Genomic DNA, 115343 nt, shown 5'->3' on the forward strand with positions numbered 1-115343 from the left:
GCGAGGGTTTCGGGGTGGTCGTTGCCGAGGACCCGTTGAGCGCGAGTGAGGGTGTCCTGGTTGAGGTCGTGGGCCTGCTGATATTTCCCGAGCGCCCTGAGGTCGAGGGCGAGGTTGTTGGCGATGGCGAGGGTTTCGGGGTGGTCGTTGCCGAGGACCCGTTGAGCGCGAGTGAGGGTGTCCTGGTTGAGGTCGTGGGCCTGCTGGTACCTCCCGAGCGCCCTCAAGACGACAGCGAGATTGCCGGCGCTGGCGAGGGTTTCGGGGTCGTCGTCGCCGAAGGCACGTCGGGAGCGAGTGAGGGTGTCCTGGTTGAGGTCGTGGGCCTGCTGGTACTCCCCGAGCGCCCTCAAGACGACAGCGAGATTGCTTGCAGTGGCGAGGGTACTGGGATGGTCGACGCCCTCAGCCTCCCGGAATAGCTCGTAGCTTCGGGAGAACAGCGGCATGGCAGCTCGAGGATCGCCGCGACTCTGGAGATACGTAGCCGTGCGGTCGAGCAAATAGGCGACGTCGCAGACTACGGGCTGCAGGTCACGGCAGATGTCGGTCACGGTGAGGAGATGCGGCACCAGCGGCCGCCAAAGCGGCCATATGGATGGATTGCCCCAGGGGCTGACCGGAGGAAGCCCCGCGCGAAGTACCCGAACGACAACTACTGGCCAACTGTCGCCGGTAACGGGTGCGTCGTTTTTGGTCCGTGCACGCAGCAGAGCCGCCGGAACGCGGTGCAGTTGCACGGTGGTCGCCGTGACATCGGCGAGGCCACGCACACGTAGAACGGCGACGAGGTCGGCGAATGCCAACGGATCCCGGACGACTGATGCCAGTTCCTCCGGCAGTTTGTCGGCCTGCTGGGTCAGCAGCGTGAGGGGTACAGGTACTGGAGCCAGCCATGCCACACAGGTCAATGCAAGCAGGGCTGCGGGATGGTCGTGGGCAAGCCTGTCGAACGATAGCGCCCACGACGCGGCAACTGAGGTCTGATTGCCGCTGGTCTGCTCGTGGCGTGCCAGCAGTTCTTCGGCGCGTTCGTTGAGCAGCGTCAGGTAGGTGTCGGCGGTCCAACCGGTGACGGAAAGGAACCAGCCAGCTTGGTCGACCGCCAGCGGCAGGTCGCCCAGCGCGTCTGCGATTCGATCGGCGTCAGAATAGGGCAACTCGGGCAGGTGGGTCAGCAGCACTTCGACCGATTCGGGACGCGTGAACTCTCGCACCGGCAGCGTTGCGCCGACCCCGGCCCAGTTTGGATTACGCGAGGTGATGATCACGTGGCCATCGCCGCCGGGCAGGAATGGTTGCAGTTTGGTGGCGTCTTCGGCATTGTCGAACACCAACAGCCAGCGGTTCCGAGAGCGCAGTGTTCCTTGCAGCCGGGCCACTGCGGCATTGGTCGAATCTTGCTCGGTCGCGAGGTCCAGTGTCCGGGCGAGGTCGGCCAAGCGTCCGGCGATGAGGCCCGGATCTTCCGACGGAATCCACCAAGCCATGTCGTAGTCGCTGCCGAAGCGATGTGCGTATTCCAACGCTGTGGTGGTCTTGCCGATTCCGCTCATCCCATGTACTGCCTGTACCACCGTCGGCTGCCCGGTCTGGAGCGATTCGTGCAGGTCAGCCAGCAAGCCTTCGCGACCTGTAAACTCCACCGTGCGACCCGGGATTCCCCAGATCCGGCCGGCAGGCATCGATTGCTGCTGGGGACGGGGAAGTTCAGTCAAAGCCTGGAACAACGCAGTTTCCAGCTGGTCGGGCGTGGAGACCGTCTGGAGTGTGATCCCGCTTCCCCGTAACCGCTGCCGGAACGCCTCTTGGCGGTCGCCGTGCTGCGGGTCACTGAACAAGGCGCGCGGGCCCTCAGTGTCGTCGTCTAGCAGGAACACCAACCGTGGCAGCCCGGCCGTGGTCGCCGTCTGGAATTCCTGTTCGGTGTACGACACGTCCGTGCGGCCGCGAACCAGCGAGCCGTAGCAGAACCCGGCGAGCAAGACATAGACGTCGGCCTCGGCCAACTTCTCAAGATCCACCTGCTCGGGAGTGACATCCCGGGCCGTGAAGTAGGCCATGTCCGCTACCGCGTCACCAGCCCGCGTCACTGCCGACTCCATAGCTTCGACGAAAGACCTTGTCTTCGGTAGCTTGCGGAGCTCACTTGTGTGGCTGAGGAAGACTCGCCGAGCCAGCGACTTCTTCGCCTGATCCGGCCACAGCGAAGCCCACGTAACTCGCGGGTGGACGTGAATCGTGTTGCCATTGCCGATTTGTACCGCCTGGCTGCGATCGACCTCGACCCGAGGATCCGGTGTCATCGGTTGCACCTGGCCGAATCAGAATTTCAGGTGCATGGTGTTGCCTTCGCCGACGTGAACGCCCTGGCAGTCACGGATTCGCACATCGTACTTTTCCGCCTGCCCGACCTGCGCCAAGAGAGTCTGCGCGGCCACCAGCACGTCCTCGTCGTCCGCCGCACCCGCCGCGGTTAGCGCGGTCACGAGCTCGTCTCGATGCTCCCCGGGAGATTCCAGCAACGAAACGTCGGCCTGGTCGCCGCGGCTCAGTAGGCGCCGAACAGCGGTCTGTAAACCTACGTACCCGTCCCTCACGGCAGCAGTCGCCGTATCCTTCATCCCCGCGGCCGCCCCCGCAGTTAGCGCCGTCACCACCAGTTCGACAGCCTCGACCGTCATCGCACACCACTCCCTTGAGAAGCTTGGCGTATATGCCCAAAGTCTCCTCGAACCGCCTCCGCGTTACGGCTACTTGATTTCAATGCACCGAAGCCGTCGGTGATAAAATCTCGACGCGGCGACTGGAAGCTGCTGAGGACCATCGCATTTGCTGACCTGCGCGATCGCCGGGGCGGCCGAGATGCGCCCAGGCGGCGGGTCCGTCCCAGGTCGCCGCCGTCGCGGTCGCAGACCAGTTTCCGGCCGCTCGGCAACCTCCGCGGGGTTCCTGACGTGCTGGAGACATGACGTCGTCGAGGTTCTGGCTGCCCGAGGCGGCCCTGTTGTGGCTCGCACTGGTGGTGCTGGTCGGCGGGCTCGCGGTGGTGTGGACCGGCGTCGCCATGGCCGCTTCGAGTTCAAGACCAAGCACGGCTACCTGGCCGAGGAAGGCCTGAACCGCAACGGCCGTGACGTTTACGTGAGCTGGATGGCGCAGATGAAGTCTTCGGAGCTCCGGCTCTATCGCAGCTCAGGCCGGGGCTCTCGGGACTACGACTCGTACGACCCATCACGAAATGCGTATCAGCAAGCAAAGGGGCAACGCGAGGACCTGATCGGCTGCGGGCTGTCCGACGCAAAACTCATCTGGTACTTCGAAGAAAAGGAGGCTGCCGAGCACGCCAAGCGCCCGCTGGCCGGAACAGTGGACGAGGTCCTCCACGCATCGTGGGATCGGCCACGGAAGCGGCGTAATCCACGCTGAGCGCTGGAACGCGTGGGCGGCCTGTGCGGTGATCTTGGTTCGGGAACGGAAGTCGCCGTGCCCGGCGTGCGCGTCGGCGTAGGCGGGGATCTTCGACGACGTCGCTGGGTCGGAGAACAGCCGTACCCCGCGCGCACCGTCGTACCAGGCCCGCTTCGGCGAGCAGGTGGGTTTGGCGTTGGGTGCTCTGCTCGTCGGTAGACAGCCGCGGGTAGACCAGCTCCGCCACGACCCCGCCGCCTCTCCGACCGCCGATGGGGGCGGTCACCGAGAGTTCTACCTGTCGGCAATTCGGATCGGATTGCACTGGATCGCGGCGGCGCTGTTCCCATGATCGACCTGATTTTACCCCGGTCCGATGACGGTCCTGGCCGCGTGTCGTCAGAGGGTCCCTTGATGACAGTTCGTGCGGCGGCTGAAAAACGCCACAGTGGGGCCCCGTAGCCGGCCGATCGGCGGGGGTGGGCGGTTGTTCGCGTCGGCCAGACGATCGTTTTCCGATCATCTTGATCGCCCCCGGCGCAATCGCCGCGCTCCCGAGCCTTGCGCCGTCGGCAGGATACCTAGCGCGAGCTGGCCGCCGCGGCCACGAGCTTCTTCGGCTTGCTCTTCTTGCACTTACCCTTCTTGCATTCCTCGCCCGGTAGGCAGCATCCTCTGGCGCAGGCCCGGTCAGGCGGGCAGCAACCCGACCGGGTGCATACCTCTCCGGGCGGGCAGACGTTTCCGCAGGTGATGCAATTGTTTGGGTCGGTGAGCGGATCGATGCACAGCGAGTCGCAGCAGATCTTATTGAGGTCGCACGGGCAGTCGCAGCATCCGCAGTTGGCTGCATTGAAGGCCGTGTTGATGCAGACCTCGTGGCAGCAGGCCGCATCCGTGCCCGTGCAGGTGTTGTTGCAGGCGCCGCAGTGGTCGATGTCGTTCAGGCTCTCGCAGAAGAACAGGTCGCTGCCGGGCAGCGGGCAACACGCCTCGCCCGGGCCGCAGACGTCGTCGCAGCCGAAACAGTTGTCGTTGGTGCCAATGGTGGTGCACCGATCGTGGCAGCACTCCTCTCCGGACAGGCAACAGTGCTGGCCGCACCTCGGGCCCACGGTCGACACCGCGAGCGCCGCTGCTACGCCAGCCGCGTCCGCCGAGCAGCAGAACGTCGCCGGGTCGTAGCACGTGCCGTTGCAGCACTGCTGCCCGGCGGGGCAGCAGTGCGCGCCGCACGGCACGCACGAGGCGCACCCGCCATCCACGCACACCTGCCCCGGCGGGCAGCAGGTGGCGAAGCCGGTGGCATCGACGCAGCAGGTCTCGGTCGCCTGGCAGGCGCGCGTGCCGGTGGGTCCAGCCGTACCCGGGCCGCAACACTGCATGGCCAGGCCCAGTGGTCCGCAGATGGGGTCGCAGAAGTTCGTTGTGGGGTCGTAGCAGAACCCGCCGCGGCCGACCACATCGCAGCACGCCTGACTCGGCGTGCAACAGTCCGGATGCGTCGCCAGGGAGCCGCAGTCGCTCAGCGGCGGCTGGCAGAACGCGGCCCACGCGGGTGTGGGGCGCAGGCCGACGAGGGCGGCGGTACCAGCCGCTGTCAGCCCGCCCAGCCAGCCGAGCACCTGCCGGCGGGTTGCTGGCTCGCCGAAACGCCAGCCTGACCGCGCATCGCGGCTCTCCGCGCGTTCCCTGTCGGCCTTTGCGATGCGCACCGCGAACTGATCGAAGAAGTCGTCCATCTCCGGGACTGCCTCATCCATGTGCCGGTAATGCGGAACCGGGTCTATCGTTCACCCCCGCTGTGTCGCCGTCGGACTCCCGGAGCAGCTCAAGGACGGGGCGAGCACCCACCACGACGGACGAGTCCACCATCCCGGCCGCGTCGATCCTGACGGCCGACGGCGTCCCGGTCGCCCCGAACCGCTGTCCCGCCACGAAGCCCTCGTCGAGAAGGATCTCGGCCCGGAAGCCGAAGGCTCGATTGCTGTCCGGCTCACCGGTCGACACCAGGAGCACGTCGGGCCGGTCCGCGGTCCGGTCCTCCTCCCATCGGCGCAGGTCCTCGGCCATCCCGCGGCAGAAGCCGCAGGCCGGGTTCCAGAAGAGCAGCACCACAGGGTGCTCGCGGTGCCGCGGCAACCGCACCTGCTCGCCGTCGAGGCTCCGTAACGCCAGGTCAGGCGCCGGGCGGCCGATCGGGACAGCCTCGGGGGCGGGTCGCCGGGGTGGATCGGCCGTCGTCGCTCGGCGGACGAGGTGCCGGATGGCGTCGGCGCCCCCGGCGACCGGGCTGCCGATGCGGCCCCCGCGCACCAGCACCGCCGCGGGCGTGCCGGTCACCCCGTACGCTTCCGCCACCTCCCGACCCCGCTGCACGTGGACCGACGCGAGCCCGTGCCGATCCACGTCGCGCCGGAGCCGGGTGTCGTCCCGAGTGATAATCGTGATGCTCAGGCCGGCCGCGAACTGCCGTTGCCAGCGCGCGAGCTCCGGCATCAACTCACGGCATGGGCCGCACCCGGGATCGAGGAACACGAGCAGAACCGGGCCTGGCGCACACGACCAGGTCTCCGCCGGGACGCGGCGGTGGTCCAGATCCTCGAGATCGATGCCAGGAGCCATCGAGCCGACCGGCAATCCGGGCACCGCCGGTGTTGGAGACGGGGGTGGTGGTGGCGAGTGGTTCGCGTGCGCCCGCCCGGTGCTCTCGAGGGCCTCCACGCGCAGCAACAGCCGACCGTTCTGACGGAGCAGCTGGACGATCACCAGCGCCAGGCCGAGCACGGCGAGCGCCAGGACGAGCGCCGACACCAACGCGACGGACGCAACGGCCGGCGGTCGGTCCAGCCACTCCCAGGTCGACAGCGGTCCCGCCTCATGCCAGCCGGCGACGGCGACCACGGCAACACCGACCAGGACCGCGTTGCGGGCCAGGGTGCGCCACCCGATCGGCGAGGCGCTCAGCTGGCCGAAGCAGCGGCACGACGCCTCACGGCCGGTCAGCAGCGACACGCCGACAACGGCCGTGAACAGGACGAGGAGCCCGGCGGCGGCGAAGCCGGCCGGCCCGGCGGTGGCGGGAACCAGGATCGTCCCGGCGACGGCCAGCTCGGCCAGGGGCAGCAGATAGCTGACCGGCCGCGCGATCCAGGGCGGCAACCCGAAACCGGCGACCATGTCCCGGGTTCCACCCGGATCGATCAGTTTCGCGATGCCGCTAATCGAGAAGACTCCCGCCAGGATCAGCCGGCTCATGAGCAGCATGGCGTCCACGTCGTGACTCCTTAGGCCCTCCGGTTCGAGTATCCTCGGCCAGCGTCGTGATCGGAAGGCGTGGTCGCGCGACATCGCGCTTGACGGGGGCACCCCGGGCGGCCAGTTCGTCTTCCACGTCTTCACCGCGCTCGCCGAGTTCCTCTGCAAGCTGTCGTCTCTAGCCCCCGCGAAGGGCTGGCTACCGTCAGGGCCTGCGGCCGCGTCGGCGGCCGCCCCACCATCATCAACGCCGACCTGATCCGCTCCGCCCGCGACCTGCCCGTGCAAGTCGAGGCCAGGTTGTGAAGTCGGAAGCGGCGGATTTCACGGAATTCTCCCCGGTTATTGAGGGGTAGGGCAAATGTGGCGGAGTCTTGGGTGATAAAGGGGGTTCTAACCGCCCTTGCCACTCAAGACCCCACTCGGTCCAGAGCCACACCGCGAAGCCTCCTGCACGGCGAAGACTCAGTCTTGCCACATTTGACTTGCCCTCCTATAGACGTTCACCGAGCCGGAAGTACCGTGGCTCGGCGTCGGTTTCGCCTGGTAGGCCCCAGCGATCGAGGAGCTGACCTTCGGCTCGCGTCCGGGCCAACCAGACAGTGTCGACCTCGGCGGCGGCGCGCCGCTCGGCCCCCGAAACCGCCGGATCGAACCCTCCGGGGTCACCAGCTGCTGGCACAGGATCTACCGCGCGAACCTCGACATCGGAGGCATCGACTACGACACCTGCACCACCTGCCGGTGCGTGATGCTCGGCGAGATCGGCCTGATCGATAACGAGCAGCGGCGCAGGGTCGGAACCCGGGTGCTCGAGCACCTGCGCACGCCCATCCCCGGGTACCGCTGGTTCATCACACCGGAGAAGACGTCCTCGCGTCCATTCTCGACGGGCATCCGTGCGGCCCATCCCGGCGAGTACCTCGTCGGCGCGACCAAGCATGCCGGCTGCACTCACATACTGTTCTGAACGCAGCCTCATCCGCGCGACCGCGGTAGCCGTAGAACCAGCCCTGAAGTTCGCCACCGACCTGCAGCTATCGTGACTGAAACGTGGGCGGTCGTCTGTTGACGGTGACGTTGCTGTCAGATCTCCGGTCTGTCTGCAACTGTGGCGGGCAGGTCAAGATCGATGACGTGGGTCCAGGTGTACGTCCCAAACCGACAGATGACGGACAGCTGCAAGGGGCTCGTTCGGTACCGCTGACGCCACGACCTGAGGTCGGTCCAGCGCGGTGACAGAGACGGCTCAAGTATCCGGACGATTGGAGTCCCTTTGACGGCCGGCACGCCCGGAGTTGCTCGCCCGAGAGAGTCGGCGTCGTCTACGTGCGGGCGGAATCGCAGCGGTCCCCAAATCACCGATGCCAACTCTTCCTCAGTGGGACCACCTGCGATGCCTGCCGCGTGCGGGTAATCGTCGCGAATCCGGATTTCGACGCTGTCCAACATTGGCAGTTCGATCGGACCGGTGAGCGTCAAAGTCAATCTCAAGAGGTCGTTGGCTTCATCTGGTGAATACGCCGTCAGAGCAACTGACAGCTGCGGCGCGAGTTCGCCGTAGCGGCGGCTCTGTTCAATTTTCAGCATCGCGTCAGCCGCAGCAGCGGCGTCCTTCGACGCAACCGCCGAAGTTCGGCTCGCGTCCCGGGCGTGCCGACCGATCAGGTACGCCAGCACCGCGACGACGACGCCGGCGATCGCGGCGACAGCGCCCGCGATGCCCGCGATCGCCGACCATTCCGCTGCGCGATCAGCATTCATCCGGACAACCTAGCCTCTTCGCAGGCCCATCCCGTGTCTGCCGGGCCGCATCCGCGAGCTTCACACTGTTGGGGACCCCGAATCTGGAGACCGCATCGTGCACGCTAGGTCGGCGCCGGTCTCCGCCCAGGCCACACTCAGTCGTAGCGCGCCTGTTCGGCGGCCACGTCGGGAGCCGACGGGATTCGGCTGCCGCGCTCGACCAAGTGTCGTCACCCATTTAGGCGACCAGCGACGAAATCCGGATGATGCGAGAGCGTGCCGAGGTCTACCCTCGGTCGCCAGCTTTGTGTACCGCCGATAGAAGGAAGCGATGAGCCTGGGCCGGGGAGGGAACCGGACGGCCTCGACCGGCTCCACCACGAAGCCCTTCGACCCAGCCCTGCATCAGTTCGGCATTGCGCCCGACGTTGTCCGCCTGGCTGTCCGCCACTGCGACGAGACCGGCCGGTACCCGCAGCTCGGCGCCGGCGCCGTAGACCGGATCAAAGTCTTCTTGGACCTGAAAGACTGGGTTTCCCTGGCCAAGGCGAGGCTGGGTCGGCCTGAGCGCCCTGAGGACCTGCGCGTCTACGAAGCCCAGCGCCGGGCAACGGCTGCTCGCAGGGTGCTCGTACCCCTCACCGTGGCGACATACATCGAAGTGGGCCGGGTCTCCTCTCTCCGGCAACGTACCGACCTGGCCGACGTCACACCGAGATCTCCGGTTTCGTCTCCATCGCTGGGCAGTCCGTCCTGATCGAGCACCAGCTCCGGACCGCGCTCGCCGAGCATCTCGGTGGCCCACCGCCCGCGCCGATCCCGGTGTTCGGCCTCGGCAACCCACTCGGCGTCGCCGAGCAGAAGGCCTTCGTACTACGACGGAAGGGCGGCGGAGCGCCAGAGCTGGCGCCCGCGATGGTGCGTGAGATCGAGACCGCCGGCCGGGTGATCGGCGAGTACATGGTGCTGCGCGGTCCGGCACCGGCCGACTTGCCCGCCCTGCGCGCGCTCGGCTACCGGCCGGAAGAGCTCGCCAACGTCGAGGCGGCCCGGGTCACCCGGGAGGCCGAGCTGGCGGCGATGCAGTTTCGAGATCAGCAACCGGCGCCCCCTCGGGCCCAGCGCAGCGCGTAGGTCAAGTTATCGAAGGTGATCAGCACAGGGACGTCGAAGTCGAAGGACCGGAAGACCAAAAAACGGCGCTCGCCCCGGTGTCCGGGGCCGACCGTCTTGGCGTTGACCTGGACCCGGCGGATGTTGGTAGGGAGCAGGTCATAGGACTTGACCGAGTTCGCGGCCACTTCCCCGCCGCAGACCTGCGCGGCGAGGTACTCGGCATAGTGGCCCAAGGGAGCGTTGCAGTTACGCACGACGTCGTAGCGGTCGGCACCGGCGTCGCACGGCCGACGATGCTGACCGGGCCGACCTCACCTTGGCGTTCAGCACCATCCGCCTGACCACGACGCCGCCGACCACACTCACCACGAAGGCCCCTGCGACCGAGCGGGCTTGTGCCGCGGCCGGGCTGGCAGTATCGGCTGGTCACCGGCCACGACAAGACTCCTCCTCCGTGATCAGGAAGGAGTACTGACCGCGGCTACCGGCCGGGCGCCTTCTCCACCACGAGGATGAACCGCGTCACGTCCCGCGGCCACTGGGACACCGGTGCGCCTTCGTGGTGGGCGGGGACTTCGCGGACAGTCACACTCGTGCCCCGCTGGGCGGCTGCCACCCCCTGCAGGGTCTCGGCGAACTCGACGGATTCGGTCGTCACCACCCAGCGGCCGCCGGGCGCGAGCCTCGAGATGCGGGCGGTGGCGAACTCGACCGTCGGTTCGAACATCCGGCCGAGCGGAAATGGGAAATCCTCGCGGATCATGGTGTACGCCGGTCGCTGCGGCAGGCTCTCGACGGTGCCCCTGACGACGGTGCCGCCGCGCGCCGCGTACGCCTGAGCCTCGGGGGTGATTACCGGGTTGACCACCGTGACCTGCTGGCCGGCGGCTGCCACGTCGGCGGCCCATCCGAACTCTCCCGCCGTCTCGGCGCCGACCACCAGGACGTTCTGGGCCGCCGGGCCGCCCGGGACTGGGCCAGTGCCGCCGCCCGGCGGAGGGGGCGGGTATCCCGGCGGCATACCGCCCAGCCTGCCGGTCACCGCGCCGACGATGCCGCCAGCGATGAGGTTGGCGATCACGTTGCGCAGTAACTGCTCAAACGTCGCCCGCCCGTCCAGCACCCTGATGCCGTCCATCACCGCGCCTTGGACGGCCCCCGCCGATGATCCGGCGACGACCCCGTTGACGGTCGCGGCTAGCGCCGGCTCGGCAACGCCGCGCAGCAGGCCGCCGGCAATGATCGAACGGGTGAGCGCGGGGGCGATGTACGGCGTGAGCCGCGCGGCCACACCGGCACCGAGGGCACCACCCGCAACCCCGGTGACCGTCTCCAAGGCGACAGTGCGCAGGTCGGTCCACCCCACCTCGTCGCCGACGACCACCTTGCCCCCGACGTTGGCCGCGCTGGACAGCAACGCCGTGCCACCGCCCACGACCGCACCGGCGGACACCGCTCCCAGCCCGGCCCCGCCCACCGCGGCCGGCGCCATGAGCACCGCGCCACCGGCCAAGGCGAAGATTGTGAAGCACACCGTCGAGGTGACCTCCAGCGCGGTCACCGTCAGCTCGCCGGTTCTGATCTGCCGGTTCCGATACTCGTTGATTAACTGGTGCGCGAAGTTGATCCGCTGTTCAGCGACCCTGGTGGCGGTCTCGGTGGCGGCCAGGTCATCACCTGCCGCCACGGCCCGCAACGCTTGCAACGCCTCCTGTCCGGCGCGGATCGGCGCAGCGACCTCGTCAAGGTTGACACCTGTCCGGACCGCTTCGAGGAACCAGGCCACCGCCCACTGGTCCCGGTTGAGCGCGACCATTGCGTCGTAAAGGCCGCTTGCCGAGTCCATCCGGGATTCCAGCGGGCGCAGCACCTGGTCGCGGAAGATCCTTTTGAGGCCAGCCAGGAACTGCGACCACTGGCTTTCCTCGATCTCGTGGCGGACACCCTGGTAGGTGACGACCCGGACTCGCTCGCCGGCGGTCGTGGCAGACCGGACCTGGCGCTGGAGCGCGACGGCCACCGCCCGCGCCCCGGCCGATCGTTGCAGGGCGGCCACCGCTCGGGCACGGCTGCCCAGATCTGCCCGGTGCAGCCTGTCCGGGGCCAGCGTGGGCGGCGTGGCCCGCTGCTCGGCTCGCTTCGGACCGCCCGTGCGTTCCGGTTGTCGGTCGGTATGCCCGGCACTGTGCATCGCGTCTCCCTGTGCCCGGATAAAGCCTAATTGCGGCACTGGCGAACCGGGCCAGCGCGAAGACGGTCCGAAAGGGTAAATAACCCTGCCCGTCCGGGCGGCCGCGGCGGTCAGCGTGCTGGTTACCTTACTTCCGCTGCGCCAAGCCGGGCAGGACATCAGATGACCGGACCAGGTAGCGGCAGGGCGTCCCGGCCTACTGGAGAGTTACAACGCCAGGCAGCTCGACGGCCTCGGCCATCCGGATGGCTTAGTTCAATCAAGCGACTGACTTGACATACTGCGCACCCACGGTCACCTCATGCGCTTGCTTGACTTCGCCGAATCTCATCGGCGCAACGTGTCAGCCACTGTGGATACGTTTCAGCCGCAGCACACAGTCGTATCTTCCGCCCGCCTTATGCGCAGTGGTGTCAACGCCGTCATCATGGCTTTCACACAACCGCTCGTCGGCGGATGAGGACGTTGGAGTCTGGGCTCGTCGGGCTGCTCGGGCGCTGTCCTGCATGATGTGACAGAACTGGACGGCGCTCGTGATCACACGTGGGTTCGGCTGACAACGGCGCGCACCGCTTACGAGCAGCAGGTGGCGTCCGCCTACGAGGAGGTGCTGCTCGAGGTAGCGGAGCGTGTTCGAGCCGAGGGAAGCATCGGCAAATCGGACATCGGTGCGCTGCTCCTCTGGAAGCGACTTCGCGCAGACACTCCATGGGCGCGCCGGCTGATGAGCATGCCGGACCTCGAGGTGCGCGCCACCACAGCGCGGGTCGTGGACGCAGTCCACAACCCGCATGCGTCGACTCCGGCCGCGGCGCGCGAGGGACGTCGACTGTTGACTTCGCTTCCGGGATTCACGACAGGAGATGCCCTCGCCTCCGCGGTGCTGGTCGCCGCCGCCCCACACCGCATGGCCGTATACGACAAACGAGCCCATCGTGGCCTGGAACTGCTGGGCGAAATCTTGCCCTCGTCCGCCGGTCGATACGGGCGCTACATGGAGTTGATCGATGCACTACTCGTTTTGGCTCACCGACACGATGGCACCTGGCTGGCCCGCGACGTTGATCTCGCCCTCTACTGGCTTGGGGGATCGTCCTGACATTCGCACGCGCTCGGCGGCATAGACGTCTCACAACTGGATTCTGTGAGCAGCTCACGGTTGAGGTTGACCTTGGGCAGGTTGGAAGCTCGTCGCACCGCCGCACCACGCCGGCTGGGAACCGACGAGGACCGGAGCGCCCTGCGCACTGCCGCGTACGGTGCGATTTCGCTGATGGCCGTTGCCGGTGCGGCCGGCAAGCCCGTCGAGATCGCCACCGACGGAAGCATCGCCCTGGCGTCGGAAACCGGTCCGCTCGGGCACGTATTCGCCGCGAAGTCCGAAGACATCGAGCGGACTGCCCGTCGGCCCTTACCAGGGTCGGCTGCCTGGCTCTCGATCAGTCCGCGCGAGCTCACCGCCGGAGGGTGGGCACGCGCGGAGTCGATCAGGCTGCGTTGTTGAAGATCTTCCGCTGGATCTCCAGGTAGCGACGCAGGTCCACGACGAGAGCGCCCGTCGAGATCGGGGGCGACTCCGGCAACTCGTCCAGATCGAACAAGTTCGCCTCGGCCAACTGCCGCGTGTAGTCCATGACAACCTGGACCAGAGTTTCGGACTCCTCCGCGGCGAAGTCGAGAGTGACGTTGCCATTCTCGAAATACGCTTTGACCGCTCCGAGATCGGCGATGAGGCGTTCGATGGTTTCAGCATCGAGGCTCTGGTCGCGGACGCTCTCGAGGTAGGTGCGCAGCGAGTCGTTGTAGTTCGTGACGCACTCCGGCAGTGCCCGCCTTCGCTTGCGCACGATTGGAACAGCGGCAGCGACCGACCCGACGACCGCCAGGGTCACGAGCCCCGCGACGACGACTGGCTTCTTCTTGAGCATTCGGGCTGCCGCTCCGGCCGCGTCGTGGTTCAACGTGGAAGCAGAGGCTTCCTTGAGGTGGGCCACGATGTGTCCAGCGCCGTTGCGCACAACGCCGCCAAAGAGGCGCAGGTCACCGTTGAGTAGGCCCGCCGCAATCTCTGCTGGCATGTCGAAGTCGATCTGAACGATCATTCGTGGTCCTCGGCTGTGCTCGTGATGGGCTCCTGAGTCCCACAGTAGTGCCCGACCATCGACTTCAGCGGCGTCCCGAGCAGCGGCGATGGGCAGGTAGCCGGTGGGGGCTCGAGCACCGGCCGCCACGCATCGCCGCTGGCACGCCGACGATGCCTCTCGCGCGGCGCCGGGTTCTCGACGGCGCCGGACGGCGCATTGGGAGGCGGTCGCCGCGCTGACCCGAAGTGCGTCACGGGCCCGCCCGTGGGGTGATTGATCGTTGCCGCGGGAGTGGAATGCTGCGGGAATGAGCGACGAGGGCGAACTCGTGGATACCCGGGACCTGCTGCTGGACCAGCGGCTGCGGTCACTCGCTCGCGCCGATCGCACCGAGGTGATGATGCGGCTGACATCGCTGCGGACCGGCACGCCGACTGCCTGCGGGCGATCGAGCGCACCGTCGAGGCCGAGCAGGAGCAGCAGCTGTGCGAGCACGCCCGCGAGCCGGCGCGGGCGAACGTCGTGATCGCCGACGAGCTGGGCAGCCCGTGCGGCGACATCGCCGGCGGAGTCGTGCTCCCGACCAGCAGCGTGGCGACCACCCGGATCGTGCCGCTGGCCCAAGTGCCCGGATGCGGACAGGAGCACCAACCTGCGTGGCGTACCGCCGCGGCCGCCGAAGCGGCGCGGGCCCGCATGCACGACCCGAGCGCGTGGCAACCGTCCTGGGTGGCGTCAGTCCCCGATACCGGATCGACAAAGGATTGCGGCTGCTCACGTTCGACGCCTGGCGCGCGGTCGGCAGCCCGGCCGTGGCCACGCACAACCACTTCGCCTCGCACCCGTGGACACCGGGTGAGACCGGGACATCCTCGACACCATCGCCCTCCCCGGAGCGCCGCAGAGCAGTGCTGACAGCGCCCGGAAAGCTCACCGTCGGCAGCTTTGGCGGAAGATGAGCGAGTGGCTGAAGAACGCGATGACCTTGGCACGGCGTCTGTCCCCGAACTGCTGGGCCGGTACGCCGCGATCCTGGCCGAGGTGCGCGACCGCGGCGTCGTGCGGACCCGGAACGCGCCCCTGGGCGACTACGCCGAGTACCTCGCCGCGAAGGTCTACGACGGGACGCTGGAACCGAACTCGGTCAAGTCCTACGACCTGCTGGCCGCCGATGGCCGCCGGGTCCAGGTGAAGGCCCGCACCGTTGGGCCCGACACCAGGGCGGGCGCGGTGTTCTCGGTCTTCCGGTCCTTCGACTTCGACATCGCTGTGCTGATCACCTTCGACAGCGCGACCTACGCGCTGCGCAAGGCCCGCGAGGTGCCGAGGGCCGAGCTCGAAACTGCCGGTCGGCACTCCGCCCACGTCAACGGGCGCCTGATCAGGATCACCACCGGCCTCCGGCTCGGCGTGGACGTCACGGCGCGGTTCCACGCCGTCGCCTCGATTTAGCTGGCGGGCATCGTGCGGGATCAGCTCGGCGCTGGAGCGTGAACGTGCACGGACCGGCGGCTCGCGCGGTCGCACCAGAACGGATCTTGTCCCATGTAAGTCTGCGGAGACCTTACGCTTGTTTCGGACACTGAGTGGTGATCAGAGCGCCGCTGACCGCGCGGCACCGGAGGCATATCGGCGCTCACGGGTGCCGGATCGGGGACGGGCGGGTAGCTGCCGTGCTCGAGGCAGTAGAGGCCTCGTTCGGCGATCGCCGCCGCCCAAATCTTGTGCTTGCGGCTGAGCCTGGCCAGTGCGCGGCTCTCGAGAGCCCCGATGGCGATCTTGTGGGCATGGTCAGGCCAGTCGCGTTCAGGGCATCCATCGCACGAGTTCGTCAGTAAGCCGTACCCCGGTCAGGCAATCCACGAGGTTCAGAGCCGCGATTGCGGGATCGACGCCGGTGTCCGAGCCGTCGAGGCTGAGCGACATCGCACATGATGCCTGTAGCGCAACCGCCTTCGGCGAGTCATAGCACCACGGCTTGACCACGATTTCGCACGACGCAATCTGCTGTGATGCCGGAATCCGTAGCAAGCGGCCGCGACAGTCAATGGTTAATCCACGAAACCCCGCTAGCTCAACACGATCTTTTGACCACCCGAAAGTATTGGACAGAAGCAGGTCAACCCACCCTGCGTGCGATGTGCATATTGCACTCGGCACACCTGTGGCTTAACGTGACTAGGTCGCTACGGGGAGGGACGCATGGGGTTTCAGGCAGTCCCGGAAGCGCTCCGCACCGCTCGAAGACACGCGGCCGACGCTGTCGGCGAGTTGCGAGGTGTCGACTGCGGGGAGCCTGTTCACAGACTAACCGCGGCCATGCCGGGAGGCGCGGTCGCCGAAGCCGCTCCATCCATGGGCGAGTCGTGGACCACGGCGTTCAGGTCCTGGTGCATCGACGCCGAGACTCAGGCCGAGAGCCTGGCCACCGCAGCTGAGCGCTATCAGGCCACGGACGAGGCCGGCAGCAGCGACCTGACGAGCGCTGGTTCTCTCCGGGGTCCGCGCTGATGGTCTCACTGTCGGACGTGAAGCGGTGGAACACCGCCCAGCTCGACGAGATCTACAACGCAATCCGCCGCCAGCTCGACGTGCTGGTCCACTCCGGCGACGACTACGGCAAAACGGTTCCCGTGGAGGGCTGGTCTGGGCCAGCGGCCGATACGGCGGCGTCCGCGCACCGGGCGCTGATGGCCCGCATCGACAAGCTCGCCGCCGGGGCCAGCATCGTCGGCAAAGCCATCGCCCAGGCCTCCGACGCCATCACCGGCGTGCAACGCGCCGTGACCAACGCCGAGGAATACGCCCGCAAGTACGGCTACCGCATCTCCGACACCGGCACGGTCACCGACACCTTCCCCGACGGCCGAACACCGCCAGAGTTCGACGCCGGCGACCGGGCCCGCGCTCACAAGCAGGTCGTCGACGACATCACCCAAGCACTCCGCACCGCCGACGACATCGACCAGGACCTCGCCGCCGTCCTCAAACGCGCCGAAGACGGCGAGTTCGGCACCGGCGACGAAACGACCGTGGCCGCCGCAGCCGCAGCCGGAGCGGTCGACCCCGGGCTCACCCTGCCGGAACCGCCGGCCAACGCCACGCCGTCCCAGACCGCAGCGTGGTGGGCCAGCCTGTCCCCCGCCGGCCAGGCGATCCTCCTTCACGACCGCCCAGCTGCGCTCGGCGTCATGGACGGCCTACCGGCCGAGGTCCGGGACAAAGCCAACCGGACCATCTTCGACCAGCAGTACGCCGATCTGAAGCACCAACGCGAAGACCTACGCAACCGAATGAACAGCCTGGACCAGGCCGACCCGACCCAGCAGAACGAGTACTTCGACCTCGAACGCGACGCCGACGCCAACGACAACAAGCTCAAAGGGCTCGATGCGATCAACGAGCGGCTCAACCAGCCGCTACCCGGCCAGCCACCCGCCTTCCTGCTCGGCATCGACACCGCCAACGCCGGGCACGCCATCATCGCCATCGGCAACCCCGACCACGCCCAGAACGTCGCCACCTACGTGCCAGGTACCTTCGCCGGGCTCGACGGCTTCGCCACCGACATCCAGCGCGCCGACCTGATGAACCACACCGCAAGCGTCCTCAACCCGGCCCCGACCTCGGTCATCACCTGGGCCGGCTACGACGCCCCGCAAAGCATCATCCCCGACGCCGCCAGCACCAGCTTCGCCGATCACGCCGAGCCCGGGCTGCGTCGCTTCCAAGACGGCCTCGGCGCCAGCCACGACCCCATCCCGGTCAACTCCACCGTCATCGGCCACAGCTACGGCACCACCGTCGTCGGCCAAACCGCCCGCGACCTCGGCCTCCCCGCGGACAACCTCGTCATGGTCGCCAGCCCCGGCGTCGGCGTCCAGCACGCCACCGACCTCCGCCTCGACGGCGTCCCATCCGGCCAGATGAGCAACCACTTCTTCGCGACCAAAGCGGCGATGGACCCAGTCACGGCGCTGACCAACTTCGACATCCCCGCCCTTGACCCCGTCGATCCGCTCGGCCCCGACCCCACAACCGGCTGGTTCGGCGGCCACGCCTTCGACTCGAACGTGACCGGCGGCCACAGCGACTACTGGGACCCCAACTCGAAGTCACTGCAAGGGATGGCCAACGTCATAGCAGGTGCATCGGCACCGTGACCGCCGCGACGCGAGGACGGAAGGGAACCCCGAAGACGCCTTCGTGGCTCCTGGTCCTCGCAGTTCTGCTGGCCACCACTGCCGGATGCGGAGACAACCACCCCATGAACCCCACCATCACGCTCACCGAAGCCCAAACCGCCGCCACCAACCAGATCCGCGAAGCCACCGCCGGCGCGTTCCCACCCGGCTTCACCCTGGAAGAGCTACCACCCCAGCCGCTGAACTGCTCCGACTCCGCCGGCAAACCCACCGGACAGCTCCTGCTCGGAGTCACCTTCTGGGTCAACGGGCTCCCCACCACCCAAAACAACACCTACTTCGACACCCTCAAAGCCTGGTGGGCTGGCCACGGCTGGACACTCAGCACCGACAGCCGGCCCGCCGACATGTTCATCAACGCCACCCGCGACGGCTACCTCATGAGCCTGCGCGCCAACATCAACCAACGCCTCGCCATCGGCAACAGCACCCCCTGCGTCTGGCGCAACGGCACCCCGAGCCCGTCCTCTTGACGGCCGCGGTTAGCTGGGCAACAACTACACACTTGCCCGCACAGGAGGACCGAGTCGATCTATACCCACTGACATTCACCATTGAGCTGCGGTTCGGCGAGTAGGCTGACGCTCGGAACCACGCGGGATGATCGCCAGAGGCTTGACCTATCGAAGGTCGGCTAGTTCGGCGCGTACCTCACCGACGAGCTTCGGGTGCGCCCGCTCGTAAATGCGCACCGACATCGCGAGTTGTTCACGGGCGCCGTCGAGGTCGCCCTTGGCCCGCAGCACCCGGCCCAGGGTCAGCCGCAGCGCGCCCTCGCGCGCGACGAACTCGCGGCTGATCGCCAGGTCGATCGCCTCCCAGACGTACCGCTCGGCGGCCGCATGATCACCCGCCCGCAGGCTGAGCTCGGCCAGCTTGTCCAGCGAGGCGACGACCTGGCCGTCGTCGCCGAGTTCGCGGTCCGCGTGCAGGCCGTCGAGCTGGTGGGCGATCGCGTCGGCCAGCCGTCCGGCTCGTTTCTCAGCCTGCGCGCAGCTGCTGAGCGCCTGCCCGCGCAGTGTGACGTCGGGGGCTTCTTCGACGGCTTTGGCCAGCCGCTCGATGGCTTTGTCGTGCTCGCCGAGCCGGCTCAGCGCGCGGCCGAGGTGCAGGTCGGCCGAGGTCACCAGCCGCTCGTCGGTGAGCCCGGCGGAGTGCTCCGCGGCCCACTCGGCGTCGGCGAGGCCGAAGCCCGGCAGCTCGAAGGTCAGCGCGATCTCACACCGCGCGAGCCGCAGCCAGCCCTGCCCGGCGACCTCGCCCGCGGCTTCGGCGGCGGCGACGCCGAGATCCACCATCCGCGACCACTCATCCAGCAGCGGGCACACGACGCGGTAGGTGTGCCCGAGCCGCGCCAGCCGCCAGACGTCGTCGTAGCGCCCCGCCGCGTACGCGGCATCGAGGACCGCGAGGAGGTTCGGCCACTCGGCCACGAACCAGTCTTGCGCCTCGCCGAAGCCGGTCAGCGGCGGCATCGCGTCATCGGCGAGCACACTGGAATAGTCCAGCGTGTCAGTAACTCGGCCGAGCCGGCGCCGCGCCCAGTCGGCCACCGCCTGATAGTAGCGAAGTGTCACGCTCAAAGTCCGCTCATGGTCTTTGTCATCGAACTCCCGTCCCGTGAGTTCTCGCAGGTACACCCAGACGAGGTTATGCGGCACGAAGACGTCCCGCCCGGTCTCGGCCAGGAGGTTGTGCGCGGCCAGCGCGCGCAGCCGGCGGCGCGCCTCGGCCACCGGGATCTGCGCGACCGCGGCCATGAGGTGCGGCCCGACCATCACCCCCGGGATCGCGCCCAGCTGCAGGAACGTCTCGGCGATTTCGCCGGGCAGGCCGCGGAAGGAGACGTCGAGCGCCGCGCGCACGCCGTCCTCGGCGCCCTCGACCTCCAGTCCCGCCAGCCGGGTGCGCTCGTTGCCCAGCTCGTCGACCAGCTCCTCTACGGTCCGATTTGGACTCGCCGAGAGCCGCGCGCCCGCGATCCGCAGCGCCAGCGGCAGGTAGCCGCACAGCCGCGCGAGGGCGTGGTTGAGGCTCGCCGGGCCGGCGAGCTCTTCGATGAGCCGCACGGCGTCGTCGGGCGCGAGCGTGCCGAGCACGCGCTGCTTGGCCGCGTTCGACACGGCGAGCCCGTCGAGGCGCGAACGGCTGGTCACCACCGTCATCGTCCGCGCGCTCGGCGGCAGCAGCGGACGCACCTGCTCGGCGGTCCGGGCGTCGTCGAGCAGCACCAGCATCCGCCGCCCGGCGATCAGCGACCGGTAGAGCGCGACGCGCTCGTGCAGCAGCTCCGGGATCTTCGCGGTGTCGACGCCGAGGCCGAGCAGGAACTGCGTGAGCAGCTCGGCCGGCTCCAGCGGCGGGTGGTGCGGGTCGAAACCGCGCAGCGACGCGAACAGGACGCCGTCCGGGAACCGCGGCGCCACCCGGTGCGCCCACCACACGACCAGCGTGCTCTTGCCGACCCCGGCGGTACCGCTGACCACCGCGACCGTGCTTTCCCCCGCCTCGACCCTGGTCACCAGGCCGTCCAGCCAGGCCAGCTCCTCGCCACGCCCGGCCAGGCTGGGCACCGCCGCGGGCAGCTGCGAAATCGCCTTCGCGGGCTCAACGGACACGACCGCGGCGGCGAGCGCCGGGAGATCATCTTTGAGCACCCGCTCGTGCAGCCAGCGCAGCTCGGCGCCGGGTTCGACGCCAAGATTGCGTAGGGTCGCCCGGGAGACGGTCCGGTACAGCTCGAGCGCGTCCCCGCGCCGCCCGGCATGGTAGAGCGCCCGCATCAGCTGGCCGGCGGTCCGCTCGGCCAGCGGGTCGGCCCGGACGATCGGGCTGAGCTCGACGATCAGTTCCGCGTGCCGGCCGAGTTCAAGGTCGGCGTCGACGCGGGCGCCGTGCACGGCGAGGCGGAGGTCCTCCAGCTCGGGGGCCTGCAGCGAGTCGGGAACCCCGCCCAGCGCGGGGCCCTGCCAGAGCGCGAGCGCTTCGGTGAGCAGCGTGGCGGCGACCTCGGGGGTGGCCGCCGCCGCGCGGTCCAGCAGCGTGCGCGCCCTGTGGACGTCGATCCGGTCGGGCTCGATGTCCAAACGGTAGCCCGGCGGCGCAGTCACGATGCTCGGCCCGTCGAGGTCGCGCAGGATCCGTCGCAGGTGCGAGACGTTGCCGTGGACGATGGTCCGCGCGGTCGCCGGCGGGTCGTGACCCCACAACGCGTCGATGATCTCGCCGAGCCCCACAGTCTTGCCCGGCTTGAGTGCCAGTAATGCCAGTACCCCCCTGATGCCTGGCCCACCGATAGGGACGGCGACCTCTCCGTCGAACAACTGAACGGGCCCAAGCAGCTGGACGTAGACGCCTTGACGTGCGCTGAACGGACCGCTCGAACCACGCCCGTCTAACCCGAGCGGCTGACTCCTGGCTATTTGGCGTTGGTGGTCAAGCTGACGCCAAGCCAAAAGCACAACCTCGACCTGGTCAGCCCTCAGATCGCAAGCCTCGAGAAAAATTCGAAGCTGTTCTGAATCTCGCGGCAGCGATTCCCGACGGTCGTCGGTCAAATTGTATAGCTGGGATCTCGAAATTCCTGTCGCACGAGCCAGCGTCGTCACACTGATGTTCGCCGCCGCCAACACGCGTTGAAGTAGCCGCGCAAGTTCGCTTGGCGTCCTGGCGACTAGGTGTTCCGCAGACAGTGTCAGCATCGTCTGATCGGCATTCGTTCCCAAGCAGTCAGCTCATTGCCTTAAGGATCTTGGCAAATTTTCGCGCCATGCGAGGAGTAGCACACATCCCGACTACGATTCCTGCACATCCAGCCGCACTAGCAAGTGCCACAGCCGGACTGAAACCTCTAGTAATCATCCAGCCGACGAATCCTTCCATTAGAGCGAGGGTGAGTACATGCGCCAGTGTTAGCTGGAACTTGGAGTCGTCCTCAATGGCGCCGTTTGAGCGTGAGGGTTCTTCGGGCGGTGATGATGGCGATGACGACATGCCGCGCCCTCCTGGATCTGGTCACCTGTCGGCGTGCCAGGTAACTCCGCGTGCCGCAGCCGGAAGCCGTGCTCCAGGTGCTCATACGCGGGGTTTGCCGACCCCATACGTATGACCCTCGGGAGCGCACACCGCGCGGGCCCGAGGGAGCACCATCATCCCATGCGTTAACCGACAGGTCGACGGCGCAAAACCGCCCCTGCTTGCCCTCCATGGTCGACACCCCTCGAAAACTCGATCTTGAACGCCCCAAACGAAGGTGCCTGAGCTGGCCCTTCACAGCCAGAGTCCGTACGGTCGACATGACCCACCCAGCGCACCAGCTGAGGCTGATCAGATCCGCGATGTCCAACTCGACCATTTACTCGACTCTTAGCGCGGCCCCGTAAGCTGAGGCGGTGCGATCCAATCGCACCCTGGACAGCAACTGCGTGCCGCAGCCGAAGCCCAGGTCAAGGACAAGTTCGTCGTTGCCGCGACGCTTGCCCCAACGCCCCGAAGCTCGGCTTCGGGGCGTTTTCAATGATCCACATCGACATCCAACGTGATGTTCGTCACATCTCGCGTTCGTCGACATGCATGAACCTAGCGTGAGCTCGTCATAAAGATCGAAGCCGAAAAGGTGGTCACACAGGCACACGGCAGGCTTGCCGATCGCCGGCCGGACCCGGATCAGCTCGCCGAATCACCACGATCGCCCACCTGGCCCGCACCCCCGACCTCATCGCCGAGCATCGGATGGCGTGCAGTTGGAGGCCGCTGTCGCGGCTCGGCCGCACGGCTCATCCGGCGACCTCGGACAGCCCACGACGCACCGTCCGGCGGCCCGCCGCAGTGGAACCGCCTGAGCCGAACAGCAACCCATGCCCAGTGCGCGAACATCCGGGATATCGTACGACGATCCCCCGCCAGCACCGGACCGCGTATTTCATGCCCCGCAAGCGTTTGTATTTCTTACGGATCCACCGCATCAAGTAGGTATTGATACGAGCAAAGAGCCGATACAGCGCGGAGCGGTAGTTCGCAGACGGCATCCCGGGGACGAAGCTCGTTGGTCGTCATCTGATCTTCCCTCGCCTGGACGGCGCCGAAGTACGGAGAGATCGATGAGTACGCCGAGTGAGAGACCCGATGCCACACCGCCGAGGTGCGGCCGACCGCAGTCCGGCCTTCCCGCCGACGCGCAGCCCGATGAACGTGCTGCGATCGTTCTGACGACATGGGCACCTCATTGCACCTTCTGCCCTGAGAGCGAGACCCGACGCGTAGGCAGTCCCCGTCACTCTCGGCGCCGATCCAGGACCGGTGGAGCCGGATGGATCAACCAGCTTCCCAGTTAGTGCGTCCCTTGAATGAACGCGAAGGTCGGACGAGCCGGAACCACCAAATCTCGACGCGCTCAGGTGCCGGTTTCTGACACGCGGGTGGTAGTCGCCTTGAACGGGCCTGCGTGAGGCCTTGCACAACCTGTTGCGGTTGCCGCTCGAAGCGCAGGTGATCGTCTGTTGCCTCATGCTCGGACACCCAACCGCCGCCGAGATCGCCGTAGTGCTGCCACGTTGCCCCTCCCCTCCCGCCGGCACGGGTCACCTCCGTTGCGATGTTGGCTCCGCCTCGAACTGATGTGACCGGCCACCGGCACGACTTGGTCAGTCGACCGGCGGCAACAGGGGATCGTCGAGACTGCGTGGCTCAACTGTGACGACCGCGGCCCGCCGGGCCAATTCCCGCAGGCTCGCGACCGTCAAGGGATGACCGCCGATGCATTCGCACAGTTCATCGTCGTTGGCCGCGAGGATCGGTGGCGGGTCCGGCACGTCCGACACCCGCCGATCCAGCTCGGCTTTGCGTAACACCTCGCCAACGTCCGACGACACTGTGGACTAATGGCGAGATCATCGGCATCACGCACGACGATGGGAGGTAACGGCCCGAGGGCCCATCGTTGCGACATCCGGGTGGTTCACGGGCTCGACCGAGCGATTCGCCCTGCTCGACCGGCGCCATATCGGCGTCGAGCTGGTTTGATCTCTGACCGTGCCTGAGGGGGCCGCGACATCGGGAGGCAGTGAGTCTATGCGTCGTGGTGAGGGCGACCGCCAGAAGCTCTTTAAGTACGTCACGACCGATGAAGCACCTGAATACCGCACGATCATGGACGTCTTCGTCGACGCGGCCGCGCAGTACAGATCCGCGCTGACACCGGACGACGTCGATTCCGACCTGCGTTCCTTTGAGCCTCCACTCATTCTGAGCCGCGAAGTACTCGAACGACGGCTAGCCCAGCTCCATGTCTGGGGCAACCTCGATCGCGACCGCGACGAGTCCTGGGCGACCGATCTGCGAACCTACGAGCTGCAGGCCTACGTGTACACCGTGAGCCGCGGCGGAGAGGCAGCTCACGAGGCTGTCGTCACGATGGAGGAGGGCCTCCGTCGCGCGGTCGGTCTCCAGAAAGTCGCGCTCCTGCGAGTCCAGGCTCTGCTTACCGACCTGATCCCCCAGCTCGCCGCCGAGCAGACCAATGGCGCCGAGGTCTACACCCTCGTCGAAGAGCTGCACCGGACCTTCAAGGCGCTGACCGGCAACGCTGCCACCTTTCTCCAGAAGGTGAACCGGGTCGTCGACTCGGGCAGCATCAAGCTGGACGACTTCCGCATCTTCAAGGCGGATACGATTCACTACCTCACCGAGTTCACCGACAACCTGCAGTCCGTGACCGATTCCGTCGTCCCACAACTGGCCCAGCTGGATGCCCTCGGCGAGACCCGGTTGATCGCGGCTCTCGCCGTCGCTGCGAAGGAGTCCGGTGAGCAGATGCTTATCTCGGACGAGGCGACCGAATCGTGGGCTGACCAGGCACGTCGGCATCTGAACGGCGTCCGGCGGTGGTTCGTCCCGGAACCGGGCGCCGAAGGCGGCGGCGAGCACCTCCACCGTGTCGTGCGACGCGCCGTCCTGGGGATCGGGCGAGCCGTCGAGCGCCTCCGCGAGGCGCAACTGGCCCGATCGAGCAGGACAGCTGATCTGCTCGCGCTTGCGAAGCAGTTACGCGCACTCGACAACGACGACGCCGGGCACGAAGTCTGGCACCGGCGTTTCGGGCTTAACAGCTCGCGGCACTTCTGCGACGAAGCCATCGACGAGTCGATTCCGTACTCGCGCGACTGGTGGTCCGCGCCGTCGGCGCTGTACTCCCTGAAGCTGAGAGCGATCACCACACCCGACGAGCTGGTCAGGCGGGCGTCGCGGACCGCGAACCACGCCGACACCAAGCGGCTACTAGCCGAAGCGGCGAGGAACCGGCACCTGGCCGCGGACGCCGCTGCCGATCGGCTGGTCGCGCTCGGCCGGGTCCGGCTCTCCCAGGTGGAGACGACCTTCGAGCCGACCGCGCTGATGATGCTGGTGGAGTTGCTCTCCCGGGCGCAACGCGCGAAACGCGACCCCGGAACCGCCCGACGCACAGCGCGCAGCGTCGACGGTCGGCTGCGAATCAGCTTGACACCTCCACCCGGCGGCGCCGCGGCCCGCCTCACCTCCCACGGCGGTCACCTCACTCTCCTCGACTACGAAGTGGAGATCACCCGCACGTCATGACGATCTTGACCGAACAGGAGCGGACCGAGCAGGCGCGAGCGATCCGCGCTTTGCTCCGACAGCCGATGCTCAGCCGCGACCACCCGGCCTTCGGACTCGTGGGCGAGCACCAGGCCGACCTCCGCCGCTGGTTCCGCACAACCACAGGCTGGGAACTCGTAGTGGAGACCAGACGGGGCCTGGCGCGGTTGCACAAAGCTCCGGGGGAAGCCGCGCTCACCCGGCCCCTGCGGTCCCACCGCACCGACCGCCCGCCGTTCGATCGGCGGAGGTACGAGCTCTTCTGTGTGACAGCCGCCGCGCTCGGCCACTTCGCGCGTCGCCAGGTCTCGTTGCAGGACTTGTCGAGCCGGATCATCTCCCTTACCGAGAACGACGAGGAACTGACGACTTACGTCCCGGGAGACGGGGACGAACGTGCCGCGTTGATCGACGTGCTCTCAAGGCTATGCGCGCTCGAAGTCATCGAACTCCTGGACGAACAGGGCAACTACGAGCGCCAGCAGGATTCGAACGCCCTGTACGCCATAGACGAGGCCCGGCTCGGGGCTCTCCTGCCTGACGAAGCACCGGGTGTCGGCCGACGGCAGGCGCTCATGATCCGACTGCTGGACGACCCGGTGCTCTACCACGGCGACCTCGTTGAACTCGACCAGGACTGTCTCAAGGAGCACGGACGCTGGTTCCGCAAGCGTTGCGCGGAGGCCGGCTTGCTGCTGGAACGCCGAGCTGAAGGTTGGTGCATCACCGATCCTTCCGCGGAGACCACGGACCTGCGGTTCCCGCAACTGACCGCGCACGTCCACCAGGCGGCGCTGCTGATGATCAGCCGTCTTGCGGAAGCAGCCGGCCATGACTGGCTGTCCGCATCCCGGATCCGGAGCGAACTCGATTCGGTGCTCGCCGAACACCCCGGCTGGGCGAAGAAATACCGGCGAGAGGACCGCTCGGCCGACCTGACCGCCGAGGTGATCCAGGTGCTCCAGGCGTTCGACCTGGTCCGCGTCGACGAACTGGGCCTCGAGTTCCGGCCCGCCGCGGGCCGTTTCAGCAACGTCGCCATCCGTCGGGAGAACCCGTGACCGGAGAACTCCCCGCGTCGGTCCTGCGCGGCGTCCCGCTGCCCGCTCGCCGTCGCTGGCAACCGCTGCGCGCCGGAATCCTCGGACTCTTTCGATACGACGAGCAGGTGTTCACCTTCCACGACGGTCGTCTTCTGCTTCGCGGCAACAACGGCTCGGGCAAGTCGATGGCTCTCGAGGTGCTGCTGCCCTTTGTACTGGATGCCCACATGGCACCCGAACGGCTATCCACCTTCGGGGGCCGCGAGAGGGGCATGTACCTGTGGCTCCTCGATCACGAGCCGGCCGACGGCCGGTCCAACGCCCGGGGGTATGTTTGGGTCGAGTTCGGGAGACTGACCGAAGACGGGCCGGAGTTCTTCACGGCGGGCGCTGGCATGCAGGCCACCAGATCGAGCCGGAAGGTTACCTCAAGCTGGTACTTCACCACTGGTGCGAGGATCGGTGTTGACTTCGAAGTCGGGTCAGCCGGGAGCGAGCCACTGGCCCAGGCACAGCTGGATCAGAAACTCACCGGTTTGTCCGCGCTTGGTACTGCCGGGGCCGTGCACCCGACGGCGGACGCCCATCGCAAGGAAGTCAACCGTGTCCTCTACGGTCTCGAAGAACGCCAGTTCGAATCGTTGCGGGAGATCCTTCTGCAGTTGCGCAAGCCGAAGCTTTCGGACAAGCTTTCGGAGAGCAAGCTCAGCGATATCCTGCGCGACGCACTCCCCCCGGTCAGCACCGCGGTGACCGACGAGCTGGCTGACGGGTTCGAACGTCTGGAACGCCACCAGGACGTGATCCGCAAGCTCCGTGTCGCCCGCGACTCCCTTGCCACCGTGGCCCGTGCCTACGCCAGCTACTCGGAGATTCTCGTTGGGCTCCGCGCCCAGGACGTCGTGCTCGCCGGAAAGGCATCGGACGTGGCAACGAGGTCGGTGTCCGACGCTCGTAAAGCCCACCACGACGCCCAGGAGCAGCTGGCTCAGACGAAAATCGCTAGGAAGAAGGCGCTGAGAGCCGTCACCGACCTGACTGCCGAGATCAAGCGGATCGAGAGCAGCGAACTCTACAAAGAGGGAAGCCAGCTCGTTCCGTTGCTCGAAAAGTCCGCTGCGCTCGCGAACGTCGCGAAAACCGCGCGCCGGCATGCCGGTGAGGCAGTGGCGGCGGCGGGCCGGCTGCGCTCGAACGCGGAGAAGATCGACGCTGAGCGCGCAGACGCCGCCCGGCGCCGAGACATGCTGGGAGCTCGGACAGACCGAATCGCCCCAGGGCTCGCCTATCGAGCCATTCCGGACCTGCTGGGTGAGCTCCTCCACGACCTGGAGGAGCCCGAGCTGACGGCCACCGACGTCGAGTCAGCGATCTGCCGGGTTCGCGAAGCAGCCGGCGCTGAAGCGGAGACGCTCGAGCACCTCATTGGGCTCGTGAAGCGAGCCACCGACGCGGACGCCGACCATCGCAAAGCGATCAAGGCAACGGCCGAGGTGAAACAGGCCCTTGCTGCCGCGGAGAGCCGATACGCCGCCGCCGAGTCCGCGCGACGGGAAGCCTTCGACGCGTTCACCGCCCTACTCACCACCTGGGTGCAGGACTGCCTGCAGCTCGTCGCCGGGGTGCCGGCCCCGGCGACTTGGCCGGGCCAGGATCCGCTCGTCGCGGCACAGGACTGGATGCGCACCGCGGCCACGGCACGCCGTCTCCAGATCTCGCAGAGCCGCACTTCCCTGACAACGGTGCGCCCGGTCGTCGCCGAGCTCGGCAGGCGAGCCGACTCTCTTGCGGACAGCGTCATCCGCCTCGGTGAGTCACACGCCGCGTTGTGGCCGCTCGTGGAGACGACCAGGGCTGCCAGGCTCGACTTCGCGGATGCGATCACCGACTGGCTCGACGGCCTTCGCGAACTTCTGCTCGGTACCGCCGTTCCCGAAGAGCTGGAGAGGCCCGACGCGCGCTTCCTCGATCGCGGCTCGATCGTCCGCTGGGCCGATTCCGCGGCGCGCACTCGAACACTGGCCTTGGCGGGCCGGCAATCGACCGTCGAGGCCGAACTCGAAGCCATCGTGGCGAACACGACGACGGTACAAGACGAATACGACCGCCTCGTCGCCGGCGGGATCACTGCACCGCCGGTGCCGGTCACGCGGCTGGACACCCGCGACGACCGCCCCGGCGCACCGTTCTACCTGCTCGTCGACTTCGCGGGAGCGGAGCGCTCCGCCGCGGACCGGGCGCTGCTCGAGGCCGCGCTGGTCGGCTCCGGCTTGGCGGATGCCTGGGTGTCCCCTGATGGATCCCTGACGAACGGTCCTAGCGGCCACCCGCTCTTGGACACCCAGCTGGTTCTCGGAGGTGCCCTGGCAGCCGCTCCGTTGTCCCTAGCATTGCGGCCGGACCCGGCACCCGAGGCACCCGTGCCGACGTCCGTCATCGCCGATCTGCTGAACCGGATCGAGCTCGCCGACACCGCGTCAGCCGCTGGTGACGGCCTGGTAGTCGGGTGGGACGGCACGTGGGCTGCGGGGAGCTTGCACGGAGCCTTCCGCAAGTTCCATGCCGATCTGATCGGCGCCGCGAGCCGGGAGGCGCAACGGCAGCGCAGAATGGCCGAGCTGGAAGATCAGCTCGCCAGGCTCGAGGAGCAGCGTCTCGACGTGACCGGTGTCCTGGACGGCGTCAAGGCGGCGATCGAAGCTGTCGAGGCAGAACGAGCCGGCGTTCCCCCGGACACGGAGGTCCGGACAGCCGACGAAGCACTCGCGGCGGCACTTCGGGAGCTGGCCGCGGAGGTGAAGGGACTACGGAACGCTTCGGCAGCTTTCACCTCCGCCGGCGCCGACGCTCTCATTGGCGCGAAGAACGTCCCGGCGCTCATGGATCACGACTGGCCGGCCGTCGAACTGCCGGTTGCCGAACTCGCCAGGAACGTGGCCGACACCGCGGACGCACTGTCAGCGGACTCCGCGACCATGACCGAGTCGGTATGGGGGCTAACTCCGCGTCGGACCGCAGCCGGGGCGGTCGAAGCCTCAGCTGGCTCGATTCGTTTCTGCAGCCGGAAGATCAGTGCGCTGATCGACCACACCGACATCGAGCTGGCCTGCTGCGACGGGAACGAAGCCGCACTGGACCAGGAGGTCGGGGACGTTCCTCCCGGCGACGACCTCAGCACAGCCGCCTCGAGGGTCGCCGTCGCCAAGGAACTGGTCGGAGCCGAGCGGACGAGGCTGACCGGACGACAACTCGAAGAGGCGAAGGCCAGGGAAACGAGCGAGGAGGCAGCGGAGACCAAAGCCACCGCGTTAGCCCTGGCCGCGCTGCCCGACGCTGCCGACCGGCTGCCGTCGTACCGCACTGCGGTCGACCGTTTCCGGGTGAGCGCAGAAGACTGGCTCAACGCCGCGGCGACCGCCGCCCGGTTGACCGCTCAGGCTCGGACAGCCGCCGACGAAGCGGACGCGGCGGCCGAACGCGCCGAGCAGCAGAGCACGTCCGCGGAGGAGAGCGAGGAAAGCGCGCGCCTGGCGCGTGAAGACTACGCAGGGCTCCAGGAGCGCATGGGTGTCCCGTACAAGCAGATGGAAGGCGAGCTGCAGACGAACCGAGCAGACCTCCAGGCTCAGGGCGACCTGGTGGAAAAGCACACCCGAGGCGAAGCCGAACAGACCGGCGAGGTCGGGCGTCTGGGCGCCGAGTTCGCGAAGGCTGAAGAGGCTCTCGCGGTCAAGACTGTGCTGGTGGCGGAGTCGGCGGACGTACTCGCGGACGTCCACCGCCTCGGACTGCTGGTCAGCCACCCGGTGTTCGCAGGTCAGGAACTCCCCGCGATCGGCAGCAGTCCCCTCAGGGAGGATCAGCTCGAGCTCCTGCGCACTTGGGCGGCCGCGATCACGACCCAGGGGAAACGGGCTTTCCACCAACAACAACTCGACGATGCCCAGACCAAGCTGGCTGATCGCCGACAGGAGGCCGAAGAATCGCTCGACCGGTTGATCGTTCTGCGTGAACGGGTCGAGTCGCGGATCGTGCTCGTGACCGGGACTCGCAACGGCCGGGAACGCCCACTTGCCGAAGCTCTGGTTAGCATGGATCACGAGATCGAGGAGGCCGCGCAGCTGCTGGAGCGCGATGAATCCGAACTGTTCGAGAAGTTCCTGTCCGACGAAGTGCGGCTGGAGGTGGGGCGACGGATCGACAGTGCGAAGGATCTGCTCGACCGTGCCAACGACCTCATGGACGGTCACCCGACGTCCTCGGGCATCAAGTTCAAGGTGCACCGGACAGCGGATCCGGAATGCGAGATGCCGCCGGACATGCTCGAGCTGCTGAGGAAACGGGAGGGCACGCTCTTTCCCAGCGAACGCGAACGGCTTGCCGAGTTCTTCCGGCGGCGGATCGTTGTGGCCAGGGGCCGGGCCACGGTGGTGCCGTGGCGCCGACAGCTGGCCGAATTGCTCGACTACCGTCGCTGGTACAAATTTATCCTGCAGTTCCGGCATCGTGACGAGTCAGTCTGGGCGAAGGTGGACCGGCGAGCCTACGGGCAGATGTCCGGCGGGGAGAAGGCCGTCGCTCTGCATATGCCGTTGTTCGCTGCCGCGGCGACGCATTGTGAAGCCAGCCGGATCCGCGTCGAGGAGCGCGACCGCAACGTCAGCGGTTGCCCCCGGCTCATCCTGCTCGACGAAGTCTTCGCCGGCGTCGACACCGAGAACCGCGGCGCGCTTTTCGACCTCATCAGCAGGCTGGACCTCGACCTCGTCGCGACCAGCGAATCCGAACAGGGGCTCTACGCCGAGCTGAACGGCCTGTCGATCTACCACTTGATCGCCGAAGACGGCCTGCCCGGCGTTCTCGCCGTTCGCAGCATCTGGGATGGTCACACAGAACACCGCATGCTTGAACACGACTTGGAGAACCTCCGTTGACCGTCCCGGCCGCCTTGTCCGGCAACGACTGGGCTTGGCTGCGGACCATTGTCCGTGAACGCGTCGAAGCGGACGGCGGCGCTGTCTCGGTCGTGCTGGACCTGTCCGAGCTCGAACCCGGAGAGCAGGACACGCTCCGCTGGCTGCTCGGCTGGAAGGTCACAGACGTTGGCCGGAAACGGGTGACACTCGAACGGCTGGACCGCGAGCTGCGCCGCCGTGTCACCGACGGAATCAGCCTCCGCGAAACGTTGGCGGCACTGTCCGGGGGTGTGCTGGCCGACCGACGGGCAGAGCGGCAGTCGGAGCGTGCCCGACGGGCAGCGGAAGCCCTGGCCGTGCACGCCGAACTCGTCGCGTTGACCGCGTCGTGCCCGGACATGGCAGCTGAGCACCGGGTGCTGGCCGCCGCACCGCCCCAACCAGTCCTGCGCGTGCCGGCCGGGTCAACCGCCGGCACGTCGAAATGGCCGGTTTACGAAGCAGCCCTCCGAGCAGCGGTACTGTGGTTCCGCAAGTCCGCCGCCGGTGAACGGGTGTCCGCGAAGGAACTGGCCGGTCAAGCCTGGCGCAACACCAAGCGCTGGACGCTGCCCCGGCAGCTGGCTTTCACGAACTTGATCCAGCGGCAGTTCGAACAAGCCGTCGACGAAGCCGACACCGAGGTGCGGCTGCGCGGCCCCCTGACGTGGGTGGCGGAGGGCACGATCGCCGACGCGGCCGCGTGCCGGCCGTGGCTGAGCGTGCCTGCCCAAGGACTGCGCGCTCTGGGCTATACGACGTGCGCAGCGCACGGGATCCTGCTGATCGAGAACCTTGAAGCGTTCGAACGAGTCTGTGAGCTACCGGAGGTCTCCGAACGCTGGTTGTGCGTGTGGGGTCAGGGCTACGTGCGGGACGGCGTCGTCCGGTTCCTACGCTCGCTGGACCTTCCTCTGGCCGCATGGGGCGACCTCGACGCGGACGGGATCAGGATCATCACGGACGTGGGTGCCCGCGTCGGCCGGCCGATCCGCGCAGTCGGCATGTCGACACGACTTTGGCAGCAAGGTGTCAAGCGTGAGCAAACTCCTGACCAGCTGCACCGAGGCCGGGTCCTAGCCGCGTCGTTGTCTGCGAGCTGCACCCCAGACCTTCGAGAGCTGGCTGCGGCGATCGCCACCACGGGCGAGGGATGCGAGCAGGAAACGTTGTATACCGAGGTTCTCCCGACGCTGGGCTTAGAGCTCGCCAAAGCACTGGCCGACCGGCCGTAACGACGACATAGTCGCAGGACGACGTACCAGGTCTTCCGCCGCGAGGCGACGATCGTGCCGACGAACCCTCTGGCACCTTGCCCGGGTAGTGGTTCTTGTAAGACCAATTCGTACGACTCGATCGTGCCGGTATGCCGCACGCCCTGCTCGCCACAGGCGCGTGTTGCCAGAAGATCAAGTCCGAGCGCGTCCACCCAGCACTGCAGCCGGTCATCGACCTCCGCGGACGAGCAACCGGGCGGCGGATACCGGGCAATCACACCGTCGGACCGCATCGACCACCTCAATCGTGCATCCGCCAGGCCTGGATCACGTTAAACCGCTCACGTCCGGAGCGTGCTGCCGACCGCCTCGCCAACCTGGTCGTGCAACGACCTGCGGGCCACCGCTACCACCACGTCGTAACCGGCCGAGCGGCAAGTGTGCCGGATCCGATATCACCACGATCGGGCTACCCCGGCTGAGTACCAGCAAGCAAGCGACCCCACTTCGTCCCGTCACTGATGCCGAGCTCTCCCGTATGCTTGATCACTGTGTCAAGCGGAGCCACAGATCACCCACCCGGAAGTCGTACACCGCAGCTCTACTTCACCTTGGTCGACCGGGCATTCGAAAGCCTCGCCAAGGCCCGGCCCACCGTCTTGCGACTCGCGGACGACGAGCTGGGGCTGGATTGGGACGACTTACCCCAGACCTGGCCGGTGAATGAGGTCGCGACGGCAGCCAACCTTTCCGAAGCGGTGGCCGTCGCCCTGAGCAAAGGACCAGTGCTCCTGGTCCCGCCATGGGGCCGCCGCGAACGCCGTCTTGCGGGCGAGGTAAGCCGGTACGAGCACGAACTCATGCTCTTGAAGTGCACGCCGCCGACTCCCAGCGCGTTGCTCGCAGCCGTGATCCCGGCGATGAGCCTGGTTTCGGTCACCTCTGAACAGTTCAGGGAGCAATTCGGACGCAGCTGGCAACCGATTCTCGTCCAGTACTCCCGGGGCCTCCTATCGGGTCTCAACCACCGGGCCGTCATAGCGACCGTCTTCCTCCGCCCCAGGCTCGAGGGCGAGACGCCGCCGCTGCGGATCTTCGAATGCACCGCCGCCGACGACGATGCGGCCGTGCTCGACGACTTCGGCAGATTGCTGGCCAGAAAAAGCGGTCAGGGCGCCTTCGGCTACGTGTTGCGAGACGTGCCCGCGCCCGGGGAATCGTTGAGTTTCGCTCGCCATGCCCCGCGGTTGAAAGCCCGACGCGACTCTCTGATCGTATTCGGTGGCGCGGCAACGCTCGACGAAATCTTCGAGGTCCAGCCAGTGGGCTTCAACATCACCACCGACCGAGCATTCAAGTGCGCCGCCGACGTTCCCGATGCGATCAGGGTCATCAGTGGCCGTGAAATCAAGCGCGACGGCACCATCGCCATCCCGGACGAGTACACCGAGTGGGCCAAGGTGCCGTCGGCCAAGCAACTTCAGACGGGTGACATCGTCGTCAGGGCCATCACAATGGCGGGGCAGAAGCTGATCTTGGCTGAAGTCGCCGAGGTGGATTTGCCCGCAGTGGCTGCCAATGGAGTCGCCGTCCTGCGCCCGAAAGCGGACTTCGACGGGTCTCAACGCTCACTGCTCGTCCAGTACCTGCGTTCAGGGCTGGCCCGTGAGCTACTCGATGCACCAAGCGGTGCGGTGGGCACGCTGAATCGACAAACTCTCCAAGGGCTGCCACTGCCGAGACCCGACGAGTCCTTGAGCGCCGCCTTGTCCGACCTTGCCGAGGCCGAACGAAGCTTCGAAGCATGGCGAGTGGAAGCGGCAGCCGTTCTGGAGGCCGCGTTCCCCGACAACGAAGACTTCGAGGCGGCCAGGGCACGGCTGGTGGAACACGGACGCAACTCACGGCTTCGATTGGAAGCCGCGTCGAACATCACCGACCAGGATCACATCGTCCGAACCCGATTCCCCTACCCGGTCGCTTACCGCTGGCGGATCGTGGAAGCGGAACTCAGCGCAGGCCCGTCCAAGGACGCCTACGACGCGATCCTGCAAGCCGCTGAGGTCCTTCTCTGCTACACCGCTCACCTGGCCCTCGCCCTCGCCAGGGCGGCGAACGTCAACGTCGGATATCGCAGCACGGTCCAGGCCTCCCTCGCCAAAGGGAAAGGCTTGGGCTTCGGCGACTGGTCCGCGATCCTGGAAGAAGTGCGAGACGGCAAAGCCTTCCGGAACCTCCCGAAGGCCCACCCCTTGAGCGACCTCCGCTCGCTCCTGACGAGCAACGAGGTCGCCGCAGCCCGCAAGAGGCTCAACGACCGCCGCAACGACGACTCACACCTGCGGAAAGTCGATTCGACAGACTTGCCGCAGGCGACCGAGTCCGCTGCAGCCGATCTGCGCGCTTTGCTAGCGTCTGCGAAGTTCCTGTCCGACCTGTCGCTCATCCACATCACTGCGGTCAGATGGGACAGCATCCGCCAGGAAGCCACGATCAGTTATCGCGAACTGATGGGCGATCATCCCGTTGTGCCGACGCGGACGATGACCTACCGCGAGCCCGACGTGGAGGTGGACAGCCTCTACCTGAAAGACACCCGCCACCAGCTGCACTTGCTACGTCCATTCATCGCCGGTCGCATTTGCCCGGAGTGCCGCAACTGGTCGACGTTCCACGCCGACGGCGTTCGCCAGGGTGTCGTGACGTTGAAGAGCCTCGAACACGGCCACACCGTCAAGGACGCCTCGGGCGAGGAACCGCTCCGCCAGGTCGGGCTTCTTTGACAGCTGAATTGTTACACCCTGGACGATCGCACTCGCACGGTGGCGAAACGATCTCAGCGCTGCCCATTTTTCGTGCCACAACGGCACCGCAGATCAGGCCCCCACGATGTTCCGGCTCCGGCTGAGCCCGGACGCACTTCTTCGCAATGCTCCGGTGCGTCGAGCGCCCAGCAGTTCACGCGTTCAGGCAAGATGCTAGGTCGACCGATGCGATCAACGCCGAGGAGCACTTGTGCCGACGCACCCTGCCGAAGCCGCCGTCCGCGAGTTTTTTTTGGGGGGGTGTCCCTATGTGGTTGTCAAGCCGCAGAGGGGACGGGAGCTGGTTCGGGGTGTCGGTAGTGGGTGCCGTTGCGGAGCATCGCGTAGAGCACGTCGCAGCGACGGCGGGCCAGGCAGATCAGCGCGGCGTTGTGCTTCTTGCCCTCAGCCCGTTTGCGGTCGTAGTAAGCCCGGCTGACCGGGTCCGCCAGCGCCGCGAACGCGGCGAGGAAGAACGCCCGTTTGAGCTGGCGGTTGCCGGTCCGGGCTGGATGCTCGCCCTTGATGCTGGTGCCGGAGCTGCGGGTGACTGGGGCGATGCCGGCGTAGGCGGCGAGATGTGCCGAGGACTTGAAGTTGGCGGCGTCGCCGACTTCAAGCAGGATGCGGGCTGCGGTCCTGACGCCGATGCCGGGCATCGAGGTCAGGACCCCGGCAAGAGGGTGCGCATCAAGTATCCCCTCGACCTGCTCAGCAACCTGTTTCCGTTGCTGCAGAACAGTCTTCAGGCTGTCGGCCAGCCGCGGCAAGACCGTGTCCGCGGCGACGGTGCCCGGAACGGTGACGGTCTGCTCGCCCAGCGCGGTCATGATCGCTTCGACCAGGTTCTCGCCGATGCGGGGCGCGTGGACCTTGGCGATCGCGGTGAGTTTGCGGCGACCGGCCTTGGCAATCCCGCTCGGGCCGCCGCAACGCGACAGGATCTCCAGCACGGCCGGGTGACTGATTCGCGGGCCGATGGCGTGCTCGAGGGCGGGGTGGATACCGGTCAGCAGGCCGCGGATCCGGTTGCTGAGGCGGGTGGCTTCGCCGGCCAGGTCGTCGTCGAACCCGACCAGCACCTCCAGCTCGGCCAGCGCCTCGTCACCGACATCCACGGGCCGCAGCGTGTGCGGCAGCGAGCGGGCGGCGTCGGCGATGATGAACGCGTCCCGGGCGTCGGTTTTCGCGCGACCGGGGTAGAGGTCGGCGATGCGGCGCATCGCCAGGCCGGGCAGGTAGGCCACCTGGTGCCCGGCGGCGCGGGCGACCGCGACCGGCAACGCCCCGATCGTGGCGGGCTGGTCCACCACGACCAGCAAAGGTTCCGTGCGCGGCGAGCTTGTCGAACAGGGCTCGCAGCGTCGGTTCGGTGTTGGGCAGCGGAGCGTCGTGCAGCCGCTGGCCGTCCGGGTCGAGACCGACTGCGTGGTGGGCTTCTTTGCCGACGTCCAGGCCGAGAAACTCGCTGTAAGTGCTGCTCATCCACTATGCCGTTCGTTCGCCGCGAGTGGTCACCGGGAGGGCATCGAGCGCCGGCACCCACGTTACGACGAGACCTACCCAGCGGTGGCCGTGTCCCTATCAGCGGTCCCTCGATGCCACCCGACCCGGTGACACCACCCCCCGGATCATGCGAGCGACTGGGGGCGTTAGTCATGCCGGGCCTGGCGACCACAGCTCCTGGATCAGGAACTACGAAAAAGGTAACGGGGCGAAGGACACTCCCTCGTCCAGGCCCGTCACGCCCGGGTACAAGGCAATGATCGAGCCAGTCGTCGAGGAACTTGGTCAGCGCCGGCATCGACCGCGCCACCATCCACGTCGGCCGCTCACTACCCGTCCCCAGGGCATCCCAGAACACCGGCAGGCCGTGGGACATCCTCGTGCTCGAAGAGGACATGCCCGTAGCCGCGATCGACATCAAGACGCCGTTCGGCTCCATCAGGAACAACATCCGCAACAGGATGAACGACACGGTCGCGGCCCGCGCCAATGTCGCCAGAGCCTTCGATCAGAAGGCCGTGCGGGCCTTGAAACCCGCTGTAGGACAACTTTTTCTTCTCGAGGAACGATGGGATACAACGGATCCTATCCGGCCGCGGCAAACCTTCTTGAGCACCTTCGCCCCGGCCGGACCGCCCGAGTCTGTTCAGGACCAGTTCCGCGCCTTTTTTCGGCGCCTGTTGAACGACGAGATGTACGATGCGGTCTGCTTCCTGACCTCGACCGCTCCCCCCAACGTGAACGTCCGCGAGCCGGACCCGGCAATGGGCTTCGCCTCGTTCGCCACCAAGATCGCTGAACGCGTCGAAGACATCCGGGAAGCTCACCGAGGAAGCAAAATCCAGGCGGCGGAACTGGGACGCAAACTCGCCGAGCGCGACGACCTCAGCGCCGTGGTCGCAGGTTTGAGCGACACCAACGCCGGCCGCTTAACGGTCGACCTCGACGTCATCCACTGACGTCGGCAGACCGTCGAGGAACTGCGCGACCTCGTCCTGAACCCGGACACGACGGAAAACGAAATCCAGAAGATGATCGGTCGGAAGTACTGGCTCTTCGGCGGCGAGTATACCGGTGTCCTGGAACGGCGCGACAGCTTCGCCCTCGACGAGCAAGACATCCCGCTCGTCTGCGCCGACCGCAGCATCCACATCATCGAGCTGAAACGCCCGGGGCACAAGCTGGTTAAGGCGCAGCGCCGCATGCAAATCTCCCAGACTGTAGACGGCGCGATCCGATGCCCCAGCCGCGTCAACTCGCCCTGGACTCTGCGGTGTCCCCACCGTGGGTTCTCCTGCGCCAAACGCAGCACCAGCCTCTTCAGCGCCGCCGCCGTAGGTGGACACCCAGTGCGTCTACGTCGAGCCGTGCAGTCCCACTTTCTGGCGATCAGCCTGCGGTGCCAGCTCAGCAGTCTCCCTGGGATGACCAGGAAGACACTGCGCCACCGGCGGCGCGGGAGCAGCGACGACAACACGGCCAGCCAAAACCGGTCTGCGGGCTCATAGCGGACCGGACCGTTAACCTGTCGCCGCAGCACCGCGTTCTGATGCCGGAGAACAAGCAACTCAGCGTCCTTGCCGGTATCCCGGCACAGCAGGATCGCCAGCACGGACAGCAACGCACGAGTTGTTCGGTACAGCAAAGAAATGATCATCCGGGCAGCATCTCAGCCGCCGAAGTGGACCTGCACACATCGGCTCCCACCAGCGGCGATGACTTCCCGAGTCCCACAACATCGCCAGTTCGCAGTGCCTACTGGTACGGCAACACTGGTATCGACGGCGGAGCGCGATTGTGAACGACCGTCCAACCTTTACAAACCCGAGCATTTGTCACGTTTGCAACCCGTGTCTTCACCGCGTCAAACCGGCAAGCAGCTGGGCGCAGCTGCGCCCTTAGCGACTGCGGGCGCATCTGACACAATCGCGACATGGACGAAACCGAAAGAGACATCTCTCCGTTCGATTACGATCTTTCGAAGATCATAACTCGAACCAATCGCCGAACCCCACATGGTCGCGCAAAGACCGCCAATGACGTTGTCACAAAGGGTTACATCGCAGCTGGTATGCGATTGATTCAGCAGGCCTTGGGACGGGGAGCTACGGCACCTCCGCCGAGAGGGCAAGAAAGTGACTGCCCCAGCCGACCAGTTCTACTGGACTGGCTCTCGCAGCGCAGAGTGGCAGATGAAGTAGCAAACAATCCCGCCCCGCTCCCGCGACAGGGAACCCACAGCGCACTCCGTAAAATATGGGAACCGCACTCCAACTTCATCGCCGATCTTCTTTCATTCGGCCTATGGTCAACTCATTACTCTCGTCGATATCAAGACAAGATCGGCGAGCTCGTCGAAGATCTCATCACCACTCCAAATTTCACCAGCACAGCACATCAGCTGTGCTACTGGAATCTGAAGACGCTGTCATCAATGCCACGGTGGCGACTGCAACTGGTAGCCAGCGTGATATCAGAGCAGGACTCGGTCATCGCCAAGGCGCTATCCGACTACTACTCAGATACGGTGCAGGAATGGCAAGAAGTACATCAGCTTGCACTCAACGTGATCAATAGAAGACTGCGTCCAGACATCACCCTTGACGACATCTCCAACCTTATTGGCGCACTGGCGGAAGGCTTTGCCCTGCGCCTGACAGGTGATCCTAACGCAGAAGTAATTGACCACTCCAAGCAACGCTCCCTTTACGGCACCGGCTGCCTGGCCATCCTGTACGCCTGCACGGAGCAAGCCGAAGAACCAGACCCCGCTTCATTCGAGCACCTCCTGCGCCAAACCCTCGACGGACAGGCGGATTCGACACCGAACTCCCACGATCCCGACTAGAACACGGAAGACACGCCACATGACGAGCTCTAGCAGGATTCAACACTACTATCGGACCATGGTAGCGCTTGACATCGAGAAATCCACGGAAACAACAAACCCTGAGAAAGCAGCGAACCGCCAGACAATGTACGAGATATTCGAAGAATCGTTGATTGCCGGCGGAATCCAAAGATCGGACCGTAACCTAGTCGACTGGGGCGACGGAGTCCTAGCGCTGATTCGACCCGTAGATCGAGCGCCGAAGGTTAACCTTTTACGTGCCACCATTCCAACACTCGAGAAGTTACTCGGCAAGCACAATGCCGAGCAAGACAGTCACCTCCGCCTACGCGTTGCAGTACACGCGGGCGAGGTACATCGCGACAGTCGTGGATGGTATGGCGAGGCCATCGACGTCGTCTTTCGCCTCATCAATTCCAAAGAAGCTCGCATGACCCTGCGTAACAATGAAAGGACGATCGCCCTGATTGTCTCCAGCGAGATACAGCATGCAGTCATTCGACACAAGTACTTCGGAATAGACCCGGCGGAATTTTATGATTTATTTTCCGTGCATGTACATGATGCTGATTATCACGGCTGGCTGCACTGCCCTTATGAAGAATCTACGCCTCGAATCGAATTTGTCGAGTCGGACCACGCTGGCCGATAGATGCGACGAGTGGCTCAGCGAAACAGCTCGTCCGCACCCCCACACGATCACCGGCATCGGGAGCAACGTCGCCACGACTCAAGCCGGCAGAGCCGCGGTCCAGAACAACGTCTGCAACGGCGGCAGATAGATCAACGTCGCTGCGAAGATCAGCTCGAACACGATCCGCCCGGCAGCAACCGGTTCGTCGTCAAGCCCAACGAGCGCAGCGACGCCCGCTCGGTCCGGGCCGTGACACCGTGCCCACCTGGCCATGCATGTCTACATCGCCATCAGCGCAGCCGCCCATGTCGTCAGCCCGCCGTGCTGCACGCCAACGCACTGGCACTCGCCGACCAGACCGGAGAAGCCTTGTGGCGACACGGAGCCCACGAGGTTCTTCTCCGGACCGGAACCAGTCTCGCACTCACCGGCCAGCCGGGCGGCGCGGACGGCTACTTCACGCGCCGCGTCGCGACCGCTGAGAAGCTTCTCGGCTGCGACCACCGAGACACCCTCATGATCCGCACCGACTCGCCGACCGCGTCGGGTCGGATTGGCGACACCGCGGTTCCAAGCGCGTTGCTGCGAACCTCGCACGCTGATCAATGCCGGGTACTCGGCACGTGATCATGCGCCACGGCACCGTCACTCGATCAACCACCCGCTACACACCGTGAACCAGCTGGTCAGCGCCCATGACAGCGTTTCCGCAACCCACAGGCTCGCCGCCGACCGTGAACGGCCCCTGTCACCCGGACTGGCGTTTTCAGGCGGCAAGTGATCCGTCGATCCGCATCGCGTGTTCGGCGAGGTCGACGAGCGCCTCGGCGACGTCGGCGGCGGCACGGAGCTCGTTGACGAGCGCGCCCATAATGCGCCTCACCTGGTCCAAGAGCAGTTCGATGCGCTGCGTGTCCGGTGAGTTCAGATCGATCGTTTCGCAAATGCCGTGGAGATGGAACAGCAGGAAGTAGAGCGGGTCATGGCTGATCGCGGAGCTGTCCAGCCCATCGGAGTAAAGCGAGAGGAGTCCGCTGCTCTCGGGGAGATCCAGGGTCGTGAGCGGCATCGACCGCTCCACGAGCAGTCGTTCGACGATCGTCGTGTCGGTGTGGTGCACCCAGCCGAGCAGGACGGTCGCCCGGATCCGGAACGTGTGTGCGGCGGCCGACATGCCGGTGTCGGGTGAGCTTTCCACCAGCGCGAGGTCGTCGATCAGCCGGGCGAGGTGGATGAGCCGCCGCCGGCGTCCCCCTTCCGCGGCGTAGTCGCCAACCAGCTTCCAGCGAAGACCCTGCAGGACGAGAAACGCCTCGAGCTGCGATGCTTCCGGCGTACGGACGGCGTCCAGCCCGCTCGCTGCCTTGCGCCAGGTCTCGGCCTCGGTCCTCAGTGTTTTCAGGCTGTTCCGATCGATCCGAATGTCCTCGGGCTTGGCGCCTTCGCGGTCCTCCGACGGCACGTGGCTCCACCCGCTCATCGCCAGGGCCATGACACTGCCCTGCCCGAGGACATGGCGCCCGTGCGCCCGGCTCAGCCGAGCAGCGTCCTGGTGGCTCTTGATCGCCGACGTGAGGAACGTGAGCAGGGCGGCGAGGAACCCGTTGCGGACGAAGTCCTGCGTCACCTTGACCCAGTCCCAGCGGGCAGGCCCGAGTCACACCGCAATCACCTGCTCCAGCACCGCCGCCAGGAGCGCGAACGCCACGGTCAGCACCACGAGCGCAAGCGGCTTGCGCAGGATCCATCCCATGGGGATCACGACCTTTTTGGACGGTGGTGCGGGTGTGTCTACGGCAGTCGCAGACGTTTGACCTGGCGTTACACCCGCCGTCGGTGGCGGGTGACAGGAGACAGTGGCCACTAGGTGTTCCGACAACGGTGGTTGGGTACGAGGCCGAGACCCCGGAGGCCATAATCCCCCACCGCCATCCTCGCTGCCTGTGGTCGGCAGGCTCTGTCTGGCCCGGTGTGTCGTGGACGGTTACATCAACACCTCCGCCATCCCAGAGTATGTCGATATGGTTCGACGCAAGGTGTTAACCGGTGGTGCAGGCGTGGCCATAGAGATGCGATACGCCACCAAGGCGGTCTACAGGGACAGAACTCACCTCGGCGAGCCGCGCCGAGTCCCGTTGCTTGTCACGAGCGTATTGCGGGTGACGTGTCTCTACCAGATTGTAGAGATACTGAAAATATTCCTGCCAACGGCCAGGATCTGCCGAGCCTGACGCCGCTCGCTTCGCGCGCTCCGCCTCGATGAGTGGGCACATCTTTTCCCAAGTGTCGATAATGGAGCCGCCAAGGTAGCCCGCGACAGGCTCGAGGTCAACGACGTCATGGAGCACCAGCGCACCCACGTTGTCGTAATACCAAGCTAGGTCGCGAACGAGCACCTGTTGTTCCAATGGAAGGCAAGCTAGCCCCTGACTTAAGTCGAACTCGCTAATTTCATAGAAGACGAACCTGCGCGCCTGAGCCAATCGATCGCTCCTGTGCTCCCTGAACAGGTCCACAAGTACCGACAGCGAGTTCGAATGCCTAGCCAACCGAATCTGCCGTCGAGTATTCACAAGCGACGCGAACAACTCGACCAAAGACAACGCGAACGCAGCAAATTGCATATAAACTCCAACCCTGAGGACCGTGCCGTGCAGCAGCGCGAAGCATGTCGTCGACGGCAAACAAGTGGACCAATGCCATGTCAGATCAGTCGCTTGGAAGCGTTCCACTGCTACAACACCAAATCTCGGCGAGACGTCAACCCGACTGAGCCACGCAACGCGGCATCGTGCCGGCGAACCCCTCCCACGTCCTCGACAGCCGGCACAGCGGCCTCCGCTGCCCTGATCGTGGAGTCGCTCATCTCCCGGAGGTTCGCGGCCTGCAGATCCGCCAGCACTCCGGACCAGTCGAGGATGGCCAGGCCGAACCGACGCGATCGCACGAGCTGATCAGTCATCATGTCCACCTTGAGTACCTTCCGCCCGCCAGCAGCCCCTCAATCAGTCGCCCAGTCGACACGAGAAGTTTCACCCATGCTGCGGCCCCGCACGATGTAACAAGTTGCGTCCCGTGGCAGACAATGACTCATCATCTGGAACACAGTCCTGCCCGCGCTGATCGCTGCGCTCGCTGCCCTCGGCGGTGTCGCCACCGGCGCCCTTGTCGAACCCGTGAAGCTCGGGGCCGCCCGCCGTGCTCGTGTCCGCCAGGACCATGAGGAGCGGTGCGCCCGGTTCGTGGAAGCTGCGACCGCAGCGCGATGTGGGGTCATGCGGCTTAACATCGCTCATCGCCGTGCGTAACTCGGAGGCGAGAACGTCGCCCAGGACGAACTACTGGCCCTGGAATCGACCTACTGGGCAGCTCGGATCGAGTCACGGCAGTATGCCGGGCTCATCCACTTGTTCGGCACGGACGAACTTACTCGGCAGGCGTTCGCCGTTCGTGACGCCGACCGCTGCTTCCGCCGCAATCAGTGGGACGTCGAGGAATCCGGAGAGCTCGACCGCGCATCGCCGGTTCACCGAGTGGGTCAAGGTGGAGGTGTTCGCCCGGCTGCACCAGATGATGCTGGACCTGCTCGGTTCTGCCGGAGCGATCGACTGGTCACGAGCACCGGCCGACATCCTGCCCGCGCTGGAGTACCGCAAGTACAAGTCAATCCCACCGCCAGGAGCAGAGGAATACGAGGAGGGCATTTTCTTCCGACACCGGAACAGCACTCCGATCATCAACTTTCCAAAGCAACACCTGCACAACGGCAACATGAAGGACCGTCGGCCCAGCGGCCGACTTAAAGAGATTATTCGAGCCGCCAAGAACGCCCGCACAAAGGTACTAGAACATGAACTACTAAAAGAGTCCGACACCTCCGTATTTCATCGAGTACCTGTTCTACACCGTACCGGATGACAAATTTCGAACTTCCCCTTCATGGGGCATTCTACAATGCGGCAAACTGGCTATCTCAACCGCAATGCGATAGTCCAGATGATTCACGAAGCTGGCCCGCCAAAACGGACTGTTACACTTGTTCGGGACAGGCCCGAATCAATGGTCCATTTGTCGGTCGAGGAAGTTTATCGCGACCATAGAGTCAAGTCTGTACCGCTGTCGGCTTTGGCCTGCCAGTCATCCAAACTCTCATGCGGGCGCCAGCCCAGGCGACGATGCTGTCGCTGGTATTGCGCGGCTACTTACGCCGTTCCTCAGGCGCACTGAGGAGTCCGGACAGCGGTCCTCGAAGGTCATCCGCGTCGCCACGCCACTTCACCACTGCCGGCGGAGGACTGCCGAAACTCCGCCAGGGATGGTCGCCGACCTCACGCGCGACCACCAGAACCGCGGCATCGTCCACCACAGTCGACACACGTGCGCGCATGATGCTGGCGACGTGGTCGTCAAGAGCCAGGCGGATGGCGACATAAACGACCCTACCGCTCCTTGCCACGCGCGCGTTCCACCATCCGCCGTCGGACCCGTTCACGCGGACATCTGCACCGATCGTCTGCGCCACCTCCATCACGACGGTCATGATCTCGTCTTTGAAGAGCGCATGGTCGGCCAGTCTCGCGGCCTTCGTGATGTCGACGTCGTCGACGGTTCCTTCCAGTACGCCGGCAATGGCGTCCTGGGCAACGCGCGCAATGTCTGCCTGTGGCGTCGTCAAGGCTTCCGCGTCGGCGACTTCGGTCCCCGCGCGGAGGTCGACCATCAGGTTCTTGCCCCATGACACGCGTCGAGGCAGAAATCCTACGACGCCGAGCAAGAACGCCGTACCACCGAGGATGACGAGAGCCACTGCGGCAGCCCCTTCGTGACCGAGGAAGACGCCGACCTGGCCGCAGCAAACCAGAGCGAGTCCGAACACGGCACACGCCACACGCTCACCAGGCGGGAGCCGCACTGGCCGCGTTGCGCTCTTCCGAGACGGCGAGGTGCTCTTACCCATGGGGACATCGCAATTTCGGTACCTTGTTCCGCCAGGCCTGCACGTAAGCCTCCCGGTCGTACCCGCAGGTCGCCTGCAAGTAGCCGATTTGCCACCGCGACAATCGCGGTCCTTTTGGGACCGCGAGGTAAAGGCCGTTGCGGTGCATGACGCGGAACTCCGGTGTCGAGTCGACACAGCGAAAGCCCAACGCACGCAAGGTTCGCGCGTGCGCCTTACCGCCGCCATCGCAGTTCCACCGCTTGCCGTGTTTAGCCATGTCACAACCACCCGCTTGCCGTGCGTCAACTCCTACTGTCACCGTGCGTAGTGACAGGAGGATCGCCGCAGCCAGGAAACTGCTACGCCTCCGGGGTCAAATCCACCAAAAGAGGCCAGATCGTAACCGCAGAATGCTCGGGACGCTCCGCCAGCGACGCCTTGCGTCGCTTGTTGCAGCTATCAGCAGAGACACCAACAGGTTCGCGCAGGTCAGCTGCAGGCTCCGTGCCTGGCAGCCGGCCGGATCGGCCTATGCCTCCTTCGGCTCGGAGTAACGGCGTCGGCGCCTCCGGCGACCATTAGTCATGGATCCCGTCACTCTGGGTTTGGCCGCGGCGGCTCTGCTCGCGTCCAAGTTCGGCGAAGGCTTCGCGAAAGACGCCGGCAGCGCAGCTTGGAACGGCGTGACACGGCTGCGTGACGCGGTCGCGGCGAAATTCAAGGGCAAGCCGGACGACGAAACAGCGCTCCAGCAGGCGCTGGCCGATCCGCACGACGTGGAACTCCGTGATTCGCTCGCCAAGCGGATCACGGCCGCGGCCACCGACGACGATGGGTTCCGGACGTCACTGGTCGAGCTCGTCGGACAGGTCCGACGCGACCCGGATGCGCAGACCGTGATCGCGCAGGCCACCGGCCAGGCGAAACAGGTCAACATCGCCGGAGACAACCATGGCGGAATCACCCTTTGAGCCCCAATGACCGATTTCCAGCCCCGCGCCGACGGCAACGCCCGGCAGGTCAACATCGCCGGGGACAACTACGCGCCCATCTTCGTCGCCGGCCGGCTGCCGCTGCCCGCGACCAGCCACCAGCTGCCTCCCGACATCCCGGACTTCACCGGGCGAGCCGGCCTCGTCGCCGAACTCGAGAAGTTCTGGGGCAAGCCGATCATCAACCTGTACGGGCCACCGGGGGTCGGCAAGTCGGCGCTGGCGGTGCACCTGGCGCATCGGATTTCGCCATACCTCGATACGGAACTGTACTTCGACTTCAGCATCGCACCGGATCCGGAACCCCGCGCGGCTCTCGCCCAGTTCGTCGCCGCGCTGACGCCGGACGAGTTCAACCCGTCCCACCCGGTCAACGAACTCCAGGCCCGGTACCTCACGTCCACCCGGACCGGGCGATGCCTGATCTTGCTCGACAACGTCCGGGAAGCGGCTCAAGTACGCCCGTTGCTTCCCGGTGACGCCTCGTCGGTCGTCATCGTCACCAGCCGAGCGCAGTTGACCACACTGGCCGGTGCCCACCCGCGGCGCGTGGAGCTGCTCGACGAGGCGGAGTCGATCGCGCTCCTGGACACCGCCGCCGGAAAGCCGCCCGGCAGTGAACCGGCGGCGGCCGACCTCGTGGCCCTGTGCGGCCACCTGCCGCTGGCCATCAGGGTGGCCGGCGCCATCGCCAAGAAGCGGCCCTACCTGAGCTACGACCGCCTGGCCGAATCCCTTCAGGACGAACGCACCCGGCTTTCCTCCCTCGCCGAAGCCGACCTCGACGTCCGCAGCGCTTTCGAGCTCAGCTACCAGCAGCTGACCGCCTCGGCACAGCTGACGTTCCGCCGAGCCGGCCTCAGCCTCACCCCCGAGTTCTCCCTCGCCGACCTTGCCGCCCTGCTGGACGACAACGACCACACCGCCGTCGCGAAGGCCGCTTACGAGCTGGCCGACGCACAGCTCGCCGAGACGGCGGACGGCCGGTGGTTCCGCTACCACGATCTGATCGCCCTGTTCGCCCGCGAAAAAGCCAAGGCCGACAAGCCGAGCGACACGATCGACGCAGCGGAACGCCTCGTCGGCCACATCCTGAACGAATTCGTCACCGGCTACCGCGCAGCGGTCACCTCGATTCGTCGGCTGACACAGACGCGCTGGCTCGAAGGGCTCCCCTTCGGCGAGTCGCCCGGCTTTCAGGACGCGCCCTACGTGCCCCAACGCCTATTGTGCGGCGATGTGCCCGTGCGCTGGCAGGAGCGGCTCCGGCCCGACGCGCGCACGCTCGTGTTCGGCGGTCCCGGCTCGGGGAAGACCATGCTGGCCGAGCGCATCTGCTTCGAGCTGGCCAGGGAGAACGCCGGCCGGTTGGCCCTCTCCGTCCCGATGCGGCACTACCAGGACCAGGACGACCTCGTCGACCTGGTCACCGCCTCGGTCGGCCAGCGGTTCAACCTCCGCCTTCCCCGGCCGGTCCTCGAAGTCCTGTTCAAGCGGTACCGGACGGTCTTGGTGCTGGACAGCCTCGACGAACTGCCCCGCCCTTCCCGCACCCGGGCGACGGCCGCCATCGGACGGTTCTGTGCCGATCACCCGTCGATCGCCGTGCTGGTGACCAGCCGGCCCGACGAGAAGCTGCAGCGGACGGGCTCGCGGAGTTTACGGGCTTCCGGATGGCCCCGTTCACCGACGACGAGATCCGCGAGTTCTCGAGGGCGTGGCTTCGAGACGCCGGGGTGCACGCGAGGACATACTTCGAGCGGACGGCATCGTCGGCGCCCTGGGCGGCGAACCCGCTGCTCCTGAGCTGGGGCCTCACGCACTTCCTGCACCACAGGCGGATGTTTGAAAGCGAACTGGACCTGCACGAGGCGACGTTCGAGCTGACGATGGGCACCCGCGACGTCATCCGTGGCGTCACCCGGGCGAGCGTGCCGGGGCGGCACCTGGTCGAATCGACGATGTTCCTCGCGGCTTGGATGAAATCCGACGCGGACCGGACCACGGGAGTGACGCGGAGCCGGCTCCTTGCCGCTTTGAGAGACGAAGGCGAAAGATACTCGCATCCCGGGCTTCTGGAGGAGCTGGGCGAAACCGTCGGCGTGATCTACGAGTCCGGTATGGCGACCGACGGGGAGCCGTTGTACGCCGTCGTCCAGGACACCTTCGGCGAGTACCTGGCCGCCCGCTGGGTCTTCGAGAATGTCCGGGACGACGAGGCTCTCGCCCGGCGGGTGGCCGGCATGATGGCCGTCGGCCGGTTCGACGCGGGCTGGCAGTACGTGCTCGAACTCGCCGAGCGGCGCAGGCGCCCCCGCGCAGACCTCCTGATACAGCTGCGACGAGCAGCCGAGGACATTCTGGACCAGGCTGACCGTGCCCGCGTGGTCGGAATGTTGGGCTGATCGCCCGAGGCTGCTGGGGTGCCGCGCTCGAGCGTTGACCGTGGCTTGGCCTGTATCCAAGGATTCGAGCACGTTGACCTGCGGGTCCCAAGAGTCGGTCGCCGGCGCTGAGCAGTGGCTTCACGTGGCTCATTCGTACTTGTTGATGAGGCCTGCGGCCAACGAACTTCGCCCGGCAGATCAGCCGCCGAGGCTCGGATCTTCGTCGGCCTGCGTTCCGGTACAGCCGCCCCGACCGCGCACGACATGTCATCCCCCGCCGGCAGGATCAGCGAGTTGCAGCCCCGCACGTCCGGCCCTGCAGGTGCCTGCTGTTGGCAGGGGATGCACCCTGCGAGTGACGCGGACATGGACGTCGCCCGGAGTCCGGGCGACCGAAACGCCGGTCCCCATGTCCGTGAGCCGACCGGCCAGGGCAACGCGAAGACGCTCCGGCGCGTGGACTCTTTTGCCCTCGCCAGATACTTGATAACGAAACGGTAACCGACTGGCTCGGGTGCGCAGAGCGCGCACCTACAAGCAAGGGGTCCGGGTTACCGACGAGAAGGTTCAACGCTCGTTCGGTCGCCGCCACGATGTGGCCTCCTCTCCCAACCAAGGAAACGTCGTATGACAGCAGCCGAGGAAGACCCCGCGGTCGGTACCGCGGAACACAGGACGCGCAAGCCCCTGCTGCGCACCGTCGTGAGCGTCACTGCGACCGAGCGGCGTCGGCTGCTCGACCGCGTGCTACCCGCAGGCCTCTCCTCGTTGCCGGAGGACGAGCTCTGGATGGGCGACGGGCCGGCACGGCCGATGGTGCTGCCCGACCTCGAGCTGCTGTGTGCACTGGAGACCGAGGGACTCGACGGCCCGATCTGGGCAGAACTGGAACACCGGCTCGTCGGATTCGGGCTCGGCGTTCTCGACGCCTGGATCACCAGCGGCCAGATCTACGACCGTGCCACGCAGAAAGGCCGCCCGGTCCGGCCACCGAGGCCGCCGTTCACCCGAGACGAGCAGATCACAGTTGTGTACGACGCCGTTGCTGATGGGCTCCGACTGTTCCGAACCCAAGGGATTGAGAAGGGCGGCTGGTGCCCCGATCGCGGCGCCCGCCTGTCCACCTACTTCCTCGGATCATGCGTGCTCTGCTTCGCCAACGCCTGCCGAAAGCAGCTCAGCGCGCGCCGCCGCTGCGACCAGGATGTCCTCGTACCCGAAGTCGAATGGGGCTCGCTCTCGCCCTCTGCCGAACGCACAGCACTGGCCAGCATGGACGTCGATGTCGCCCTCAACGGCACAGTCAAACTCGACGTCCCGCCCGACGTGGTCAAGCTGGTGCTGCAGTACCTCATCTTCGGCTACGAGGTCACCGCGATCCCCGAACTCGTTGACGGCACCTCGCCGCGGATTGTGCGCCGGATCCGCCACGCTTACCGCACTCAGATCAAGGAACAGCGCGAAGGAGGCCGTCGTGGCTGAAGCAACTACTCCGGTGATCGGACGAAAGTCAGCCCTGACGCTGGTGAACAACTCCTCGGTGGGCACCCGCGGGGCGCGTCAGCTCGCCGCGCGGGCGCACCCCGACGCCATCGCGGCCGTGCTCGACCGGGCCGGTCGAACCGAGGCATTTTCCTCCACCACGGACACCGCGCCCGCACGCGACTACCGCACGCCGGAGAGCCTGCCGAGGCCAGGCGGACGGCTCACGAAGGAAGACCTCGACCCGCTGGTCGAGGACGCGGCCGAGGGCAACCCGGCGGCCATCCACACCCTGCTGCAGATGATCGAACCCGTCGTGGTCCGCTACTGTCGGGCCCGCATGGGCGGCCGCGACCTCTCCTACCTCTCGGCCGACGACGTCGCCCAGGAAGTCTGCCTCGCCGTGCTCAAGGCCCTGCCCGACTACCAGGACCGCGGCGGCTCCTTCCTCTACCTCGTCCACGCCATCGCCGCGAACAAGGTCGCCGATGCCTACCGCGCCGTCGCCGACGACCGAGCCGAGGCAGTGCCCGAGCTGCCGGAGCGCCCGCTGGTCGCCGGCAACGAGCCGGAGACCCACGCCCTACACCTCGACCTTGGCGCCCGCCTCGGCCGACTGCTCGCCGCCCTGCCCCGGGTGCAGCAGGAGATCCTGACCCTGCGCATCGCCGTCGGCTTCTCGGCGACCGAAACCGCCGAAACGCTCGGGATCTCCCCGGGCAACGTCCGCGTGACGCAGCACCGCGCCCTGACCCGGCTTCGCAGCATGATCCGCGACGAAGAGTTCTAGATTTCCTGACCGGCCTCAGAGCCGCGCACCGGTACAACGACCAGAACCCAGGGAGGTGCCCAGGGCCCGGCGACGCGAGGCCCCGGCGACATCCACGCGCCGGGTCCTGAGTCCGGCGACACCGCGGGAACGGCATTCCGCCGGATACTCCCTGGCCCCCGGCCGAGCCCAAACCACGCAGAGTGCCGACTCGAAGATTTCCCTGCATGTGCGGCGTGCAGTAAGCGCAGAGAAAGCTATCCGGTTCGACGCCGTGGCGATTCATCCTCCCCGGCCTAGACCACGCACGCTGACCGTCATCGGTATACGCCCTGTCCGGGACCGGACAGCCTGACCTCTAGGAGATTCTCGTTGAGCGCCACGCGCACCCCCACCGCCGACCCGGAGCACCCCGATATTCCGCCACAGACGACGCTGTCGCCCACGATCGCACAGGTGTTCCTCGTGATCGCGGTCTTCAGCTTCACCGGCTGGCTCCTGCACACCGGCTACCCGCCGGTGACTGCATTGCTGATCACCGCCGGCGCCGCCGCGATCGTCGGCGTCACCGGTGGCAGGCTTCCCTGCCTCCACACCTTCGCCGCCAAGATCATCCGCGCGTTCCTGCAGACCTGACGATGACACCCACCCGCATCTCGCCCATCCACTCGCCCACCGACCTCGCCATCCGACCCGCCGGAGTGCCCCGGGTAGCGATCTACACGCACCGTGCACTGTGCTCCAGCGCGGACTGCGACGCGCATGCGAACCCGTGACGCCGACCAGCGAAATTTCTCCGCTCCGCCGTCGACACCGCCCGCCAGGCAAGGAACAAGGTACTCCGTCGGAAAGTGCGCATACAGGGAACGCTGGGACGTCTCCGCGCACGTGGCGCTCGCATCAATGGAGGTCCGCTCGAAGCAACCCGCAAGGAGCGCGAGATTCGCCGTGTCGATGCAACGGGGATCAAGGCCGTCTTCCAACGCGTGTGCGTGGGACGGGTCGGCGTATTCGCAGACCAACGTAGTTCAACGCCATCGAGCCGGCACGACCGCCACCACATGCCCGCGGCTTTTGGGATCGAGCGGCCCCCGGCGGAGTGCCCGAGTCATCGTGCGGCCTGCCCCCTCGGCGCTGATGGGCCAAGCAAAACTTTCAGGCCGAAACGGAAAGCAGATCTAATAGGCGTTCTACGAAGTGGAACGCCGTCACCTGCACACTCAATCGCGGAGCAGGTAGGCTGCTATTCCTTTAGCGATTCGTAACTTTCCAGGATTCTCTTGCGGAAATCATCCGCTTCGACGTATTCCATCATTTCGGAGACCCGCTCCAAGCCAGGCTTTACCGATTCGAGATCAACATCGGGTGGCGGGGCGAACTCTACTCCGGTATCGATAACGCGACGCATCGGGTTGGACCCGAAGACTCGGTGCTCCCTCCTCCGCTTCACCTTGGATCCTTCCGCCGCCGTTATTAATCTGTGACGCAGATCTAGTGGCATTTTAGCACACTTCCTCAATTGACCGCAAGGGATGGACTAGGAGGCAGGCTTGACCCTGATCGACCTTCGCCGCCGCTGTATGTACTGAGCCCTCCTTTCCAAGTAGCGATAGTAGGCGAATATTCCGACACACGTGCTCGACAGCATCAGCGCCAGCCACCACCAGTCGTGTATCGGAATAGCCCACTGCCGATCGAGTAGTTTCAGCATCGGATTGACGGGCCACCGAAACAAACCGACATCCTGGAATAGTGCCAGCACGAGACCGATCGCGGAGAACAGGCTGGTCGCGCGCAACGAAAATTGAGTGACGAGACACGCCCGGCGCAAGGCCTCAACACCGAACGCCTGCCTTGACCAGGACGCAAGAATACCGGGAACCGAAACAATGAGAGCCACGACCGTTCCGCCGAGAACTTCACCGGGGGCACCAGTAGCGATCCTGGTCGTGATCGCCACACCGGCAACGATGACGCCGAGGAAGCAGAGAACACCGAGAGTCGAGGCCAACCTGAGTGTCGCGAACGGGCTCTCCTCGATGTAGATGACATGCTTGTGGTCAATTTTGTTCAGCTTGTAAGGATTGCGCGCATAGAAATGACTGTACGGCTCGGCCCGCATGTCCCTGCGCCGGAGATACGGCGGGCTCTCATCGACGACATTGTGCACACTCACCTGCGGAGCACCATCAGAGTTCCGCGGTCCACACTCCGCGAACTTGGTTCCCGCGACGAAGTCTTCGAAATAGAGGTCGACGAGCTTGCCGTCGACCGACTTGGCGATCCGGTGCTCGGCGGCGAACAGGTCGCCCGGTAGCCGGATGGACAGGTGGTAGCTCTGCGCTTCGTACATCAGCGAGGTGCTGATGTCGAGACTCGCCGGGAAGACACCCATCCTGAAGCGCCACTCGTTCCGCCGGCGCGCAGACCTGCTTTCAGCCAGCTTTAGGGCCGACGGCGACGAGAGGGATCTGGTCAACGAGACACACAGCGGAGCCCCGCCCCGCTCTTCGACCTCCGCGAGCAATAGATAGCTGCCCGTCAACATCTCGATCAGCGCATCGCTCGGCGAGACGCCGGTCTCCCCCTCGGACCGGTACTGCTTCGCGATCTTCGCCGGAGCGGCGATGCGCGCAAGCCCCTTGATCAGGTCGTCGAGAACCTTCGGCTCAGCCAGCAGAGTATCCATCCAGTTACGAGCTCCCGGTGCGCCGCGATCGGGAACGTCATCACCGGTCTCTTCCGACAGCCTGAGGAACAGAAGGAGGTAGGCGGCGAAGTGCAGGTAGTGATCATGGGAGACGGTCACCGCATGCTTCTGATTGATACTCGCCTGGAAATCGTCCAAAAGGGCCCCTTTGCGCACCTTGGCGATCGGCAGGAGGTTCTTCTGGGGCGCATCCGCGTTCCGGTGCGTCTTGGGCAGGACGAGGTACCGCGTGGTGGTTTGCCGCGTCATCAGTTCCTGAGGCTCGTACTCCTCATTCACCCGATACGTGTACTCACTGGGCCGTAGGAGCAGACTCGTCGCAACCACCGGATCGATTCCATGGAATCGTTCATATCCTTCGACCAGGAGGTTGATCAAATAGTCCCGCTCAGGCGCCTTCGGCGTCGGTGCGTCGAGAGGATTCTGCGACACCACTCCGTCGACACCTTCTTGGATCGCATCTCGGAGCAGAAGCCAGTTCACCACCACCTGGTGGGCGACCAACAGGAAGCCGATGACCGTCAGAACGCCGGAAGCCGAGTGGAAGATCGGAACGTCGACGACTCCGAGCGCGAACAACACCAGCCCCGCAACCATCGCGAGCTTGTTTCGCGTCCACATGAACGACCGCCCACCGGCTGAATCACGCTTCTCGTTGTCCATTGGCATCCACCCGACTCACGCCTCAGATTTCACGCCGTCAATACGGCGATGCCCGGTGGTCGTCTCGGCGACAGGCGCTGTTACTGATGTCATGAACACGTGACGAAAACCGTGGTTCGCGGGAGGACGTGCGCAGTTCGCCGAGACCCTCGATACGGATGGTCGGCACGTCGTCCCGGGTGAGGTAGCGAGGTGGGTTCTCCGGTTGCCCAAGTCATCGCGGGGTTGCCGGCTTCTGCCGCACTTGGGCCTTCACCCACAGCTCCATGTCCAAGTCGTGCGGGTCGCGGACTGGTGCTGGTCCCGCCGATCCGCCAGGTCGCATGATCCTCTTGACCTTGACACACTGACAAGGTCTTCACTGCGGGGAGGAGACGGTCACCGTCCGGCTCGGTGGCGGACCAGGCGTCCGCGACGATGCAACCAACCCTGGCCGAACCTGGCAATGACCCGCCACCGGGATCACTTCACCGCCTGGTCGGCGCCAATCTGGTGCATTCTCCACCGACGATCTCGTACGCCGTGGGTTGTACGCGGTGCTGCGGCAGCCCGCCGCGCCAAGGTGCTAGCCGACCGAGAAACCGAAGCCATCCTTGGTGTCCCGTTGCATCGCGATCGGGAGGCTGCGAAGACCTACCGCGTCCAGCCCGTCATTCGACGACGGATCGTGCCGGCGCGCCGGCACGATCGCACCAGCCCTTGGGCCCGTGAGCCAGAGCGGACCTACACACGGGCGCCCAACTGGTCCGAGTATCGGACCAGGCGGTCGCCCCGGCCGCCGAGCGGCAGGGTCACGAATTCATTCCTTGCCGTAACAGAAGATCTATTCGGCAAGACATACCGGCATTGGCCACCATCACGCTGGAGGAGTTCGTGATCATCCGCCGTACCGCCCTGGCCGTTCCCGTAGCGCTGGCTGCGCTCTCGTTGGCCGCATGCAGCAGCAGCGGCGGCTCCCCCACGGCTACCGACTCCGCCGGCGTCGTCGCCCCTGCCGAGAACAGCAGCACGCCGAAGACGGCCGCCGACGTCACGAAGACGCTCGGCGCGAAGATCGCCACGCTGAAGCCGATCAAGACCTACGCCGCGGAAGACGACCCGAACCACCTGCTCGGGCGCCCGAACGGCTACAGCTCGAAGACTGCGTTCGGGGACTCGCGCGTCAAAGCCGACGACGTCGAGTACCTGAAGGAGGACGCGGTGGAGCGCGGCGGCTCGGTGGAGGTGTTCACCACCGAAGAGGCCGCCCAGGCGCGGATGGACTTCATCCAGACGGTAGCGAAGGGGTTACCCGCGGTCGGCGAGTACGACTACGTCAAGGGCGGCGTCCTGGTACGGGTGTCGCGATTCCTGACACCGGACCAGGCGAAGGACTATCAGGCGGCACTGGGCGGCTGAGCGCTTCCAAAACGCACCTTGAACGTGACTCCCGGTACCGCGACGTTTCTGCCAGCCGACATTCGCCACCCCCTGCGACCACGTCGCAGCCGCGATGCCGGCCGTCGTGGCGGACGCGTCAGAACACGACCAGGCGCCCATTCGACATCAGAACCATCTGGCGATTACCCGGCGACGGGAATCCGACGCAATAGTGCCGGAGCCGCCCCTCCGGGAAACAATCCGAGCCGACGACCTGCAGTGGTACGCGTTATGCCGTGTGCCGTACTTCCCTGATACGGAAGAGGTCACCGGGTAGCGAAGGCTCCACCAAACCGCCTGAACACGCAGGTCAGAGGCTCACGCCGTCGTCGAGGAGCAGAGGACTTGGTGGCTGGATGGCGACGAAACGGCGACGCTTCCGGGCCGGAGCCACCAGCCAGCTTTAGACGGCGGCGCCATCGAGCCAGATGACCTTTACAACTTGGTGTCGTGGTGTCTCCTCGCAGCTTCCTGAGCGGAGTTGGTCGTCGAGACGCGCGCCGTCGAAGTCGACCTGAGCGGGTACTTCCCCTCTTGCCGCTACGACGGTGTCGTGGACGATCCGTGCACACCGACCAAGCCCTGGGGCGGACATGACGACTTCTCCGAACACCTCTCCGCGATCAATCTCAGCACCGCGCCGTTCACGACCGCCGACGCGCCACGACGCCGCCGGACTTCGTCCTCGACCTGGGCGTCGGCGCGACGACGTCGCACCCGCGGTGTTGCTGCCGACGACTCCGCCGCAGCTGACGCGGGGCGCCGCCGGCGCTCTGCTGCGGCTGCTTCTTGACGCGGACAAGGCGGCCTGATCATGCGGTTCGCGTTCTATGGCCGGGTCTCCACCGAGGACCAGCAGGACCCGGAGGCGTCTCGGAACTGGCAGCTTGCCCGCGCCAGGGCGCTGGTCGACAAGCACGGCGAGATCGTCGTCGAGTTCTTCGACATCGGGCAGTCCCGCTCGATCCCCTGGAAACGCCGTCCCGAGGCGATCCGGCTGCTGGCGGCGATGCGCGACGCCGATCGAGGGTTCGACGCCGTCGTGATCGGTGAACCGCAGCGCGCGTTCTACGGCAACCAGTACGGACTGACCTTCCCCGTCCTCGTCCACTACGGCGTCGGGCTGTGGGTGCCCGAGGTCGGCGGTCCGATCGAGCCGGAGTCCGAAGCCCACGATCTCGTCATGTCCGTCTTCGGCGGGATGAGCAAGGGCGAACGCAACCGGATCAAGATCCGCGTCCGCGCCGCTATGGCCGTCCAGGCCTCCATCGAAGGCCGCTTTCTCGGCGGCCGGCCGCCCTACGGCTATCGGCTCGCCGACGCCGGGCCGCATCCCAATCCAGCGAAAGCTGCTGAAGGCAAACGGTTGCATCGGCTCGAGCCTGACCCCGTCACCGCGCCGGTCGTGCAGCGGATCTACGCCGAGTACATCGGCGGCCGCGGAAAATTCGCCATCGCCGAGGCACTCACCCGGGACGGCATCCTCTCCCCCTCGATGAACGACCCGGCCCGCAACCGGCACCGCACTGGGGTCGCGTGGGCCAAGGGCGCGGTCGGGGTCATCCTGACCAACCCCCGCTACACCGGACGGCAGGTCTGGAACAAGCAACGCAAAGACGAAGTCCTCATCGACGTCGAAGACGTCGGGCTGGGCCACGAAACCAAGATGCGCTGGAACACCCGCGACAAGTGGATCTTCTCCGAACAGGTCGTCCACGAGCCCATCATCGACGTCGAGACCTTCCAGCGCGCCCAGGAGATCACCGCTGCCAAGGGCGCCGGTCGCAAGACCCGGGAACGTACCCGCACTCAGCACCGGTACGTCGTGCGGGGACTGTTGCACTGCGGGGTCTGCGGTCGTCGCATGCAGGGCCAGAAGAGCCGTGAGCAGCTGTTCTACCGCTGCCGGTACCCGAACGAGTACGGGCTGGCGAACAAGACCGAACACCCCCGCAACGTCTACCTCGCCGAGCGGGACCTCATAGGACCTCTCGACAGCTGGCTCAGCACCTGCTTCGCACCCCACCGACTCACCGAGACCATCGACGACCTCTACGACGCCCAACCGGAACTCGACATCGATCCCGGCGCAGCAGCCGCCGCCACAACGATAGAAGAATGCGATCGAGCGCTTAGCCGCCACCGCGCAGCCCTTGAGGCCGGCGCTGACGCCGCGCTGGTCACCGGGTGGATCACCGAGACCCAGGCCCGCCGCGCCGAAGCGAAGGCACGCATCGTCGCGCAGCCTCAACGACAGCGGCTGAGCAAGCAGCAGATCAGCGACCTCGTCGAGCGGCTCGGAGACATCCGGAACGTCCTGGCCACCGCCGACACCGAACGAAAAGCGGAGGTCTACCGGCAGCTCCAGCTGCACGCGACCTACCACCCCGGTAAACGACAAGTGCGGATCGAGACTAATCTCGATCCGCACGGTTGGGGTTATGGTAAGTGTCCGAGGACGATCTTGCTCACTATCTACACGCCTGCAACTCCTAGCTTGACCTGCAGGTTCCCGCAATTTGAACCCGAAGCCCCCGCGCCTCACGGGGTAATTGAGTGTCCGAGATCTTGCTCGATAGCAGCAACACTTAACCTTTAAGAAATTTAGTTGCCAAACATTCAATATTTCGGCGGCAGGATCCTACCACGCAGGACACGCTTATGGAACTCTTTCACAACAGAGAAGCGTTTATGATTAGTTGCCCAAGATGAACGAACGCCGAGCACATCACATCCTTGGTCAAATATTTATCACGGCCTTGGCACCAACTCGACATATAGAGGACTTGCAACTATAGTCCGATAGTCCGCTTTTTTCGCCCTCTCGCGGGACAAAACATTTGCAGTTACCCGAGCAAAACCAGTCATCCACATAGCGAACCCAGACGAAAGACCATTCTCTAGTTTTCGAAGAAGCAGAGGAACATGCTGTAGATCTGCTCCATCCATGCGGTCAGCAGTTAACGCCCGCAGAACTTGAACAAACCCATATGAGCTAGAGGGAGCCAGCAGCATCCCCTCTCGCGCAGGCGGCTCGATCGCAGCCTGGTCCATTAAGTGCTCAGCAGCACCATGAAGCAGCAATCGAGTAGACGGCATCTCATCCCCCAAGACATCCCAGAACAAGAGCACCGGCACCTTATCCGCCGCCTTCCTGCTCCGGCTAACATCGACAATCCGGTAGTTCATTCGAGTCTCAAAAACAACCCAATCGCCAGGCTCAAGAGTTTCGCTCTCATACCACCGTGCCCCCCTGTCCAACGAGTCGATATGACGAGTAATTCGAGAAAGACCTGGATATCGGCGATTTACGTCGTCAGAGAAAGCCAGCTTGGCGCCACCCCCGAAGGGGACCTTAATTTCAGCCTCACGCACTCTTCGAAAGAGCCCAAACTTGGAATCTCGAACATCTTGAAAGGAGCGAATCTTCCGCTGTGAAACATAGATCAACTCACGCACACGAGCCCCCTGGCCACTTCTAGGACTATTTACAAGAGATCACAACTAGTAACCTCGACGGATAACGGCGATCAAGATCTCAAGAAGCGCATTCGCAGTTAATCGATCAATTGAAAGATTTAGCCACCGAGCTGGAACCACTCGCCAAGATGAATTTGAGCCCACCGACTGGTACCTAACCTCAGCAAGAATCTCCCCCTCGACCGTTGAACGAATTTCACCCGAAAGGGTTCCATCCACATTACTCGCCGCAGCGGAGTTATCCCGAGGATTCAGAATTTCGATCTCTATACCCAGATCAATCCAACGAAGCGACCACAGTAGTTCACCATCCTCGAATCGCACTTCGGTCGAAGGCAAAGCAGATCGCGCCTGTTCAAATGCATCGCGAATTAGAGTTCGCAGACCAAGTAGAGCATTGGCTAAATTACGATCTTCGTCATCCTCAACTGGCTCTTCTCTACTTTTTCTCTGGATCTCTAGGGCAACACGCTGGAGATCCAGTTGCAGCGGCGTAAACTCCTGCCCGCTGCCTACGATGACTTCAAGTACAGACCTGGCGTCTTGAGGTCGCTCATCCGGGTCCTTTGCTAGCATTCTCTCGATCAGGCGGGCAAGTGAAGGAGCGACGGATTCAGGCAATCGCGGTATTGGCGCCGACACGTGCATGTTCATCATGTCGACGTCACTACTAGCGTCGAATGGCCGAGAACCAGTTAAAACTTCATAGGATAGAACACCGAAGGCGTAGAGGTCACTCTTGACGGTCGCTGCTTTTGCCTCCCACAATTCAGGGGCAATGTAGTGCGGAGTTCCGAACCCCCGGAAAGTAAAGGTTCCAGTTTCCTCCCTAAGATTTCGCGCTAACCCAAAGTCTGCGAGCTTCCAAACACCATTAACATCCAAAACATTCGACGGCTTAAGGTCTCGATGCAGGACTGAGACAGTAGCAAGTTCAACGAGCCCCTGAGCTACGTTCCGCAGAACTACAAGCTTCTCATTGGGACTCAAGCTTCCATCGTCGATGGCCGCACGCAATGATCTACTAGCGAGCGGCATAACCAACAGTAAAACGTCCTCAAATTGGGCCGTGTCCAGAATGGGAATGATGTAGTCAAATCGCTCGGCAGTCAGCAAGCCGGCTACATTCACTTCGCGCTGACGAAGCTCAAATGCGCCGGTAGTTTGAGCGCGCAGCAGCACGCGCTTCACTGCGACCGGAAAATTGTCTGCCCCACTGCCCCTGAAAACAAATCCATACGCACCCTCGTCACTTACTACCTCGCGAGTGTCGTACGTCCACCAAGTCCCACTCGCTCCTTGAAATGAGCGCACCGGACCTTCAGCCGAAGTGAGCGACACCCGACCGCCAGCTGTCGAGACGACTCCAGCATATGGGTACCGATCTCGCAGATAGTCGAGGAGCGTCTCCATCTTCGGCTTCAGCTGCTCACTCGCCAGCTCCATATACTGATATCCAGCGAACTTTTGGAGAGCAAGAGGAAGATCGTCGACGTCCGGAAAACGAGCATTCGGCAACAGAACGGGAAGAATAAGAAGATTGTTAGCCAATGCTTGAAGAATCTCAGCGCGCACCCAGTCTCGCGGATCATCGAGCGCGCGAACGTCGAGTTTCTTCGCGCGAACCGTAAGCCATTCTGGTCCAATAATTGATATAAATAGATCCGCCTCAGCGAGCGCGAACTCGATCTTCGGGCCATATCTAGACCCAGGAGCAAGTGAGCAAGCTGCCGCAAAAATATTCTCTTCACCGAAAATTTCTGACAGCTCACGATACAAGTCAGATACAAACGAAGTGTCGGTGAATCGATAGTTCACAAAGATCCGCGGCATCCCTACAGTATATCAGTCGTGTCAGGCCATCACGAAAGAACTCCGACACGTCCGTAACAGATTACCGACAACTACAGATCGAACCTGTGTAATAATTCAGTCGACCTACCTCGCTCTGTGCCGCATGACGTCGCCACCATCGTTGTCGCGGCCGGCAGCTAGTTGTTTCGGGTCGTGACCTTGGTGACGCGGGCGAGGGCCTTAGACGAGGGGACGGGTCTTTCCGCGGCAGGATGAGAAGTGCGACCCACTCGCCCCGCCGAGCAGAAAGACCTGTCCGTGCACCACCGTAATGCCCCGCTTTCTGTCGAGGGCCGCCGCCGGCTCGTCGCGCGATGCCAGACCCGCCCGATCGCCACGTCGCCGCCGAGACGGGCATCTCCCGACAATGCGCATCCAAGTGGGTCAACCGCTGCCGCCGCCACGGCGAAGCCAGCCTGCACGACCACCCCACCGTCCCGCACCGCCAGCCCACCGCCACCCCCGCCGAGGTCGTGGCCCGGATCGAGCAGCTGCGCCGGCAGCGGAAGTACTCCGCCCGCCGGATCGCCACCGAGCTGGCCGCCGACCCCACGGTTTACGCTGTGCGCACCCAGAACCGAACCCGCTCGTCCTCTACTGACGACCGTACGTCCACACCTGTGACTAAAATCTGTCAGGATCTCGCGGGTTTTCGACCGTGAACCATCGATGCTCGTGGATTGACATATCTAGCCCGTAGTGCCTGGTCTTGTATTGCTTAAGCGCGGCCTGCCACTGACTTAACACAAGAACGACGTCACTATTCTGCGGCAGCATGTCCTCGTCAAGCAGGTCAACGAACCCGTGGCTTGGATCTTTTTCGAGAACGCTTGACAGCTCGGTCAATAGTCGATTGATCATCTTAATCTTGAGCGAGTTGACGACGCCGTCCTGCTTTTTCTTCGACAGCTCGGTCATCTCCCGATGCGCCGCTTCGAGCATCGGGACGAGCCGGTCGTAAGCTGCAGCCTGCGCCTCAGTCGGCGGTGGCGAAGCGGGGTCCGGGACACCTGCATTGCGAGCCATACTAGCCTTTCTACTTCGGAAGCTTACGCGTGAACTCGACGTACTTCTTGCGAAGCCCCTCAATAGGACGTCGGCCGGAGTCGAGCAGGTCGACCATGAGTGCGAGGCCTGAGTCATCGATACAAAGAATAGCGTAGCGCTTGGAGGAGTGCAGGTCGACAATGTTACGTTGGACATTAGCATGCGGAGGTACACGCCCAACCAGAACACCAAATCTACCCATGTCTTCGTTATCAAGGTAGCGGTATAACTGGTTTACATTTTCAGTCTCTAGTGCAGCAACATTCTTTAGTTCGAACACTGCCTGACGGGCGCCATAGAGAGCACGCAGATCCGCCAGAAACGGTGTCTTGCCGTCATTATGGAAGATAACATCACGGATATGCGCACCACTCGCCGTCCGAACCTGCGCGGCAGCGAGATCGAGTTCCGGATACAGTAGCGATGACAAAAGATCGAACGCTAGGTCCTCGAACTTCTTGTCAGTACCTTCCCCACGCCCAGTGCTTAGCGCTTTTAGGTTTGCGATCTTCTTTTTTAGGGTACTAAGCCTTAGCGGAGAAAATATCGGGTCAGGGCCACAATTTTGAGCATTCGCCTCCCTTTCTGCAACATACCCCTTGACGACATCGAAATGAGCACGATTGAACGCGAGCACGTCCCGTTTCGCGATCGCCGAACTGGCCCGCCCCGGAGGCAAGACGAGGGGAGCATAGGTTGTGCGGTAGTAATCCCCGTAGTTAATCCACGGGAGATGTCGGAGCAGGTCTAGCGGAGCGAGCAAAACTGGCGAGCCATCGATAGGGCTGAATGGTAGGCTCGCTTCAAAGTTTCGCCAATCGAGCCGCTCGGCGTCCCAACTCGTCAGGCGGTACTTCCGAGTAGGGATACCTTGGTCTACACAACAACGCTCCGTAAACTGCGCGAACCAGGCCTTGATAACCGACGCCGTCAAGTCACTGATCCGATCCTCAGCAATGCCAGGGACCAGCAGAGCGAGCATCTCCAAGTGATTGAGGCCCGACGACTGAAGCTGCGGGATCTGCCCAATCATTTCAATAATTGCAGAGATCGTACCCGGTCCCAATGCAGAGCCGCGCTTAGTGCCGGCAGCATATCCGAGCCCGAGCTCGACAGGCTCGCGGACCTCACCAAGAAGCACTCGGGCTTTCATCGTTCTGCCGTCGACAACGTGCCTCCGAACCTCCTCGACGAAGCTCAATATCGTAGCGTGCAGAGACTGATATTCTGGACGGTCGGATTTCCAGAGCAAGAACGGGTCCAGGTAGAGAGGGAGGTCTTCCCGCAGGTGCGGCACGGCGAAGTTGACCTCGTCTTGTCGAATGACCAGGCCAAAGACGTCGCTCAGGCGCGGATTGACCAACCCGTCACCAAGGTTCGCTTGGCCGTCTTCTGACGTCACGCCACTCTCCTTCGCACATCTTGCCCGCAACTTCCACCGGAGTTGCGACAGAACGCCCTCGATGTCGCACGGACGGCCTCCACTTAGTATCTCCCAAGCCCACCGGGATGCCGAACACGTGCACCAGGCGTGTCCTCCGTCGCTGCGGCTCTGTTTACTGCAACAGCCAACCGACCGGCGATCACATTGCGCTTTAACATGTTAACCCTCTGTGAGAGAGTCGCGTAACGTGCGCGCCGCCCGCAAACCCCGTCAGCCACACGGGGCCCACCGGAGATACTAGGCGCGCCCTCATGCCGACCAGTTCAAATACTTCGAAAACTAAGAAAGCTCATTCGGAGCAGGCGGTGGCTCGCTAATTAACGTTGTGACATCACGACGCGAGTTGTTCAAGACCTTCAATCGACGGTCAATACCAAGATCAACTCGACAGGTTGCAACGAAACTCTCTCGTGCTTCGACCACGTTTTCTGCGAGCGCCCAGAACGTTTGAACCTTGCCTTCGCCACCACCGGCACGAAGCGAGATGGCCATCGGTTGATCGAGCCAGTACCAAATTTGGTACGCCGCATCGATGCAGCGCCGGCTTGCAACCAACTCAAGGTCCGCGAGCGCGTGGAGGACTTCCCGTCGTCGTTCCCGAGCGTTAACAAAGGATTCCGCTATTCCGTGAACATCGCGTTCATTGTCCGTCGCGTCGAGACTCCTCGCCTGCTCGAAGTAGGCCAGCGAGCAAGCCGTTGTCGCCTCGAGGACGCGAGACATCGTGCGCATCGCTGAGTCGCGTCGCCACTGCTGGACCTGGCTCGTGCGCGTGAGTCGGGCGGTCAGAACGACCGCGACGAGGCTGAACACTGCGGCCGCCACGGCCGCAACAGATGAGATCCAACTCGGCATGACTGGATTCTGCGCGCTCTGTGGCCGGCGCCATCGATCGACACGCGGGTATCGGCCTTGCGGATCAGTAACCGGCTGGAGTCAGGCGATGATGAATCTGGTCCGACACCTCCTGAGACCGTCAGGCTGTCCATGACGAATGGCCGACATTCGTGCAGATGCCACCGTTGAGAAGTAAGCCGACAAGCGCTTCTTGACGAGTACGCCACGGACCGCCTGGCACAGTGAGAGACGTGGCCGCCGTCCGCGCTTCCCAGCGGCGTCGCCGGTCGCGACCGAGGTACCCGAGCAGGACCGAGTCGCCAGCCAGTACGCGGTAAGTGCCTGAGTTCTCGAAGTCTTTGCCGCGCTCGACTCGGACCGTGTCAACGTCGATCAAGTCTTCGCGCGTCACCGGGCGCGCTTCCGGCACCACAGAATCCGTGACGGATTCCGTGATAGCTGGTTCCGCGGGTCGCGCGGACTGGCGTTCAACCTCCCCGCGAGATGCAGCGGCAAGTTCTGTCGCGTGCCCAACGTTGGCCAGCTCGGCGACGGTGGCCAGCTCGGCGAGCGCTGCGCGGGGATCGGCGCCGGAGGTCGCGACGCGGCGGGCGGCAGCTACGGCGCGGCCGGCTCGGTCGAGTAGGCCCAGCAGGTCGGCGCGGGCGGGTTCCGCGGTGAGCCGAGCGCGGCGGGCGCGTTGGCGACACGCAGAACCGTGGTATGCCGCTGGGCGCCCTCGACCACCCGGATTCGGCAGCGTCTTGCCACAACCCGCGCAGACCGGTCCCGCCATCCTGAACCTCGCCTTTCGTGACTCTTTTCGTGACGAAGACGCCCGCAGCGTACCTTCGTGTCACGTAAGTTGTCACGGAAATCGACTGTCACAACCCGTCTCGCGAGCCGTCACGCCGTCACACTGGCTGTGACGACTCAAAATGGCGATCTACCTGCTAATACATTGCTTGGGACGGCTGTGACGGGTCATCGCGGGACCCGTCACAGCCGTCCCAAACTGCCGCGTGGAAGCGAACTCTGAGTCGCTGGCGGACGCCCGTCACAGCGAGCTGGATGGGCGGAGGGCAGGGTCTCAAGGGCGACGGGGCCGGTCTTGGCGGAGCGGGATCCCTTGCTCACGTCGATAGATGACGTCGCAGCGTTCGCATTGTCGAGGAATCCGACGGCTTCGACGTTCGCCGGCCGGTTGGAACACCGCGGCACCGGAGGCTCCGCAGAGCATCGTGATGACCTGCCCAGGCGCCGGGATCTCTGCCAGGCGGGTTCGGTGCCACTCGCCGTCGATCACCGGGTGGATCGCGTGCGGGTCGATGTAGATCGCCGCGGTCATCGCGACCCCCGGATCAGCGCGTTTGCACTCAGGGCGTCAGTAGTCGCGGACTCATCGAAAGCGCGTCGCAGGAGCGTCCTCGCCGTGCCGTGGTAGCGGCTGAGCAGCTTTCGGTCGGTCAGGTACGTATTGCAGTGGTGGTGCCTGAGCACGACGGCGATTGCATCGGATCGATCCTCGAAGAGCGTGAAGGCGCCGACTGACCTCAGCGCGGCATCCGTCGAGGGCACGATCCGGATGCTGACGTGCTTGAACTGTGCCGCCGCACGAAGGTGCTCGGTCTGCGAGTTGTGCAGGTCGTTCATGCCACGTAGTGCCTGGTCACCGATCAGGAAGACGTAGCGACGATCGGCGTCGTTGAATGCCTGCTGGCGGACTCGGCGGTTCAGAAGCTCCATGTCCGTGCGGTCGTCCCGCACCAGAGCCTTGTCAAGCACTCGTTCGGCATACGCCCGAGTCTGGAGAAGCTCAGGAATGCACGACGGCGCCCACTCCACGACGCGGCTTGAGAGCTGTTCGTACGTCCACAGCAGATGCCCCAGTTGCGGGTCGGACTGGTCGACCAGGTTCGCGTCGCCGGCGTGCGGAGCGAGCGCCATCACCCGGTCGTACTCGGCCCGCTCGACCTGGAGGAACCCGAGAATCCATGCCACGGTGGTCTCCGGCAGGACCTTGATTCCCAGCTCCCAGGCCGAAAGCGTCGCGGGATAGACACCGATCTTGTCGGCCAGCCTCCGCAAGCCGATTCCGCGGCGCTCGCGGGCGTCGCGCAAGCTGCTGCTGACCGCGATAGTCGCGGGCGGGCGGATGATCGACTTGGGCATCCTCAGGTCCTTGCTGAGAGCTGTTCGTAGCAGACAGGCACGGGAGCACGCTGACTGCGTTTGAAACCCGGTCGGGGGTACAAGGCTGGCGAGCCGTCACGGCGGGCTCGGCGGACTTTCGCTGGGATGCGCAGCTCGCACCTCGGCGACCAGCGCGGCAGCTGTCGCCGCGACGGTCTTCAGGGCGCCGACGTGCTCCATCAGCCGGTTCAGCCCCAGCGGAGTCAGTCGGAGTTCACGGGGCTCAGCGCGCGACCGAAGGTAGCCGGACGCACGCAGAAACTCGATGTGCAGTTCGAGGTCCGGCGTGGGCAGCCCCAAAGCCTGCTGGATGGCGAGTTGCGAGCGCCAGCGGGTGTCGGCCAAAAGGCAGGCAATGAACAGGCGGACCGGCTGGAGCAACAGCGCGTCGAGGTCCGTACGCGAAGCGGGCGAGATCGGTGTCATCGTCGCCTCGCTGCGACGCGGGCGGAGACGATCACAAGTCCCCGGCACCTTGGACAGGAACGGTCAGCCGGGACCAAGCAGGAGTGAATCAGCACTTCGTGGCCGCAGAGAGAGTGGTACCGGCCTTGCCGAAGGCGGACGCCGCGCAGGAACTCCTCGTCCGTGACCGCGTGCGCCAGGCCATCCCACACGCACCGGTACCAGCTGACATAGAGCGCTGAGTGCGGTGACTTGCACCTCGTGCCTGGCACGTCCCCTCCCTTCGACGTAGCGAGCTGATGAAATCAGTCAAACTGACGTCGGATTCGGCGACCAGAGCGGCAGTGCCGCGGTTGTGTGGCACGGATGACGCACTAGCTGTCTTGAGCTGCTGGTACTGCTGTTACATTGGGGCTGATCAGGTGAGTTTGGAGGTCGGTTATGCCCGGAGGACGACGTCGGGAAGAGCTGATCTCAGCTCGCAAGGTCGCCGGCTTCACCCAAGAAAGTCTGGCGGACGTTCTCAAGGTCGACCGGTCAACGGTTGCCCGATGGGAGGCCGGTGACTATCTGCCGCTCCCCTACCTCTGGCCGAAGCTCGCAAACGTGCTTGGCCGTTCGCGAGACGAGCTGCAGACTCTGATCGGTCCGATTGCTGTCACGCAGGAATCCAGCTTGGACGACGAGTTCGAGCCGTTGTTCGCCTGGCTCGATCGGCATGCTGGGTGGCCGCTCGGGAAGGCCCGTGAGCGGGTGCACGCGATTCTGCCTGCTTCGCCCCGAAGTCGGCCTAGCCTGCCGCGAAGCGTCATCGCGGACGCCCTGGCTGGCTACTACACGCCGTCGACCGGCGACCATCAGCCGTACACCGCGCGATGCGGTCAGGTGGAGGTGAACACCAGTGTCCTCACGCGGCCAGCGTGGCTGGATCTTGCCTGCCCACTGACGATCGAGGGTGATCACATCGCTTTCGCGGGCGGTGGCGCGCGGCCGCCCATGTCGGTTGATGAGCGAGCAGCGGTGCGACGCCTCGCGGAAGCCGCTACGTCCGGTGTCCGCATCGCGGACGTTCCCCTGTATCGGCTGCTCGAAGTCGACTCGCAACCCGGAGTTCTGCGCGGGAAGGTCGGAATCGCGTCGTTCGTCGAGTACGCGCTTGGCGTCGACCTGCTGGAACGCGAACTCTTCGAGCAGTTGGCGAGCGGTCGCGCCGCGCGCCCTGGGTGCATGCCGCTCCGCGACCGTGAGCTGCCCGACGTGGCCGCGGTGCTCGACCTGCCTGAGCGCCTGTGCGCGGGCGGCGTGCTGGCGTTGACAGCGATTGCACGGCCAGCGGACCCGTTTCGTGGTGACGCCGACTTCGTGCTGTTGGTTCAGAAGAGGTCCGCGCGGGTCGTGAACGCTGCTGGACGCCTGTCGGTGATCCCGAAGAGCTTCCATGGGCCGCTCGCGGACCGGCGCGCGGACTCCCGCATCGGCCTCACCTTGCGCCGCGAGCTTGAGGAAGAGCTGTTTGGCAGGACGGACGTCGACCGGTCTGCCGGAGATCGCCGGGTTGCCGATCCGATGCATCCGACCAGGCTTTCCGCGCCGATGCGGTGGCTCGCGGAGCAGCCCAGCCGGCTGCGGATGGAGTGCACGGGGTTCGGGTTCAACCTGGTCAGCGGGAACTACGAGTTCGCCAGCCTGGTCGTGATCGAGGATGAGGAGTTCTGGCCGCGGTTCGGCGGCGACGTCGAGGCGAACTGGGAGGCAGCCGGGCTGCGGCAGTATTCGACACTCGACGGCGACTTGGGCACCGAACTGATCGGCGACGAAACCTGGAGCAACGAGGGCTTGTTCGCGTTTCTCCAGGGCCTTCGTCGGCTCGCTGAGATAGGCGGCGATCGGGTAAGAACTCCGGCAGTCGAATTAGGTTTCTGAGGGCCAACGAACAGTCAAAACGACGGAGTCCGCCAACGCTTCCCAAGAATGGTCGATTCCCGGACCCCACATCACGTAGTCACCCTGGCGCGCCATAATCTTGCCGCCGCCGGTGACCTCTACGCGGAACTCTCCGGAGATTAGCATCACCAGCGTGGTTCGCTGGTCGTCAGACGTCCACTCGGGACGCTTGTCACCCGCAGGATGGTTGGCCCACTTGACTTCGACGTCCTTCGAGGCGCGAACACCCTGCGACGGGTCGATGAAGTGACCGACCAACCAGCCACGCGTGTCGGCCGCGTCTTCGTTGGCATTGCCGGCGGTCCAACCGTCACTCACTGGCTGATCTCCCATTCGATCGCGGGCAGTTTCACGCGCTCTCCGCCGATTTCCGTGAGGCGTCGGAGTCCTTGCGTCATGGCGAACAGTCCTTCGTTGCTCCACGCTACATCACCCAACAACTCGGTGACGAGTTCCGCGTCGGTAGTCGAATACTGACGAAGAGTCGCGGATTCCCAGTTTGCTTCGACCGCTCCCCCGTATCGGGCCCAGAATTCTTCGTCGTCGATGACGATCAGGCTGGCGAACTCGTAGTTCCCGCTCACGAGGTTCAGGCCGAACCCGGTGCACTCCATCCGCAGGCGGCCGGGCTCGTCGAGGAGCCAGCGCATCGGCTCCGAGAGCCTGGTCGGGTGCATCGGGTCCGCGGTCAGAGTGTCGGCGACGGTGTTGTCCGCGTCCGGCCGGCCGAACAACTCCTCTTCCATCTCTCGTCGCAAAGTGGCGCCGATCTGGGTTTCTCGCCGGACGTCGGTTAGCGGCTGGTGGAAGCCCTTCGGGATGACGGCGAGTCGACGCGTGGCATTGAGTACGTGTCCGGAACGTTCCTGGACCAAGAGCACGTAGTCAGCTTCACCGCGGTAGGGGTCGGCCGGCCGAGCGATGGCCGTCAGCGCGAGGGCCCCACCTGCGCAGAGTCGGCCGCCGACGTCCAAGACCGAGCCGAGGTCGGGCAGGTAGCGATCGCGCAGAGGCAACGACGTCATATCGCCGGCTGCGAGCGCGTCCAGCAACTCACCTTCGAGCAGATCAATCGTCAACGCGTAGTGGACGAAGTGGTCCACGCCGAACGTGCCGCCGAGGTGGCGTTCATGGATGTCCGTGGTCAGCAGTCGGTAGAGCGGCGCGTTCATGAGCCGCGTGTTCATGGCCACCGTCTCGGCCAGCCGGTTAACAGCTGCATTAGTCGCGCGCTCGTCGAGCACCTGCCGCGGTTCCGTCCGGGCGCTCGCGATCGTGAGCCCGTCGTGCGGTGGGCGTAGTTCGCACGCCAGATCGAGCCAAGCAGCGCAGGTCAGGATGCTGGTGTTCACGGCCTGGTCATCACAGCTTCCGGCGTACAAGCCGTGGTCACCGTGGCGCCGGCCGTAGTACTCGGCGAGCGCATCGGCCACGGCGCGCTGATCGACCCACCCGCGGCGAGTGGCCCGGGCATACGCTTCGTGCGCGTCGACGCGTGCGGCCTGCTCGGCGACGGCGCGGCGCGCGGCTCCAGGGCTCCGGTAGGCGTGCTGGTCGAGCCATTCGAGGGCCGCGCCGACGTGGGGATCCGCGGCCAGTCGTCGGTCAGCTTCCTTCGCGTCCGGCCGAGTGTGGGTGGCCGGTCCTTCGCCGATCAGCTCGGCGAAGCGGGCGCGCTCGGCGTCCGACGCCCGTTCATACGCGGTGTCGAGGACCTGTTGCATCTCCGACTGCGGGCGCAGGTCCGGCTTCCGGTGCCAGGACGCGACCGTACGCGCGCCAATACCGAGCTTTTCGGCGAATTTCTCGTTGCTCAGCCGCAACGCGGATTGCAACGCCGAAGCTGATCGCCCCGTCCATCCCCCGACCCGGCTCATCGCAGCCCCGAAACGCTCTTGTGCAGTGGATATGCAGTGGTTGTGCACTGCTTCGGCACTGGTTGTGCATGGGAACGGACGCCGTTTCGGCCTTGAATTCTAGGTATGGAAATCACCTGGTTCACCAGCCCGAATCGCCCGCCGCTATCGCTTCGGCTTCACGTGCTCGACCACGGTCGCGAGGCTCGTTTGGACGTCCTCAAGACGGTCGGTGATCTCGGCCAGGCGCTGTTCGAGGGCGTCCAGCCGGGACCACAGCTCGTGACCGTCGTCGGCCGGCTCGTCCGGATGCGGCGGTGTGCGATTTTGCAGCACTGCCAGCAGATGTTGCGGGTGCCAGCCCAGCGTCGTCGACAGCGCTTCGAGCGTGCGCGCGCTCCGGCGGCGCTCCACCGTGTGGTGCTGGAGCTCGCGCACGATCGCCTGCGACACGTGCGATCGCTCGGCCAGCTCGCGTTGTCGCCAGCCGAGTTCGTTCACGCGCATGTTGATCGCCTTGGCGACTGCCGCCCAGTCCTCCGTCACGTATTCCTCCGCGCTCCGCCTCAGCGCCGAGATTAGCGGTTCTTCAAGCCTTCACCACGTCGCCTAGCACTTCGTCGGCGGCGCGTCGGACAAACGCGCCCTCCGAAGAGCTGAAATCAACAACATAATCTTGAAATCATCAGATTAGTCTTTCTCATGAACTCGCAGATCACCCTTCACACCATTCGAGAAGCGGCCTGGCTGCTCGGCGTGTCCCGCGCTGCGGTGAGCCGGGCGATCCGGACCCGCGAGGTGCGCGCCACCCGCTGCCGTTCCGGGCTCCGCGTGTCGTCGACCGAGCTGGCCCGACTGCTCGGCTCACGTCAGGCCGGAGGTGCCGCATGAGCGCCGACGACCTGCGCCTGATCGGGATCGCGTGGCGGCTGGACCGGCTGCGCTGGGTGCCGACCGATGTCCTGACCGACGTCGTGACCAGCGAGGGAGCCTGCATGTGGCCTCCGCCGGACGACGGGCCACCCGACGCGAGCAACGACGCCCAGCTGGCCGAGCGGCTGTGCGGCGGGTGCCCTGTCCGGGACGAGTGCCTGGAGCTGGAGTTGCGGACGGCCAGCGTCGACACAGTCGGCGTTTGGGGCGGGCTGACCGACGACGACCGGCGCGCGCTGCACCCGCTCTGGCTGCGGCGTGGCGAGCGGACCGATCGGGGTGCGCGATGAACGGACTCATCGTGACGCCCACGCAGATCCTCGCCGGTGTCGGCGTGCTGCTCGTGCTGTTCTGGGTCTGGCGGGCCGGTTCCCGCCGGGCGAAGGCTGCCGCCGAAGCCGCTCGGAGCGGGGCGCGGCTCGTGTCGCTGGTCGGGCGAGTGCTGTTCAACGCCGGGTTGATCGTGGCCGTCCAGTGGGTGGTGATCGCACACCCCGGTAGCCCGTGGCTGCTGTTCGCCGTGCTCGGGCTGCCGGCGCTGTTCGCGTCCTACGCGCTGACCCGCGCCATGACCGTGACCACGGTCGACACCTCGAAGCGGGGTGGTCGGCGATGAACCGGGCGCAACGGCTCGCACAAGACGCGGCCGAAGCCGCGGAGGTGCGCGCGTACCAGACCGATCCGGACGTCGTCGCGCTGCGGATCGAGCGTGTCCGGCGGCAGGTCGACTGGATGTGCTGGTCCGGGATCGTTCTCGGGCTCGCCTTCACGATGACCAACGTCCAAGGGTTCGCGTCTGCTGGCACGCGGCCGGGGTCGCTGCCGTGGCTTGCGGCATGGGTCCTGGACCCCACTGTCTCGCTTGTTCTGCTCGCGATTCTGCGGGCAGAACAAGTGACGGCGCGGTACCAGGTCCGGACGGGCGTCTGGGTGCGGCGGGCGAAGTGGTTCACGCTCGCGGCCACCTACGTCATGAACACCTGGACGTCGTTTGCCGCCGGGGAGGCTGCCGCCATCGTGCTGCATTCGGTGCCGCCGCTCGTCGTGTTCGTCGCCGTCGAGGCGATCACCGACCTGCGGGAGAAGCTCACCGATGCCGTGCTGGTCGCGGCTGAACGGCACGCCGGTCAGGAAGAGCCCGTAAAAGCTGGGCGGCGCGTGCTGTTCGCCGATTACCTCGCTATCGCTCGGGAGATGTGGACGCCTGACGTCGAGATCACGCCAGCGTGGGTGCGACGGGCTACCGGCTGCTCGCGTGGCCTCTCGCCCCGGCTGGCCAGGGCACTGCGGTCGGAGGTGGGCAATGGCTGACTCATTGCCGGTCAAAGCCGATCCCGTGCTCGACGGCGAGTTGGTCGACGACACGTTGCCTCAACCGCGTCGGCGAGAGCCGAAGACGAACCGCTTCGTGTTGTGGTGGCGGCATTCGCCGCGGGTACCGCTGTGGCTCAAGACCAAGCCTCAGGCCGTTCAAGCCTGTAAGGACGCGGTTGTCTGGCTCGTGAAGTCGCCGTGGCGATACGTCGGTGCCGTTGTTCGCGGGCTGGTCGCCGGTGTGCGTTGGTGGCGCGGATGGGTCACCGTGCGGGACTACCGGACGGCGGCCGAAGAGTCGGAGAAGCTGGCCGACAAGTTCACGGAGATTCGGGCGCTCACGTTGTTCCGGTGGAAGGTCACCGGTGCCGTCGTGGTCGTTGCCACGCTCGCGGTAGCTGTCGTGAACCTCGTGTACGACGCTGATCCTCTGTGGATCGGCGGAGCCGCCGCGTCCGTGGCGCTCGCGATCCTCGGGCGCAGGAAGGACGGCAGCCCCGGTCGCAAGCCGGCGCTTGCCGGGCCGCGGACGTTGACCTGGACGATGGACCCGCAGGTCTTGGTGGACGCGTTCCGGGACGCAAAGCTGATCGGCAAGGACGAGGCGTTGCGGCTCGTCGAGCGCGCGACGCGTGTCGGCGACGGCTGGGCAATCACCGTCGACCTTCCGGCCACCCGCAAAGCGGCTGACGTCGTGAAGAACCGGGACGCACTCGCGTCGGCGCTCGCCGTCGATGAGGTCCAACTGATTGTCGAACGGGTCCGCGGCAACGGTGGGCACGCCGGGCGGGTGTCGATGTGGGTGGCCGATGAGGACCCGTACGCCTCACCGCCGTTGCGGACGCCGCTGCTCGGCGTGGCGCAGTGGGATGCGTGGCGGCCGATCCCGTTCGGACGGGATGCGCGAGATCGGCGGATTGACCTGCCGTTGGTGTGGACGTCTCTGCTGGTCGGTGCCATTCCCCGGCAGGGCAAGACCTTCGCTGCGCGGCTCGCGGCGGCCGGGCTCATCCTGGACGCCTGGGTGCGGCTGTACGTGGCGGACTTCAAGGCCGGGAAGGACTGGGACGCGGCCGGCCTGGTAGCGCATCGGTTCATGTCCGGCGACGAACCCGAACACGTCCTGGCGCTTGTGGACTGGCTGATTGAGCTGGTCGGCGAAGTTCAGACGCGGTTCCGGCGGATGCGCGACCTGGACGACCTGACGTGTCCGGAATCGAAGGTCACGCCGGAGATGTCCCGCGACAAGGCGCTGAACATGCCCATTACGGCCATCTTCATCGATGAGGTTCAGGTTCCCCTAGAAGACCGCACACCCGTTGACGTGCAAGGAAAGAAGCTCACCGCAGGCGAGTACGTCGGCGAGTTGCTGACGTGGCTGGCGAAGAAGGGACCGGCCGCCGGGATCGTGCTCGTGCTGGCGACACAGCGGCCGGACTCCAAGACGATCCCGTCCGGGCTGCGGGCTGTGCTCGGGTCGCGGTTCGCGCAGCGGGTGATGGACTGGCGCGACTCGAACATCGTGCTCGGCGAGCAGATGAACACGCGCGGATTCGACTCGTCCCGGCTGCTCCCCTCTCACAAGGGCGTCGGCATCCTGCGGCCGGACGGTGACACGTCAGCCGGCGCCGATGTGCTGGCCATGACGGTCCGGACGTACTACATGCCGAACGAGGACTGGCGGACCATCTGCGAACAGGGCCGGACGCTGCGCGAAGCGGCTGGGATGCTCACCGGGCACGCGGCCGGACAGGACACCTTGCCGGTCCTTGACCACGCGGCCGCGGTCAAGGCAATCGGCGCAGGTCACGCGGTTGACGCGGTTCAGTCAGCTGGTGAGCTGCCCGAGGTGCTCGCGTCGCTCGTCGAGTACCTGGGCGATGACCTGAGCCCGGACGGCAGGGACTTCGTACCAACGGCCGAGCTGTTGAGCGCTCTGGAGATCGACCGGAAGGCGTTCGCGCAGCAGATGACCGACGCGGGATGCCGGCCGACACGAGACCGCGTGACCAGCGAAGACGGCGAGATACGGCAGGTACGCGGGTACCTCACGGCTGAAATCAGGAGCGCTATCGACCGCGCGACCACGGGCACCGGTGCGGCAGACGAGGACGATCAGCGATGAGCGCCGCTCGTTCCGAAGAACCGCCGATCCGGGTTATCCTACCTGCGGGATTGCCTGAGCTAACGCCTGCTGTCGCGCGTGCACTGCTGGCCGTTCTGATCGAGGTTACTGAGGTGCCGGTGCTGGACGTTCCGGCGGAGGAGGTGAACCGTGGCAGCTGAAATCATCAGCGACCCGTGGTCGACCCTGGACGACATTCTGGGTCTTGAGGTCGCCGACGTGGCGGACGACGGGATCGGGGCGTTGGCGGGCTACGGCCGGTGCTCGACTGAGGACAACCAGGACCCGGAGACCTCGCGCGGCTGGCAGTTCGGGAACGCGCGCAAGTTCGTCGAGCCGCTCGGCGGGCAGATCGTGGCGGAGTTCTTCGACATTGGCCAGTCGCGCTCCGTCCCGTGGGAACGGAGAACCGAGAGCGCGCGGCTGCTCGCCGAGTTGAAGAATCCGCGCCGTGGGTGGAATGCCATCGTGGTCGGTGAAGGCACCCGCTGTTGGTTCGGTAACCAGTTCTCGCTTATCGCGCCGAAGTTTGCCGCGTACGGCGTGGACCTGTGGGTGCCGGAGCTGGGCGGGAAGTACGACGCGCGGAACCCGTCGCACAAGATGCTGATGAGCGTGCTCGGCGGGATGAGCGAGTCCGAGCGGCAACACGTCCAAGCGCGCGTCCGTGCAGCGATGGACGCGCAGGTGATCAACGAAGGACGACACCAAGGCGGCCGGGCGCCGTACGGGTACATCGTCGTCGACAGTGGACCCCACCCGAATCCGCGGAAGGCTGCCGAAGGGTTCAAGTTGCGCGCTTTGGCGCTCGACGAGACGACGGCGGAGGTGGTGCGCCGGATCTTCGCCGAGTACCTGGACGGCAACGGTGACCGAGCGATCGCCAACCTGCTCAATCGGGACGGCATCCCTTGTCCCTCCGCGCACCGGCGGGACCAGAACCGACACCGACTTGCCGATGGCTGGCAAGGCAGCTCGGTCCGGGCAATCTTGGACAACCCGCGATACACCGGCTACGCGATCTTCGGGCGCTGGACGAAACACGAGACGCTGCTCGACCCTGAGGACGTCGCCGCGGGCCACGTGGTGCGGTTCAAGCGCGCTGCTCCCGACCGGATCGTACGGTCACGCGTGCAGGCACATCCGGCGATCGTGTCCGTGGAGACGTTCACGCAAGCTCAGCTTCTCCGCCGCTCGAAGTCGGCGGGTGGGTTGAAGACGGCGCGCAAGGCCGAGCGCGGCGGCCGGAAGACTGCGCGGGCGTACCTCCTGCGCGGTCTGCTCCGCTGCGGGGTGTGTGGCCGGAAGATGCAAGGCGCCACGATCAGGAAGGGCGCCTACTACCGTTGTACGTCACGGACCATGGCGCCCAGCTCACCAAAACGGGCGGACCACCCGAAGACGGTCAACCTGCGCGAGGGCGTGGTCGTCGGGGCGATCAACGGATGGCTTCATGAACTGTTCCACCCGGACAACCGCGACCGAACGGCGGCCGCACTACTCGGATCGGACGGCAGTCAAGCCAACGGTGGTCCGCTCGAAGCGGCGCGAAACAGGCTGGCGGACGCAGAGGCGAGGCTTCAGCGGTATCAGGCCGCGATCGCGGCCGGCGTCGAGCCCGAAGCACTCGTCGACCCGATCAACCAGGCACAAGCCGAACGAGCCGCCGCGAAAGCACAGATCGAGAGCGTCCCAGCCGACTCGACCGTAAGCCGCGCCGAGATCTACGCGAGGATCGATGCTCTCGGCGACGTCTGCGGGACACTGGCCGAGGCAACGACGGCTGGCATGAGCCGCGTGTACCGAGCGTTGAACCTGGAGCTACGCTACGAACCAAAAGAGCTGGCCGTCTATGCGACGACCAGCCCAGGTGTAGATAGTGCGTGTGTCCGAGGACCGAGTTGATCTATAACCCCACCCTGAAGTTCGCCACGGACCTGCAGCTTAAGTGACTAAGAATAGTTCGCAGGCTGGGGAGGCTCCTCACGCATAGTTCAGGTCTGCCTTGGCCACGAGCGGGTCGCCGGTGAGCGACCAGATCGGGACGGCGTTGTTGCCGGCAAGGTACTTGCCGCCGAAGTGGAGCCCGACGACGTGGTGGGTCTCCAGGTCGAATACCGGCGAGCCGCTGTTGCCGCCGAGCGTCGAGCAGTCGTGGTGCAGCAGGACGTTCGGGTCGGCGGTCGCGGTGAGGGTGCCCGGCTGCAGCCGCTTGACGTTGTAGATGTCGGCGAAGATCCGGCTCATATCGGCCGGATCGTTGCGTCTGCCGTCAGCGGCGGGGTAGCCCACCACGTAGACCTTGCGGTCGATCAGGTCGTCCGGCGCGGTGGTGGCCAGTGTGACCGGGGCCGGGAGGTCGCCTATCGGCTCGACGCGCAGTAGCGCCAAGTCGACGAGGTCGGCGTCGTGCACGCCAATTATCCCCTGTATCGCGAATTCGCGCTGCCCGGGGAATCCGGACTCCTCCAGCACGTCCCACGTGGCCGAGCGGCCGGTCCGGAATGACCACTCAGCCCCGTCACGGCGGGCGAACTCCATTGCTACGTGCCGATTGGTCATCAGGACGTCGTCGGCAACCAGGAAACCCGTGCCCAGCCACTCGAAGTCTGGATGCCCGTCGACCTCGACCCGTCCGACCCGCGCGATGGACTCGCCGATGGCGTCCCGATGGTCGTCGAGTACCTCCCACCCGGTCGGGAGGTCAGTGGTGAAGTCACCGTGTTGGACCAGCAGCGCCGGCCTGCCGAAGCGCAGGACAATCGCCTCCAGCCCGAGTTCCTCATGCGGGGTCAGCTCGATGTCCGGGTCGCGAGCGGTCTTCTCCAGCCCTCGCGCTCCTGCCTCGAGGACGTTGGCCCGCACCACCCTGACCGCCGCCGCCAGCTCGTCGACCGCGGGTGCGTTGGGGTCGAATGACTCGTCGATCCGCCGCTCCGCGTCGGCGAGCGCTCTGGCGCTCGCGGCCACGGCGTCCGGGTCTGCGAACATCGAAGCGGCGGTCCGTTCGGCCTGGAACCGTCGACGGGCGCTGGTCATGGCTGTCCTCCGTTGGTTGAGGTCATCACCGCTTCGTGCACCGCCGGGTGGCGTGCGCGAAGGTCGTCGAGGACTGCCGCGATCTGGGTGCCCACGTTGACGTAGATCGACGACTTGCCCTGAAACCGGGTCGTCGCGAGACGGGCCCCCTTGTGCAGGGCACAGACCTTCCAGTCGTCGGTGAACACCGGCGAACCAGACGCGCCGTCGTGGGTGTCGGTGAAGTACCGGACGTCGGTCTCGGTGGTTTCGTTGACAAGGTTGTTGCGTAGCCCGAGCCGCTTGGCCCCGCCCTCCGGGTGCTGGATCACGTTGACGGCCATGTTGTCGTCCAGCGTCGCGACTACCTGGCTGGTGACCAACGGCAGCGGTGGCCGTCCGGGGGCCTCCGCCAGCCGGAGCACGGCATAGTCCAGCTCCCGGGAGGCCGCCACCAGTCCGGCGCTGCCAATCTCGGCGCCCCAGGTGTCTTCGGTGTCGAAGTCGAAGCGGATGATCGCGCTCGACGCCTGCGTGGCGAAGTCGGCGTCGGCGACCTGCGGCGCGGGCGAGCCCCTCCTGGCGTTGACCACGTGGTGGTTTGTGATGACGAGGTCATTGGCGAGCAGCCAGCATGTCCCCGCGTATCGGTTGGCCGTCGGCACGCTGTCGCAGTGCGGGGTGATCAGGACACGGGCTACTGACCGGCCCGCCGCCGCGCCGCCCGCGAGGAACCCGAAGGCGAGGGTGTCGTCGCGGAAGATCACCTTCTCCGGGTGCAGGTGAGTCTCATCCTCGGCGGCGCGCACCGCGTCGCCGAGGTCGGGCTGCCCGTCGGCCGCTGCCGTCACGGTGTCCAGCGCTCGCCGCAGGACCTCGCGGTGGCCGAGGTCCTGGACGCGGCGCTCGGCGTTACGCAACCAGATCCGCAGCGGCACCGAGCCGTCGACTAGTCGCTCGACTCGGTTCATCAGCGTCAGGTCTGACTCGAATTGGTTGAAGGGGGTGTCGTCACGCGGGAGGGTAAGGACGAACTCCCGCATGACATCGCGGAAGAGCAGAATCCGGGCCCGCTGGTCGAGCCCGAACTCGTCCAGGACGACGGCGAGGACCTCATCGAGCTCCTCAGTGGTCAGGTACTCACGCATCGGACGTCCCTTCGTCCATGGCCGCGATGATGCCCTCCCGCAGGGTCCGATCCTCGCCGTCCACCACCAGTAGGTGGCGCGCCATCTCGTCCAGGCGTCCGGTTCGCCCGCTGGCCGTGATCAGGTCGGCGACGTCGGCCACGCTGGCGTGCCGCCACTTGTTGAGGTCGTCGGCGGCCGTGCGAGCGAGGGTGGCGGCCACGGCGCCATCGCCGATCGCCCGCACGATCGCCTTCGCGAGCACCACCACAGCCTTGTCGGACAAGCGTGGCATCCCGACCAGGCGCAGCACAGTGTCCAGGACGTCGGGGAACGCCGCCCCCACCGCCGCCGCCACGGCCCAGGCGAGGGTGGGCTGGCTGGCCAGCAGCTCGTCCGACACGGTCCGTACTCGCGACACCAGCGCGTCAGTCACCTCCCGGCTGCGTGCGCCATCGAGGAGGCGAGCCCGCTGCAGCAGCACGCTCACCGCGTCCAGCTCGCGGTCCAGCCGCCGGGCGACCCGCTCGGCGACGGCTAGGTCGTCGTCCGCCGCGTCGAGATCGCCGCGCCGCGCCGCCAGCATCGCCGACAGCTGGAGTAGTTCGAGGTAGGTGTCACCGCACTCGGACACGCCGTCAGTACCGAGCGCATCCTCGACCGCCGCCGTGGCCCCGGCGTAGTCCGCCATCCGCGTCAGCGCCTCGGCCCGCAGCACCCGGAGAGCGCTGCACGGCGGCGGGTCCGGCACAGTGGCGATCGCCTTGAGCGCCTCAGCCGGGAACCCCTGGGTGATCAGGTTCTCTGCCTCCTCGACGGCAACCCGCTCCACCTGGACGCCATCCTCGAGTAACTCGACACCCTCTGTGGCGTCAAGTAGCCGGCTGAGCAGCTGCGCGCTACGCACGGGCAGCTCGTTATGGCTGTCCTTCAACCGGGCCGCGGCCTCCACCGTCCATCGGGCCTGGATCTCTGCCTGTTGCCCGCCGAGGCGCAACCGGTGGTAGAGCTCCTCGGCCCGATCGCGCGGGTCATCGGACGCGGCGTGGAAGTCGATCGCACGCTGTTCCACTTCCCTTAGCAAGCGCTCCCAGTCGGCGGCCAGCAGGCGCAGCATCACCTTGCGCACGTCAGGTCGATGGACCAGCTCGCCGCTCGGCGCCGTCTCGACGAGGTCGAGTTCGGCGGCGAAGGCGTCGAACAGCCGCTCTGCCTCGTCCGCATCGACGGCTACGCCCGTCGAGGGTGCCAGCACGAACCGAATCAGCTCAGGGGTGATCCACCGCAGAGCCAAGCCGGGGTAAGCAAGCATCCGGACGTCCGGGTCCTTGATGTGGGACAGGATCCGGTCGTAGAGAATGCCCCGGATCAGCATGTCGTCGACGTCCGTCCAGAATCGGCGATGCTTTGAAGGGACCCCTGCCAACCACCGGTCGTCGACGTCGACTGCGGCGACCTTGGCGGCCAGCCGCAGGCTTAGCGGGCTGCGGCCGACCCGCTTGATGATCTCCCGAGCCAATGGCTCCGGCACGTCCCTGTCGCGCAGGAACCGCAACGCGCTCGGCGGATCGAGTTCGCCGAGCTCGATCGTCGGCATCTGCTCGGCAGAGTAGGCGGGGTGCCCGATCGGTGCCCGGCCCGCCACCGCGACCCTGGTCCGAGGGTACGCCTGGTGCAATGCGGTGAGCATCACCCACATCCGGTCCAGCACGGGCGAACCGCGGTACTGTGCCTCCTCGAAAGAATCCAAAACCACCACGAACGGCGGCGTGCCGTCGCCAGCCACGTCACGCAGAACGCCGCCCAGCCGCAGCATCATCCTGCGGTCCAGCCCCCGGGCCGTGGCGTGCAGCTCGCTGCGACGGTTCCGGCGGATCACGCCGGCGGTGGGGACCTCACGCAGCGCCTCGACGTCCTGTTCGAGGTCGTGCTGCTCGCGGGCGAGGTCGCGGGCCTGATCGCTCAGGTCGGTGAACCGCCCGGCCGCGTCCGGGTATTGCACAGCCAGCTGCCTGGCCATCTCCGCAACCAGGGTCATCGGCTCGTCGAGGGAGATGGTAGCGCGCTCGGAATCGACGTAGATGAACGGGAACGACTTGGCGTGCGGACCGGTGAGGTGGTCGATCAGGCACCTGGCCAGCAAGGTGCTCTTGCCGATGCCACCCGGACCGTGCACGACCAGTGGGTATCCGGGCTGCTCGACGGTGGGCTCGGCTGCACGCAGCGCCCGCCCGGCACGACTGACCTTGCCGCGCAGGGTCGTCGGCGCCAGTCCGAAGTGATCCTCCAACACAGCCAGCTCCCGTTTGCGCCCCGCGAACGGCAGGCTGACCAGAAACCGCAGCGGGTCGAACAGCCGAGACCGGTCCAGCAGCTGCTCAACCTCGTCGAGGTCGGGCAGCACGTCGGTTCCGTCGACGTTCCGCAGCCAGCGCACCGCCTTGCGCACCCTGGCCAGGTCCTCGCTGTCAAGTCCTCGCAGATTCGGCGGCTCGTGCCGCAGGTAGTCCAGAGCAAACCGGGCCGTGCTCCTGGCGGCGGCCTGATCGATGTTGGCCTCCAGGTAGGCCATGGCTTCGTCGGCGTCGCGGAAGGACCGTAGCGCAGCGGTTCGGACCTCAGACCGCAGCTTCCACCGGACCGCGCCCCGACCGGACACCGACGTCGCATCTGCCACGAGGTGGAGTTCCGCGCCAGGAACGGAGCCCTGCTCGGGGATCCGGAGCTGGGAGGGTTCGAAGACCGACAGCAGCGCTGCGGCCTTGCGTAGGTTCGCACGGATGTCGGTGATCTCTCCCGAGGCGGCTGCTTGGCTGAGTTCTTCGAGCCGCGCCCGCAGTCGAGCCACGAAGTCGGCGGCGGGCCGTGCGCTTTGGCTATCCACGGACGGCCTCCTCGGCAGCAAAGCGCAGCGCGTCCATGTAACCATCGGGCCCGACCGACCGCGCGTGGTCGAGAACCACCTGGACCGTCTCGGCGACGACGTCGTCCAGGTCCGCGCCCGCGATGCCCAGTACCTCGCGACGGTCGCCGAACACCTTGTTGAAGAACCCGACCAGCTCGTCGTCGGTAATCGGCTCGACCACGTCCACCGGCACCTGCTGGCGGGGTATGCCGAGGTCCGGGTAACCGTCGCCGTAGCCGAGAAGCACAAGCCGCGGCATCCGCGCGGTGTTCAGCGGCAACAGCTGGATGGATCTGGCGAGCTGCGCGATCATCTCCACCGCGTCCGAGGACAGATCCAGATAATTGCACTGGTCGACCACAAACCACACCGCGCGATCCGACACGGACCGGAGGGCTTGGCGCACCAGCCAGTTCGCCCACGGCCGGGGCCGCTTGCTCGGATCCTCCAGCTGGGGGATCTCGCTATGCTGTGCCAGCTGCACCTTCAAGTCGTCAACGATGTGGCGCGCGGTAGTCGACTCGTCCACCTCGACGATCGCGGGCATGATCGGCTGGCACGAGGCCAAGTGCTTGATCAGGGACAGCGTGTAGGACTTCCCGCAGCGCCGCTCGCCATCCACCCGAAGCGCCACCGGGACCGGCTTATCGTCAGGCGGGTCAACCAGCGCGCGTAGCAGGCCGCGCACCGCCGACCTGTTGATGAAGATCTCCCCCGTACCCGGAAGTACCCGGGCCTGGAACGCGTCACCCCGGTCGATCGCCTGCTGCTCGGCCTCCAGCCGGGCGAGGTAGCCGGTAAGCTGCTCGAGCCCATCCGGTTCGGTGGTGAGGATCGTGGGGATGCGGACGAGGACCTTCAGCAAGACAATGGAGAACGGCGAGTCGCCGGCCGGAGCGGGGTTCTTGGCCCGCTCGACGAGGATTTCGGCGTTCTCGTCGACCCGATCGGTGTACCGGATCGACGTCCAGTAGTCAGGAAGACGACGTTTTAACACGGCGAGGGTGTTGCTCGAGGTGAAAAAATGGTTCTCGATCAAGCGGCGCACGATGTCCCACTCGGTATCTTCCAGTGGCACGAGAATCACCGCCTCGCTGACGCAGTCGGTGGTGGGACCCGATTCACACTGGATCCGGACTTTGCTCGCTCGTCGGCTTCAGGCTTCTCGTCATCGCCGAGATTCTCAGCACTGTCTCGCTTAGCGCTTCCGATCGCGAACTCGGCCTTGGCGAAGCCGCCGACAGTCAGATAGGCGACCATCAGGCCGGTCAGGGCGAACACACCACAGACGACTATCCCCGTCTCCGCCGCATCCTTGGTGACGCTGAGCCGGTAGGCGCCGGCGATCCCCGCGACGGCTGCGATGAGAGCCACGATGGTCAGCGTGCCGCGCCAGCCGGTGCCCAACCAGGAGGGTTCGGTCGCGATGACTTCGACGCCCGGGGCAGAAGTGGGAGTCAGCTCGTTGGTGCCTGAAGTGACGTCCTGGTAGCCCTTAACGGCAGCCTCTCGGACGAGGTCAAGAGATGTCATCAGTTCTCCCACGGTCACGGTCGCTCACCTGTGGAACATGTGTCGCAGGTCACACGTCGGCCGTTACAAGACCCTTAACGCACAGTCAACACGGCAGCCCAATTTGTCCGCTGAACGTTTCCGCCGGAGACCAGTCCATCTGAGACAGAGTGTTGATACCTGCAGCGCGGCGCTGACTGGCCGGCACGGCAGTCCCTTCGAGCGCCGGACCGCAAACACGGCCGGTCATTCGTCGCTTTCAGAACCCTGCCTGCCAAGTCCTTGCGGAACCATTCTTCGGCTTCAGTCCGCTCGTCCCGCTCCTGCAGCAGCACGCCCAGGTTGTTCATCGCCTCGGCGTTGCCGGTGTTCGCGACCTCGTGCCATGCACGCTCGGCGATATCGGGACGATCGTGGAGCACCATGGCTTGGTATCCAACAGAGGCCAGCTCGTCCTCGGAAGCTTCCTTGATGGCAAGTTCCCAGGTAGCGGAGGGACAGTTCTGTCGATGGCGGCGAGCCTTACCTGGTTCTAAGGGGTGCGCCACCAGCGGCGCACTGACTCGATGGTGTCCACGCAGCTCAGCAGACCGTCGATCCCGCTCATGCTCTGCACGATCGGCATCGCACACGCGAGGACACGCAAACAGCCGTCGAGGTCGAGCCCGTCCAGACAGCGCCGCACAAGTTCGAGATCAGGGCGGGGCTCGAACGCTTGGTGGCCGATCACCGCGGACCGCGCCAATACCGTTTCACGCGTCGGCGAGAACGCCTCTGTCAGCGCCTGCTCCCGCAACCTTTCCGGTAGGTGCATGGCAAGCGTGCCCAGCAACGGTGTCGGGTTGAGGGTCTGGGGCACGGCACCGGCGATCGTCAGCGTGCGCCGTAGCAGGCGTTCGGGCAACAGCCGGGCGTATTTCGCAACCTTGGCCGCGAGAACGATGCGGTCCCGGTCCGCTAGTTGATCGTCCAATGGGTGGAGCCCCGCGAGAACCTCGACCACGGCTTGGTGGGGAAGCACCCTCGCGAGCCGAGCGAACCGGCGGATGTACGTTTGTACCGGATCCCGGCTGGCTGGCAGGTCGCATCCCAGAGCGAGTGCGCGGTCGAAGAGCCGGTCGCGCTCGACCACCGGGGCAAAAACAGCCAACATCGCCAGTACCCCGACGCTGTAGTACGCCGGCGTTCCTGCCAGGGAGCCTGCTTCGACCGCCCGCCAAAGGTCCTCGCGCTGCTGAGAAGACAAATGGGGCGCGAGGCGGATGATGGCGATGGCCCGGCTTTCCGGGTCTGTGACCGCCGTGGTGATCGCGTCGAACGCTTCGGCAACAATAGCCGGCTGAGCCGCCGCGGGAAGTGCGTTCAGCACTGTTGTCAAGGTCGTAGGCCGGTAATCGTCGTCGTCCGCCCGAGCCGCGGCAAGGGCTTCGAACAGCGTCGCGGCTCGCTGTGGTTCCGTGACGGTGGTTGCGAGGGAGGTCAGGGCACGTGCCCGGAAGTACGGGTCAAGCACCTGCCTGGCGGCGTTCAGCGCGCGCTCGCAAAGCTTTTCACTATGCGGGGCGGGCAGATGGGAAGCGAGAGCGCCGAAAACCTTGGCGCGACCGTATTCGTCGCTGATGGTCCTCGCCGCACTCAGACCCTTGGCCGTTAGGGAGGCACTGAGAAACGGGGCGAGGCAACCTATCGCCTCGGCTCTCTGGAAGGCGTCAGTCACCTCCCCGACGATTGTCAGGGCCTCGTTGTGCAGACGCTCGGGCAGATGCGGAGCCAGGCGGTTCAGCAACAGAACCTGGCGATTCTCCCCTCCGACCTCGCGGACCAGGGCCAATGCTTCGTCGATCACACCCTCGCGAGCCGACTGCGGGAGGTCGTCGACGACGGCACCGAAGGCGGCTGCTCGTTCCTGGTCGCCTGGAATGGCTCGGATTGCGGCGACGGCTTCGTCTGCGGCCACGGCCGCATGCTGTGGCGTGAGGAGGTCGGCGATGCCGACCAGCGTCTCCGCGCGTACTACGCTGCCCGATACTCGCCGCGCTGCGTCAATCGCTTCGCAACAGACATCGTCGGCGAGCGAGCTCTCGACCAGACGCGCGAGCGCCGCAATCTCCCAAGACCGGTCTTCCGCCAGCTTGATCAACCGGGCAGCGTCGAGCGCTTCCTCCGGAACTCTCCCCGGCGAAGACATCGTCGTGGCGACTAGCCGGAGTGTGCGAGCCCTGACGTACGGATCGGCCGCCACGCGGCCGGCCGCCAGCACGTCGGCAAGCACAGTAGCGCGGAGTTCCGGGTCATGAACCGGCCCCAGAGCGGCCAGCGCCAACGCACGATCGTCCGGTTCCGCGAGTGCTTGTGCCGCTGCCATGGCATCGGCCAGCAACCGCTCGGGAAGTACCGGAGCTAAAGCTGCGAGCAGCCGGGCGGCGTCGTAGGCATTGTCGATCATTGTTGCCAGCCGCAGGACCTCACCAATCTTTTCTTCGGAGAGCACAGGGATGAGCCGCTGAAAGATATCCACTTGGCTTGACGAGTTCTGGATAGCGACAACCGCATGCAGTGCCTCGCAGGCCACATGTTCGTGCTCTTCACCGGCCATATGTCGGAGCAGACGGCTGAGAAGCCAAGCACGATCTTCGTGATCGGTGACCAATTGAGCGGCTTCCCACGCCTGGACGGTGGCTCGGCGCTTTTCCCTGTCGCCAACATCGTGGAGAAGGCTGATCAACGTATGCGCGCGATCGCCCGGATGGTGGAGGTTCCGAGCGTGATCGAGTGCTCTGCCGACGGTCCACACCCCGGTCGTGACCAGTCGCCAGATGAGCGAAGCCGGGACGTTGGCCGTGAGCGTGACGACGGCAGAGGCCATAACCCGGTATTGGAGTTCGAGGGCGAATGAGGACGAGGACGGGGTACGAAGGCTGCCATGGTCCGCATCCGTGTAATCTTCGGCGAGCCGTCTGGCACGTTGCAGTGCCGTGAGGTATTCGTCTAGACTGCCCGCGCGATCGTGTATGGCGAACCACGCGTTGCGGATTCGGCCGTCTTCGATGAGGTGCTCGGCGACGAGCAACCGATGCAGGTCCTCGGCCTCGCCGGCGTGCTCGAGATGGTAAGGCAGCTGGCGGCGTGGGTATCCGTCATCCGCGTTCGCCAGGTCGGGGTCCCTCTTCAACGCCGGTAATTGCTCGTCCAGTCCGCCGAACAGGGTCAGGTAGTGACATGTGATCCGTCGATGTGCGGCCGTGGTCGCCTGGGCGAGCTCGTCTCCGCGGGCACGCGTTCGCTCCAGCGCGTGCGTCCGAGCCGCGCCGCCGATGAATTCGCGCAAGCTCGCGTGATAGATCCCGTACCGGCGGGGTTGACCGAGCTCCTCGACCACCGTCAGGAATGGCCGCAGAGCCGAGTCGCACAGGGTGCGGACGAGGCTCGGATCCGCCAGGCCGGCAAGCTCGCTCAGCGTCGTCGCCGGAAGCGGTTCGGCGGCTGCGGCCAGTGTGGCAAGCAGCGGAAGCCGGACCGAAGTCCACATTTCTCCGTCGTTGGGCAGGATAAGGCTTTCCACGTAGTAGCTGACGAGATCATCAGGGAGGCCGTCCAAGGCGGTGATGTCCCGAAGCCCGTACCGGAGCTCGTCGAGAACGTAACGCAGGTAGACCCAGACCCCGCCGCATTTGCGCACGAGCAGCTGCGCGAGGTCCTCCGCCGAGACCTGGTGATCCGGCAACATGGTGGCGAGCGGTTCCGTGGCAGCGGTCGCGAGGACGAACTCGCGAAGATCGTTGCGGTTACGCTGATCGGACGGATCGATCGACAGGGTTTTCCAGGGCTGCCGCAAGGCGGAGAGGTCGGTCCCGACTCGGGAGGTGACGACCATGAAGACGCCGTTCGGGAGGACGGTGGGCAGTCCCAGCGGCAGGTCGCCGTCGTAACGCTCCGCCTCATCGAGTCCGTCGATCACGAGAACGAGCTGTTGCCCGGACTCCTGCGCTTTCGCGGCCGCGAACCGCAGGAGCCCGTCGAACCAACCCGGTTCACCTGCGGTGTCCGGGAGTGTCCCGGACGGTGCGAACTCGTCGCCGAGCTGGTACTGGGCGATCAGCTGCGAGGCCAGGTTCCGAAGTGCGGTGGAGACACTGCGCCCGTTGCGCCTGCGGGTGAAATGGCAGGGCCAGCCCCGCGTTCGGGCGAGCCAAGCCGCGAACGTCGTCTTCCCCAGGCCGGCCGGCGCCTGCACCAGAATGTAGCCGCGACGCTGATTCCGGATGAATTTGTCGACCGGGTCGAGAAGCCAGGTCCGGCCCACGAACCGATCGACGTCGACCGCTTCGAAGACCGGAGCAGGATCGAGCCAGACGTCCTTGAGCCGAACAAACGAACCGCCGAACACCGTACCCGTGATCACGTCGCGAGCCGCTTGGATGACGGTCGCGCCGGACTTGGCCGTGGCACGTTGCTCAACTGTACGAGGCGCGCACGGCTCGGTCACTCGACTTCCCCGCTGCGGCCGGCATCGGGCACTACCGAACCAAGGCCACCGAGGTGAACATCCCGTCCGGCCTGGATGACGGTCGCGTCGCGTCCGGCACTTGCGATCTGACTCGGAGCTCGATGACCGCCCGGTGCTCCCTCGCCTTGCTCGCGCCACGGCGTCTGAACAAGCTGAATCACGATGCCCGCGAGCACCAGCAATCCCAAGCCCACCGCCAAAGCCAAGCTCCACCGATTGGTGATCAAATTCGTCACGACACCGGTTCCGGCCGCGACGACGACCGACAACGCTGTGATCGAGATGCGCCAAAGAAGCCCGGAGCGCGAAGGCCTGTTTTCCGTAACACACCTCCCGACTAAACGACCTGCCGCCCATATTAGCTGTGCGCGGGCGCGATTGACGCAACGTATCACCATCACCGGCCCCGGGAGCCGTGACAGAAAATAACTGCCAATGACTGCCAGGCGGTCGTTATGACGCACGCTCATGCCGATCAACGGTAGGTAGTAGCCTCGCCATCCCACGCGTATTGGCGCCCGAAGAGACGTCGAGGCTGTCGCCGGACCGGCTGCGCCCTCTCCGGTCGGAGTCGTTTCGGTGGCGTCAGACTGGTGGTCCACGAACGGAAGAGGACGGTTGGACGAGGCAGAGTTCGCCAGGTATTTCGAGCTGGGGCACGAGAACGCGCGGATCATGAGGCTGGCCGCGGATCACTGCCAGCATATGCGGTTCGTACAGTCCGGCGGCCGCGGGATGCTGGAGGAAGTGTCCGGGCTGCCGGTGAACTCGCGGCGGGTGGAGTGTCCAGTTGCCATCGGGAACGTATCCGGGATGCGGTTGGATCACGTGGCGTTGGAATTCTACGCCGAGCACTGTGTGGGCTGCGACAGACGTAACCCGACCGGGCGACTCCCAAACCTAGAGACCGAGGCTCTTACCCGCCAGCAGAAGGTCCAGGCTGAGGAAGCCGAGCGGGCCGAGAAGGTGAGGATCCAGGGTGTTGCGCGAGCTGGGCGAGTAGAGCGTCGGCGGAGCCTGCGAGCGACCGCGGACCCGGCGACCGCCGGCATCCTGGACGACCTCGATGTCCTCGATCCGGACCCGGCGGTTGACGTCGACGTCAACGCGACGGCCACGGCGCGGCGCCGGTTGACGACAGTTGCCGGGCGTGCGGCGGACCGATTCGATGAACGCATCATCGACGAGCTGTTCGATGCGGTGAAAAACGTCGGGCTGAGTGAGCTGCTGGAGCCGTTGCGGCACCTGACATCACGGCGACCGGAGTTCGTGGAGCGCCTGATGACGACCGCGCTGGCGGCGTTGCGGACGAACCCGACGCTGGAGGCGGGCCGCTGCCTGACCGACCACCCGGACTTGGTGGACGCGGCGGCGGTCGATGATGGACTCATTTGGGCGGTCGTGACATTGGCGGGGTCGAAAACGCCCGGTGACCATCGTTTCTCCGGCCCGCGACCGGTGGTGCAGGCGAACGACCCAGGCCCATTGCGGGTCCTCGCAGACGTGTGTCCGGACAAGCTGGTCGCACGCCTGGGTGGGATGCTGCCGCGCCCCGCGGTGACGGGCATCATCATGAACCCAGCGCACCGGCCGCAGCAGGTCTCCGACTTCGACCCGGCGAGCCGCCGCCGGCGCCGTTCAGCACCTCGCGAGCACCCATCTCGAGCTTGCTATCCAGCTGTTGCCGAACTTGGCCGTTTCTCTCAGCGTTCCACCGGAGGACAGCTACGACCCGGGAACGGTCGGCACCGCCGAGAGAGCAATCGCCCGGATGTTCATCGCCGCGCCCGTCCGGATTGCCGGACTGCTGGAGGAGGCGGGCCGGCATGCAGCCGAAAAGACTCGAGACGGCCTCGTCGGCTCGGTCCGACATGCCCTGGACATGGTCAACACCGAGTACGTCCACCGTCGCCCTGATGACCCGGTGACGACGTCTGAGGAGGCGGCGGTCAGCGATGCGGCGTTCGCGTTCCTCCTCGCCCGCACCGATGAGTCGTGGGGACACGAAGTGACGTTCTCCGCGGCCGAAGCCATCGAACGGATGGGCGACGGGCGCGGCGGCACCCTCGCCCGACGCCTGGACCCGATCCTCGGTGCGTTCGTGACGCTGACCCGGCATCGGCTCACTGAGCAGAAGAGCGTGCTCACCTCTGCCGCTGCGCCGGACCCATTCGCGGGGCTGGAGGCGTATGCGCGCAAGAACAGCCTGTACCAGTCCGCCCGACGCCTGCTGAGTGCGGTGGAATCTGCATCATCGACTGACCCGTTGGCTGTGTGCAAGACCATCACGGCGCTCATCACGAGTGAACGCGACAACGACCTTGGTATCGAGGTGGTGTACCCGCTCTTGGCCACCCTCGGTGAGGTCGGCCGCCGCCACGGGGACCAACCCGGAGTGCTCCAGGCCATTCTGCCGACCCTCCACACCTACCTGGTCGATACCGAACCCGGACTACGCGCCGCGGCGCTCAAGGCATGGACGACCATAGGCGGAACCCACGCCCTCCCGTCGACGGTCGCGGACCTGCTCCAGGCTCTCGTCTCCGACGGGTACGTCGTGATGATCAATGCCGTCCTCAAGGCCGCGTGTCGGCTTCCGTGGCCGGACCAGGAGTCCCGGATTTGGTTAGCTCTTCACGCTAAGTCTGTGATGGAGGGCATCAACGTCTCCGAGCACCTGAATACGTCGAAGTGTTCGCTTCCCGTGAGAACGGTGCGACCGAAGAGCGGTAGGTTGCTGCGCTTCACTTCCGGAAACTGCTCGACTGCAGGGTCGATCGCACGCTGGGTTCCCGGCAGGTGAATCAGGCAATGGCCGTGAAAGGTGTCCCCGTCCCAGTACGGGTCCGGGCGGCCGTAGAAGGCAGTTCCACCGGTACGCTCGTCCTTGATCGTCACGTCGACCGCGTACACCTCGGACGCGATTCCCAGCTGCGCGAACGCGTAGTGCAGCATCATCGAGCCGGAGACGCACAGCGATCCGGGTGCACCGGCTGCGTGGTCCAGCCAGAGCAGCGGAAGAAGCAGCTCCACAAGCAGATCCGGCGGGATGTCGTCGGAGTCCAGCAGGGTGCTGATCGCTTCCGCATCGCTCTTGAGCCGGCGAGGTTTCGCAAGGTGCCCGACAGGAGTCCGCTCGCCTCTGGCCTGGGATGCCGCAGCAAGCTTGGACTCAGGCAGCTGCGTACGCGCCACACGCTTGCGCGGTTTTTGCCGTTTGCGCTTGTTCGGTTCAGCCACGCTCGCCGCCTTGGGAGTAGCCGGCGCGCAGCCGATCCACGGCTTCGGAGGTGTCCGGCCCCAGACAGATCACATTCGGGCAGCCGACGATGCTGCGCAGTACGGTTTCGTTGTCGCGGACCGACTCCAGTTCTCTGATGACCGCAGCCAGCCCGATACACACGGCAGGGCCTTCGATAAGGATTCGGTCGACCAGCGTCCGCCCACGAGGCAGCCGGATCACTTCGTCGATGTCGTCGACCGCGAACAGTATTCCCGGCCGCCCGGGTGCCGGCCGGTCGAACCCTCCCTCGCCGGCGCGATACTCGACGATCCTGCCTGCGGCTTCGAGGCTCGCCAGCGTACCGTCGACATGCGTACCCACGATCTTGGCCGCGCCGCTCAGCGACTTCCACATCTCCGAACTGTCGTGCTCGTTGCGGGGATCGGAGACACTGACCACGAAGATCTCCGAACCCGCCGCCTGGAGTGCCACCCGGTGCAGCATCCCGGATTTTCCGTCCTGCACACCGCCGAGGACGAAGATGTGGTCGACGCCGGCGCCGCGCGGATCATGCAACCGGACCGCACGTGGTTCACCGAGGAGATCTCGATCGACGACGACCATGCCGGTGACGGCACTGTAGGTCGGTGTTCTCGGGTCGGGGATCGCACGTTCGAGCGACGCCGCTTCTTCTGTCACACTTCGGACAAGGTCTCTCTTACTGCTGCCAGTGTAGGCACAAAGACGTTGCACCACGATGTCTTCGACCTGGACGAGGGAGGACAGCATCTCGGACATGCTGTCCTCGTCGAACTGCCTCAGCAGCTGGTTGAGTTCGGGATGCCAGCCGTTGTTCATCGCACGCAGTACCATCCGGGTGGGAACGGTGTCCATGCCACGCTCAAGGTGCGCACGAGTCAGTTCGGTGTCCAGGAAGTCTCGCACGGCTTCCGTGGTTTCCCCCGTGATCGCAGCGATCCGGGTGGCCATGGTTTCGAGGATGCGCCAGGCTCCGATCAGGTGGTCGATCGCGGTCGCGGGCTCGGCGCTCGCTGTTCGCAACTCGGTTTCCGGGTCTGCGCTGTCGTTCTCGGCCAGCGACCGGAGAACCGCGGCGTGGCAGGCGATGGAGCGCTGTCGATCCACGCGGACACCAGGTCCGATCGGGTTCGGCGGCATTGGCTCCGGCAAAGGCGACCACCGGTTCCGCACCGGGTTCGGCTCGAAGTGCCGGCATGGCGCCGGTGCCCGGTCCGGCCGGTCGGGAGGCGGCGTGTTCCGCGGCCCGTAGACTCCCACGGCCGGAGCTGACACGCGGACCTGCTGAGTCCGCGCGTGGCGCCGAAGACCAGGCAGAAGAGCAACTTGCGTCGCCACGTTGCGAGGCAAGCTCACTGAGCTCGACTCCGCAGCGGTTCGCATCTCCGTCATCTGCTCGACGTATTTGGCCACGTCACCCCGGTTGGCGAAAAATCTCCCTTTCAGCGCATGAAACTGCGCGCGCAGCCAACCTTGCTGTGTCGCCGTCCAATCGACCTTGTCAAGGTGTCTCTCCACATCGACGATCGTCCGGCTGAGAAGCTCGTCGATGTCGCTGTGCGGTAGTAGCGTGCTCTGGTCGAGATGCACGCTCAGCAGGCCCGCGACGAGTTCCAGGGCCTCGTTCGAAGCTCGAGCGGGGTCGATTCCGGGAATGCCGCAGATCAGCGTCATAGCGCGACGGTAGTGACGCCAAGCCGCTTCGGTATTGCCGTCGGAGCCGTGCGCCTCCGCGAGCCCCAGATGCGCGATCGCGGTCTGCAAGGGCTTTGCTCCTTCGTCGTGCTGGACGAGCGCGAACAGCCGATCTGCGGCGTCGGCGAACACGGAGCGATGTCCGGCACGGGAATCCATGAACCGAGCGATCCGGAGCAAACAGGCCGCGCGCATGGTCGCGGCTTCCAAACTGGGTTCAGGCAACGCCCGAGCCAGCTCGAACAACCGCTTCACCTCTTGGTCGTCCTCGGCCCGATAGGCGCGGGTCTGGTATTGCATGGCCATGACCACGATCAAGGCCTCGAAATGCGCCGGAATGAACCGGTGGACGTCATGAACGCTCCGGGCTTCCTCCAGCGCCGCCAAGCCAGCGTCCATCTCGTTCCGGTCGAGGTGGAACATGGCCAGGCTGGTCAGTGTCTTCCCGCGCCTGCCTGCCACGTACGGGTCATAGCTGTCCGGAGGAAGCAACGACAGCGCTTGTTCAAGGCACCGCTGTTCCTCGACGAAGTCGCCCTGGGCATGCGCCACTGTCGCGGTGTTGGCGAGCAACGCTGTCGTCGACTGCCAGCGCTGCAGGCCATGCCGGCCCAGCCGTTCGGCGAGCGTGATCGCATGCAGGCGCAGCGCGCCGCCGGTGACGAGGTCGAAGCGGTCTGTGCAGTCCTTGAGCAGGTCGGTCACGCTGATCTCGACATCGCGCAATAACGCGTCCCGGTGCTCGGGTTCCTGGTCGAGGCCGGCCCGGACGACGTCCTGGATCAGCCGGTGCACGCGCACCCAGTCACGCTGCCGGTCGTCCTGCCATCGCTGCAGTAGCGAATACTCGCCGAGCAGCGCAACCGATCGTGCGAAGTCCCGGTGGTCACCGGCCAGCAGTTTGACCGGTATCCGGTCGGGGAAAACCAGCGCAGCGCGTTGAAGAACGCCGATCGCCTGCTTCGCTTCCTCGTGCGCGAGCGCGGACAGCCGCCGCACGGCCAGCGAGACAGCGGCGACGGCGTTGCGGGGGTAGTCGTCGAGGCGTTGAGGGAAACCCAAGGCAGCCAGCCGAGTGCCTTCGTCGGCTAAACCGATCAGGAACGGGCCGAGCGGCTCGCGAGTGCTGCGGAGGTAGCTGGTGGCGGTAACCAGGCTCAGGGGCAAGTACCCTAGCTCCGCACACAGGGCTTCGACGTGGTCTGGATCGGCATCCATCCCGTTGAGCCGGCGGCGCACAAGCTCCCGTCCCTGCTCCGGTGTCAGTTCCCCGACCTCGACTATCGGCTGGGAACCGTGCCAGGCACTGTTGCGGGAGGTGATCACGATCGCTCCGTGTCCCCCGGCCGGCAACAGCGAGGTCAGCATGTCCGCCGTGGCCGCGTTGTCGACGATGAGCAGCCACGTGCGCGGACAGCTCGCGAGCGCTTCGGCTATCGCCCGCCCTAAGTCGGTCAGCGATCGGTACGGGCCAGGGCGGATGTTGATGTTGCGACCCGCGAGCCAGACGGCGAACTGCTCGAGTTCCTCGCGGAGCACGTCGTGTTCACCTGCCGCGGCGTCATCGTCGGCCTGCGCGGTGATCTGGTAGATCCAGTCGAACTCACCCGCATTGTGCAGCGCGTACTGCTGAGCGAGCGTCGTCTTGCCGATTCCCGCCGGGCCGACCAACACGCAGGTACGGACACGCCCGTCAGCGGCGGGTAACCCATCCGCGTCCTTCAAGTGCTTGGCCAGCTCGGAGAGCAGGGCATCCCGTTGGACAGCGGTGTCGCGGTGCGCCAGCCCCACTGGGACGCCCCAACGCGACTCCAAGGCGCTTTCTAGCACGCTGCGTGGAGCTCTGACGGCTTCGAAGAACTCCTCCCTGCTCAGCGTGCGCCCGGCGACGTCGGCGGCTTCGCTCTTGTTCATGGCGAGTTCAAGCAGGTACGCCCGAAGCAACTCAGCGGCCTGGTCGCCCACGCCGCTGCCGTGAACCGCACGCAACCGCCGGAGCCGTATCCGCACCGCATCACGCAGCTCCGGCAAGCCTTCCGAGCGAATCGTAATGACTGCGTGCCGCAGCGCAGCCAGCACTTCGCTCGGCACGTCCTCGGTCGCGAGCCCAAGCGCGGCCAGCCGCCGCGTCAGGGCCTGGTCGTCGAGGCCCGAGGTGTCGGCAAGCAGTGCGGCGAGCCGCCGGGCGGGATCGCTGAAGGCACCGTTCGCGACCAGTTCCAGACGGACCGGCTGGTCTCGGGTGCGGGCGAGCCCGCACAGGATCCGGAACAGTTCCGGCGCACTCCAGGGACGCTCACCCCAGCGGCCTTTCACCTGAACAAGCGCTGATCCGCCCGGACCGATACCGGTCAGCTCGTAATCGACGACCTGGGCACCGGGGTGGCCTTCCACCACGATCGAGCCGACGTCGCTACCAGACCGGTCGCCCCACAGGTCCAGCGCCGCGAGCACCATTACGTGGTACTGGAATCGGTAACCGGCCAGACCCAGCTCTCCGCTCACCGTGCCCTCCCTCGCCGTCGTTGGTTCGTACAGCCAGTCTGCCACCGGCCACCGACAGTTTCGGGCAGGCAAGTGCCCGCCTTCGCGCGCCCTCATCGCAGCGACGTCACAGAGTTCCCGCGTGTCCGGCCGCGATACGTGGTTGCGCTCACGATCCACGCGTGCTGGATCCCGAAGGACGAGCGCAGCTGCCCCCGGCCTCCACGATGTTGATGTACGAACCGTCGGCGGGCACCGGTGCTATGTGGTCCAGGTTCGCGAGCGACTGGAAGTTGACGTCCACGACGCGCCCACCGTCGAATCCAGGAATCGCACCCCAGTTGAACAACCGGACCAGCGCGCCACCGACGAACCGGTAAATGCCGCTGCCGCCCGCTTCGACGATGTTCAGCTTCTGTGGTTGTCCGAGCGTTCTTGGTCCATATCTGCTCGCAGCCACGTGCGTGCGGCCTGACGGGCGTCGACGTCACCAGGCTGCCCGAGATGCCTATCCGAAGTCCGCGTCAGGACATAAGGACGCAGCGGAGCGGACAACTCAAAGAACAGCGTTCAACGCCGCGATCAGGGTGTCTTCGACGCCGTTACCTTGGGCGTTGCGCAGGTAGTGCGCGATGATGCCGTACGCGCACATCGCGCCGCCGGCAATGCTAGGGAAGTCATCGGACCAGCCACAGGCGTAGCGCCAGGCACCGCCGGTGATCAGCAGCTCGTCGGTGGGCAGGTAGGCGGGTACCTCGCCAGCGTATCCGGAGAACCAGATGCCGTTGGTGCCGCCGTAGTGGCTGCGGCAGTAGGCGGCGTAGCCGGACACCGGTTCCCCGCCGAGGAAGGCCAGCCGCAGCGGGGTGCCGCCGGCGAAGCGCCAGGATTGCACTGGGACCGGGGTCGTGAACGCAAAGCTGTGCGCGTCGATCTGGTCGATCATGACTTCGGCGTGGCGGCTGATCCACCCTGCCGCGGTGGCCCGTCGGACGGCGAAGTTCGCGCGGACCGCCGCGAGATGGCTGGGGGTGTCGGTGATGTCGAGCCGGACGTCGACTTCACGGTAGGCGGTGAGGATCGGGCCGGTGACCGGCCGGCCGGGTGCGGTGATCGTGTCGACGATTGTCTGGCCGAGGTCGTGGCCGCGATCATCGAGGGCCTGCCAACCGGGGGAAGCCACCGGGTCTTGATCCCCGGCCGCACCGGTGAGGAACTGTGCGAAACACCCGGTCTGCTGCTCGACCACCTCCACCGCGAGCCCCGGGTAGTCCGGGTCGATGAGTGTTTCCGCTGGAGCGACGACGGGCTGGCATCCGTAACCGAACATCACCACGAGCGGCGCCCCGTCGAGAGTTCGTGCCGTCAGAATCGGCACATCCCGCTCGACGCCCGCCATGCCTTCCCGGTTGTAGGAGAACGCCTCATCGGCGACCTGATAATCCAACGTGCACGGAACCGCGGTGGCCGCGAGGCTTATTCGGACGAGGTCGACGATCTGGTCTTGCACCCAGCCGGCGTAGCCACGGACCCTGTCCAGATGGGGAGATGGGTCGAGGATGTTGTAGAGGGTGTACGCCGTGACGTCGGGGGTGAGGACGGGCCCGTTGTGGGTATGGGTTGCCGTGAGCACGAAATCTGAGGACGCCACCCCAAGGCTGACAATTCGCGACCGGATCGCCTGGTGGATGGCGCGTGGAAACGCCAGGACGTCCGCAGTGACGATGACGTTCGGCGTTCCGTTGTCCCAGAACACGGTGCATCGCGCGTAGAGCGGACGACGCACACCGGCGGCGAGCCGTGGGGTGTCTGTCGCGTAGCCAGCAAGCGGGATACCCGCTTCCGGGGTGATGTCGGTCTTGCCGACCGCGACCGCCATCGGCGCTGCGCCCGACGCCTGCCCTTCGGCAAGCCACGGAGCTGCCAGAGTCGCCGCGAACAGGGCAGCAGTCGTTAGGACCGGGCGTCTGGACATGGACACGAACGTTCCCCTTCCTGCCAATGCGCTTCCTCACGCTGCACTGGCCGGGGCGCTCGTCGACTACCCCGTTGTGGGTACGGGTCAGCGCCAACCGATGCAATTGTCAGCAACCCAGATTCTCCGCTCGGATGATCTTCCGCGCACAAAGAAGTCGCGGCGACGGACGTAGCCGTTACGTGCTGAAGCTCAGGCAAGCCACGGCGTCGACCGCGGGCGGCCCTACGTCGACCTGGACCGCAACCGGGGACCAAACCTGCGGCGCAGTGCCTGGGCGACGGCCAGGTTGACCAGCTCGTCTCTTGACCATCGCTTGCCGGTGGCGTCCACGAAGTCGACCTCCAATATCTTCGCACCGAAGATCCCAGCCTTCACAGCCTGCACGAGGTCGTATGTAGGAGCAACAGCCGGCCGCTCCGCGCCGCCAGAGACATCCTATTGCAGCCGTTGTCCTGGCCGATGGAGGTGACCTGGCTAGGTGTCAGCGTGCCGTCGAACAGGTCCGGGGCGGCGGTGCCGTCGGGAAGGCGGAACAGGATCGCCTCGTGGCGCTGCGCGCCGGACTGGTGGAAGCGCAGCACCACCTTGCCGCCGGGCGCGTGCCCGACCCGGGGTGTCGGGCGAATAGTAATACTCGTCCACCTCGATGCCGAGGGGTAACCCGCGTCCGGCAGCACGGGCGGGGCCAGCGGTTCGAGCTTGTTGACCTTCAGGTGGCTGTCGGGGTCCGGCCACCAGTTCCAGCGTTCTTGGGCGAGCTTCTGGCGTAGGCGAGGTAGGTACTTTGGTACTGAAGCTGCCGTTCGGGCAGGTGGTGACGTGACGTCGAGGGTGCGCATCGGTCGATGCGAAGGCCGCCGAGCCAGCCGGGCGCCACGAGCGATGCTTGAACGGCCATAACCTCGGCGTGCCGAATCGGTCTGTCTCGTTCACCCGGGACATCCACTTTCCACGGCGTCGTCAGCTCTGTCGGGACTCCTTCACAAATCGACTCGGCCATGCTGAACGATCGTGGTGCAGTAGCCCCTGAGCAGCGGAGACACCACGTCGACCTCGATGCGCCACTGTCCACCGACCGGCGGAATCCGAATGGTGAGGGGCGGCGCCTCAGGGCACAGCAGGCTTCCGTCGGCCCCCACCCGTGGCCAGTGCCCGTCGATCCGCAGCGGAACCGGCGAACCGTCCACGGTCAATCTAACTGCCGCGATCACGCATTCGTCCCCGTCGATCCGCAACTCCGTCCGCCCGATCGAAGCCCGGACGATCTCCACTAGCGAAGCCCCCGGCGGCTCGTCGAGGTCGAACATCCACAGCTGACCGGTCGCGTCCCGCGCCGCCACGAACCCCGGCTCCCCGGCGAGAGCGACGACCGGCAGCCCGAGCCGAATCTCGTGCACCTGGGTCCCGGACTCCGCCACCGACAGCCGGACCACGCCGTCGGCCCCGGCAGTGACTCGCCAGTAGCCGACGTCTGCTGCCGTTCCCGCTACGTCGGGACGGACCCCTGCCGTCGATCTCGGACCTTTCACCGCATCGACACTCAGCGTGATTCCGTCCAGCCACAGGTATACCTGCCGCGCGCGGACCACGAGTCGTTCGAGGGCGTACCGCTCCTCGCGCAGATCAGGCAGAATCCGCTGGCGGACCGAGCCGTCGCCCCGCAACGCCACGTACGTTCCTTCGTGGACGAGCACATCGACGACACCGCCGGGAAAACCGACCTCCTGGGCGAGCAGCCCTCCGCTCCCGGCAGCGTTCCAATACCGGATCGAGTCGGCCCAGCTCAGGACGAACGACGACGCGACGTGCGCAACGCCACGCACCGGATGGATGTGCCTCCCGAGGACTGCGAGCTCGTCAGACACCGGGTCCCACCGGGTCACCTCACCGTTCGCCGAGCCCACCAGGACCGCGTCGTCCGGCATCCGGGCCAGGCAGGTGACCGGGGACTCGACGTGTCTCCTTCGGATCACCTCGAGTCCGGGCGCCCAGAAGACCAGCGAGCCGTCGTCACCTCCGGAGACAAAGGAATCCTCGCTGGTACAGACCACCGCGCGGACCGCGCCGCGGTGCTCGATCCGCTCCCGGCTCGACCCCTGATCGCGGATCGTCCCGTCCGCGTAGCCCACGATCCAGCGAGCCGGTGTGGTATCCAGCGCGCCCATCGCGGTGACGGGGGCACCCCGTCCGGGGATCTCCAGGATCCGCCGCACCCGCTCGGAGACGCTGGGCCTCGTGACGCTTCCGTCGGTCCCGGCCACGGTCAGCGCCTCGCCGTGGCGCTGTGCCCGGTCGATCGGGAGGTCGACCGGCTGTCTCGGGTGCACATCGGTCCAGATCGTCCGGCCGTGCCACGCGACGTAGCCCCAGGCACCACCGTTCGCGCCGTCGATCTCGGCCGAAGCGCCGACCAGCGAGCCATCCATCGCGTGCACGCCGAACCGGGTGGCGACCACGGGACGGCCACCGACCACAGCGATGGCGAGCGCGGGACCGGGGTGCAGCCGGTCCCCGCCGATTCCGGCGGGCCGGAGCTCGCTTTCGGTGATCGCCCGGCGCACGCGCAGCGGCGGCCGCAACCCGAACCCCGAGACGAGGCCAGGTTCCGCCCGGACCGTGAGCCAGTCCCGCAATGCCGAAGCGAATCCGGCCGGAGGCACCTCAATGTCAGCGATCTGCGAGATCACCGCCCACAATGTTTTCATACCGGGATCACCGGGTAATGCGGCCAAATCCGCGAGCAAGCCGGCTCGATCTTCGGCGTAGCGGCGAACCAGGAAAGTCAGCTGTCGGCAGAGGTGTTCGGGTACCTCCGTGTCGCCAACGGCGAGCAGGTGCGTCACAGCATTGGCCAGCCGGGTGAGACTCGCGTTGGCGACGAAGTCGACGATCCGGCTCTTTCCGAACACGAAGCGCCGCACTGTCTCGTCACGGCTGTCCGCCGGAGCTCGAAGGACGTCTGCGGCTTCCGGCGCGGTCAGCTCGACAACGCCGCCCTCACCGGTGTCCTCGACCAAGCCGTTGTCGAGGCAAGCCGACCAGAACACCCGCCAGGACGGCTCGACGACGGCGCAGTCGGACCACGGGTGGCGGTGCTGGGCGAGGTAGAGCATGTGCAGCAGGTGCGTGAGCTGACGGCCGAACCTCCGGCCCAGCGCAGCTCGGACATCGGTCCAGCCGGCGGTGAGCAGGGGCGGCATGTTGTCCACGGTGACGCTGCCTGTGGGCTGCCGAGCGATCCACCGGAGGATGCGGACGACGGCACGCGGACTGTTGTCGGCGAGGTCGACCAGCGCCTCGACATCGACCGGTCCGACGAACGCCTGCTCGACCTCCGCCAGGTGCCGGCGGACGAGGGCGCGGCCCACCTCACGGGTGGCGTCGGCGGTGAAGTGCTTCACTCGTAAGGATTGGGTGGCGAGGCGATCGCGGAGGTCCAGCCATCGTGTGGTCGTCACCAGGTGGTGGACGCCGGCGGGGACATCGGCGAGGAACAGTCGGTCACCCATGACGGGGAACTCGTCGAGGGCGATGACCAGCGGACGGCGAAAGGCACCTTGACGGGCCAGATCGTTCAGCAGCCCGGTGAACGATCTGCCGTTGATGTGGGTGTACTCCGAGTAAAGCACGCGAAGCTGGGCCAGGCACGATTCTTCGATTACCACCGGGTCGGTCGTGGCCGAGTAGAAGTGCTCGACGACAGCGACCCCGTCGCGGCGGAGGGCGTCGGTGACGGCGACGAGCACGGTCGAGGTACCGCTGCCGGGTCCACCCCGGATCCCGACCCAGGAACTGCTGGGGTCGAGCAGGTCGCGGAGCAGATCGGCGATTTCCGAGGAACGGCCGAGGCAGGGCCGCAGTCCGACCTTGACGCGATCGAACCGGAGCCCGGCGGATTCCTGCTCGTCCACGGCGACTTCGTACGAGGCGCCCAGCAGGGTCACCAGGGAAGCCGTTTGGGAGCCGGTCTCCACCTGGACCGGCTCGCCGGTGCGGAAGCGGACGCAGCGACTGTGCGCACACACCCCGTCCGTCCACCGGACTTCGACGACCAGCGGATCGGTGTCGGGAACCTCGGGCAACTCAACCGAGCCGGGTCCTCCGGCACCGAGGACCACCGCACCGTCGAGGAGCTGCACGGGCACCGAGATCCGGGGCAGGTTCGTGGCCAGCCACGGGAGCCACGCCTGCGTCTCTCCGGCGGACAGGTCGCCCGGCGGCGCCTGGCGGTCGAGGTGGAGCATGGCAGCAGCGCGCGCGGCCCGGGAGGCCGTCCGTGCGACGACGCGACGGGGGAAGCGACCGACCGCACCGAGCAACCAGCGAGCGATGCCGCGGGGGTCGGGTTCCTGTCGGAGCTGGTCGAGGGCGGCGAGCACCAGGTCGTCGATGTCGTCGTCGGCACCGGGCGGTCGCGTGACGTCCAGGTGGTGGATTCGCTCTTCCAGGCGCACCGACCAGTGGGCGGTCGCGTGCGCGGCCGCGATCTCCTCTACCGCGTCGCGCAAGAACGCCGTGGCCGAGGGGCGGCGGAGCCGCTCGCGAAGCAGCTCGGCAACGAGCGGGTCCAGTGCTACGGCGGTGGCGTCGCGGGCGGAGAACAGATCCGAGAACCACAGATCGCTCTCGGCAGAAGCGTCCGCGCCCGGGATGAGCAGCCGGAGCCGGCGCAGCAGCGTCGGCTCGACCCGCGCGGACAGGGCGCAGGCGGCGGCCAGCGTCACGGCGTGAGGGTTGACCGCGCGCAGCAGTTCGAGCCGGAGCCGGGCCGTCACCGCCGGGCCGCCTGCCCGGCGGTCGTCCGCCGATCCCACTGCACGACGGCTAACCGGGTTGCCCACGCCGGCCATCGCGACCGCGGGTACGGCACCAGGAAGACCGCGTCCGGCGGCCAGGCGGCGGGCGGGATCGGGCTGCCCGCGCCGATCCCCAGATCGGTGGCGACCAGCACCGCGCCTGCTGACATCTCGGGCAGCGTGTCCCGGAACGGCTCGACGGTGACGGCATCCTGTCCGACCACCCGGCGCAGAGCGGCGGCGAGCCAGCGCAGGTCGCGGCGGAACAGTCGCATGCCCGGCCCGTAGTCGACCCACAACCGAGCCCCCAGCCGTGTGGTCGGCTCAGCGAGGACCGGCATCGCGACGACAGCTTCGCGGCGAGCCAGCATCCTCGTGACCGCCGGCGTGTCCACCTCCGGGCCGGGACACCGCACCTTGGCCAACGTCGACAGGATCGCTCGCTCGTGCCACGGCGAGAACAGCGGCTCGGCCGGCCGCGGCGCGGGTGCCGGCGGCAGCAGGTTGTGCACCGAACCGCGCAACGGCCGCGGTGGCGCGGACACGGGTCCCTCCACCAAGGTCACTCTGACCCGCCGAACCGGCCGGGGATCCCCCTCCGCCGTGTGCACGTCGGCGCCGGGGGACGCGGCGGTCGCGCTCGGGCCCGGCGCCAGCGGAACGGGCAGCGGGGTCATCGGCTCCGGCACTGGCGGGGGGTCAGAAGGCACGGCACCGAGCATTGCGGCGGCGGCCCGCAGGCCATCGCCGTCGAGTTCCAGCGTCCCGGCGGCACGGATCAGGTCGGCCAGCGGATACATGTCAGCGCAGCTCGAGTGCGGGTTGCTTGCTGGTCGTCGACTCGAGCACGGCCTCCCACAACGGGTGACCGGGCCGAACGCCCAGCTCACGGGCGGCGGCGACGGCGTCGAGGTACTCCGCGACGCTCACGTCCGCCGGTCCCCCGGTCTCCGGCCCGAAAACGTCGGTGACCCGGCTGTAGAGCGCAGCATCCGGCCCGAACCGCACCGCGGCGATCTGCCGCAGCCGGATGTGGGTCGGCATCGGCAGCGAGTAGACGACGCAGCGGCGAAGAAATGCCTTGGGCAAGTCGCGCTCTTCGTTCGTGGTCAGCACCACCAGCGGGGCCGAGGCCGCTTCGACCAGGTCACCCTCGTCCGTCCGGAACCGGTAGAGGCCGAGCGGCTCCAGCAGGTCGTTGGGCACGTCGGGCTCCGCCTTGTCGATTTCGTCGAGCAGGACCACCGCGTTCTCGTCTTCGGCACCTTCGTTGGGATCGGGCCGCCGGTGCTCGGCCGCCGTCACCGGTGAGTAGGCCCACCAGAGCACGCCGGGTATCAGGTACTCCCGGCGCGGCCTGGCCTGGTGGGCCGACGCGTCGGAAAGCCGGGCCACCTCGTCGACCTCCCAGAGCAGGTCCTGCGCCCGGGTGCGCGAGGAGACGGTGCGCGAGTAGAACCGCCACCCGAGGTGCATCGCGACGTTGCGCGCGAGCGAACTCTTCCCCGTGCCCGGCCGGCCGCGAACCAGCAACGGACGCCGGGTGGCGAGCGCGACGTTCACCGCGAGCACAAGACCTTCTTCGTACACATAGCTTGCGACGGCCGACCGGTCGGCGAGCGGCTCGAGTGGTGCGGGCTCCGGTACCAACGGCGGGTCGAAGATCTTCATGTAGTCGTTCATCCGATCAAGCCCTTCATCTACTCGAAGCCCGCTCGATCTTGCGGGTGATCTGGCGGTACCGGACGTCGGCGGCCAGTTCGGTGACGTCGTCCAGGGACGGGCTCAGCTCCAGCAGCGCGGAATTCCTCCGCAACGCGGCCGACAGCGACCGCCCAGCCAGCGCGAACATGCACGGAGCGAATTCGCGCCGCAGCGCCTCGACGAGGCCCGTGTCGGCGATCGTGGCCGGCAGTACCAGCAGCAGCCGACGGCCGATCCGCGCGCGGACCTGGGCGCCGGACTGCGCCCAGGCTGCGTCGATGCCATCCGGGTCGTCTTCGTCCACGAGCACCCCGTCCCGATCCAGCAGGCTCCAGCGCGCGGCGGTGACCAGCCGGCGGGGCAGTCCCGTCTCCGCATCGGTTTCGGCATCCACAATGGACACCGGGATGACCTCCCAGTGCTGGTCCACGGCCGCGCGACCGGCGTGCAGCTTGACGGTGAGATCGCAGGCCGCGGGCAGGTGGACGACCCGCGGTTCTTCGCAGGCGCGTTCCCGGGCCAGCTGGATCGCGGTGTCCGGTTCGACGAGCGGGCGTTTCGCGTACCACGCGAAGGAAGCCGCACCGGAGAGCAGCCGAATCGGCTTGGCCGGCGACCTGGTCACCCGCGCGAGCTCCTCCAGGGCGTTGCCGAGGTCTTCCAGATCGAGGTTCAGCAGCGCCAGCGCGGTTTCGAAGGCGTCGAGCCCTTCTGGTGGCGAGTTATCCAAGGCCATCAGCATCGACCGCCAGACGACCGGACCAGCGTCGTCGAGGTCGACAGCCAGCAGTTGCAAAACCAAATTGAGCCGCCGCCGAGCCCCGGCAAGCGTCACCACGTCGGCTGCGGCCTCCTGGTTAGCGGCTCGGACGTCGTGCCCGGCGGTCGCGAGGACGTCGAGAATCGTGCCCGCCGGGATCAGCGCCCCACCGAGATCGAGTTTCGCGTCCCGGGTCTGCGCGAGCATGCCGACCAGCTCTCCGGTCCGCAGATCAATGGTGCCCGCACCGCTCGCGCCCGGCTGCACCTGGCTGCCTTTGGTCTTGACGAACACATCGGTCGTCCCGTCGCGGACCCGCTGCCCCTCGCTGACGAGGTCGAGGTGATCCCAGACCGGCAACCGCACGATCAGGGGACAGCCGTACGCGTACAGCTCTCGGCCTGCTTCCGGGAAGGTGCTTCCCACTGGAACGACCGCGCAATCGGCGACGTCGACGGAGAGCAGCGCGACGTCCGGGTAGGCGAAATTGGCCTCGGCACCGGTGTTCGGCTCCCGGACCAGCAGCGTCGCGTCGTACTCCTCACCACGGTACTGAACGACATAGCGGCGCCCGGCCGGAACGACGTGCGCGCACGTGACCACTTTGCCGGGAGCGACGAAGAAACCCGTCCCGGTCGACGGCGTGCGCCCGTCCGGGTCCACGGCCAGAACGCGGACGGTGGCCTCGATCAGGTTGTCGCGGTGGCGGGTCGCCAGGCTGCGCACGGCGGGCTTCAGTCCTTCGCCCACTCCATGGTGATCTTGACTGACCCTTCGGCTTTGCCGTCGGCGAACATCGCGGTGATCTTGCCGGCTTCCATGGCGAAACCCACCGAGAACTCGACCGTGGTCTTCTCCGGTTGCATTGCCTTCAGCGCCTTGCGCAGCTCACCGGTGAAGTCCTTGATCGAGTCCAGCGCGCCGGAGAGGCTGGGCAGCCCGGCAGCGACCTTCTGCTCTCCCCCACCCTCGCCGATCGCGTCTAGATCCACGACGGGCACGACAACGGTCTCGCCGCCCGGTGTCTCCGCCTGCACCAACATCGTGTCGGCCATTCCCACGCTCCTCCGGTCGCAATACGAGTCGTACGCGCGGGGTTCGCCGTTACCGAAACGCGCGGCGCACGGCCGAACTCGAAATCGCCCAAGCCCACCCGGAGCGGCCCAGTGGCGACAGGTCATCGAGGACGCCCTCGGCGAAACGCTGCGCTTGCAGGACCTTGCCAGCGACCTGCTCCTGCTGAAACGCCTGGACGCCGCCAGCCTCGACCTTGAAGACACCGTCGACCTGGTAGTCCTCATCACCGAGGAGACCGGCAGGCCGACGCCCGCGCAACTCACGCTCACTCGTGATGTTCCGCCGCCCGGAACGGTGCACGTCCGCGGCCGACGCGCACTGCTGGCGCGGCTCCTGGGCAATCTGCTCGACAACGCCGAATGCTATGCCGAGCACAACATCACCGTCCGACTCGTCGCCACCAGAACCGAGGCTTTCCTCGACGTCGCCAACGACGGACCCGCCATTCCCGCAGCCGACCGTGAACGCATCTTCGACCGCTTCACCCGCCTTGACGACGCCCGCACCCGTGACACCGGCGGCACCGGCCTCGGCCTGTCGATCACCCGCCGAATCGCCGCCGTCCACCACGGCACACTCAGCGTCGATGAGATCGACCGCGGCGCACGCTTTACCGTACGCATCCACTCACCACAGCCGACGTCCCCGGCCGAACTGACCAGCGCGAGGGCCTGTTGACGTTCGTTTCACTCAGCCACAGCGGCGTCGTGACAGCAGCTCGGCAAGGCCGTTTATGATCGTGGTCTCGACAGCACCGTCTTGGCCCTGGCTGCGGAAGTGGCCGATCAGGCCGTAGCAGCACATCGCACCACCACCGATCTGCGGGTGATCGGGTGACCAGCCGCTGGCGTACTGCCATGCCCCGCCGGCGGCCAGGAGGTCGTCGGTGGGCAGGTAGGCCGGTAGCTCTCCGGTATACCCGAGCACCCAGGCCCCGTCTGGGCCGCCATGGCGCTGCCGGAGCCGAGCTGCGTAGCCGGCGACCGGTTCGCCGCTGATCATCGCGATCCGCAGAGGTTCCCCGCCCGTGAAGACCCACCCTTGCAGCGGCACTGTCACGCCGGTGGCGTATGAGCCGTCGTCGATCTGGCCGATCATGATCTCGGCGTGCCGGCGCATCCATCCCGGCATCGCCGTGTTGGCCTGGCGGGCGGCGAACTGCTGCCGAAAGCCGTCGAGATCGGGCGGGAGATCAAGGGGAACGTCAAGCTCGGCATAGGCACTCTCAACAGGCCCGGACACCGGCCGCCCCGGCGACGCCGCGGCCCTGACGACCGCCTCGCCGAGCCCGGCACCGGCAGCTTCCACACCGATCCAGCTGTTCACCGGTTCCGGGTTCTGGTCGCCGGCCGCGCCGGGCAGGAACTGCGCGAACACCCCGGTCGACTGTTCGATCACCGCGATCGCTCGACCCGGGTAGTCGGCATCGAACTCGGCCAGCATCGGCGCCGCGACCGGGTGGCAGCCATAGCCGAACAGGATCGTCAGCGGATCCCCGCCCGCAGAGCGGGCCACGAGCACAGGCAACTGCGTCTCGACCTCGGGCATCGCCTCGCGGTTGATCGAGAACGACTGACCCGTGACCTGGTAATCAAGCACGCATGGGCGAGCCGGGGCGGCCAGGGTATCCCGCACCAGGGCGACGACCCGCTCCCCGACCCACTCGGCGTAGGCGGTGATCAGGTCCAGCTGCTGCGAATTGGTGATGTTGTACAGCGTGTAAGCTGTGACGTCCGTGCTGACCACTGGCCCGTTGTGTGTATGCGTGGCCGTCAGCACGAAGTCCGCGGAGCCGACACCCAGCCCGACCACCGCCGCCCGGATCCGCTGGTGCAGCCGGCGCGGAAATCCGAGCAGATCGGCGGTCACCAGCACAGACGGATTCCCGGCCATCCACAACACTGTGCACCGGACCGTCAGCGGCGTACACGTTCCCGTCGCGATCCTCGGAGTATCGAGACCGTATCCGGCCAACGCGATACCGGGCGGTGGCGTGATGTCCGCCTTCCCGGTAGCCACCTCAGTCCGGATCGTCGGCCCCATGCTGTCCCCTCCCAAGATCACCCTCTTTCATCACGCGGACCCCGGCGTCGCCGGAGGACTCCACGAGCGCGGCGCCACCGACGAGGCCGGATACTGTCTCCGGTACGCGCACCTGGTGCTGGAGGCGGTCACGGTCACAGCAATTATCACCGGACAGCGACTTTACGGGCACTTGACGAGCGCAATAGGGTGCCGCACATGCTGGTCCGCTGGACCGGCTTCGCGCGGTCACGCTGGACGAGATCCAGCCCATGAGCACGGGATGCGGCCCTGCAATCGGCTTCCTCGACGGATCGCTCACCATCGTCAGCCTCGACATGACCGCGGCCTGGACCGAAGCGGACTGCCCGGACAAATAGCCGGCCCGCGCCGCGGATTCGTCCTCATTCCACACCCAGGTGCCGAAGAACGTCTCGAGCGAACCGGGAAACCCCGTATTCGTTCTTCGAACCCCAATCCGTCTCCCAGAACGAACCGTAGACCAGCACAAGCGCTCGCTTGGCCCGGGTGAGCCCGACGTAGAACGAACGCCGGTCCTGCGCCAGTCGGTCCGGGTTCGGCTCGGGGTGCACGCGCAACCGTCCCGACCACCGACGACCGGGCATGATGCCTTCGACCAGACCCGGCAGGATCACGACATCCCACTCCCGGCCCTTCGCGGAATGGTAGGTAGTCAACGTGACCTTGCCAGCCCGCAACGCGCCGGCGGCGATGTCCCGCACTTCAAGGCCATACGCGCTGGCAGCCTCTCGGAACTTTCCCAGAGCTTGCTGGTCTCGGACGGCGGAGCTGCCTGCGGCGATAGCGTCTAGCTCGAGTTCCCGGATCAGGTCGGTCAGCCACGCGTGCAGTGGTGGTTCTTCCGACCGGAAACCGTTGAGCAGGCCGGCGAACTTCCGGCCCGCGGCACGACGGTCGAGCGGTGGCAGCCCGGCGGCTTCGCGCACCGTAGCGTATGCCCGTACCAGGTCGCCCAAGGTGGCGACCGAGGTCGCACCGGTGTCCGGGCCCAGTCCAGCCGGCTGATGTCCGGCAACGGCGCGGGCCGCGCAGTCGCGAACGAAGTCGGCGAGCTCACCGCTGGGCAGCCGTTCATCCCGCTCATTCACATAGGGAATGCGTCCGGCGTCGAACTCGTCGATCAAGGCCGACAGCAAGGGTCCTCGGGCGGGGTACAAGACCGCGATGTCGTGGCCGGCCACCCCGCTCGCGAGCAGCGCGTCGATCTTGCCTGCCACGATCGCGGCGTGTTCGTCGAGCCCTCCGTCGGCCATGATCGGCTCGATGGCCCCGTCGTCCGCCCGGCCGGGCACCGCCCGATAGGTGCGGGGTTCCCGGAGGGCGGCGTGGCTGGCCGCGACGATGGCTTGGCCGCACCGGTAGTTCACCCCGAGGGAGTGGTCGCGGAAGTCGCCACGTGCGGCCAATTCGTTCAGGTACCGCGGATCGGCGCCGGTGAAGCCCATCACGGACTGATCGGGGTCTCCGAACGCCGCGATACTCACGCCTGCCGCGTCGTGCAGGGCGAGCACGAGCGCGTGCAGGACCGGCCCGAGGTCCTGGTACTCGTCCACCACCAGCCACGAGTACCGGGAGGCGAGTAGTCGGCCGACGGCGGGGTGCTCGCGCACGATGCGCAGCGACCGCGCCACCATCGCGTCGAAGTCCCACCGGCCGGCGCCGAGCAACCGCTCGTCGAACAGCCGCGCCGAGGCGACCATCGGACTGGTGTCGTCGTCGCCGATCAGTCCGGCGGCGAGTTCCCGGCGTAGCTTGGTGATGGCGGCGGTTTCGTACTGGGCCTGATTGGACAAGCCGACGTCGTCGAAGCAGCGCTGCAGGAGCCTGACCCACTCGCTGGCCTTGTCGTCGATCACTGTCCCCTGCTCCGGGACCGGGATGCCGAGCAACGGGCCGTAGGGACGCAGGATGGCCGATAAGCACCAGCTGTGGACCGTGCCGCAGGCCAGCCGACGGCCGGGCCGGATGCCGAGCCGGTCGAGCCGGGTGGTGATCTCCTGTGCAGCCTGCCGGGTGTAGGTGATGGCAGCCACGCCTTGCCGCGGTGGCACCTGTACGTCCAGCAGGTAGCCTACTTTCGCCACCAAGGCGCGGGTTTTCCCGGAACCGGGACCGGCGCGGACCACACTGTCACCGGTGTGGCGGGCCACGGCTCGTTGATCGTCGTTGAGCCCGGCGAGCTCGGCGGCGAGACTCGGGCTCACCCCTGCCACGATCGTCACGAGGACGCCGCTTCGCCCGATCCGTTGCGCGCATGGCAGGGACGCTCGATCAGGCCGCTACCCCGAACACGCCGCGATATTTGGTCAAGAGCGGCCAAGAGGTAGCCATACGTTCCCAGCGCGATCAGTTCGCCAGTGCTCAGATGGGCCCGCAACGCCACCCCCGCTTCCGCATCACCGCTCGTTTCGGCGAAGTCGCGTTCGACTCTTTGCGCGATGCCGGCTCCGGCGGTCTCGACGTGGGCGGCGAGCCGCTGGGCGTACCGGCCCTTGCTCACGTGCTCGACGCGCCGCAGCACCTCATCGCAGTCGTCGGCGGTGAAGTCGTCCTCGGCGATGGCCGCCATTGCATCGTCGAATCGCGCGCGCAGTACCGGTGACGTGACCAGCTCCACGTGTGCCGCGCTCAGCTGAGCGGCCAGCAGCGGCACGAGATCGAGCTCGAGCGTCCGGACGCCGACGAAGATGCCGTGCGGGACGAGCCACTGCTGCTCCTCAGTGGTGTCCACATCCGGATCGGCGTACTCGAGCAGCGTGGCAATCGCGTCCATCAGCTCGTTCCGCTCGTCGCCGGGCGGCAGCAGCCGGGCCGCCCTCTTGAGCCCCGCCAAGACGTACTCCCCGTTCCGCAAGGGATCGCCGTCCGTGACGATCACGTGAGGAACCGCCAGGGCCTTTTCGCCGAGGAGGGACCGGTAGGGCGCGAAGTCGGTGCCGCCGATGTTGGCGACGATCACACCGTGCGCGTCGAGGTCGAACCCGAGCGCACAGGCCAGGGCCGGCAGGAGGTACGCCTCCGATTGACCTTCGACCAGGATCGCTGCCGAGCAGAACAGCAACTCGGCCCGGCTGACGTCGAGATAGCGCTCCAGGTCGGCTCGCTGGACCCGGGAGAGTCCGGCTCGGGCGGTGGTAGCTGCCACCGTGGCACCGGTTTCGTCGCGCCGCAGCAGGACGATGGCGTCGAGCCGGGTCACCGCGGCGACGTGCGAGCTATGTGTGGTCACCACCAGCCCGGTCTCACTCCGGAGCAAGTAGCGGAACAGCTGGCGTTGCAGGACTGGGTGCACGTGGGCTTCCGGCTCCTCGACGGCCAGCACCGTGGCGACGACCGCGCCGGTGGCGCGCCGGGTCTGCAGCCGTTCCAGCAGCAGGCCGAGGTAGATCACGTTGGCGTTGCCGGTGGAGGTGTCGGCGACGCTGCGCGAGCGGTTGGGATCGACGTAGAGCCGGATCGACCGCAGCAGGCGGGCTGGCGCGCTGGAGGCGAAGCCGAGGGTCGGGATCACGTCGAGCTGCGGCCCGGCCAGGTCGGCGAGGCGCGCGGAGAGGTCTTCCGCCACCTTGGTGACTTGCTTGTCCGTGGCCAGCTCGTCCATGACCTCCTGGATACCCTTCGCCGCGGCTTCAAGCGCCGAAGGTGCCGGCGGATTCGCGTCGAGCAGCTCCTGGAGCGGTGAACCGCGGTAGCGGGACAGCGCGTCCGCGGCGTCGCGCAGCGCCGGCAGCACGGACAGCGACACGTCACGCCGGACACGCCGGGCGTCGCGGTCACCGTCCGGGCCACCGACGATGTCGAAGTCGTAGTCGTCGCGGGTGAGCGGCCGGTCGACCTGTTGCGGGTCCACTCGCGGCCGGTAGGTGTAGGCAAGACGGGCAACGAGAGGAGTCAGGCTGACGAAGCAGCCGTCGAGCGTCGCTTCGGCCGCTGTGTCGCCCTCGATATCGGTCAGCTCGACTTCGATGCGCACTTCGACGCCGTCGGCCAGCGTGCCGGGCGCGTAGTCGCAAATGTCCTCGGCCCTCAGCCGTCGGGCACTGTCCGGCAGGTCGGGGTCAAGCACCAGCCGCAAGGCGTGGAGCAGGTTCGACTTGCCGATACCGTTCTCGCCTAGAATGACCGCGACGGACGGGAACGGGGTGATTTCAAGGGCGCGGAAGTTCCTGAAGTTCTCGACCACCACCCTGCTGATACGTAGCACAGCACCCTTTCAACGCCCTGGCCTCGGTCACCCCCGTGACTGTTGTCTTTCTACATTTTTCCCAGACCAACATACGGACTGTCACGCATTAGCACCCGTTCGAGTGATTGATCACCCTGTGTTCGGACGTCAATAGATTTCTATCTCGAACGGTTGTTTGTGGAGCGATGCCCCGCCTCGTAGGCCTGACTAGGTCAGCCGCCACGCCGCCCCCGGGAACCGGCCCAAGCACCAGCCGCCGCGAGGCGCCACGCCGATCCAGACTCGCCCCCCACAGATGTTCCCTTTGACGATCCTCATCGACGACCAGACCGTCCGAGACTCCTTCGACTGGCGCCTCACGATCGAGGCGCTGCGCGTTGCCTATTCCGGCGACGTTGCCCACGGCCGGTGGCCGCGCCGCAGCATGGCCCGCGGCGAGCGGAGCTGGTTGCGGACCCTTTCCGGTGTGTCCGCCGACAGCGGCCTAATGGGCGCCAAGCTGATCGCGGTCTCCACCGAACGGCGGCGACAAAATCGACGGCGTGGTCGCGCTGATCATGGCCCTCGACCGCGCCGTGCACTACACCCCGCCTCGCCGCTCGGTTTACGACGACGGTGACCTCGAGATCGTCTGGCTGTCATCCCGACTTCGCGATGGTCCGCGGTTCGCTGACCTCGTATACCTCGGTGTCAATCAGCGAACGGGGGTCACTGTCGGTCGGTGGAACTACCTTGCGAACCAGCCTGATCTCCTGCTCCCACCGCAGAATCCTTTGAACGTCAGACGCTCGTATCGTCGCTGTCAGCGACCGGGTATCACCGACCGACGTTCTGAAGTGGAGTCAGGCCGGACAGCTCAATCTGGAGAGCGGCCCCAGGCGTCCACGAGTTCGGCGTCTGAGCCTTCATGGAAGGTAGCCCGCCGGAGCCGACGAGCCGCCCGTTCGAGTCGTGTACCAGCACCTGGACATTTTCCGCAGAGAACGCGGCGGCGTTTCGGATCTCGACCGTCTCGGTGGTTGCGGCGTCGGGCAGATTGTCCCGAACTGTGTGGAGCGTCAGGTAGGGGCGTGTCGCGTAACCCAAGGCTTCCCGGCTCTCCCTCGCGGCCTTGCGGCTCGCCAGCGCGCTCCTCCATGCGGCGATCGAGGATGCCGTGCCAGCGAGCGCGCTCACGGATCCTGCCACGGCCGATACCACCGCTGCGTCGACCACCGAATCTCCTAACTTCCAGCGCGGTCCACGTTCACCGCTCTGTCAGCCAATACCTCGCGGAGACGCTACCGGGTCTGGAGGGCATGCGGTGGCTATTGCCTTGGCCTGTGTCTGTGTGTCGGCCCTAGCTGTCGTGGCGGTCTTCTGCCTTGCCTGCCAAGTTCGAGGGCGCGTGAACTTGGTCAGATCGAGCAGCCGCTTCTGCGGCCTGTAGAGCATCGAGGTCAACATCCGAAGCCTCCGCGACGGTTTGCAATGCGGCCGTTCGAGTGCAGATCAGGCCCGAACCCGTCACCGGTGCAGGGCGACTGCGTTCCTCCCTCAGCCGAACCACCTCAAGCGCCGAGGTCCACAATGATCAGTACCGCTCGCAGAGACATCACGACACGCGCTGTGTCGCCGCGTAGGGCCGGGGCCAGGCGTCGCCACAGAACCCTGGGAGGTCGTGGGCTGAGGTTCGCGTTCTACGGGCGGATGTCCACGGTCGAGTTCCAGGACCGGGAGACATCGTTCGGGTGGCAGCGGGAGGTCGCCGAGGAGACGATCCGCGGGCACGGCGTGATCGTGGCGGAGTACTTCGACGACGGATGGTCACGTCGGTTGCCCTGGCGCGAGCGTCCGGCCGCGGCACAGCTGATGGCCGCCGCGGAACACCCGAACCGCTCATTCGATGCCGTCGTCATCGGAGAGTACGAGCGAGCGTTCTACGGCGACCAGTTCAACGCCGTACTGGCCACACTCCAGGAGCAAGGCATCCAACTGTGGATGCCCGAAGCCGACGGTCCGGTCAACCTCGACAACCCCGTGCACCAGGCATTGATGCTGCTCCTCGGGTCCCAGTCGCGTCGCGAGGTACTACGGGCTCGGCACCGCGTGCTCGCGGCGATGCACATCCAGGCCCGCATTCAAGGCAGGTTCCTCGGCGGCCGACCGCCCTACGGATATCGCCTCGCTGATGCCGGCCCGCACCCGAACCGGGCCCACGCGAGCTGGGGCCGCCGCCTGCACCGTCTAGAACCCGATCCGGCCACCGCACCGTGGGTGCGGTGGATCTTCGAGCAACGAGCCACCGGACGCAGCGTGGCCGGGATCGCGCGGGAGCTGAACGACCGCGGCGTCCCATGTCCCTCGAGCGCCGACCGAGGCCGCAACCGACACCGGACGAAGCACGAGTGGATCGTCCGGACAGTGGCCGGAATCCTCGAGAACCCTCGCTACACCGGACGGCAAGTATGGAACCGGCACGGCGCCAGAACACCCGGCCCCGCCCACCACGGTAATCCAGTGCGGCCACCGGCGGCACGAGGTTGGGCCGAGTCGAAGAAGGTGACACATCCGGCTCTCGTGGACGAGGCCACCTTCGCGGCGATCCAGGGCATGCGCGCGGCCCGGCACACACAGCACGGTGACACGAGGACGTACGTGCTGGCAGGACTCGTGCAATGCCAGCTGTGCGGCCGTCGACTGGACTCGCACTGGGTCAACGGCCGCCCCGGCTACCGCTGCCGCCACGGCCACACCAGCGCCCGCAACCGCCCACCAGAACTCGCGAAGAACGTCTATGTCCGCGAAGATCACCTACTCGACGATCTTCGCGTGCGATTCGCTGAGACCGCAGGCGATGA

84 protein-coding genes and 4 pseudogenes (2 of these 88 cut by a window edge) are annotated in these 115343 nt (G+C 66.1%); 39 read left to right on the forward strand and 49 right to left on the reverse strand.

Translation table 11 applies throughout. The annotated features are described in order from the left end of the window. On the reverse strand, positions 1-2306 hold the 5' portion of the coding sequence (gene fxsT, locus Q5425_RS02870; RefSeq protein WP_308670485.1) for an FxSxx-COOH system tetratricopeptide repeat protein. It extends 151 nt beyond the left edge of the window; only the first 2306 of its 2457 coding nucleotides appear in the window; the start codon lies at positions 2304-2306; its stop codon lies beyond the left edge, outside the window. Positions 2307-2324: 18 nt separating this feature from the next. Next, entirely contained in the window at positions 2325-2684 is a 360-nt protein-coding gene (locus tag Q5425_RS02875; protein WP_308670486.1) for a hypothetical protein, read from the reverse strand. A gap of 367 nt (positions 2685-3051) precedes the next feature. Here Q5425_RS02875 and Q5425_RS02880 point away from each other — a divergent pair, with 367 nt between their 5' ends. After that, complete coding sequence (locus Q5425_RS02880) at positions 3052-3429, forward strand: hypothetical protein (protein ID WP_308670487.1); 378 nt, start codon at positions 3052-3054, stop codon at positions 3427-3429. Positions 3430-3992: 563 nt separating this feature from the next. Here the strand turns inward: Q5425_RS02880 and Q5425_RS02885 are convergent. Beyond that, positions 3993-5153 (reverse strand): hypothetical protein, encoded by a 1161-nt coding sequence (locus Q5425_RS02885; protein ID WP_308670488.1) that lies wholly within the window; start codon positions 5151-5153, stop codon positions 3993-3995. A 13-nt stretch (positions 5154-5166) separates the two neighbouring features. After that, positions 5167-6678: a MauE/DoxX family redox-associated membrane protein gene (locus tag Q5425_RS02890; protein WP_308670775.1), complete on the reverse strand. Its 1512-nt coding sequence runs from the start codon at positions 6676-6678 to the stop codon at positions 5167-5169. Between the two features lie 742 nt (positions 6679-7420). Here Q5425_RS02890 and Q5425_RS02895 point away from each other — a divergent pair. Next, positions 7421-7639: a hypothetical protein gene (locus Q5425_RS02895; RefSeq protein ID WP_308670489.1), complete on the forward strand. Its 219-nt coding sequence runs from the start codon at positions 7421-7423 to the stop codon at positions 7637-7639. Between the two features lie 116 nt (positions 7640-7755). Here the strand turns inward: Q5425_RS02895 and Q5425_RS02900 are convergent, their stop codons facing one another. Further along, entirely contained in the window at positions 7756-8433 is a 678-nt protein-coding gene (locus Q5425_RS02900; protein WP_308670490.1) for a hypothetical protein, read from the reverse strand. A gap of 313 nt (positions 8434-8746) precedes the next feature. Between Q5425_RS02900 and Q5425_RS02905 the strand changes: the two genes are divergently transcribed. Both Q5425_RS02905 and Q5425_RS02910 read left to right on the forward strand, forming a co-directional pair. After that, positions 8747-9172, forward strand: a complete 426-nt coding sequence (locus Q5425_RS02905; RefSeq protein WP_308670491.1) for a hypothetical protein — start codon at positions 8747-8749, stop codon at positions 9170-9172. A 158-nt stretch (positions 9173-9330) separates the two neighbouring features. After that, positions 9331-9549, forward strand: coding sequence for a hypothetical protein (locus Q5425_RS02910; protein ID WP_308670492.1), 219 nt, complete (start codon positions 9331-9333; stop codon positions 9547-9549). A 463-nt stretch (positions 9550-10012) separates the two neighbouring features. Here Q5425_RS02910 and Q5425_RS02915 read toward each other — a convergent pair whose 3' ends face one another. Beyond that, complete coding sequence (locus tag Q5425_RS02915; RefSeq protein WP_308670493.1) at positions 10013-11722, reverse strand: hypothetical protein; 1710 nt, start codon at positions 11720-11722, stop codon at positions 10013-10015. A gap of 511 nt (positions 11723-12233) precedes the next feature. Between Q5425_RS02915 and Q5425_RS02920 the strand changes: the two genes are divergently transcribed. Together Q5425_RS02920 and Q5425_RS02925 are read left to right on the forward strand one after the other, a co-directional pair. Beyond that, positions 12234-12821 carry a hypothetical protein gene (locus tag Q5425_RS02920; RefSeq protein WP_308670494.1) on the forward strand — a complete coding sequence of 196 codons (588 nt, stop codon included), beginning with the start codon at positions 12234-12236 and terminating at the stop codon, positions 12819-12821. 81 nt (positions 12822-12902) lie between these two features. Beyond that, entirely contained in the window at positions 12903-13226 is a 324-nt protein-coding gene (locus tag Q5425_RS02925) for a hypothetical protein (RefSeq protein ID WP_308670495.1), read from the forward strand. Here Q5425_RS02925 and Q5425_RS02930 read toward each other — a convergent pair. Next, positions 13210-14457, reverse strand: coding sequence for a hypothetical protein (locus Q5425_RS02930; protein WP_308670496.1), 1248 nt, complete (start codon positions 14455-14457; stop codon positions 13210-13212). The two genes, Q5425_RS02925 and Q5425_RS02930, sit on opposite strands and share 17 nt — an antisense overlap. Before the next feature lie 312 nt (positions 14458-14769). Here Q5425_RS02930 and Q5425_RS02935 point away from each other — a divergent pair, with 312 nt between their 5' ends. The 3 genes from Q5425_RS02935 (at position 14770) to Q5425_RS02945 (ending at position 18484) form a co-directional block, all read left to right on the forward strand. Next, entirely contained in the window at positions 14770-15258 is a 489-nt protein-coding gene (locus Q5425_RS02935; RefSeq protein WP_308670497.1) for a DUF6998 domain-containing protein, read from the forward strand. A 1058-nt stretch (positions 15259-16316) separates the two neighbouring features. Beyond that, positions 16317-17969 (forward strand): alpha/beta hydrolase, encoded by a 1653-nt coding sequence (locus tag Q5425_RS02940; RefSeq protein ID WP_308670498.1) that lies wholly within the window; start codon positions 16317-16319, stop codon positions 17967-17969. A 104-nt stretch (positions 17970-18073) separates the two neighbouring features. Next, a complete protein-coding gene (locus Q5425_RS02945) occupies positions 18074-18484 on the forward strand; it encodes a hypothetical protein (RefSeq protein ID WP_308670499.1) in 411 nt (136 codons plus the stop codon). A 147-nt stretch (positions 18485-18631) separates the two neighbouring features. Here Q5425_RS02945 and Q5425_RS02950 read toward each other — a convergent pair whose 3' ends face one another. The 3 genes and pseudogenes from Q5425_RS02950 to Q5425_RS02955 all read right to left on the reverse strand — a co-directional run bounded on the left by Q5425_RS02950 (position 18632) and on the right by Q5425_RS02955 (position 23881). Continuing rightward, on the reverse strand, positions 18632-21352 hold the full coding sequence (locus Q5425_RS02950) for a BTAD domain-containing putative transcriptional regulator (RefSeq protein WP_308670776.1): 2721 nt from the start codon (positions 21350-21352) through the stop codon (positions 18632-18634). Between the two features lie 210 nt (positions 21353-21562). Then, positions 21563-21712 (reverse strand): annotated as a pseudogene (locus Q5425_RS45685) (helix-turn-helix domain-containing protein); the annotation flags it as partial. A 1941-nt stretch (positions 21713-23653) separates the two neighbouring features. Beyond that, positions 23654-23881: a hypothetical protein gene (locus Q5425_RS02955; protein ID WP_308670500.1), complete on the reverse strand. Its 228-nt coding sequence runs from the start codon at positions 23879-23881 to the stop codon at positions 23654-23656. Positions 23882-24080: 199 nt separating this feature from the next. Between Q5425_RS02955 and Q5425_RS02960 the strand changes: the two genes are divergently transcribed. From Q5425_RS02960 to Q5425_RS02980, 5 genes are all read left to right on the forward strand, one after another. Continuing rightward, complete coding sequence (locus Q5425_RS02960) at positions 24081-25604, forward strand: TIGR02677 family protein (RefSeq protein WP_308670501.1); 1524 nt, start codon at positions 24081-24083, stop codon at positions 25602-25604. After that, complete coding sequence (locus Q5425_RS02965) at positions 25601-26686, forward strand: DUF2398 family protein (RefSeq protein ID WP_308670502.1); 1086 nt, start codon at positions 25601-25603, stop codon at positions 26684-26686. The genes Q5425_RS02960 and Q5425_RS02965 overlap by 4 nt, the downstream gene beginning before the upstream one ends. Continuing rightward, positions 26683-31602: an SbcC/MukB-like Walker B domain-containing protein gene (locus Q5425_RS02970; RefSeq protein ID WP_308670503.1), complete on the forward strand. Its 4920-nt coding sequence runs from the start codon at positions 26683-26685 to the stop codon at positions 31600-31602. Before Q5425_RS02965 ends, Q5425_RS02970 begins: the two co-directional genes overlap by 4 nt. Next, positions 31599-32858: a Wadjet anti-phage system protein JetD domain-containing protein gene (locus tag Q5425_RS02975; RefSeq protein WP_308670504.1), complete on the forward strand. Its 1260-nt coding sequence runs from the start codon at positions 31599-31601 to the stop codon at positions 32856-32858. Before Q5425_RS02970 ends, Q5425_RS02975 begins: the two co-directional genes overlap by 4 nt. A 593-nt stretch (positions 32859-33451) precedes the next feature. Next, positions 33452-35623 (forward strand): hypothetical protein, encoded by a 2172-nt coding sequence (locus Q5425_RS02980; RefSeq protein WP_308670505.1) that lies wholly within the window; start codon positions 33452-33454, stop codon positions 35621-35623. Between the two features lie 299 nt (positions 35624-35922). On the opposite strand, the pseudogene Q5425_RS02985 reads toward Q5425_RS02980, so the two are convergent. Continuing rightward, positions 35923-37129 (reverse strand): annotated as a pseudogene (locus Q5425_RS02985) (IS110 family transposase). Positions 37130-37431: 302 nt separating this feature from the next. Here Q5425_RS02985 and Q5425_RS02990 point away from each other — a divergent pair. Continuing rightward, complete coding sequence (locus tag Q5425_RS02990; RefSeq protein ID WP_308670506.1) at positions 37432-38109, forward strand: PaeR7I family type II restriction endonuclease; 678 nt, start codon at positions 37432-37434, stop codon at positions 38107-38109. Here Q5425_RS02990 and Q5425_RS02995 read toward each other — a convergent pair. Then, complete coding sequence (locus Q5425_RS02995; protein WP_308670507.1) at positions 38080-38496, reverse strand: hypothetical protein; 417 nt, start codon at positions 38494-38496, stop codon at positions 38080-38082. The two genes, Q5425_RS02990 and Q5425_RS02995, sit on opposite strands and share 30 nt — an antisense overlap. A gap of 203 nt (positions 38497-38699) precedes the next feature. Between Q5425_RS02995 and Q5425_RS03000 the strand changes: the two genes are divergently transcribed. From Q5425_RS03000 to Q5425_RS03010, 3 genes are all read left to right on the forward strand, one after another. Next, on the forward strand, positions 38700-38951 hold the full coding sequence (locus Q5425_RS03000) for a hypothetical protein (RefSeq protein ID WP_308670508.1): 252 nt from the start codon (positions 38700-38702) through the stop codon (positions 38949-38951). A gap of 132 nt (positions 38952-39083) precedes the next feature. After that, entirely contained in the window at positions 39084-39998 is a 915-nt protein-coding gene (locus Q5425_RS03005) for a hypothetical protein (RefSeq protein ID WP_308670509.1), read from the forward strand. Positions 39999-40056: 58 nt separating this feature from the next. After that, positions 40057-40653, forward strand: coding sequence for a hypothetical protein (locus tag Q5425_RS03010; protein ID WP_308670510.1), 597 nt, complete (start codon positions 40057-40059; stop codon positions 40651-40653). Positions 40654-40914: 261 nt separating this feature from the next. Here Q5425_RS03010 and Q5425_RS03015 read toward each other — a convergent pair whose 3' ends face one another. The 3 genes from Q5425_RS03015 to Q5425_RS03025 all read right to left on the reverse strand — a co-directional run bounded on the left by Q5425_RS03015 (position 40915) and on the right by Q5425_RS03025 (position 43367). After that, positions 40915-41139: a hypothetical protein gene (locus Q5425_RS03015; RefSeq protein ID WP_308670511.1), complete on the reverse strand. Its 225-nt coding sequence runs from the start codon at positions 41137-41139 to the stop codon at positions 40915-40917. 262 nt (positions 41140-41401) lie between these two features. Then, a complete protein-coding gene (locus Q5425_RS03020) occupies positions 41402-42262 on the reverse strand; it encodes a hypothetical protein (protein ID WP_308670512.1) in 861 nt (286 codons plus the stop codon). Positions 42263-42674: 412 nt separating this feature from the next. Further along, positions 42675-43367: a hypothetical protein gene (locus tag Q5425_RS03025; RefSeq protein WP_308670513.1), complete on the reverse strand. Its 693-nt coding sequence runs from the start codon at positions 43365-43367 to the stop codon at positions 42675-42677. Positions 43368-44145: 778 nt separating this feature from the next. Here Q5425_RS03025 and Q5425_RS03030 point away from each other — a divergent pair. After that, positions 44146-44265: pseudogene (locus Q5425_RS03030) on the forward strand (IS5/IS1182 family transposase); the annotation flags it as partial. Positions 44266-44833: 568 nt separating this feature from the next. On the opposite strand, the gene Q5425_RS03035 reads toward Q5425_RS03030, so the two are convergent. Then, positions 44834-45442: a hypothetical protein gene (locus tag Q5425_RS03035; RefSeq protein ID WP_308670514.1), complete on the reverse strand. Its 609-nt coding sequence runs from the start codon at positions 45440-45442 to the stop codon at positions 44834-44836. Positions 45443-46158: 716 nt separating this feature from the next. On the opposite strand from Q5425_RS03035, the gene Q5425_RS03040 reads away from it, so the two are divergent. From Q5425_RS03040 to Q5425_RS03065, 6 genes are all read left to right on the forward strand, one after another. Continuing rightward, positions 46159-46545 carry a hypothetical protein gene (locus tag Q5425_RS03040; protein ID WP_308670515.1) on the forward strand — a complete coding sequence of 129 codons (387 nt, stop codon included), beginning with the start codon at positions 46159-46161 and terminating at the stop codon, positions 46543-46545. A gap of 6 nt (positions 46546-46551) precedes the next feature. Beyond that, positions 46552-48372: an NACHT domain-containing protein gene (locus Q5425_RS03045; RefSeq protein WP_308670516.1), complete on the forward strand. Its 1821-nt coding sequence runs from the start codon at positions 46552-46554 to the stop codon at positions 48370-48372. Positions 48373-48407: 35 nt separating this feature from the next. Continuing rightward, positions 48408-48971, forward strand: a complete 564-nt coding sequence (locus tag Q5425_RS03050) for a hypothetical protein (RefSeq protein ID WP_308670517.1) — start codon at positions 48408-48410, stop codon at positions 48969-48971. Positions 48972-49580: 609 nt separating this feature from the next. Further along, positions 49581-50435, forward strand: coding sequence for a hypothetical protein (locus tag Q5425_RS03055; RefSeq protein WP_308670518.1), 855 nt, complete (start codon positions 49581-49583; stop codon positions 50433-50435). Continuing rightward, positions 50428-51225 (forward strand): RNA polymerase sigma factor ShbA, encoded by a 798-nt coding sequence (gene shbA, locus Q5425_RS03060; RefSeq protein ID WP_308670519.1) that lies wholly within the window; start codon positions 50428-50430, stop codon positions 51223-51225. The genes Q5425_RS03055 and shbA overlap by 8 nt, the downstream gene beginning before the upstream one ends. Before the next feature lie 351 nt (positions 51226-51576). Continuing rightward, a complete protein-coding gene (locus Q5425_RS03065) occupies positions 51577-51840 on the forward strand; it encodes a hypothetical protein (protein ID WP_308670520.1) in 264 nt (87 codons plus the stop codon). 901 nt (positions 51841-52741) lie between these two features. On the opposite strand, the gene Q5425_RS03070 is transcribed toward Q5425_RS03065, so the two are convergent. After that, a complete protein-coding gene (locus tag Q5425_RS03070; protein WP_308670521.1) occupies positions 52742-54577 on the reverse strand; it encodes a hypothetical protein in 1836 nt (611 codons plus the stop codon). An 846-nt stretch (positions 54578-55423) separates the two neighbouring features. On the opposite strand from Q5425_RS03070, the gene Q5425_RS03075 reads away from it, so the two are divergent. Together Q5425_RS03075 and Q5425_RS03080 are read left to right on the forward strand one after the other, a co-directional pair. Next, entirely contained in the window at positions 55424-55975 is a 552-nt protein-coding gene (locus Q5425_RS03075) for a hypothetical protein (RefSeq protein ID WP_308670522.1), read from the forward strand. 835 nt (positions 55976-56810) lie between these two features. Continuing rightward, complete coding sequence (locus Q5425_RS03080) at positions 56811-58595, forward strand: recombinase family protein (protein WP_308670523.1); 1785 nt, start codon at positions 56811-56813, stop codon at positions 58593-58595. Between the two features lie 152 nt (positions 58596-58747). Here the strand turns inward: Q5425_RS03080 and Q5425_RS45690 are convergent, their stop codons facing one another. Continuing rightward, on the reverse strand, positions 58748-59455 hold the full coding sequence (locus Q5425_RS45690; RefSeq protein ID WP_396135120.1) for an SAVMC3_10250 family protein: 708 nt from the start codon (positions 59453-59455) through the stop codon (positions 58748-58750). A gap of 45 nt (positions 59456-59500) precedes the next feature. Further along, entirely contained in the window at positions 59501-61309 is a 1809-nt protein-coding gene (locus tag Q5425_RS03085; RefSeq protein ID WP_308670524.1) for a protein kinase domain-containing protein, read from the reverse strand. Between the two features lie 279 nt (positions 61310-61588). Between Q5425_RS03085 and Q5425_RS03090 the strand changes: the two are divergent. After that, positions 61589-61911 (forward strand): annotated as a pseudogene (locus tag Q5425_RS03090) (helix-turn-helix domain-containing protein); the annotation flags it as partial. A gap of 43 nt (positions 61912-61954) precedes the next feature. Here the strand turns inward: Q5425_RS03090 and Q5425_RS03095 are convergent. From Q5425_RS03095 to Q5425_RS03115, 5 genes are all read right to left on the reverse strand, one after another. Beyond that, on the reverse strand, positions 61955-62356 hold the full coding sequence (locus Q5425_RS03095; RefSeq protein WP_308670525.1) for a hypothetical protein: 402 nt from the start codon (positions 62354-62356) through the stop codon (positions 61955-61957). A 10-nt stretch (positions 62357-62366) separates the two neighbouring features. Beyond that, a complete protein-coding gene (locus Q5425_RS03100) occupies positions 62367-63779 on the reverse strand; it encodes a hypothetical protein (protein WP_308670526.1) in 1413 nt (470 codons plus the stop codon). Between the two features lie 321 nt (positions 63780-64100). Next, positions 64101-64676, reverse strand: coding sequence for a hypothetical protein (locus Q5425_RS03105; RefSeq protein WP_308670527.1), 576 nt, complete (start codon positions 64674-64676; stop codon positions 64101-64103). A 1326-nt stretch (positions 64677-66002) separates the two neighbouring features. Beyond that, on the reverse strand, positions 66003-66830 hold the full coding sequence (locus tag Q5425_RS03110) for a Scr1 family TA system antitoxin-like transcriptional regulator (RefSeq protein ID WP_308670528.1): 828 nt from the start codon (positions 66828-66830) through the stop codon (positions 66003-66005). Between the two features lie 96 nt (positions 66831-66926). After that, positions 66927-67277 (reverse strand): MarR family transcriptional regulator, encoded by a 351-nt coding sequence (locus tag Q5425_RS03115; protein WP_308670529.1) that lies wholly within the window; start codon positions 67275-67277, stop codon positions 66927-66929. A 420-nt stretch (positions 67278-67697) separates the two neighbouring features. On the opposite strand from Q5425_RS03115, the gene Q5425_RS03120 reads away from it, so the two are divergent. After that, the gene (locus Q5425_RS03120; protein ID WP_308670530.1) at positions 67698-69179 is read left to right on the forward strand and encodes a helix-turn-helix transcriptional regulator; all 1482 of its coding nucleotides are present in this window, start codon (positions 67698-67700) and stop codon (positions 69177-69179) included. Here the strand turns inward: Q5425_RS03120 and Q5425_RS03125 are convergent. The 3 genes from Q5425_RS03125 to Q5425_RS03135 form a co-directional block, all read right to left on the reverse strand. Next, entirely contained in the window at positions 69168-69518 is a 351-nt protein-coding gene (locus tag Q5425_RS03125; protein ID WP_308670531.1) for a signal peptidase I, read from the reverse strand. The two genes, Q5425_RS03120 and Q5425_RS03125, sit on opposite strands and share 12 nt — an antisense overlap. Next, complete coding sequence (locus Q5425_RS03130) at positions 69515-71077, reverse strand: transcriptional regulator (protein ID WP_308670532.1); 1563 nt, start codon at positions 71075-71077, stop codon at positions 69515-69517. Before Q5425_RS03130 ends, Q5425_RS03125 begins: the two co-directional genes overlap by 4 nt. A 144-nt stretch (positions 71078-71221) precedes the next feature. Next, a complete protein-coding gene (locus Q5425_RS03135; protein WP_020640049.1) occupies positions 71222-71602 on the reverse strand; it encodes a helix-turn-helix domain-containing protein in 381 nt (126 codons plus the stop codon). Positions 71603-71758: 156 nt separating this feature from the next. Here Q5425_RS03135 and Q5425_RS03140 point away from each other — a divergent pair, with 156 nt between their 5' ends. From Q5425_RS03140 to Q5425_RS03165, 6 genes are all read left to right on the forward strand, one after another. Then, positions 71759-71947, forward strand: a complete 189-nt coding sequence (locus Q5425_RS03140; protein WP_308670533.1) for an excisionase family DNA-binding protein — start codon at positions 71759-71761, stop codon at positions 71945-71947. Further along, complete coding sequence (locus Q5425_RS03145) at positions 71944-72279, forward strand: WhiB family transcriptional regulator (protein WP_308670534.1); 336 nt, start codon at positions 71944-71946, stop codon at positions 72277-72279. Before Q5425_RS03140 ends, Q5425_RS03145 begins: the two co-directional genes overlap by 4 nt. Next, entirely contained in the window at positions 72276-72605 is a 330-nt protein-coding gene (locus tag Q5425_RS03150) for a hypothetical protein (protein ID WP_308670535.1), read from the forward strand. Before Q5425_RS03145 ends, Q5425_RS03150 begins: the two co-directional genes overlap by 4 nt. Beyond that, a complete protein-coding gene (locus Q5425_RS03155; protein WP_308670536.1) occupies positions 72602-73300 on the forward strand; it encodes a hypothetical protein in 699 nt (232 codons plus the stop codon). The genes Q5425_RS03150 and Q5425_RS03155 overlap by 4 nt, the downstream gene beginning before the upstream one ends. After that, positions 73293-75428 (forward strand): cell division protein FtsK, encoded by a 2136-nt coding sequence (locus Q5425_RS03160; protein ID WP_308670537.1) that lies wholly within the window; start codon positions 73293-73295, stop codon positions 75426-75428. Before Q5425_RS03155 ends, Q5425_RS03160 begins: the two co-directional genes overlap by 8 nt. A 150-nt stretch (positions 75429-75578) precedes the next feature. Further along, entirely contained in the window at positions 75579-77333 is a 1755-nt protein-coding gene (locus Q5425_RS03165; protein ID WP_308670538.1) for a recombinase family protein, read from the forward strand. A gap of 78 nt (positions 77334-77411) precedes the next feature. On the opposite strand, the gene Q5425_RS03170 is transcribed toward Q5425_RS03165, so the two are convergent. From Q5425_RS03170 to Q5425_RS03205, 9 genes are all read right to left on the reverse strand, one after another. Beyond that, on the reverse strand, positions 77412-78467 hold the full coding sequence (locus Q5425_RS03170) for a serine protease (protein ID WP_308670539.1): 1056 nt from the start codon (positions 78465-78467) through the stop codon (positions 77412-77414). Then, positions 78464-79594 carry a trypsin-like peptidase domain-containing protein gene (locus Q5425_RS03175; RefSeq protein WP_308670540.1) on the reverse strand — a complete coding sequence of 377 codons (1131 nt, stop codon included), beginning with the start codon at positions 79592-79594 and terminating at the stop codon, positions 78464-78466. Before Q5425_RS03175 ends, Q5425_RS03170 begins: the two co-directional genes overlap by 4 nt. Further along, positions 79587-82457, reverse strand: coding sequence for an AAA family ATPase (locus tag Q5425_RS03180; RefSeq protein WP_308670541.1), 2871 nt, complete (start codon positions 82455-82457; stop codon positions 79587-79589). Before Q5425_RS03180 ends, Q5425_RS03175 begins: the two co-directional genes overlap by 8 nt. Next, positions 82450-83556: a hypothetical protein gene (locus Q5425_RS03185; protein ID WP_308670542.1), complete on the reverse strand. Its 1107-nt coding sequence runs from the start codon at positions 83554-83556 to the stop codon at positions 82450-82452. Before Q5425_RS03185 ends, Q5425_RS03180 begins: the two co-directional genes overlap by 8 nt. A 5-nt stretch (positions 83557-83561) precedes the next feature. Then, on the reverse strand, positions 83562-84029 hold the full coding sequence (locus Q5425_RS03190; RefSeq protein WP_308670543.1) for a hypothetical protein: 468 nt from the start codon (positions 84027-84029) through the stop codon (positions 83562-83564). Between the two features lie 56 nt (positions 84030-84085). Next, positions 84086-84415 (reverse strand): tetratricopeptide repeat protein, encoded by a 330-nt coding sequence (locus Q5425_RS45695; protein WP_396135121.1) that lies wholly within the window; start codon positions 84413-84415, stop codon positions 84086-84088. A 107-nt stretch (positions 84416-84522) separates the two neighbouring features. Beyond that, positions 84523-88476 carry a hypothetical protein gene (locus tag Q5425_RS03195; protein ID WP_308670544.1) on the reverse strand — a complete coding sequence of 1318 codons (3954 nt, stop codon included), beginning with the start codon at positions 88474-88476 and terminating at the stop codon, positions 84523-84525. Continuing rightward, the gene (locus Q5425_RS03200; RefSeq protein ID WP_308670545.1) at positions 88473-88967 is read right to left on the reverse strand and encodes a hypothetical protein; all 495 of its coding nucleotides are present in this window, start codon (positions 88965-88967) and stop codon (positions 88473-88475) included. The genes Q5425_RS03195 and Q5425_RS03200 overlap by 4 nt, the downstream gene beginning before the upstream one ends. A 430-nt stretch (positions 88968-89397) precedes the next feature. Further along, positions 89398-89742: a hypothetical protein gene (locus tag Q5425_RS03205; RefSeq protein ID WP_308670546.1), complete on the reverse strand. Its 345-nt coding sequence runs from the start codon at positions 89740-89742 to the stop codon at positions 89398-89400. Positions 89743-90178: 436 nt separating this feature from the next. Between Q5425_RS03205 and Q5425_RS03210 the strand changes: the two genes are divergently transcribed. After that, complete coding sequence (locus Q5425_RS03210; RefSeq protein ID WP_308670547.1) at positions 90179-91300, forward strand: hypothetical protein; 1122 nt, start codon at positions 90179-90181, stop codon at positions 91298-91300. A gap of 429 nt (positions 91301-91729) precedes the next feature. Here the strand turns inward: Q5425_RS03210 and Q5425_RS03215 are convergent, their stop codons facing one another. The 9 genes from Q5425_RS03215 to Q5425_RS03255 all read right to left on the reverse strand — a co-directional run bounded on the left by Q5425_RS03215 (position 91730) and on the right by Q5425_RS03255 (position 106231). Continuing rightward, positions 91730-95959, reverse strand: coding sequence for a hypothetical protein (locus Q5425_RS03215; RefSeq protein ID WP_308670548.1), 4230 nt, complete (start codon positions 95957-95959; stop codon positions 91730-91732). A 148-nt stretch (positions 95960-96107) separates the two neighbouring features. Further along, positions 96108-96398, reverse strand: coding sequence for a hypothetical protein (locus tag Q5425_RS03220; protein ID WP_308670549.1), 291 nt, complete (start codon positions 96396-96398; stop codon positions 96108-96110). Positions 96399-96494: 96 nt separating this feature from the next. Next, the gene (locus tag Q5425_RS03225) at positions 96495-97817 is read right to left on the reverse strand and encodes a neutral/alkaline non-lysosomal ceramidase N-terminal domain-containing protein (protein WP_308670550.1); all 1323 of its coding nucleotides are present in this window, start codon (positions 97815-97817) and stop codon (positions 96495-96497) included. Between the two features lie 470 nt (positions 97818-98287). Next, positions 98288-98755: a hypothetical protein gene (locus Q5425_RS03230; RefSeq protein WP_308670551.1), complete on the reverse strand. Its 468-nt coding sequence runs from the start codon at positions 98753-98755 to the stop codon at positions 98288-98290. 141 nt (positions 98756-98896) lie between these two features. Continuing rightward, a complete protein-coding gene (locus tag Q5425_RS03235) occupies positions 98897-102730 on the reverse strand; it encodes a hypothetical protein (protein WP_308670552.1) in 3834 nt (1277 codons plus the stop codon). Beyond that, positions 102688-103512, reverse strand: a complete 825-nt coding sequence (locus Q5425_RS03240) for a hypothetical protein (protein ID WP_308670553.1) — start codon at positions 103510-103512, stop codon at positions 102688-102690. Before Q5425_RS03240 ends, Q5425_RS03235 begins: the two co-directional genes overlap by 43 nt. A gap of 1 nt (position 103513) precedes the next feature. Further along, entirely contained in the window at positions 103514-104395 is an 882-nt protein-coding gene (locus Q5425_RS03245; protein ID WP_308670554.1) for a MoxR family ATPase, read from the reverse strand. A 13-nt stretch (positions 104396-104408) separates the two neighbouring features. After that, positions 104409-105839, reverse strand: coding sequence for a serine protease (locus tag Q5425_RS03250; RefSeq protein WP_308670555.1), 1431 nt, complete (start codon positions 105837-105839; stop codon positions 104409-104411). 71 nt (positions 105840-105910) lie between these two features. Beyond that, the gene (locus Q5425_RS03255; protein ID WP_308670556.1) at positions 105911-106231 is read right to left on the reverse strand and encodes a CU044_2847 family protein; all 321 of its coding nucleotides are present in this window, start codon (positions 106229-106231) and stop codon (positions 105911-105913) included. A 154-nt stretch (positions 106232-106385) separates the two neighbouring features. On the opposite strand from Q5425_RS03255, the gene Q5425_RS03260 reads away from it, so the two are divergent. Next, positions 106386-106931, forward strand: a complete 546-nt coding sequence (locus Q5425_RS03260; RefSeq protein WP_308670557.1) for an ATP-binding protein — start codon at positions 106386-106388, stop codon at positions 106929-106931. 12 nt (positions 106932-106943) lie between these two features. Here the strand turns inward: Q5425_RS03260 and Q5425_RS03265 are convergent, their stop codons facing one another. From Q5425_RS03265 to Q5425_RS03275, 3 genes are all read right to left on the reverse strand, one after another. Beyond that, complete coding sequence (locus Q5425_RS03265) at positions 106944-108146, reverse strand: hypothetical protein (protein ID WP_308670558.1); 1203 nt, start codon at positions 108144-108146, stop codon at positions 106944-106946. Between the two features lie 533 nt (positions 108147-108679). Beyond that, on the reverse strand, positions 108680-110539 hold the full coding sequence (locus tag Q5425_RS03270; RefSeq protein ID WP_308670559.1) for an ATP-dependent helicase: 1860 nt from the start codon (positions 110537-110539) through the stop codon (positions 108680-108682). Next, the gene (locus Q5425_RS03275; RefSeq protein ID WP_308670560.1) at positions 110536-112500 is read right to left on the reverse strand and encodes an AAA family ATPase; all 1965 of its coding nucleotides are present in this window, start codon (positions 112498-112500) and stop codon (positions 110536-110538) included. Before Q5425_RS03275 ends, Q5425_RS03270 begins: the two co-directional genes overlap by 4 nt. A gap of 307 nt (positions 112501-112807) precedes the next feature. Between Q5425_RS03275 and Q5425_RS03280 the strand changes: the two genes are divergently transcribed. Next, complete coding sequence (locus Q5425_RS03280) at positions 112808-113122, forward strand: hypothetical protein (RefSeq protein ID WP_308670561.1); 315 nt, start codon at positions 112808-112810, stop codon at positions 113120-113122. A 197-nt stretch (positions 113123-113319) separates the two neighbouring features. Here Q5425_RS03280 and Q5425_RS03285 read toward each other — a convergent pair whose 3' ends face one another. After that, on the reverse strand, positions 113320-113718 hold the full coding sequence (locus Q5425_RS03285; RefSeq protein WP_308670562.1) for a hypothetical protein: 399 nt from the start codon (positions 113716-113718) through the stop codon (positions 113320-113322). 474 nt (positions 113719-114192) lie between these two features. Here Q5425_RS03285 and Q5425_RS03290 point away from each other — a divergent pair, with 474 nt between their 5' ends. Next, a protein-coding gene (locus tag Q5425_RS03290; RefSeq protein ID WP_308670563.1) for a recombinase family protein crosses the window boundary here: on the forward strand, positions 114193-115343 show its 5' portion. Its footprint extends 142 nt past the window's final position; only the first 1151 of its 1293 coding nucleotides appear in the window; its start codon is at positions 114193-114195; the stop codon falls past the right edge of the window.

It is taken from the genome of Amycolatopsis sp. A133, assembly GCF_031082405.1.
Lineage (GTDB): Bacteria > Actinomycetota > Actinomycetes > Mycobacteriales > Pseudonocardiaceae > Amycolatopsis.

Bases quoted from the DNA above. Each gene is read 5' to 3' on its own strand.
- Q5425_RS02875 (WP_308670486.1), bottom strand. From the start codon at position 2,684: ATGACGGTCGAGGCTGTCGAACTGGTGGTGACGGCGCTAACTGCGGGG.
- Q5425_RS02885 (WP_308670488.1), bottom strand. From the start codon at position 5,153: ATGGACGACTTCTTCGATCAGTTCGCGGTGCGCATCGCAAAGGCCGAC.
- Q5425_RS02890 (WP_308670775.1), bottom strand. From the start codon at position 6,678: ATGCTGCTCATGAGCCGGCTGATCCTGGCGGGAGTCTTCTCGATTAGC.
- Q5425_RS02895 (WP_308670489.1), top strand. From the start codon at position 7,421: ATGCTCGGCGAGATCGGCCTGATCGATAACGAGCAGCGGCGCAGGGTC.
- Q5425_RS02900 (WP_308670490.1), bottom strand. From the start codon at position 8,433: ATGAATGCTGATCGCGCAGCGGAATGGTCGGCGATCGCGGGCATCGCG.
- Q5425_RS02905 (WP_308670491.1), top strand. From the start codon at position 8,747: ATGAGCCTGGGCCGGGGAGGGAACCGGACGGCCTCGACCGGCTCCACC.
- Q5425_RS02910 (WP_308670492.1), top strand. From the start codon at position 9,331: ATGGTGCGTGAGATCGAGACCGCCGGCCGGGTGATCGGCGAGTACATG.
- Q5425_RS02915 (WP_308670493.1), bottom strand. From the start codon at position 11,722: ATGCACAGTGCCGGGCATACCGACCGACAACCGGAACGCACGGGCGGT.
- Q5425_RS02940 (WP_308670498.1), top strand. From the start codon at position 16,317: ATGGTCTCACTGTCGGACGTGAAGCGGTGGAACACCGCCCAGCTCGAC.
- Q5425_RS02945 (WP_308670499.1), top strand. From the start codon at position 18,074: ATGAACCCCACCATCACGCTCACCGAAGCCCAAACCGCCGCCACCAAC.
- Q5425_RS02960 (WP_308670501.1), top strand. From the start codon at position 24,081: ATGCGTCGTGGTGAGGGCGACCGCCAGAAGCTCTTTAAGTACGTCACG.
- Q5425_RS02965 (WP_308670502.1), top strand. From the start codon at position 25,601: ATGACGATCTTGACCGAACAGGAGCGGACCGAGCAGGCGCGAGCGATC.
- Q5425_RS03000 (WP_308670508.1), top strand. From the start codon at position 38,700: ATGCCGGAGAACAAGCAACTCAGCGTCCTTGCCGGTATCCCGGCACAG.
- Q5425_RS03005 (WP_308670509.1), top strand. From the start codon at position 39,084: ATGGACGAAACCGAAAGAGACATCTCTCCGTTCGATTACGATCTTTCG.
- Q5425_RS03010 (WP_308670510.1), top strand. From the start codon at position 40,057: ATGGTAGCGCTTGACATCGAGAAATCCACGGAAACAACAAACCCTGAG.
- Q5425_RS03040 (WP_308670515.1), top strand. From the start codon at position 46,159: ATGGATCCCGTCACTCTGGGTTTGGCCGCGGCGGCTCTGCTCGCGTCC.
- Q5425_RS03045 (WP_308670516.1), top strand. From the start codon at position 46,552: ATGACCGATTTCCAGCCCCGCGCCGACGGCAACGCCCGGCAGGTCAAC.
- Q5425_RS03050 (WP_308670517.1), top strand. From the start codon at position 48,408: ATGTTTGAAAGCGAACTGGACCTGCACGAGGCGACGTTCGAGCTGACG.
- Q5425_RS03055 (WP_308670518.1), top strand. From the start codon at position 49,581: ATGACAGCAGCCGAGGAAGACCCCGCGGTCGGTACCGCGGAACACAGG.
- Q5425_RS03070 (WP_308670521.1), bottom strand. From the start codon at position 54,577: ATGGACAACGAGAAGCGTGATTCAGCCGGTGGGCGGTCGTTCATGTGG.
- Q5425_RS03080 (WP_308670523.1), top strand. From the start codon at position 56,811: ATGCGGTTCGCGTTCTATGGCCGGGTCTCCACCGAGGACCAGCAGGAC.
- Q5425_RS03085 (WP_308670524.1), bottom strand. From the start codon at position 61,309: ATGCCGCGGATCTTTGTGAACTATCGATTCACCGACACTTCGTTTGTA.
- Q5425_RS03095 (WP_308670525.1), bottom strand. From the start codon at position 62,356: ATGGCTCGCAATGCAGGTGTCCCGGACCCCGCTTCGCCACCGCCGACT.
- Q5425_RS03105 (WP_308670527.1), bottom strand. From the start codon at position 64,676: ATGCCGAGTTGGATCTCATCTGTTGCGGCCGTGGCGGCCGCAGTGTTC.
- Q5425_RS03110 (WP_308670528.1), bottom strand. From the start codon at position 66,830: ATGCCCAAGTCGATCATCCGCCCGCCCGCGACTATCGCGGTCAGCAGC.
- Q5425_RS03115 (WP_308670529.1), bottom strand. From the start codon at position 67,277: ATGACACCGATCTCGCCCGCTTCGCGTACGGACCTCGACGCGCTGTTG.
- Q5425_RS03120 (WP_308670530.1), top strand. From the start codon at position 67,698: ATGCCCGGAGGACGACGTCGGGAAGAGCTGATCTCAGCTCGCAAGGTC.
- Q5425_RS03130 (WP_308670532.1), bottom strand. From the start codon at position 71,077: ATGAGCCGGGTCGGGGGATGGACGGGGCGATCAGCTTCGGCGTTGCAA.
- Q5425_RS03140 (WP_308670533.1), top strand. From the start codon at position 71,759: ATGAACTCGCAGATCACCCTTCACACCATTCGAGAAGCGGCCTGGCTG.
- Q5425_RS03145 (WP_308670534.1), top strand. From the start codon at position 71,944: ATGAGCGCCGACGACCTGCGCCTGATCGGGATCGCGTGGCGGCTGGAC.
- Q5425_RS03150 (WP_308670535.1), top strand. From the start codon at position 72,276: ATGAACGGACTCATCGTGACGCCCACGCAGATCCTCGCCGGTGTCGGC.
- Q5425_RS03155 (WP_308670536.1), top strand. From the start codon at position 72,602: ATGAACCGGGCGCAACGGCTCGCACAAGACGCGGCCGAAGCCGCGGAG.
- Q5425_RS03160 (WP_308670537.1), top strand. From the start codon at position 73,293: ATGGCTGACTCATTGCCGGTCAAAGCCGATCCCGTGCTCGACGGCGAG.
- Q5425_RS03170 (WP_308670539.1), bottom strand. From the start codon at position 78,467: ATGACCAGCGCCCGTCGACGGTTCCAGGCCGAACGGACCGCCGCTTCG.
- Q5425_RS03175 (WP_308670540.1), bottom strand. From the start codon at position 79,594: ATGCGTGAGTACCTGACCACTGAGGAGCTCGATGAGGTCCTCGCCGTC.
- Q5425_RS45695 (WP_396135121.1), bottom strand. From the start codon at position 84,415: ATGGTGCTCCACGATCGTCCCGATATCGCCGAGCGTGCATGGCACGAG.
- Q5425_RS03200 (WP_308670545.1), bottom strand. From the start codon at position 88,967: ATGAGCGTGCGTCATAACGACCGCCTGGCAGTCATTGGCAGTTATTTT.
- Q5425_RS03225 (WP_308670550.1), bottom strand. From the start codon at position 97,817: ATGGCGGTCGCGGTCGGCAAGACCGACATCACCCCGGAAGCGGGTATC.
- Q5425_RS03230 (WP_308670551.1), bottom strand. From the start codon at position 98,755: ATGCGCACCCTCGACGTCACGTCACCACCTGCCCGAACGGCAGCTTCA.
- Q5425_RS03240 (WP_308670553.1), bottom strand. From the start codon at position 103,512: ATGTATCCGCTGGCCGACCTGATCCGTGCCGCCGGGACGCTGGAACTC.
- Q5425_RS03245 (WP_308670554.1), bottom strand. From the start codon at position 104,395: ATGAACGACTACATGAAGATCTTCGACCCGCCGTTGGTACCGGAGCCC.
- Q5425_RS03255 (WP_308670556.1), bottom strand. From the start codon at position 106,231: ATGGCCGACACGATGTTGGTGCAGGCGGAGACACCGGGCGGCGAGACC.
- Q5425_RS03265 (WP_308670558.1), bottom strand. From the start codon at position 108,146: ATGGCCGGGAATCCGTCTGTGCTGGTGACCGCCGATCTGCTCGGATTT.